The following is an 85,129-nucleotide window of genomic DNA, read 5'->3' on the forward strand; positions in this document are numbered from 1 at the left end:
GCCCGCCGCGGGCGCCGCGTACCCGCCCGCCCCGCCGTACGCGCCGCCCTCCGCGCAGGGACAGCCCGCCTACGGCGAGCAGCAGACCGGCACGCCGCAGCCCTACGCGCAGCCGACCTACGGCCAGCAGCCGTACGCCCAGCCCGCCTACGGGCAGCAGCCCTACGGACAGCCCGCCTACGGCTACGCCCCGCCCCGGCCCAACAACGTCCTCGCGATCATCTCGCTCGTCGCCTCGATCGCCGGAGTGACGTTCATCCCCCTCATCGGTTCGATCGCCGGTGTCATCACGGGCCACATGTCACTCAAGCAGCTCAAGACCTCCGGTGAGAACGGCCGCGGTATGGCCGTCGCCGGCACCATCATCGGCTGGATCGGCACGGGCTTCTGGCTGCTGCTGATCCTCATCTGGGTGATCGCGGCCATCGCGATCGCCGCCTCGATCCCGTCCATGGGCCAGATCTCCTAGGAGCCCTCCCACGTCCCGCCGCACCAAGTACGACTCGACACCGTCCGCGACCTCGCTCGCCACGGCGCCGGAGGTCGACGCACGCTCGCGCACCCGTCGCTACGTCATCATGATGACCGTCCGCGTGGTCTGCTTCATCCTGATGGTCACCGTCACTCCCTACGGCTGGCAGACCTGGATCTTCGCGGCCGGCGCTGCGGTCCTGCCCTACCTCGCCGTGGTCGTGGCCAACGTCGGCAACGGCGACGAGGTCGTCGTGGCCGAACGCCCGTCGCGCGAGATCGACGCGGCACCGACGGCATCCGCTCCCCCGCCGAAACCGGACGAGAACGTGATCAGGATCCAAGAGACCCGGCCCCGGGAGGAGCGATGACCAGCCCGCAGTGCTCGCGCGCGGGATGCCACGCCGACGCGCAGTGGCAGGTCGTGTGGCGGAATCCCCGTATCCACTCGGCCGACCGGCGCAAGGTGTGGACCGCCTGCCCCGACCACGTCGGGTTCCTCCGCGACTACCTCGCGTCGCGGAGCTTCCCCGTCGAGGTCCTCGCGCTCGACACCGCACCCGCCTCGTGAACCGCGACACGGCGCTGCGCTGGAGCGGATACGTCGCCATGGCGATCGTGTTCGCGATCGCCTGCGCGTTCCTGTCCAACTGGCAGTTCTCGCGCAACGCGGAACGGGATGCCGAGCTCGCACTCGTCGCCGACAACTATTCGCGCGAGCCCGTCGCCCTGCGCGACCTCATCCCCGCCGGGCAGGACCTCGTCGCGAGCGACGAGTGGCGTCCCGTCGAGATCCGCGGTGAGTACCTCACGGAGCAGACGCTGCTCGTGCGCAACCGGCCTCACGGCGGCACGAGCGCGTTCGAGGTGCTCGTGCCGTTCCGGACGGACGACGGTCGCGTCGTCGTGATCGATCGGGGCTGGGTCCCGCCCGGCGACGACCAGCCGGAGCCCGACCGCGTCCCCGCGCCGCCGACGGGCGAGGTCACCGTCGTCGGCCGCCTGCAGCCCGGCGAGCCGCCAGTGCGCGAGGGTCGCTCCGCCCCCGAGGGGCAGGTCGCCAGGATCGATCTCACCCTCATCGCGCCGATGACGGGCCAGGCGGGCGACATGATCGACTCCGCCTACGTCCTGATGACCGAGGAGACTCCCGCGCCGGCGGAACGCCCGCAGCAGCTGGAGGATCCGTCGGCCGACCCCGGCCCGTACCTCTCGTACGCGATCCAGTGGATCCTCTTCGCCGTCATGGGCTTCGCCTTCATCTGGTACATGATCCGGACCGAGATCCGACACCGGCGCGAGGACGAGGAGGACGGCGGGCGCACGCGACCTTCCCGGCCGCAGCGACGACGCGACCGCGACATGGAGGCCGAGGACGAGCTCCTCGACGCCCGCTGACCGCCGCCGGCGGGCGTCCGTCAGGCCAGGGTGATGAGGTCGATGTAGTCGCGACCCCAGATGTCCTCGACCCCGTCGGGCAGGATCAGCACACGCTCGGGGTTCAGGGCCTCCACGGCGCCCTCGTCGTGCGAGACGAGCACGACCGCGCCCTCGTAGTGCGCGAGCGCCCCGAGGATCTCCTCACGGGAGGCCGGGTCGAGGTTGTTCGTGGGCTCGTCGAGCAGCAGCATGTTGGCCGACGAGACGACGAGCGTCGCCAGGGACAGTCGCGTCTTCTCGCCGCCGGAGAGCACCCCGGCCGGCTTCAGCACGTCGTCGCCGGTGAACAGGAAGGACCCCAGCACCTTGCGCGCCTCGGTGGCGGTGATGTCCGGCGCGGCCGACATCATGTTGTCGAGGACCGAGCGGCTGACGTCGAGGTTCTCGTGCTCCTGCGCGTAGTACCCGATCTTCAACCCGTGACCGGGCTCGATGATCCCGGTGTCCGCCTTGTCGACGCCCGCGAGGATGCGCAGCAGCGTCGTCTTGCCCGCGCCGTTGAGCCCGAGGACGACGACGCGCGACCCGCGGTCGATGGCGAGGTCGACGCCCGCGAAGATCTCTAGCGAGCCGTAGGACTTCGAGAGGTTCTTCGCCATGAGCGGTGTCTTGCCGCAGGGGGCGGGCTTCGGGAACCGCAGCTTCGCGACCCGGTCGTCCTGACGGACGTCGTCGAGACCGGCGAGCAGCTTCTCGGCGCGGGCCACCATCTGGTGCGCGGCGGCGGCCTTGCTCGCCTTCGCGCCGAAGCGCGCAGCCTGCTGCTGCAGCGCCGTCGCCTTCTTCTCGGCGTTCGCGCGCTCCTTGCGGCGCCGCTCCTCGTCCGCCGCACGCTGACGCAGGTAGTTCTTCCAGTTCATGTTGTAGACGTCGATGACCTGACGCATGGCGTCGAGGTAGAACACCCGGTTGACCGTCTCGCCGACCAGGTCGATGTCGTGGCTGATCACGATCAGCCCGCCCTTGTACCCCTTCAGGAATTCCCGCAGCCACACGACGCTGTCGGCGTCGAGGTGGTTCGTCGGCTCGTCGAGGATCATCGTCTGCGCGTCGGAGAAGAGGATGCGGGCGAGCTCGATGCGTCGCCGCTGTCCACCCGACAGCGTCTTCAACGGCTGATCGAGAATCCGGTCGGGCAGGGAGAGGTTGTGGGCGATCGACGCCGCCTCCGCCTCGGCCGCGTATCCCCCGAGCGCCTCGAAACGCTCCGTGAGCGAGGCGTACTTCCGCATGGCGCGGTCGGCGACGGCGGCATCCGTCGATGCCATCTGGTCGGCCGTCTCGCGCATGCCGACGACGAGCGAGCCGAGTCCCCGGGCGTCGAGGATGCGGGTGCGGGCGAGCATCTCGGGGTCGCCCGACCGCGGGTCCTGCGGCAGGTACCCGAGCTCGCCGCTGCGGTTGACCTTGCCGTCCGCGGGCAGCAGGTCGCCGGCGAGCACCTTGGTCAGGGTCGTCTTGCCGGCGCCGTTGCGCCCGACGAGACCGATCTTGTCGCCCGGCGAGACGCGGAAGGAGACATCGGACATGAGGGTGCGCGCACCGACGCGGATCTCGAGATCGTGCACGGCGAGCACAGCAGACGTCCGTTCTTCCTGGGGAGGCGGCCGAGTGGCCAAACCCCCAGTATACGGCGCGGATCGAGGACGATCAGGCCGGTCCCGGATGGGTTCATCGGTTTCCGCCCGCCCCGGGTTCGTTGTAAGGTTAGGCGACCCTAATCACCTTCCCAGGAGACCTCCGTGCCTCGCATCCGCACTGCGCTCGCCCTCGCCGCAGCATCCGCCCTCCTCCTCACCGGCTGCGCCACCACGGCCGCTGCCCCCGCCGGGACTACGTCTTCGGACGGCGCCACCGCGTCGGGCGACGCGTTCCCCGTCACGATCACGCACGCGTTCGGCACGACGACGATCAAGAGCAAGCCCGAGCGGGTCGCGACGGTGTCCTGGGCCAATCAGGAGGCGGCGCTCGCCCTCGGTGTCGTCCCGGTCGGCATGCCCGCCGTCACCTGGGGCGACGACGACGGCGACGGCATCCTCCCCTGGGTCGAGGACAAGCTCGAGGAGATGGGCGCCGAGACCCCCGTGCTCTTCGACGAGGCGGACGGCTTCGACTACGAGGCGATCGCCGACACGGCGCCCGACGTCATCCTCGCCGCGTACTCCGGCATGACGAAGGAGGAGTACGAGACCCTCAGCAAGATCGCGCCGGTCGTCGCCTACCCCGACGTCGCGTGGGGCACCACCTGGCAGGAGCTCACCGTCATCAACGGCACCGCGCTGGGCCTGAAGGACGAGGCCGAGACCCTCGTCGACGACCTCACCACCCAGCTCGGCGACCTCACCGCGGGACAGCCCGACATCGCGGACAAGACCGTCATGTTCAGCTCGTTCGACGCGACCAACCTCGCCGAGATCGGCTTCTACTCCGAGCAGGACCCGCGCCAGCTGTTCCTGCAGGACCTCGGCATGGAGCCCGCCGCGACGGTCGCCGAGCAGTCGAAGGGCACCGACCAGTTCTGGATCACGAACAGCACGGAGGAGATCGAGCGTTTCAGCGACCTCGACGTCCTCGTGACCTACGGAGACGACACGACGCTGGCGACGATGCAGGCCGACCCGCTGCTGTCGCGGATCCCGGCTGTGGCGGACGGTTCCGTGGTCGTCCTCCCGCTGACAAACGCGCCGCTTTCCGCCGCCGCCAACCCGAGCCCGCTGTCGATCCCGAACTCGCTGACGGCCGACTACGTCGACCTCATCGGCGAAGCGGCCGCCAAGGTCTCCGACTGATCCGGAACGGTTCGCCGCTCTCACGATGACCGCTCTCGCACCCGCGCCCGCCGCCGCCTCGACCGCGTCCCTCCGACGCCGGTCGGGGCGGCGGCGGGTGCTGTGGGTGCTGGTCCTCGCGGTCGCAGTGGCGGTCATCTGCGTGCTCTCGGTCACCTTCGGCAACCGGACGGTCGACGCATCGCAGATCATCGCCGGTCTGACGGGTGATCTGACGACGACGGATGCCGCTGCCGTTGCGCGCCGGGTGCCTCGCACCATCCTCGCCCTCCTGGTCGGAGCCTCCCTCGCGGTAGCCGGTGCCGTCATGCAGGGCGTCACCCGCAATCCCTTGGCCGACCCCCAGATCCTCGGCATCAACGGCGGCGCGTCGCTCGCCGTCGTGACCGGGCTCGCCTTCTTCGGCGTGACGAGCGCCCTGGGCTACATCTGGCTCGCGATGCTGGGCGCCGCGCTCGCGGCACTCTTCGTCTACACCATCGGGTCGCTCGGCCGCGGCGGCGCGAGCCCCCTCAAGCTCGCCCTCGCGGGTGCCGCGACCGCCGTCGCCTTCACCTCGCTCATCAGCGCGATCCTGCTCCCCCGGATCGACGTCATGAGCGTCTTCCGGTTCTGGCAGATCGGCGGCGTGGGCGGCGCAACGACGCAGAACATCCTCCTCATCCTCCCCTTCCTTGCCGTCGGCATGGTCATCTGCGTCGCCTCGGCGGCGGCGTTGAACGCCCTCGCCCTCGGCGACGACCTCGCGACCGGCCTGGGCCAGAAGGTCCGGACGGCGCGACTGCTGTCGGCCCTCGGCGCGGTGATCCTCTGCGGCGCGGCCACCGCGGTCGCCGGACCTATCGGCTTCGTCGGACTCATCGTGCCCCACGTCTGTCGCCTGCTCGTCGGCCCCGACCACCGCTGGCTGCTCCCCGTCGCGGCCCTCGTCGGCGCAGGTCTGCTCACCGTCGCCGACGTCGTCGGACGCGTCATCGCGCGGCCTCAGGAGGTCGAGGTCGGCGTCGTCACCGCCTTGATCGGTGCTCCGTTCTTCATCGCCATCGTCCGCCGACAGAAGATGCGTGCCCTGTGACCGCCCTCGCCCCTGCGCCGACCACCCTGGCCGCCGTCACGTCGGGGCGGGCACGTCGTGCGCGCCGCCGCATCCTCGTCACCGGCGGACTCCTCGTCGCCGTGCTGGCGACGTATCTCGTCTCGCTGATGGTCGGACAGACCTTCTACACGCCCGCCGAGGTGTGGGCGGTGATGACCGGACAGACGGTGCCGGGTGCGTCCTTCACGGTCGGCGAGCTGCGATTGCCGCGATCGACCGTCGCCCTGCTGACGGGACTGTGCTTCGGCATGGGCGGTGCCGTCTTCCAGACGCTGCTGCGCAACCCGCTGGCCAGCCCCGACATCATCGGGATCAACGCGGGCGCGAGCGCGGCGGCCGTCGTGGGCATCGTCTTCCTCTCGCTCTCGGGGACCGCCGTCTCGGTGCTCGCGACCGTCGCCGCGGTGGGCACCGCGCTGACCATCTACCTCCTCGCGTTCAAGGACGGCGGCGCCGGGGCGCGCTTCATCCTCATCGGCATCGGTGTCGCCGCGATCTTCAACAGCGTCGTCGCCTATGTGCTCTCGCGCGCGGCCGAGTGGGATCTGCAGGCCGCGATGCGGTGGATCACCGGCAGCCTCAACAGCGCATCGTGGAACGAGGTCGGCCCGCTGGCAGGGGCGATGGTCGTCGTCGTCCCCGTCCTGCTGTGGCTGACCCGCGACCTGGAGCTCATGCGGCTGGGCGACGAGGCGGCGGCCGCCCTCGGCGTTCCCGTCGAGCGGCGGCGCATCCTTCTCATCGTCGCGGCGGTCGTGCTGCTCGCCTTCGCGACGGCGGCCGTCGGCCCCATCTCCTTCGTCGCCTTCCTGTCGGGCCCCATCGCCGCGCGGATGCTGGGCCCCGTCGGCTCCCCCGTCCTGGTCGCGGGCCTGTTCGGCTCCTTCCTGGTGCTGCTCGCCGACCTCACCGGGCAGTACCTGCTCGGGATGCGTCTGCCCGTGGGCGTCGTGACCGGTGTCCTCGGCGCGCCCTACCTGATCTTCCTTCTCATCCGCAGCAGCCGCTCGGGAGGCTCCCTATGACCGCGGAACGCACCCTCCACGCCTCCGGCCTGAAGCTGGCCTACGGCGACCGCCTCATCGTCGACGACCTCGACCTCGTCGTCCCGCCCGGACGGATCACGGCGATCGTCGGCGCCAACGCGTGCGGCAAGTCGACCCTGCTCAAGTCGATGGCGCGACTGCTGGCCCCCCGCGCGGGGCAGGTGCTGCTGGACGGCAAGGACATCCACAAGCTGCCGACGAAGCAGGTGGCGCGTGAGCTCGGGCTGCTCCCCCAATCCCCCATCGCCCCCGAGGGCATCGCCGTCTCCGACCTCGTCGGTCGCGGACGCACCCCTCACCACGGACCGCTCTCGCGCTGGAGTCGCGCGGATGACGAGGCCGTCGCCGCCGCGCTCGACGCCACCGACACCGCCGCCCTCGCGGATCGCCCCGTCGACGAGCTGTCCGGCGGCCAGCGCCAGCGGGTGTGGATCGCGATGGCCCTCGCGCAGCAGACGGACGTCCTGCTCCTGGACGAGCCGACGACCTTCCTCGACGTCAGCCACCAGGTCGACGTCCTCGACCTCCTCACCGACCTCAACCGCCGTCGGGGGACGACGATCGTCATGGTCCTCCACGACCTGAACCTCGCGGCCCGTTACGCCGACCACCTCGTCGCGATGGCTAGCGGGCGCCTGTACGCCGCCGGAGACCCGGGCGAGATCCTGACGGCCGAGACCGTCAAGGACGTCTTCGGCATGGACAGCCGCGTCATCCCCGATCCGCTCACCGGCCGCCCGATGGTCCTCCCCATCGGCCGCCATCACGTCCCCACCGGCGTCTGACCGCACGAAAGCCGAGACCCCCCCCATGTCCCTGAGCACGATGAACTTCTTCCGCGCCCCCGTCGCGGCGGTCACCGACCTCACGCCCAGCTTCCGGCGCTTCACGTTCCGCGACGAGGCGCTCGGCGCATACGGCGACCCCGGATTCGACCAGCGGGTCAAGATCATGTTCCCGACGCCGACCGCCTCGCTGGCGGCGATGCCGACGGATGCCGACTGGTACGACCGCTGGCGCGCCATGCCCGAGGAGACGCGTCCCGTCATGCGGACCTACACGACGCGTGCGGTGCGGAGCTCCGCCGGCGAGGTCGACATCGACATGGTCGCGCACGACGTGATGGGCCCGGCGTCCGCGTGGATCGCCGACGCCAAGGCGGGCGACGAGGTCCTGATCCTGGCCCCGACCACCGAGCACACCGGCGTCAGCTATGGCATCGACTTCGTGCCGCCGGCCCGGACCGACGCCATGCTGCTCGCCGGCGACGAGACGGCGGCCCCCGCGATCGCGCGGATCCTGGAGCAGCTCCCTGCGGACGCGCGCGGTGTCGTCGTCCTCGAGCTCCCGCACCCGAGCGACGTCGCCTACGTGCCCTCGCACCCGGGCTTCGAGCTGATCATCGAGGCGCGCGGCGGGGAGGACCGTCGCCACGAGCACCTGATCTCCGCAGTGGCCGATGTCGCCGGTCGCCTCGCCCCCGGCGGCATCGGGGCCGAGGTCGAGGAGATCGACGTCGACCACGACATCCTCTGGGAGGTCCCCCGCACGGCGAAGGGCGGCGCCGCGCTGAAGAGCGCCCCCCTCTACGCGTGGCTCGCGGGCGAGGCCTCCGCCATCAAGGCACTCCGTCGTCACCTCGTCAGCGAGGTCGGCGTCGACCGACGCGCGGTCGCCTTCATGGGCTACTGGCGTCTGGGCCGCTCGGAGAACTGACTCCGGCACGGGAAAGGGGCGGTGCGACGTGGTCGCACCGCCCCTCTCGCGGATTCGGTCAGATCGAGAAGCCGAGCGCGCGCATCATGTCGCGGCCGTCATCAGTGATCCGCTCGGGGCCCCACGGCGGCATCCACACCCAGTTGATCCGAAAGCGGTCGACGACGCCGTCCAGCGCCTGTCCGGTCTGCTCCTCGAGCACGTCCGTCAGCGGGCAGCCGGCGGAGGTCAGGGTCATATGGATGACGAGGGCGTCGTTCTCGTCATCCCACCCGAGGTCGTAGATGAGCCCCAGGTCGACGACGTTGACCCCGAGTTCGGGGTCCATGACGTCCTTGAGGGCCTCGGTGACCTCGTCGTACTTCTCGGGTGCGAGCGTCTCGGTCATGCGACGATCCTAGGCCTGCTCGCCCGCGACGGGGGCGAGGAAACGGTCGTACCCCTCTTCCTCGAGGCGCGCGGCGAGCTCGGGGCCGCCCTCTTCCGCCACGCGGCCGTTCACGAGCACGTGGACGAAGTCGGGCTGGATGTAGCGGAGGATGCGGGTGTAGTGCGTGATCAGGAGCACACCCATGTCGGTCTGCTCCTTGGCACGGTTCACACCCTCGGACACGATCTTCAGCGCGTCGACGTCGAGGCCCGAGTCGGTCTCGTCGAGCACGGCGAGCTTCGGCTTGAGGAGCTCGAGCTGGAGGATCTCGTGACGCTTCTTCTCACCGCCGGAGAACCCCTCGTTCACGTTGCGCGCGGCGAACTTCGGATCCATCCGCAGGTTCTGCATCGCCTGCTTGACGTCCTTGGTCCACGAACGGATCGACGGCGCCTCGCCGTCGACGGCCGTCTTCGCGGTGCGCAGGAAGTTGGTCACCGTCACGCCGGGGATCTCGACCGGGTACTGCATCGCGAGGAACAGGCCGGCGCGGGCGCGCTCGTCGACCGACATCGCGAGGACGTCCTCGCCGTCGAGCGTGATCGTGCCGCCGGTGACGGTGTACTTGGGGTGGCCCGCGATCGTGTAGGCGAGGGTCGACTTGCCGGAACCGTTGGGGCCCATGATGGCGTGGGTCTCGCCCGTGCGGACGGTGAGGGTCACGCCGTTCAGGATCGGGGTCTCGCCGGCTTCCGTCTCGACCGTCACGTGGAGGTCGCGGATCTCGAGGACAGACATGTCAGCTTCTTTCTTCAGTTCACGGCTTTGGTCACGGCGGGGTCGATGAGGATGTCGTCCCCGTCGATCGTGACCTCGTAGACGGGCACCGGCTCGTAGGCCGGCAGGTTCAGGGGGCGTCCGGTGCGCAGCGAGAACGCCGACCCGTGCGCCCAGCATTCGAGCGAGTCGCCTTCGACGAAACCGTCGGCCAGGGAGATGTCGCCGTGCGTGCAGGTGTCGCCGATGGCGTGCACCTCGCCCTGACCGTCCAGCACGACAGCGATAGCGACACCGTCGACCTCGACGCGCACGGCCGTGTCCTGCGTCAGGTCGCTCAGCTGCAGCACCTTCTGGGCGGTCATGCGTCGCTCCCGCCGGCCAGCTCCGCCTCGATCGCGGCGATGAACTCGTCCTCGAGCGAGGGGATGCCGATCTTCTGCACGATTTCGGCGAGGAAGCCGAGGACGACCAGGCGTCGGGCCTGCTCCTCGTCGATCCCGCGGGCCTGCAGGTAGAACAGCTGCTCGTCGTCGAAGCGTCCTGTCGCACTGGCGTGCCCGGCGCCGACGATGTCACCCGTTTCGATCTCGAGGTTCGGGATGGAGTCGGCGCGCGCACCGTCGGTGAGGACGAGGTTGCGGTTCGCCTCGTAGGAGTCGGTGCCCACGGCATCCGGTCCGATGAGGACGTCGCCGATCCAGACCGTGCGGGCCGACGCACCCTGCAGCGCACTCTTGTAGAGCACGTCACCGTTCGTGTGGGCGCCCTTGTGGTGCAGGTAGACCTGGCTCTCGAGGTGCTGACCGGCGTCGGCGAAGGACAGCCCGTAGAGGCGTCCCTGCGCGCCGGCACCGGCGAGCTCGACCGACGGGTTGACGCGGACGAGACCGCCGCCGAGGCTCACGACGATGTGCGTCAGCGACGCGTCGCGGTCGACGCGGGCCTGATGCGCCGCGAGGTGCACGGCGTCGTCGTCCCAGCGCTGCACCGAGACGACCGTCAGGGCCGCGCCGTCGCGCACGATGATCTCGACGTTCTGCGCCTGAGCCGCGGATCCCTCGTGCCGGAGCACGACCGTCCCGCGCGAGTTCGGCTGGGCCTCGATGACCACGTGCGCGTGAGCGACGCCGCCGCGGCCGGTGAGGGTCACGACGACGGGCTCGTCGAGCTCGGCGTTCGCAGGGATGCGGATGAGCGGGGCCTCCGGCTCCTGCGACCACGCGATCGCGCTCACCACGTCCTCGGGACGGAAGACCTCGCCGCGGGGCGCCTCGTCCTTCTGCAGACGACGGTGCTCCACCGCATCCGGACCGGACACCTCGACGCCGATCACGTCGTGCGGGGCTTCCTCGTCCGCCAGCAGCGGCGCGACGCGGTCGAGCGGCGTGTGCTTCCAGTTGACCTCGCGGCCGGTGGGCGTACCGAAGTCGGCCGGGTCGAACGACCACGGCCGCTCCGACCGGGTCTGGACGGGGACGGTGGTCTCCGTCAGGGTCGCCGCAGGGTCGATGTGGCCCTTCGCATCGGATGCGGGGGCCTGAGTCGCTGTCGTCATCAGCCGACGGATCCTTCCATGCCCATCTCGATGAGCTTGTTCAGCTCGAGGGCGTACTCCATGGGCAGTTCGCGGGCGATCGGCTCGATGAAGCCGCGCACGATCATCGCCATCGCCTCGTCCTCGGGCATGCCGCGGCTCATGAGGTAGAACAGCTGCTCCTCGCTGACCTTCGAGACGGTCGCCTCGTGGCCGAGCTGGACGTCGTCGACGCGGATGTCGATGGCCGGGTAGGTGTCGGACCGCGAGATCGTGTCGACCAGCAGTGCGTCGCACCGGACGGTGTTGGCGGAGTGGTGCGCGTTCGCGTCCACCCGGACCTCGCCCCGGTAACCGGCACGACCGCCGCCGCGGGCGATCGACTTCGAGACGATCGAGGACTGCGTGTGCGGCGCCATGTGGATCATCTTCGCGCCGGCGTCTTGGTGCTGACCGGGACCGGCGAAGGCGACCGACAGCGTCTCGCCCTTGGCGTGCTCGCCCATCAGGTAGATCGACGGGTACTTCATCGTCACCTTCGAGCCGATGTTGCCGTCGACCCATTCCATGGTCGCGCCCTCATGGGCGACGGCGCGCTTGGTGACGAGGTTGTAGACGTTGTTCGACCAGTTCTGGATCGTCGTGTAGCGCACGCGGGCGTTCTTCTTCACGATGATCTCGACGACAGCCGAGTGCAGCGAGTCGCTCTTGTAGATCGGGGCGGTGCAGCCCTCGATGTAGTGGACGTAGCTGTCCTCATCCGCGATGATCAGCGTCCGCTCGAACTGGCCCATGTTCTCGGTGTTGATCCGGAAGTAGGCCTGCAGCGGGATCTCGACGTGCACGCCCTTCGGGACGTAGACGAACGAGCCACCCGACCAGACGGCCGTGTTCAGCGCGGCGAACTTGTTGTCGCCGGCGGGGATGACGGTGCCGAAGTACTCCTCGAAGAACTCGGGGTGCTCGCGCAGCGCCGTGTCGGTGTCCATGAAGATGACGCCCTGCTGCTCCAGGTCCTCGCGGATCTGGTGGTAGACGACCTCGGACTCGTACTGCGCCGCGACACCGGCGACGAGGCGCTGGCGCTCCGCCTCGGGGATGCCGAGCTTCTCGTACGTGTTGCGGATCTCCTCGGGGAGGTCCTCCCACGTCTGCGCCTGCTTCTCGGTCGAGCGCACGAAGTACTTGATGTTGTCGAAGTCGATGCCGGACAGATCGGCACCCCACGTCGGCATGGGCTTGCGCCCGAACAGCTGATACCCCTTCAGACGGGTCTTCAGCATCCACTCCGGCTCGTTCTTGAGCGAGGAGATCCCGCGGACGACGTCCTCGTTGATGCCGCGCTGGGCGACGGCACCGGCGGCATCGGCGTCGTGCCAGCCGAATTCGTACACCCCCAGCCCTTCGAGCTCGGGACGGTCGATGAGCACATCCGACATGACTTTCCTCCTCACGGGCGGCAACGGTGTCATCCGTTCCGGCATTCCCTCCCCCGAGAGGAGTGCACGAGGGGGATGCCGCTGCTGGCCGCTCTGACGACGCGATACCGCGCCTAGAATCGTTGTGCGGGCTGCGATGGGGATCGCGCTCGCCGACAGCTTCATTCTACAGGCACGGCCATCCCCCGCGGCGTGCCGGCCCTCGCCCGGAGGCGACCCCATGCTGATCACCGCGTCGACACCGACCGCCCCGCCCGCGACCCGGGTCCCGCGCCTGCTGCGCGTGGTCGCGTGGCTGTCGTTCCTCGCCGAGACCCTCATCATCGGGACCGGCGGCGCCGTGCGTCTGACCGGCTCGGGTCTCGGCTGCCCGACCTGGCCGACCTGCACCGCCGACTCCCTCGTCGCGACTCCCGAGATGGGCATCCACGGCGTGATCGAGTTCGGCAACCGCACGTTGACGGGCCTCGTCGGCATCCTCGCCCTCGCCGTCGTCGTCCTCGTGTGGCGGATGCGTCGCACCCGCCGCGATCTCTTCGTCCTGGCGCTCATCGTGCTCGGCGGCGTCGTCGCCCAGGCGATCGTCGGCGGCATCACCGTCCTCACGGGCCTCAACCCGTTCATCGTGGGGTTCCACTACGTCGTGTCGCTCATCCTGGTCTGCGTCTGCGCGGCGTTCCTCGTCCGCCTCGACGAGCCCGGCGGCGCCCGCGTGCGCGTCGTCCCCGCCTGGTACGCGCGGCTGACGCACCTCACCACCGGCGTCCTGGCCCTGACCATCGCATTCGGGGTGCTCACGACCGGAGCGGGTCCCCACTCCGGTGACGCCGCCGCCGGCCGCAACGGATTCAACGCCGAGATCCTCGAGCACGTGCACGCGTGGCCCGGGTACGCGCTGCTCGCGCTCACGGTGACCCTCGCCGTGGTGGCGTGGCGCCGGGGGCTCCCCACTCGGACGTGGGTGGGCGTCCTGCTGGCCGCCGAAACCGTGCAGATCCTCGTCGGCCTCTACCAGGCGCGCAACGGCCTGCCCGAGCTCGCCGTCGGCGTGCACATGGTGCTCGCCGCCCTCACCGCCGCGGCGATGACCGTCGTCGTCCTGCGGCTGAAGACGCCGGCGCACACCGAAACCTCATAGGCGGCGCATCGGTTCCGTCAGGGTGGGCCGGGAACAGTGGCCCGGGTCGCCCGAGAGCGGGCGACCTCGACCCGGAGGAGAATCGATGAACACCCGCCCCCGCCTGACCCGCAGCATCCCGTTCTGGCTGCTCGTGGCCGGCTCGCTCGCATCCGGAGCCGCCGGCGGCGTCGTCCTCATGGACAAGCTCGCGAAGATGGAGACGGCCCTGACCGCCGGCACCGCGACCGGAGTGGACGTCTACGTCGGCCAGATCTGGGCGGTCCTCGGCGCGATCCTCGTGGGCGTCGGCGCCATCGGCCTGCTGCTCGCCTTCACGCTCGGAGCACTCCGCGCCTTCGCCGTCGCCCCGCGCGCACAGCGGGCCGCGGACGACGGGCGCGTCGACGATGAGCCCGCGACGGCGCAGGATGCAGCAGCGACGGAGGACGCTCCGCCGTCCGCAGCAGCCCAGGACGCGTCCGACACGACGCCGCAGCCCGTGCTGGACGGCGCCGGACGCTGATCGCCTCGGTCGGCCCGCTGCGTCAGAAGGGCAGCAGCGGGTCGATCGCGATCGCGACGAACAGCAGGGTGAGGTACGTGATCGACGCGTGGAACACGCGCATCGGACGGACCTTCTCGCCGCGGACGGCGCGCGCGTAGAGCACGTGGGACTCGTAGATGAACCAGCCGCCCAGCACGAGAGCCGACGCGGTGTAGACGAGGCCCATCGGCGCGACGGGGATCAACAGGAGCGAGCTCGCCACCGTCGCCCACGCGTAGAGGATGACCTGGAGTCCCACCTGCGTGCCGTTGCGCGTCGCGCCCAGCATCGGGACGTCCACCTCGGCATAGTCGCCCTTGTACTTCATCGAGAGCGGCCAGTAGTGCGGCGGCGTCCAGAGGAACACCAGGAGGAAGAGGATGAACGGGGTCCACGTGAGCGACTCGGTGACGGCCGACCAGCCGATGATGACCGGGAAGCATCCGGCGATCCCGCCCCACACGATGTTCTGCTCGGTGCGACGCTTGAGCAGGATCGTGTAGATCACGACGTAGAAGAAGATCGCGCCGGCGCTGAGGGCCGCCGCGACCCAGTTCGTGAAGACCCAGAGCCAGACGGTCGAGACGACGGCGAGCGTCCACGAGAAGACGAGCGCACCGCGCGGCGTGACCTCGCCCGTCACGAGCGGACGGTTCTCGGTCCGCTTCATGTGCGCGTCGATGTCGCGGTCCAGATACATGTTGAAGGATGCCGCCGACCCGGCACTCATGGCACCGCCGACGACGGTGGCCAGGATCAGCCAGAGATCGGGCAGTCCGTTCGCCGCGAGGAACATGACCGGGATGGTCGTGACCAGCAGCAGCTCCAGGACACGCGGCTTCGTCAACTGGACGTACGCGCGGACGGTGCGGCCGAACGACTGTCGAGCGGGCGCGGATACGCGCGCGCCGGTGTCCGTGAGTGCCATCGCCCCTGCCGTGTAGATCGTCCGATCGAGTCTACGCCATCCCTCGGACGGGGTCCTTCCGCGCCCGCTTTCGGGCTTCGCTCACAGCGCACGTCACACAGCGTCGACCCGGCCTCGTCGAGGGGCTCGGATGGATATGCTGAAAATCCCGGCGTCAGGCGTCGCTCCTTCTTCCTGAGAAGCGGACGCCGGCGCGGACTCACCGACGAAAGGCTTCCAGGTGTCAGAGCTGGTTTGGGACGAGATCGATCGGCGCGCGGTGGACACCGCGCGCGTGCTGGCGGCGGACGCCGTCGAGAAGGTCGGTAACGGCCACCCCGGAACGGCCATGAGCCTCGCCCCGGCCGCGTACCTGCTGTACCAGCGGGTGCTGCGCCACGACCCGACCGACACCCACTGGCTCGGACGCGACCGCTTCATCCTCTCCGCGGGCCACTCCTCGCTGACGCAGTACGTCCAGCTGTACCTCGGCGGCTTCGGGCTCGAGCTCGACGACCTCAAGGCGCTGCGTACATGGGGCTCGCTGACCCCGGGACACCCCGAGTACGGACACACCAAGGGCGTCGAGATCACGACCGGCCCGCTGGGTCAGGGCCTGGCCTCGGCCGTCGGCTTCGCGTACGCCGCCCGCTACGAGCGCGGACTCTTCGACCCCGAGGCGGAGGCCGGCACGTCGCCCTTCGACCACCACGTGTTCGTCATCGCCGGCGACGGCGACCTGCAGGAGGGTGTGACGGCCGAGGCCGGTTCGCTCGCCGGTCACCAGCAGCTCGGCAACCTCATCGCGATCTACGACTCCAACCAGATCTCGATCGAGGACGACACGAACGTCGCCTTCACCGAAGACGTGCAGAAGCGCTACGAGGCGTACGGCTGGCAGGTCCAGACGGTCGACTGGAAGAAGACGGGTGAGTACGTCGAGGACGTCGCCGCCCTCTACGACGCGATCGAGGCGGCCAAGGCCGAGACGTCGAAGCCCTCGCTCATCATCCTCAAGACGATCATCGGATGGCCCGCCCCGGGCAAGCAGAACACCGGCAAGATCCACGGCTCCGCGCTCGGCGCGGACGAACTCGCCGCGACGAAGAAGGTGCTCGGCTTTGACCCCGAGGAGAGCTTCGCCGTCGCCGACGACGTGATCGCGCACACGCGCGCCCTCGCCGAGCGCGGTGCCGCCGACCGTGCCGCCTGGCAGGAGTCCTTCGACGCCTGGGCCGCCGCGAACCCCGAGCGCAAGGCGCTGCTCGACCGCCTCGAAGCGGCCACGCTGCCCGAGGGCATCGAGGACGCGCTCCCCGTGTTCGAGCCCGGCAAGGACGTCTCCACGCGCGCCGCATCCGGACTCGTCATCAACGCCCTCGCCGCCGAGCTGCCCGAGCTGTGGGGCGGCTCCGCGGACCTCGCGGAGTCCAACCTCACGACGATCAAGGACGCCAAGAGCTTCATCCCGGCCGAGTGGTCGACGCACGAGTGGTCGGGCGACCCGTACGGGCGCGTGCTGCACTTCGGCATCCGCGAGCACGCCATGGGCGCCATCGTCAACGGCATCAAGCTGCACGGTCCGACCCGCCCCTTCGGCGGTACGTTCCTGATCTTCAGCGACTACATGCGTCCCGCCGTGCGCCTCGCCGCCCTCATGGACATCCCCTCGGTGTTCGTCTGGACCCACGACTCGGTCGCCCTCGGTGAGGACGGCCCGACGCACCAGCCGATCGAGCAGCTGGCGACCCTGCGGCTCATCCCGAACTTCACGGTCGTCCGTCCCGCCGACGCCAACGAGACCGCTGCGGCGTGGCTCGAGATCCTGCGCCGCCAGGGCGGTCCGACCGGCATCGCGCTGACGCGTCAGAACATCGCGGTCTTCCCGCGCGGCGAGAACGGTTTCGCCACGACCGAGGGAGTCGCGAAGGGTGCGTACACCCTGCTCGAGGCGCCCGAGGGCGAGCCCGACGTGATCCTCATCGCGACCGGCTCCGAGGTCCAGCTGGCCGTCGCCGCCCGCGAGACGCTCGCCGCCGAAGGGATCGGCGCGCGCGTCGTGTCGGCTCCGAGCCTCGAGTGGTTCGCGGAGCAGGATGCCGCCTACCGCGAGTCCGTGCTCCCGGCATCCGTCACGGCGCGTGTCTCGGTCGAGGCCGGCGCAACCGGCCTGTGGCGCGGCATCGTCGGCGACAGCGGACGCACCGTCGGCATCGACCACTTCGGCGCCTCCGCCGACTACAAGACCCTGTTCGAGAAGTTCGGCGTCACCGCCGATGCGGTCGTCGAAGCGGCCCGCGCAACCGTCAAGGAGAACGCATGAGCACCCCCACCGAGGACCTGTCCGGCGCCGGCGTCAGCATCTGGCTCGACGACCTGTCGCGATCGCGGATCGACACCGGCAACCTGGCGCAGCTGATCGAGACGCGTGACGTCGTCGGCGTCACCACCAACCCGTCGATCTTCCAGGCCGCCATCGGCAACACGGAGGACGACTCGTACGACGCGCCGCTCCAGGCCCTCGCGGCCCAGGGCGCCGACGTCGACACCGCGATCTTCGAGATCACGACCACCGACGTCCGCGACGCGGCCGACATCTTCCGTCCGGTCTTCGACCGCACGAACGGCGTCGACGGCCGGGTCTCGATCGAGGTCTCCCCCGACCTCGCTCACGACACCGACGCGACGGTGGCGCAGGCGAAGGAACTGTGGGCGAAGGTCGACCGGCCGAACACGCTCATCAAGATCCCCGCGACGCTCGCCGGTCTCCCGGCGATCAGCGCCGTCCTGGCAGAGGGCATCTCGGTCAACGTCACTCTGATCTTCAGCCTCGAGCGGTACGCGGCGGTCATCGACGCCTACCTCGAGGGCGTGCGCCGGGCGAAGGAGAACGGGCACGACATCGCGACCATCCACTCCGTGGCGTCGTTCTTCGTCTCGCGCGTGGACACCGAGGTCGACAAGCGTCTCGAGGCCATCGGCACGGACGCGGCGGCATCCCTCAAGGGCAAGGCCGGGATCGCGAACGCCCGACTGGCCTACGAGCTCTTCGAGAAGCGGTTCGCCGAGCCGGCCGCCCTCGAGCTCATCGCGGCGGGCGCGAACGTCCAGCGCCCCCTGTGGGCGTCGACGGGCGTCAAGGATCCGGCGCTCCCCGACACCCTCTACGTCACCGAGCTCGTCGCTCCCGGCACCGTCAACACGATGCCCGAGAAGACGCTCGAGGCGACCTTCGACCACGGGAAGATCACCGGCGACACCGTGACCGGGTCGTACGAGGACGCCCACCGGGTCTTCGATCAGCTCGCCGAGGCGGGCATCGATCTGGTGGACGTCACCCAGGTCCTCGAGGACGAGGGTGTCGAGAAGTTCATCGTCTCGTGGCACGACCTGCAGGGCACGGTGCGCACGGCCCTCGACAGCGCACGCTGACCGATGGCTGCGGAGATCTCGCGGGGGAACAACCCCCTCCGCGATCCGGATGATCGGCGCCTCAACCGCATCGCGGGACCCAGCGCGCTCGTGATCTTCGGCGTGACGGGCGACCTGTCGCGCAAGAAGCTCATGCCCGCGGTGTACGACCTCGCGAACCGGGGCCTGCTTCCCCCGGGGTTCGCGCTGGTCGGTTTCGCCCGACGCGACTGGGAGGACCAGGACTTCGCGAAGGTCGTCTACGACGCGGTGCGGCAGCACGCGCGCACGCCCTTCCGCGAGGAGACGTGGAACCAGCTCCTGCAGGGCATCCGCTTCGTGCAGGGCGAGTTCGACGACGCGGCATCCTTCGCCCGGCTCCGCGAGACGGTGGAGCGTCTCGACGCCGAGCGCGGCACCATGGGAAACCACGCGTACTACCTCTCGATTCCGCCGAAGGACTTCCCGGTCGTCGCGCGACAGCTGCGCGACTCCGGCCTCGTCGACGAGACGGCGGACGGGGACACCTGGCGACGCGTCGTCATCGAGAAGCCGTTCGGCAGCGATCTGCAGACCGCCCGCGAGCTGAACGAAGCCCTCGAGGTCGCCTTCCCGGCCGACGCCATCTTCCGGATCGACCACTATCTCGGCAAGGAGACGGTCCAGAACATCCTGGCGCTGCGCTTCGCGAACGAGCTGTACGAGCCGCTCTGGAACGCGAACTACGTCGACCACGTGCAGATCACGATGGCCGAGGACATCGGCGTCGGCGGTCGCGCGGGGTACTACGACGGCATCGGCGCGGCGCGCGACGTCATCCAGAACCACCTCCTGCAGCTGCTCGCGCTGACCGCGATGGAGGAGCCCATCTCGCTCGACGCGGAGCACCTCCGCGCCGAGAAGGAGAAGGTCCTCGCCGCGGTCAAGCTCCCCGACGACCTGTCCACCGCCACCGCGCGCGGACAGTACGCGGGCGGCTGGCAGGGCGGCGAAGAGGTCACCGGCTTCCTCGACGAGGACGGTATGGACCCGCAGTCCCGGACCGAGACGTACGCCGCCATCAAGCTCGAGATCGCCACCCGACGCTGGAACGGTGTGCCGTTCTACCTGCGCACGGGCAAGCGCCTCGGCCGCCGGGTCACGGAGATCGCCGTGGTCTTCAAGCACACGCCGCCGCTGCTGTTCCTGCGCTCGCAGGCGCTGCAGCTCGGGCAGAACGCCCTCGTCATCCGCATCCAGCCCGACGAGGGCGTGACCCTCCGCTTCGGGTCCAAGGTCCCGGGCGCGGGCAACGAGGTGCGCGACGTCACGATGGACTTCGGCTACGGCCACGCGTTCACCGAGTCGAGCCCCGAGGCCTACGAACGCCTCATCCTCGACGTCCTCCTGGGCGACCCGCCGCTGTTCCCCCGTCACGAGGAGGTCGAGCTGTCCTGGCGCATCCTCGACCCCGTCGAGCAGCACTGGGCGGAGCAGGACGAGCCGCTCGAGCAGTACTCCCCCGGATCCTGGGGTCCCCCGTCCGCCGATGAGCTCCTGGCCCGCGACGGCCGCGTCTGGAGGCGCCCATGATCGTCGACCTGCCCGACACCACGGTGTCCACGATCGCGAAGAAGCTCGTGAGCGTGCGCGAGGAGGGCGGCGCCGTCGCCCTCGGGCGCGTGCTGACCCTCGTCATCGTCTCCACGGGGGGCTTCGACGAGGAGGCCATCGACGCCGCGAACGCCGCCTCGCGCGAGCACCCGATGCGCGTCATCGTCCTGGTCGTCCAACCCGACGCCCCGACCGGGCTCGACGCGCAGATCCGCGTCGGCGGCGACGCCGGTGCCAGCGAGGTGGTCGTCCTCCGCGCCCGGGGTGCGGCGGCCGGCAACCAGGAGAGCCTCGTCAACGGCCTCCTGCTCCCCGACGCTCCCGTCGTCGCCTGGTGGCCCGACGACCCGCCCACCGACCCCGCTCACTCCGCGATCGGTCGCATGGCGCAGCGGCGGATCACGGATGCCTCGACGAAGCCGTTCGCCAAGGACCGGCTCGCGCAGCTCGGCTCCGTCTACGCGCCTGGTGACACGGATCTGGCGTGGACGAGGCTCACCCACTGGCGCGAGCAGCTCGGCGCCGTCCTCGACCAGCCGCCGTACGAGTCCGTCACGGCCGTGACGGTCGTCGGTGCGGGCAGCTCGCCCTCCACCGGGCTGCTGGCCGCGTGGCTGCGGATGAAGCTCGATGTTCCAGTCGAATGGCACTACACGGACGAGCACGAGTGGGCCCACGGCATCCGCTCTGTCACGCTCTCGCGGGACTCCGGTGACATCGTCCTCGAACGCTCGAGCGCCACGGACGCGACCCTCACTCAGCCCGGCCAGCCGACGCACGACATCGTGCTGCCGCGGCGATCCCTGCGCGAGTGCCTCGCGGAGGAACTGCGCCGTCTCGATCCCGACCTCTTGTATGGTCGAGTCATCACCGAAGGGTGGGAGCTCCTCGACCCTCCCACGAGGTAGGAGTCGCATGTCGGAGTTCCGCGCGGAGAAGCGCGTCGTCGTCCGTCCTGACGCGCAGACGTTGGCCCGAGGGGTCGCGAAGCGCTTTTTCCAGCGGGTCTCCGCACGCGCCGCCGAGGGAAAGACGACGCACATCCTGCTGACCGGGGGCACCGCCGGAACGGCCGTGCTGCACGCGGCGGGCGAGAGCGATCGCCGGCGGGAGGTGGACTGGTCGAAGGTCCACTTCTGGTGGGGGGACGAGCGTTTCATCCCGGCGGGCGATCCGGAGCGGAACGAGACGGCGGCACGTGCCGCGTTCCTCGACCACATCGACGTCCCGGCGGCGAACATCCACCCCATCGCCGCCTCCGACGCCGGGCGCAGCCATGACGAAGCGGCCGCCGACTACGTGGCGGAGCTGGCCTCGTTCGCCGCCGAGGACCAGCCCTGGCCACGGTTCACCCTGGCGTTCCTGGGCGTCGGACCCGACGGACACATCGCATCCCTGTTCCCGGATCGCAGCGAGATCTCCGACACCGAGCACGCCGTCCTCCCGGTGCGTCACTCCCCCGTGCCGCCGTCCGAGCGGATCACCCTGACCCGTCCGGTGATCAACTCGTCCCGGCGCGTGTGGTTGGTCCTCCCCGGCACCGACAAAGCGTCTGCGCTGGGCTTGGCGCTCGCCGGCGCGAGCTACCACTCCGTTCCCGCCGCCGGGGCGAAGGGGCGCAAGCAGACGGTGTTCTTCGTCGACGAGGCCGCCGCGCAGGGTGTGCCCGAAGAACTGATCGACCCCGAGTTCTGAGCGAACCCGGGGTCGTATCGGTGTGTAAGGCGGCGATCAGTCCTGACCGCGGCGCTCCCGAAGCTGCTTGAGGGCGTCGTCCAGGATCGACTCCGCCTCCTCGTCCGTGCGACGCTCCTTCACGTAAGCGAGGTGCGTCTTGTAGGGCTCGGTCTTGGCCAGCGCGGGCGGGTTCGCCTTGTCACGACCGGCCGGGAGGCCCGAGTGCGGCGAGTCGATCGTCTCGGGGATCTCCTCCTCCGAGATGCCGGCCGCGAAGTAGCGCACCGTCTCGTTACCGAGTGCGTCCCAGTACGAGACGGCCACACGGTCGGCGTGGTGACCGTGGTCCTGCTCCCCCATCGGTCCGGCACCGACGCGGGTGCCCCGGATCGCGTTGCCCCCGGTCGCCATCAGATGCTCTGGAACTTCGTGATGAGGCCCAGCGCGACGATCGCAACGAACCAGACGAGTGCGAGCACGACCGTGAAGCGGTTGAGGTTGCGCTCGGCGAGGCCCGAGGACCCCATCGCCGAGCTCATGCCGCCGCCGAACATGTCGGAGAGGCCGCCGCCGCGCCCCTTGTGCAGGAGGATCAGGAGAGTGAGCAGGAGGCTGGTGAGTCCCAGCAGCACCTGCAGCACAAGCTGGAGGATGTCCACAGTCGTTGAAAGCCTTTCGGGTCGCCGAGTCGCTCAGCGCTCGCACGAGTATACCGGCTGAGCGGTGCGACGCCGCGAGGCGCCGCACCGCTCAGGATCACACGCCGACGTGCTTCTGGTAGCGGATGATGGCGGCGAACTCGTCGGCGAGGAGGCTCGCTCCTCCGACGAGGGCGCCGTCGACATCGGGTTCGCGCATGAAGCTCGCGATGTTGCCGGACTTCACCGATCCGCCATAGAGGATGCGGGTGCGCTCGGCCGCGGCATCCCCGAGGCTCTCGGAGAGCACCGTACGCAGCGCGGCGCACACTTCCTGCGCCTGCTCGGGCGAGGCGACCTGTCCGGTCCCGATCGCCCAGACCGGCTCGTAGGCGACCACGACGTCCGCGTCCGAGGGCACACCCTCGAGCGCGGCGCGGAGCTGAGCGACCGACACGGCGGTCGGGCCGGACTCCTCGCGCTGCTCGAGCGTCTCGCCCACGCAGATCACCGGCACGAGCCCGTGACGCAGCGCGGCCTGCACCTTCGCGGCGACGACCTCGTCGGTCTCGCCGTGGTACTCGCGTCGCTCGGAGTGACCGATGATCACGTAGTCGACGTCGAGCTTCTTCAGGAACGCTCCGGAGACCTCACCCGTGTAGGCGCCCGAGTCCTTCGTCGACACGTCCTGCGCACCGAGGGCGAAGGGGATCTTGTCGGCGTCGATGAGCGTCTGCACCGTGCGGATGTCGGTGAACGGCGGGAACACCGCGACCTCGACCGAATCGGTCTCGTGCGCGGCATCCTTCAGCGTCCAGTGCAGCTTCTGGACGAACGCGACCGCCTGCAGGTGGTCGAGGTTCATCTTCCAGTTGCCGGCGATGAGGGGCTTGCGGGTCACGCTTCCCATCCGAGGATCTCCAATCCGGGCAGCTTCTTGCCCTCGAGGAATTCGAGGCTGGCGCCACCACCGGTGGAGATGTGGCCGAACTGGTCGTCGTCGAATCCGAGCTGACGGACGGCGGCCGCGGAGTCGCCGCCGCCGACGACCGACAGGCCGTCGACCTCGGTCAGCGCCTGGGCGACCGTCTTGGTCCCTTCGGCGAACGCCGCCATCTCGAACACGCCCATCGGGCCGTTCCAGAACACGGTCTTCGCGCCGCGGATCGCGTCGGCGAACAGCTCCGCCGTCTTCGGTCCGATGTCGAGGCCCATGCCGTCCGCACCGAAGGGGGTGTCCTCCAGGGCGTCGGCGGATGCCACGACGTGATCGGCGTCGGCGGCGAAACCGGCGGCCATCACGGCGTCGACGGGGAGCACGAGCTCCACCCCGCGCTCGCGTGCCGTCTCCATGTATCCGCGGACCGTCTCGAGCTGATCGACCTCGAGGAGACTCTTGCCGACCTTGTGCCCCTGTGCCGCGAGGAAGGTGAACAGCATGCCGCCACCCACGAGGATCTTGTCCACGCGGGGCAGGAGGTGCTCGATCACACCCAGCTTGTCGCTGACCTTCGAGCCGCCCAGGACGACCGCGTACGGACGCTCCGGACGCTCGGTCAGGCGGTCGAGGACGTCGACCTCCTTCTCGATGAGGAGGCCCGCAGCGGAGGGCAGCAGCTCGGCGAGGTCGTAGACCGACGCCTGCTTGCGGTGCACGACACCGAACCCGTCCGAGACGAGGGCGTCGCCGAACGACGCGAGCTGCTCGGCGAACGCGCGACGGGTCGCGTCGTCCTTCGCGGTCTCCCCCGCGTTGAAGCGGAGGTTCTCGAGGACGGCGACCTGCCCGTCCGCGAGGCCCGCCACGGTGTCGCGAGCGGAGTCGCCGACCGTGTCGGTCGCGAAGGCGACGTCCGCGCCGAGGAGCTCCGACAGGCGCGTGGCGACGGGGGCGAGGCTGTACTTCGCGTCCGGGGCGCCGTCGGGCCGGCCGAGGTGGGAGACCGCGATGACGCGAGCTCCCTGCTCGACCAGCGCCGACAGCGTCGGCAGAGCCGCACGCACGCGGCCATCGTCCGTGATGACGCCGTCCTTCAGGGGGACGTTGAAGTCGACACGGACGATGACGCGCTTGCCTGCGAGCGAACCCAGCGAATCGAGGGTGCGCAGAGCCATCGTCAGAGCTTGCTGGCGACGAGCTCGGTGAGGTCGACGAGGCGGTTCGAGTAGCCCCACTCGTTGTCGTACCAGGACGAGATCTTCACGAGGTTGCCCGACACGTTGGTCTGGCCGGCGTCGAAGACCGAGGAGTGCGGGTCGAGCTGGATGTCGCTCGAGACGATCGCGTCGGTGTTGTACTTCAGGTACCCGACGAGCTCGCCCTCGGCAGCGGCCTTCTCGAAGGCGGCGTTGATGACCTCGGCGGTCAGGCCCTCGGTCGGGGTGACGACCGTCAGGTCGACGATCGAGCCGGTGGGGACCGGAACGCGGTACGACGAGCCGCTCAGCTTGCCGTTGAGCTCGGGCAGCACGAGACCGATGGCCTTGGCGGCGCCGGTGGCGGCGGGGACGATGTTGATCGCCGCAGCGCGCGCACGGTGCAGGTCGCCGTGGGGGCCGTCCTGCAGGTTCTGGTCGGCGGTGTAGGCGTGGGCCGTCATCATGAAGCCGCGCTCGATGCCGAAGTTGTCGTTGAAGACCTTGGCGATCGGGGCGAGGCAGTTCGTGGTGCAGGACGCGTTCGAGATGACGTGCATCGTCTCGGAGTCGTAGGTGCCGTCGTTGACACCCATGACGAAGGTGCCGTCGACGTCGGTGCCCGGCGCCGAGATGATGACCTTCTTCGCACCGCCGTCGATGTGCTTCTTGGCGTCCGCAGCCTTGGTGAAGCGGCCGGTCGACTCGATGACGATGTCGACGCCCAGTTCGCCCCAGGGGAGGTTGGCGGGGTCGCGCTCTTCGAAGACCTTGATGGTCTTGCCGTTGACCGTGATGGAGTCCTCGGTGTACGAGACCTCGGCGTCGAGGCGACCGCCGACGGAGTCGTACTTCAGGAGGTGAGCGAGGCTCTTGTTGTCGGTGAGGTCGTTCACCGCCACGATCTCCAGGTCAGCTCCCTGCGCGAGAGCCGCGCGGAGGAAGTTGCGTCCGATTCGGCCGAAGCCGTTGATGCCGATCTTGACAGACACGTTGTCTCCCGTTTTTCGTCGCGTACGCCCCTTGAACGGGGTCGACTCGCGATGTGCTGGAAAAGAGAGAGGATGCCGGGGCTTCGCCCCCGTTACCGGGAGGAGCCCGGCATCCTCACCTGTGAACGACCCTACTACTAGAGCAGGCCCGCCGTCTTGTCACGGGCGGCGTCGAGACGCTGCGCGACGTTCTGCCAGTTGGCGATGTTCCAGGCCGCCTTGACGTAGTCGGCCTTGACGTTGAGGTAGTCGAGGTAGAAGGCGTGCTCCCACATGTCGAGCTGGAAGATCGGGATGGTCCCCTGCGCCGTGTTCGACTGCTGGTCGAACAGCTGCTGGATGATCAGCTGCTGGCCGATCGGGTCCCAGCTGAGGACGGCCCACCCGGAGCCCTGGATGCCGGTGGCAGCGGCCGTGAAGTGCGCCTGGAACTTGTCGAAGCCGCCGAAGAACTCGTCGATCGCCGCGCGCAGCTCGCCCTCGGGCTCGCCGCCGCCGCCCTGCGAGGCGGGGGCCAGGTTGGTCCAGAAGATGGAGTGGTTGACGTGTCCGCCGAGGTTGAACGCGAGGTCCTTCTCGAGCTTGTTGACGTTCGCGAGGTTGCCGGTTTCCCGCGCCTCCGCGAGCTGCTCGAGGGCGGTGTTCGCTCCGGTGACGTACGCCTGGTGGTGCTTCGAGTGGTGAAGCTCCATGATCTTGCCGCTGATGCTCGGCTCGAGCGCGGAGTAGTCGTACGGGAGCTCAGGCAGCGTGTACTTCGCCATGTCCTCTTCCTTCTGTCGGTGCCGCGCGCACGGCGCGGCCGGTCGGATTCATCCTATTGAGGGCCAACCCGCCGGACACCCGGTTGCTTCCCGTGAAGAGGGGATGTATCCCGTCAGTCCTCGAGACCGGCGGGGACGGCGGACTCGGTGTCGGGGATGCCGTCCTGCGCGGCCTTCTTGTCGGCCATCGCCAGGAGACGGCGGATGCGGCCCGCCACGGCATCCTTCGTCAGCGGCGGATCGGCATGGTGGCCGAGCTCGTCGAGGCTCGCGTCGCGGTGCGCGAGGCGGAGGTCGCCGGCCTGCTTCAGGTGCGGCGGGACGGTGTCGCCGAGGATCTCGAGCGCACGCTCGACACGGGCGCAGGCCGCGACCGCCGCCTGCGCGGAACGACGGAGGTTGGCGTCGTCGAAGTTGACCAGGCGGTTCACGCCGGCGCGGACCTCACGGCGCTGCCGCATCTCCTCCCACGCGGCGGCGGTCTTCTGCGCACCCATCATGAGGAGGGTCGCGCGGATCGCCTCGCCGTCGCGGACGACGACGCGCGGCACGCCGCGGACCTCGCGCGCCTTGGCGGCGATCCCGAGACGGTGCGCCGCACCGACAAGCGCCATGGCCGCCTCGCCCGAAGGGCAGGCGACCTCGAGCGCCGCCGAACGGCCCGGATCGGACAGGGTGCCGGCCGCGAGGAAGGCACCGCGCCACACGGCCGCGAGGTCGGGGCGTGCGCCGGTGGTCAGCTTGTTCGGGAGTCCGCGGACCGGTCGCCGACGGTTGTCGAGCAGACCCGTCTGGCGGGCCAGGGTCTCGCCGCCCTCGATGACGCGCACCGCGACGAGGTTCGCCGTCCGTCCGCCGGAGGACTGCACGTGCGCGAGTTCGGGACGGACGCCGTAGATCTCGACGAGGTCGCGGGCCACGCGTCGGGCCAGGATATCGGTCTCGACCTCCGCCTCGACGGCCACCCGGCCGGCGATCGAGTGGAGTCCGCCCGAGAAGCGCAGGATCGTGGTGAGTTCTGCGACGCGGGCCGTCGGCCGCGGATCACGCACCGAGGTGAGTTCCGTCTTCACGTCAGCAGTCAGCGGCACGGCGATCCTTCGGTGGGGGCGAGGGGGACAAAGGATCAGCTTACTCGCGCACCGCTCATTCGCGACCCAGGTCCCGGTGCGTGACCCGCACGGCGACGCCCGGTTCGGCGCCCAGACGCTCCGCGAGCTCGAACGACGTCACGACGGAGCGGTGCTTGCCCCCGGTGCATCCGATCGCGATCACGGAGTGACGTTTGTTCTCGCGCTGATACCCCTGGAGCACGGGGTGGAGGGCCGCCGCATACGCATCGATGAACTCGCGTGCGCCCTCCTGACCGAGCACGAACTCGCGGACCGCCTCGTCCTCCCCCGTGAGGGCGCGCAGCGAGGGCTCCCAGTACGGGTTCGGGAGGAAGCGCATGTCCGCGACGAGGTCGACGTCCGGCGGCAACCCGTACTTGAAGCCGAAGCTCATGACGGTGACGGTGTGCCGCGCGTCGCCGTCCGCGCTGAACAGGTCGACGATGCGGTTCGCCAGCTGATGGATGTTGAGTGCGCTGGTGTCGACGATGACGTCGGCGGCTTCGCGGATGGCGGCGACGCGCTCGCGCTCACGGCGGATGCCGTCGAGGATCGTCCCCTCCCCCTGCAGCGGGTGGGGCCGACGGACGGCTTCGAACCGGCGGACGAGGACCTCGTCGGAGGCGTCGAGGAACAGCACCCGCAACTGGCGGCCGTCGCGGAGCGAATGGGTCACCGAGGGCAGCTCGCCGAAGAGCTGGCGCCCGCGGACGTCGACCACCGCGGCGACACGCGGAAGCGCGTCGGCTGCGAGCGCCGTGAGATCCAGCAGGTGCGACAGCATCTGCGGCGGCAGGTTGTCGACGACGTACCAGTCGAGGTCCTCGAGGGCGTTCGCCGCGGTCGTGCGCCCGGCTCCGGACATGCCCGTGACGATCAGGACCTCGCCCGCCGTCTGGCCGTCCATCCGCACCCCGCCTTCCACGCGTGTCATCCCAGCCTAACCACCCGAGGGCACGGCATCCGACCCCGCGGCCAGGTGCGAGTGGATCGTGGCCGCGAGCCGCGGGCCGATCCCGGGCAGCTCCTGGATCTCCTCGGGTGTCGCTTGCTTCAGGCGGCTCACCGATCCGAAGTGCCGCAGGAGCGCCTTGATCCGCGTCGCGCCGAGACCGGGCACCTCCGCCAGCACCGTCGTGATGTCCCGGCCGCGCTTCTTGCGCTGGTGGGTGATCGCGAAGCGGTGCGCCTCGTCGCGGAGCCGCTGCAGCAGGTAGAGCGCCTCGGAGGAGCGCGGCAGGATCACCGGGAAGTCGTCGTCGGGCAGCCAGACCTCCTCGAGACGCTTCGCGATGCCGCACAGGGCGATCTCCTCGTGGCCGGCGTCGCGCAGGGCACGCGCCGCGGCCTGCACCTGCGGCTGGCCGCCGTCGACGAGGAGCAGCTGAGGCCGGTAGGCGAAGCGCGGGCGCTTGCGCGTGGCATCCACCTCACCGTCCGCCATCGGGTCGATCTTCTCCTGCTCGGCTTCGTCGCGGTCGATGTGCGCGAGCCGTCGCGTGAGTACCTGATACATCGAGTCGGTGTCGTCGGTGGTCTCGGCGACGGAGAACGACCGGTACTGGTCCTTGCGCGGCAGACCGTCCTCGAACACGACCATCGACGCGACGACCCCCGTGCCGCCGAGGTGCGAGATGTCGAAGCACTCGATGCGCAGCGGGGCCTCGGTCATCCCGAGCGCCTCCTGCAGGTCCGTCAGCGCCTTGGTGCGAGCCGTGTAGTCGCTCGTCCGCCGCGTCTTGTGCAGCATGAGCGCCTGCTGGGCGTTGAGCGTCGCCGTCCGCATGAGGTCGGCCTTCTGACCGCGCTGCGCGATCTGCACCGTCACCTTCTTGCCGCGCCGCGACTGCAGCCACTGCTCGAGCTCGGCCGAGTCGTCGGGAAGGCTCGGCACGAGGACCTGGCGCGGGATGTCCTCGGCCGAGGCGGCCCCGTAGGCGCGCTGCAGGATCTGATCCACGAGGTCGGGCCCGGAGATGTCGAGCTCCTTGTCGATCGTCGTCGCGCGGACGCCGCGCACACGTCCGCCGCGGACGACGAAGTGCTGGACGGCCGCGGACAGCTCGTCCTCGGCCACGCCGAACAGGTCGGCGTCGGTGTCCTCGCTCAGCACGAGCGCACTGCGGTTGAGGACGGCGTCGAGGGCCTGCAGCTTGTCGCGGTACGACGCCGCGGCCTCGTAGTCCATCGCGGCCGCCGCTTCGCGCATCCGCGCTTCGAGCCGCTTCGTGAACCGCTTGTCGCTCCCGGACATGAACGAGACGAAGTCGTCGACGATGGCGCGGTGCTCCTCGATCGTGACCTTCATCGAGCAGGGACCGCCGCACCGGCCGATCTGCCCGGGGAAGCACGGCCGCCCCGAGGCCATCGCCTTCTTGTACGACGAGTCGCTGCAGGTGCGGATCGGGAACACCTTGATGAGCTGATCGATCGTGTCGTGGACCGCCCAGACCTTCGGGTACGGGCCGAAGTACTTGGCCCCGCGGATGCGGCGGTTGCGGGTCACGATGACCCGCGGCGCCTCGTCGGCGAGGGTCACCGCCATGTACGGATAGGACTTGTCGTCCTTGTACCGGACGTTGAAGGGCGGCGAGTACTCCTGGATCCAGGTGTACTCGAGCTGGAGCGAGTCGATGTCGGTCTTGACGACGGTCCACTCGACCTTCGCGGCCGTCGTCACCATGCGCCGTGTGCGCTCGTGGAGCGTGTGGAGCGGCGCGAAGTAGTTGGACAATCGGGCGCGGAGGTTCTTGGCCTTGCCGACGTAGAGGATCCGACCGTCGGCATCCAGGAACCGGTAGACGCCGGGGTCGGTGGGGATCTCCCCCGGCTTCGGCTTGTACGGCAGAGCGGAGGCCACGTCAGCCCGCCTTGCGCGCGGGAGCCACTTCCAGGATCTCGGCGAGGAACTGCCCGGTGTGGCTCTCGGGTACGGTCGCGACCTGCTCCGGGGTCCCCGTCGCCACGATCGTGCCGCCGCCCGAGCCCCCCTCGGGGCCGAGGTCGATGACCCAGTCGGCGGACTTGATCACGTCGAGGTTGTGCTCGATGACGAGCACCGAGTTGCCCTTGTCGACGAGGCTGTTCAGGACCTCGAGCAGGCGCTGCACGTCTTCGAAGTGCAGACCCGTCGTCGGCTCGTCGAGCACGTAGATGGTGCGCCCGTTCGAGCGACGCTGGAGCTCGGTGGCGAGCTTCACGCGCTGAGCCTCACCGCCGGAGAGGGTCGTGGCCGACTGCCCCAGCCGGACGTAGCCGAGCCCCACGTCGACGAGGGTCTTCAGATACCGGTGGATCGCCTGAATCGGCTCGAAGAAGTCGGCTGCCTCCGAGATCGGCATGTCGAGGACCTCGGCGATGTTCTTGCCCTTGTAGTGCACCGCGAGGGTGTCGCGATTGTAGCGCTGGCCGTGGCAGACCTCGCAGTCGACGTACACGTCGGGCAGGAAGTTCATCTCGATCTTGATCGTGCCGTCACCCGAGCACGCCTCGCACCGGCCGCCCTTGACGTTGAAGCTGAAACGACCCGGTTGGTAGCCGCGCGCCTTCGCCTCGGTCGTCTCGGCGAACAGCGAGCGGATGCGGTCGAAGACGCCCGTGTAGGTGGCCGGGTTCGACCGGGGCGTGCGACCGATGGGGGCCTGGTCGACGTGGACGACCTTGTCGAGGTGCTCGAGTCCGGTGACCCGGGTGTGCTTGCCTGCGACGCGACGCGCACCGTTGAGCTTGGTCGCGAGGACTTCGTAGAGGATGCCGTTCACGAGCGACGACTTGCCGGAACCGCTCACGCCGGTGACGGCGGTGAGCACGCCGAGAGGGAAGTCGACGGTGACGTTCTGGAGGTTGTTCTCCCGCGCCCCGACGACGCGCAGCTGGCGCCCCTTGTCGATCTTCCGACGCTTCTTCGGCATCCGGATGGCGCGTCGTCCGCTCAGGTAGGCGCCGGTGATGGACTCCTGGTCCGTCAGGAGCTGCTCGACCGGTCCCGAGTGGACGACGTTGCCTCCCTCGACGCCGGCGCGCGGTCCGATGTCGACGATCCAGTCGGCGGCGTGGATGGTCTCCTCGTCGTGCTCGACGACGACCAGCGTGTTGCCGAGGCTCTTCAGACGCACGAGCGTCTCGATGAGTCGGCGGTTGTCGCGCTGGTGGAGTCCGATGGAGGGCTCGTCGAGGACGTACAGCACACCCGTGAGCCCCGAGCCGATCTGCGTCGCGAGACGGATGCGCTGCGCCTCGCCGCCCGAGAGCGAGCCCGCCGCACGGCTGAGACTGAGGTAGTTGAGGCCGACCTGGATGAGGAAGTCGAGGCGGGCCCGGATCTCGCGCAGGACCGCGGCCGCGATGGTCGCCTCGCGGTCGGTCAGCGAGAGCTGCGCGAAGAACTGCTGCGCCTCGCCGAGGCTGAGCCGCGAGGCATCCGCGATCGAGTGCCCGTGGACGAGGACCGACAGCACCTCGGGCTTCAGGCGATCGCCGTTGCAGACCGGGCAGGGCACCTCGCGGAGGAACTCGGCCCAGCGCTGACGCTGCGTGTCGGTCTCGGCCTGCGTGAACTGACGCTCGATGTACGGGATGACGCCCTCGAAGCCCGACGCGTACCGCATCTCGCGGCCGTAGCGGTTCTTCCACTTGACGGTGACCTTGTAGTTCTCGCCGCTCAGCACGGCGTCCTGCACGTCGGCCGGAAGGTCCTTCCAGGGCGTGTCGAGCGAGAACCCGAGGTCGTCCGCGAGTCCCACGAGCAGCCGCTCGTAGTACTGGAACAGTCCCTTGCCCTGCGTCGTCCAGGGGACGATGACACCTTCGGCGATGGAGAGCTCCTCGTCGCCCAGCAGCAGTTCGGTGTCGACCGACATGCGGGTGCCCAGACCCGAGCAGCCCGGGCAGGCGCCGAACGGCGCGTTGAAGGAGAACGTCCGCGGCTCGATCTCGGTCAGGGTCAGCGCGTGCCCATTGGGACAGGCCAGCTTCTCGCTGTAGCTCTGCCAGGCGTCGTCGCCCTCTTCGTCGACGAAGTTGACCTGCAGGATGCCGCCTGCGAGACCCAGGGCCGTCTCGACCGAGTCGGTGACGCGGCTGAGGATGTCGGGGCTCGCCACCAGACGGTCGACGACCACGGCGATGTCGTGCTTGTAGCTCTTCTTGAGCGTCGGCGCCTCGGCGAGCTGCACCGTCTCACCGTCGACGATCGCACGGGCGTAACCCTTCGCCGACAGCTCCTTGAAGAGGTCGACGAACTCGCCCTTCTTCTGCGACACGACGGGGGCGACGATCTGGTACCGCGTGCGCTCGGGGAGCTCCATGAGCTGGTCGGCGATCTGCTGCACCGTCTGCCGCTGGATGCGCTCACCGCACTCGGGGCAGTGCGGGATGCCGACGCGCGCCCACAGCAGACGCATGTAGTCGTTGATCTCGGTGATGGTGCCCACCGTCGAGCGCGGGTTGCGGTTCGTCGACTTCTGATCGATCGACACCGCAGGGCTGAGACCCTCGATGAAGTCGACGTCGGGACGGTCGACCTGTCCGAGGAACTGGCGTGCGTACGAGCTGAGCGACTCGATGTACCGGCGCTGACCCTCGGCGAAGATCGTGTCGAACGCGAGGCTCGACTTCCCCGACCCGGACAGGCCGGTGAACACGACGAGCGAGTCCCGCGGGATCTCGAGGTCGACGTTCTTCAGGTTGTGGACGCGTGCGCCGCGGACACTGAGTTTGGAGGCGTGGGGAACGGGGACGATGGGCACCGGTCAATCCTAGGTTGGGCCACCGACACGGGCTCCGTGCTTCGCTCCCGGCGATCAGTCCTCGGTGGTCGGCCGGCGTCCGGCGAAGGGTTGCAGGCCGTCCCTCAACCGCTCGACGTCGGCGACGCCGAGTCCGACGCGCGCCATGATCTGCCTCGGCACGTCCAGCGCCTGCTCGCGCAGGGCCGCTCCCTCGTCGGTCAACGCGATGTCGAGGACGCGTTCGTCCGCCGCGCGCCGGCGCCGGACGACGCGGCCCTGCGCCTCGAGACGCTTGATGGTCGGCGACAGGCTGGCGGGCTCGACCGCGAGGGCGGTCGCCAGCTCGGAGAGTGACTGCGGCGCACGCTCCCACAGGGCGAGCATCACGAGGTACTGCGGGTGCGTCAGACCGAGGGGCTCGAGGACCGGCCGGTAGATCGAGACGACGTTCCGGGCGGCCGTGACGATGGCGAAGCACAGCTGACTCTCCAGCTTGAGTGCGTCCTCGTCCATTCCGAACCCCTTCCCGCTAATAGTTAGTACACTAATCAATATGGACGACGAACGCGAGCAACGGCCCCCGCTGCGGGAACGGATCCGCGCGGCGGGCGGGTTCTACCGCTGGTGGAACAGCCGCCTCATCCGCTACGCGGGCCCGGCTTCGGTCGGTCCCTACGAGACCGAGCCCGAACCGGTCCGGACCGAACGCGCGTGCCCCCTGTGCGGTCAGCCGATGTCGGCGCACACCTTCGACCGTTCGGGGGAACGCCCCCTCATGCACTGCCCCTGAGCACGCTCAGGCGTGCCCGGCGCGTTCCATCGCGCGCAGCTCCTTCTTCAGGTCCTGCACCTCGTCGCGCAGACGCCCCGCGAGCTCGAACTTGAGCTCGTCGGCCGCCGCCAGCATCTGGCGCGTGAGATCCTCGATCGTCGCCTCGAGCTGGTTCGCACCTTCGGCGGCGATGCCCTCGCGCCGCAGCTGCGGGGTCGGACTCTTGCCCTTGCCGGACTTCGTCTTGCCCTTGCCACGACCGTCCATCATGTCGCGCGTGTCGCTGGCCTCACGGGCGAGCGCATCGGTGATGTCCGCGATCTTCTTGCGCAGCGGCTGCGGATCGATCCCGTTCTCGAGGTTGTACGCGATCTGCTTCTCGCGCCGACGTTCGGTCTCCTCGATGGCCGCCGCCATCGAGTCCGTGATCTTGTCGGCGTACATGTGCACCTGGCCCGACACGTTGCGCGCCGCGCGACCGATTGTCTGGATGAGGGATGTCCCCGACCGCAGGAAGCCCTCTTTGTCGGCATCCAGGATCGCGACGAGCGACACCTCGGGCAGGTCGAGGCCCTCGCGCAGCAGGTTGATGCCCACGAGGACGTCGTACACGCCCTGCCGCAGCTCGGTCAGCAGCTCGACGCGACGCAGCGTGTCGACGTCGGAGTGCAGGTAGCGCACGCGCACGCCGTGCTCACCGAGGAAGTCGGTCAACTCCTCCGCCATCTTCTTGGTCAACGTCGTGACGAGGACGCGCTCGTCACGCTCGACGCGCAGCCGGATCTCCTCCAGCAGATCGTCGATCTGACCCTTCGAGGGCTTCACGATGATCTCCGGGTCGATGAGACCGGTCGGACGGATGATCTGCTCGACGACGCCGTCGGCGATGCCCATCTCGTACCGTCCGGGGGTCGCCGACAGGTACACGGTCTGCCCGATCCGCTGCTTGAACTCGTCGAAGCGCAACGGCCGGTTGTCCATCGCGCTCGGCAGCCGGAACCCGTGGTCGACGAGCGTGCGCTTGCGGGAGGCATCCCCCTCGTACATCGCACCGATCTGCGGGACCGTCACGTGGGACTCGTCGATGACGAGCAGGAAATCGTCGGGGAAGAAGTCGAGCAGGGTGTGCGGCGCTTCACCGGGCATGCGCCCGTCGAGGTGCCGCGAGTAGTTCTCGATGCCGGAGCAGAAGCCGAGCTGCTGCAGCATCTCGAGGTCGAACGTCGTGCGCATGCGTAGACGCTGGGCTTCGAGCAGCTTGCCCTGCGACTCGAACTCCTTGAGCCGCTCCTCGAGCTCGTGCTCGATGGTGCCGATGGCGCGCTGGACCGTCTCGGTGCCCGCGACGTAGTGGGATGCCGGGAAGATCGGCACGCTCTCGAGCCTCTGCACCACATCGCCGGTAAGCGGATGCAGCATGTACAGCGCTTCGATCTCGTCGCCGAAGAGCTCGATCCGCACGGCGTACTCCTCGTACACCGGGATGATCTCGATCGTGTCGCCGCGGACGCGGAAGTTGCCGCGCGAGAAGTCGACGTCGTTGCGGTTGTACTGCATCGCGATGAACTTGCGGATGAGGGCGTCGCGGTCGTACCGCTCCCCCACCTGCAGGGCGACCATCGCGCGCAGGTACTCCTCGGGCGCGCCGAGGCCGTAGATGCACGACACCGTGGACACCACGACGACGTCGCGCCGGCTCAGCAGCGAGTTGGTCGTCGAGTGGCGCAGCCGCTCCACCTCGGCGTTGATCGAGGAGTCCTTCTCGATGAAGGTGTCCGTCTGCGGGACGTACGCCTCGGGCTGGTAGTAGTCGTAATAGCTGACGAAGTACTCGACCGCGTTGTTCGGCATGAGGTCGCGGAACTCGTTGGCGAGCTGCGCCGCGAGCGTCTTGTTGTGCGCGAGCACGAGCGTCGGACGCTGCACCTGCTCGATCAGCCAGGCCGTCGTCGCCGACTTGCCCGTGCCCGTCGCGCCGAGCAGGACGACGTCGGTCTCACCCGCGTTGATGCGGGCGGCGAGGTCGGCGATCGCCTGCGGCTGGTCGCCGCTGGGCTGGTACTCGCTGACGACCTCGAAGGGGCGGACGGAGCGCGTGGTCTGCATGATTCCAGCGTAGGCGCGGCCTCCGACACCGGCTCCGGCGTTCGCCGTCGGCGTGGGTGTCAGCCGGCGAGGCGCTCCCAGAGGGCGTCGACCTGCGACAGCGTCTGCGCCATCGACCCCGACGTGTCGATGACGACGTCGGCGATCGCGAGGCGGCGCTCATCGTCGACCTGCGACGCGATGCGCGCGTCTGCATCGGCGGGGCTCATCCCCCGCAGGGAGACGAGCCGCTCCCGCCGCAGCTCGACGCGCGCGTGGGCCACCACGACGAGCTCCCAGGGGTCCTCCGCGCGCGCCTCGAGCAGCAGGGGGACGTCGTAGACGACGACCGCGCTCGGATCCGCGGCCTGCGCGGCCGCGAAGCGGGCCGCGGATTCGACCCGCACGGCGGGGTGGACGATCGCGTTGAGGCGGCCCACGGCATCCTCGTCACCGAAGACGCGTGAGGCGAGAAGGGGTCGGTCGAGCTCGCCGGTGCCCGTCAGGACGTCGTCGCCGAACGCCGCGGCGATCTCCGCGAGCACCGAGGACCCCGGCTGCTGCACCTCGCGGACGATCGCGTCCGCATCGACGATCACCGCCCCGTGCTCGGCGAGTCGACGCGCGATCGTGGACTTCCCCGACGCGATGCCGCCGGTCAATGCGATGAGTGTCACCCTCCGAGGATGCCACGGCGCCGTCACGCTCGAGGGGCGCCGCCGTCCTCGATCCCGCCGAAGAGAACGGATGCCTCGAGGCTGCGCGACGCGCGCTGCGCCGCGGCACGCGCGGCGTTGAGGAGGACCTCGGGGTCGTATCCGACCGTCTCCGTCAGCGCGACCCCGACGCCGACGATCGGGAGCAGCCCCGTGGGATTGCCGGCGAGGTCGTCGATGCAGCCCCGGTAGATGGCCGCGGCCTGGCGACGCGCCTCGGCGGCCGTCCCGGACACGACGCAGACCGACATCGTCGCGTCGCCGTCCTCCCCCACGAAGGCGGATGCCGGGGCGTGTCGACGCACGGACCGCCGCCATTGGGCCGCGAGCTCGTCCGTGGCATCCGTTCCGAAGGCCGCCGCCATCTCCTCCATCCCGTCGACCCCGACGACGACGACGCTCAGCAGGTCCTGTCGCCAGCTCGCCCGCTCGGCGACGTCACGGAGGGCGTCGCGGTAGGTTCCCGACAGCATCACCCCGTCGGCGGCCACACCGTTCTCGCTCAACCATTCGAAGCGATGCGTCGCGCTCTTGGTCGATCGCAGGATCGACGTCACGACGACGGCGACCATCGTGAGCACGACGGTCGCGATGTTCGCGGACACCGATCCGAACCAGGTCGTGAAGAAGTCGCCCTCGGGTCCGTCCCACACGAAGGCGACGAGGCGTGCAGCGTAGTAGACCGCCGCCGCCAGGAGGACGATGGCGAACAGTCGCGCGTTGCCGACGCGCCCCATGGGCCGTCGCAACGCCTCGATGCCTCCGACCGCGAAGAGGCCGACGATGGTGACCACCATCACCGTCCACCCTCCCCAGCTGCCGTCCACGGGGACCCGCACCACCGTCGCAACGAACGTCGCGACGGTCAGGACCGCCACGATGACGGCGGGCCGCGCGATGGGTCGATCGTTGAAGCGGCGGTTCCCCAGCCAGATGAAGGCCGGCGTGAGCGCGAAGGAGGCGTTGCCGATCGCGATGGCCACGGAGCCGCCGATGCCGGACGCCCACGAGATGTAGGCGAACGTCGTGGCGGTGCCGCAGAGATAACCGACCGCCCAGAGGCGCCCGGCGCCCGTGTCCCGGCGTCGCAGGGTCTCGACGACGAAGATCCCCGCGGCCGTCAGCGCGACGATCGCCGTCATGACGGTCACCGAGAAGAGGTCGAGGGTCATCACTCGCCGTCCCCGGCCGCGGAGCGCAGCGGGCCGTCGCTCGCCGTCTCCGCCGTCGCGGGCAGGCGGACCATGAACGTCGTCCCGAGACCCGGAGTCGACGTCACCGTGATGTCGCCGCCGTGCGCGCGCACGATCTCGCGGCTGATGGCGAGACCGAGCCCGGTTCCCGGCACACCGCTCTCCGCCCGGAAGAACCGCTCGAAGACCCGCTCCTGGTCCTCGGCCGACAGCCCGATCCCGGTGTCGCGCACGAGGAACCAGGAGTGCCGGCCGTCGGTCGAGGAGCCCACCGTGATCGTGCCGCCGTCGCGGTTGAACTTGATCGCGTTGCTGAGCAGGTTGTCGGCGACCTGCCGGATGCGTGCCGCGTCGATGAACGCGGGGGTCGGGAGGAGGTCGCTCGTGTCGATCCGGATCGCCCGGTCGCGCGCCACCGGTCCGAGATCGGATGCCGCTGCCGTCACGACGTCGGCGAGGTCTGTCTCCTGCGGCGAGAGGGTGACCTCGACCGACATCCGCGACGCCGTCGAGGCGGCGAGGATCCCCGACACGATCCCGAGGAGGCGCTCGCTGTTGCGGTAGGCGACATCGACCTGTCGGGCGATCTCCGGAGGCAGGTCCTCGTGGTCGAGGACGAGCTCGAGGTACCCGATGATCGAGGTCAGCGGCGTCCGCAGTTCGTGGGAGACCGACGCGACCAGACTGTCGCGCGCCTTGAGGGCGGTGCGCTCCTCACTCACGTCGCGCGCGACGAGCACGATGCCGGCGGGGCGACCGTCGGCATCCTTCATCCGCCGCGCGGTCAGGCTGATCGCGGCCCGTCGGGACTCGGAGACGGGGTACCAGACCACGAGGTCGCTGAACGTCTCGCCTCGGAGGATGCGGGCGAGCGGCCGCTCGTGCGGTGCGAGCGGGGTCTCGCCGTCCGCGGCGTAGATGGTCTGCGTGGCGTCGATGCGACCGAAACTCGGGATGCGCTGCTGGAACTTGCCGAGAGCGTCGTTGACGAACGTGATCTCGCCGTCGGTACCGATGCGGAGGACGCCGAAGTCGACGGTGTCCAGAACCTCGGTGAGCAGCTGCTCCTGCCTGCTGGCGTGGCGCAGCGCCGCCGCCAGACGGACGTTCTGCTTGTCGAGGAGGGCGCGTTGCGCCTGGAAACGGCGGGTGCCGTTGTAGGTGGAGACACCGATCGCGATGACCACGGCCGGGAGGACGATGATGCCCCAGGTGAACTCGAACGACGGCGCGAGGGCGAGCGCGATCCAGTAGGCGCTGATCGATCCGACGCAGCCCACGATCAGCCAGATCCGCCCGAGGCTCGACAGCCACATCGTGGGGAACGCCCACAGCAGAGCGATCCCCGGGACGTCGGAGGTGCGCATCAGTCCGATCGCGACGATGTCCACCACGGGGACGATCGCGACCCACGACGGGTTTATGCGGGACCACGGCACCGCGAGGCTCGCGAGGGCAGCGACGACGACGAGCACGACGCCGGCCGCGAACGAGGAGGCCTGCGCCAGCCACCCGCCGGGGAAACCCGACAGGAAGATGCCCGCGACGATCGCGGTGAGGAGGATCTGGTTGTTCGCGACGACGCGGTCGCGCAGTTCCGTCAGCGGCACGCGCGGGCGCGACGCCCGGTGGGGGCGTTCGTCCGGGGCGGGCGGAGGCGCGGGCGCACGGTCGGCGGAAGCCGCGTCCTGATCCGCATGTGCCACAGGAGAACGTTACCGGCCCGGATGCCCCGGCGTCAGACGCCCGGAAACGGCCGAGGGGCCGGAGCACAAGGCTCCGACCCCTCGGTCGTGGTGGTGTCGATCAGCGACCGGACAGCTTCTCGCGGAGAGCAGCCAGCGCCTCGTCGTCGGCGAGGGTGCCGGCACCGCTCGAGACCTCGGACGAGAAGGACGACGAACCCGAGTCGGCGGGAGCGGCGGCCTCGGCCTCGAGGGCCTTGGCGACGGCGGCCTTGTGAGCCTCCCAGCGACCCTGAGCAGCGGCGTACTCGGCCTCCCAGGCGAGGCGGGCCTCGTCGAAGCCTTCCTTCCACTGGTTGGTCTCGGGGTCGAAGCCCTCGGGGTACTTGTACTCGCCGTTCTCGTCGTACTCGGTGACCATGCCGTACAGAGCCGGATCGAACTCGGTGCCGTTGGGGTCGACCGACTCGTTGGCCTGCTTCAGCGACAGCGAGATGCGGCGACGCTCGAGGTCGATGTCGATGATCTTGACGAAGACCTCTTCACCGACGGAGACGACCTGCTCGGCGAGCTCGACGTGCTTGCCCGACAGCTCGGAGATGTGCACGAGGCCCTCGATGCCGTCGGCGACGCGGACGAACGCACCGAACGGAACGAGCTTGGTGACCTTGCCCGGCGCGACCTGACCGATCGCGTGGGTGCGGGCGAAGACCTGCCACGGGTCCTCCTGCGTCGCCTTCAGCGACAGGGAGACGCGCTCGCGGTCGAGGTCGACCTCGAGGATCTCGACGGTGACCTCCTGGCCGACCTCGACGACCTCGGATGCGTGCTCGATGTGCTTCCACGAGAGCTCCGAGACGTGGACGAGACCGTCGACGCCACCGAGGTCGACGAACGCACCGAAGTTGACGATCGACGAGACGGTGCCCTTGCGGACCTGGCCCTTGTGGAGGTTGTTGAGGAAGTTCGAACGCGACTCGGACTGCGTCTGCTCGAGCAGGGCGCGGCGCGAGAGGACGACGTTGTTGCGGTTCTTGTCGAGCTCGAGGATCTTGGCCTCGATCTCCTGGCCGAGGTACGGCGTCAGGTCGCGAACGCGACGCAGCTCGATGAGCGACGCCGGGAGGAAGCCGCGGAGGCCGATGTCGACGATGAGACCACCCTTGACGACCTCGATGACGGAGCCGGTGACGACACCGTCGTTCTCCTTGATCTTCTCGACGTCTCCCCAGGCACGCTCGTACTGTGCGCGCTTCTTGGAGAGGATCAGGCGGCCTTCCTTGTCCTCCTTCTGGAGGACGAGGGCCTCGACCTGGTCGCCGACGTTGACGACCTCGTTGGGGTCGACGTCGTGCTTGATCGAGAGCTCACGCGAGGGGATGACGCCCTCGGTCTTGTAGCCGACGTCGAGGAGGACCTCGTCGCGGTCGATCTTCACGACGGTGCCTTCGATCAGGTCTCCGTCGTTGAAGAACTTCAGGGTCTTCTCGACCGCGGCCAGGAAGTCCTCAGCAGATCCGATGTCGTTGATGGCGACCTGCTTGGTGGCCGGGGCGGTCGTTGCGTTAGTCATGTAGGGGGTTGTCCTTGGATGGTGTTGTGTTCGGGCCACGGAGCCAGTCCGCACGAGGACGTGCGGCAGCCGATCGCGGCAGGGTGGTTGGTTCGTGCGATGTCACGCGGGCGCGGCACAAGGGCCACGCGTGTGACACTCCAGGGTATCAGAGAGCGTCCGCGTAGTACCAGCGCCCCGCGCGCCGCACGAACCGGCTGTCCTCCTCGAGGACGCCCTGATCCCCGGTGTCGCCGTCGGACCATCGCGCTCGGAAGCTCACCCGCCCGGATCGGCCGTCGGCGGACGTCTCGGAACGCAGGACCTCCAGCCCGAGCCAGGTGGTCGCGGCATCCACCGACACCTCGTCCGGACGTGTCGCGGGGAACCAGGTGTCGGCCAGATGCCGGGCGTCTCCCACGGCGAACGCCGTGTACCGCGACCGCATGAGGTCCTCGGGCGTCTCGGCGGGAACGCCGGCGAGGACGGGCCCGCAGCACGAGCCGAACGCCCGTCGGCCGCAGGGGCAGAGCGAGTCCGGCGCGGGTCGACGCCCTCGATGAGCGGATGCCGCGGCTCCGAACGACATGTTCCCCTCCCCACCCCGTGGATGACGCCAGCGAGCCTACGCGCTGTGGAGAACCGACCGGGTGAGAGCACACGGTCACTACCGTGGTCGCATGACCGCTCGACGTTCTGCAGCGCTGCTCGCGGCGACCGCGCTCGCCGCCGCTCTCACCGCGTGCGCTCCCACCTCCGCCCCGACGCCCTCCCCCACGCCGACCGGGTTCGCGTCGGAAGAAGAGGCGTTCGCCGCCGCCGAAGCGACCTACCGTGCATACGTCGACGCCCTGAACCAGGTCGACCTCAGCGACCCCGCGACCTTCGAGCCGGTCTTCGCTATAACAACTGGGGAGTTGAACGACATCGACCGGAAGTCCTTCTCCCAGCTTCATGCGGACGGAGCCGTGGTTTCCGGCGCGACCAAGATCGTCAGCATCACCCCGCTCGACCATGAGTCCACTGAGACGCGCTTGGCGATTTGCCTAGATGTGTCGGCGGTTGAACTCAAGGACCCCGACGGCAACAGCCTCGTCCAGGAGGATCGACCAGATCTCCGAGCTGAGACAGCAACCGTCGAGCGGACTCCCGACGGAGAATCCAAGCTGGCGTCGATCGGCGATGGTGTGGACGGCAGTAAATGCGACGAGTAGCAATCTGCCTCATGTTGGTCGTCGCCGCTATCTTCGGCGCGACCTCCCCCGCTTCCGCGGCTGGCGGGTGTGGCAGTTCCGATCGCTGGTCCGGCGGAAGCTGTTCGGCAACCAATCGGGGCTCCTCGGTATCGATCGAAGCCACCCGCACGGAAGCCAACACACCCCGCGCCCCCTCGCGCAACACCAACGACAACGGCGGCGGTGGCAGCGCCCCGATCCTCGCCCCGCCCCCGCCGCGCGACCCGAACGCGTACTACCCCGGCGGCCGCACACGCGACCAGTGGCTGGCGGACTGCGCCTTCGATCTCGCCTGCTCGGCTCCGATCACGGCGCCCGGCAGCGCGCCCCTTCCGGGCGCCGAGCAGGCCGATCAGGAGCCCGCCGAGCCGGCGCCGGCCCCCGCCGCACCCGACCCGACGACCGCCACGATCGACGACGTGGCGCAGTTCGCGCCGGCACCCCCGCGGGTCGTCGGCGAGCCCGACGGGTTCGGCGTCGTCGGTATGCCCACGAACTTCGTCGTCGGCGCCACGGAGCACACCGTCGACGGTGAGATCTTCGACGTCCCCGTGACCGTCCGATTCACACCGGTGTCCTTCCTCTTCGACTACGGCGACGGCGCCACCCGCGAGACGACGACCCCCGGGACGTCCTGGCAGGACCTCGACGTCCCGCAGTTCACCGCCACCGACACGAGCCACAGCTACGCCGAGCCCGGTGAATACGAGGCCCGCGCGACGATCCGCTACGTCGCCGAAGCCGACGCCGGCGGAGGCTGGTTCGCTGTCCCCGGGATCCTCGAGATCGACACCGCCGCGACCGTCATCCGCGTCGTGGACGTCGACACGGCCCTCGTCGAGCAGACCTGCGACGAAGACCCCGGCGGTCCCGGCTGCTGAATGCGAGGATGAGCGCGTGACCGGACGCCTCATGCTGCTCGACTCCGCCAGCCTCTACTTCCGCGCCTTCTACGGCGTGCCCGACACGGTGAAGGCGCCCGATGGACGCCCCGTCAACGCCGCGCGCGGATTCCTCGACATGATCGCCAAGCTCGTCAGCACCTCCGAGCCGACGCACCTCGTCGCCTGCTGGGACGACGACTGGCGTCCGCAGTGGCGCGTCGACCTGATCCCGTCGTACAAGGCCCACCGCGTCGCGCAGGAGGTGGAGTCCGCGCCGGACGTCGAGGAGGTCCCCGATCCCCTCGAGATCCAGGTGCCGGTGATCCGTGAGGCACTCGGCACCCTCGGCATCCCGATCATCGGCGCACCCGACCACGAGGCCGACGACGTCATCGGCACGCTCGCCTCGACCAGTGACATCCCCGTCGACGTCGTCACGGGCGACCGCGACCTCTTCCAACTCGTCGACGACGCCCGCGGCGTCCGCGTCGTCTACACCGGGCGCGGGATGAGCAAGCTCGAAGAACTGACGGATGCCGTCATCGTCAGCAAGTACGGCATCCTTCCGACGCAGTACGCGGACTTCGCCGCGATGCGCGGCGATGCGTCCGACGGCCTCCCCGGGGTCGCGGGTGTCGGCGAGAAGACGGCCGCGACGCTCCTCGCCGCCCACGGCGACCTCGCCGGCATCAGGCGGGCAGCCGAAGCCGGCGAGGGGATGAGCGCCGGCGTGCGGAACAAGATCCTCGCCGCGGCCGACTACCTCGACGTCGCGCCCCGCGTCGTCGAGGTCGTCCGCACCCTCGACCTCCCCGCGGTCGACACCCGCATCACCGCTCCCGACGAGGCGGCCGTCGCACGCCTCGCGGAAGCGTGGTCGCTCGGATCCTCCGCCACGCGCGCCGCGTCGGCGCTGTCCGCGCGGGCCTGACTCAGCGCGACGCCTTCCACTCCCGCAGCCGCGCCAGCGGCCATGTGGTGATGATGCGTTCCGGGGGCACACCCGCGCGTTCCGCACGGACCGCGCCGTGATCGAGCAGCGACAGCTGACCGGGCGCGTGCGCATCCGAGTCGATCGAGAACAGGCATCCCACCTCGATCGCGAGGGCGAGCAGATCGTCCGGCGGGTCCTCGCGCTCGGGCCGGGAATTGATCTCCACGGCGGTGCCGTGCGCGGCGCAGGCCTCGAAGACCGCCCGCGCGTCGAACACGGACGGCGGACGCGTGCCGCGTGATCCCGAGACGAGCCGCCCCGTCACGTGACCCAGCACGTCGACACGCGGATCGGATGCCGCGGCCACCAGCCGCCGCGTCATCGGACCGCGCTCCATCCGTAGCGCCGAATGCGCCGATGCGACGACGATGTCGAGGGATCGGAGCAGCCCGTCCTCCTGGTCGAGCGAGCCGTCGTCGAGGATGTCGACCTCGATGCCGCTGAGGAGAGTGAAATCTGCGTCGCAGAACCCCGGGAGGAGCGCCAGTTGCTCGCGCAGCCGCTCCGCGGACAGGCCCCGCGCGACGCGCAGCCGCGGCGAGTGGTCCGTGAGCGCGAGGTATTCGTGACCGAGCGCCCTGGCCGCCTCCACCATGAGGTCGATGGACGTCAGCCCGTCCGACCATTCGGAGTGCGCATGCAGGTCGCCGCGCAGCTGCGACCGCAGAGCGGATGCCTGTGGCGGCGCCACGCGCTCCCGGAGATCCGCCAGATACGTGGGGACGCGGCCCGAGACCGCCTCGCTGATCACGGCGAAGGTGGAGTCGCCGATGCCCTTCCGAGCACGGATCCCACGGAGGTCGGTCCGCTCGTCCGCGCTCAACTCCGCCAGGGTCTTCGCGGCGGCGCGGAACGCCTTCGACTTGTACCGCGAGGCGCGATCACGCTCCAGGAGCTCCGCGATCTCCGTCAGCGCCTCGACCGGGTCCATGTCGGCCTCAGCGCCCGGATGCCGCGACCCACGCGTCGAGCTTGGCTGCGGCCGCACCCGAGTCGACCGCCGCCGCCGCCTCGGCGTGGGCCTCGGCGAGGCGCTCGACAAAGGGTCGCTGGAGCTCGCCCGCATCCCGGAACAGTCGGTACGAAACGATCCCGGCGGCGGCGTTGAGCAGCACGATGTCGCGCACCGGACCGGACTCGCCCTGCAGCACGCGACGGACCACCTCGGCGTTGTGCGGGGCGTCGCCCCCGAGGAGGTCGGCGATCTCCGCCCGCGGGATCCCGAGATCACGCGGATCGAGGTCATGCTCGCGGACGTCGCCCCGGCTGATCTCCCACACCCGGCTGTGCCCGGTGGTGGTGAGTTCGTCCATGCCGTCGTCGCCGCGGAAGACGAGCGCCGTCGCACCGCGCGTTCGGAAGACCCCGGTGATGAGCGGCACACGGTCCAGGTGCGCAACCCCCACGGCGTTGGCCTCGGCACGCGCCGGATTGCAAAGCGGTCCGAGGAAGTTGAAGACGGTCGGGATGCCGAGCTCGGCGCGCGTGGGACCGGCATGGCGGAACCCGGGGTGGAACGCGGACGCGAACGCGAACGTGATCCCCACCTCGTCGAGCACCGCGGCGACCCGTTCGGGCGGATTCATCAGGTCGACACCGAGGGCCGCCAGCACGTCCGACGATCCCGACTTCGAGCTCGCGGCGCGGTTGCCGTGCTTGACGACGGGGATGCCGGTGGCCGCCACGACCACCGATGCGGTCGTCGAGACGTTCACGGTCCCGTAACGATCGCCGCCGGTGCCGACGATGTCGAGCACCTCGGCCGGCACCGGGAGGGGGACGGCCGCCTCGAGGATGGCGTCGCGGAAGCCGACGACCTCGTCGACGGTCTCACCCTTGGCGCGCAGCGCGACGAGGAACGCCGCGAGCTGCGACGGGGTCGCCGCGCCCTGCATCACCTGGCGCATCGCCCAGGTCGACTCGGACACGCTGAGGTCCTGACCGGAGAGCACCGAGGTGAGGATTTCGGGCCAGGAGTACATGTCCGCCATGCCTCCCGATCCTACTCAGCACTCTGTCAGCCGACTCGCGGCCCGTGCATCACGCGATCCGATGCCGGAGAAAGGGACGAGTACCTTCAGGAATGCGAAACCCTCCCCCAACATCGGCCATAATGGGGAGCGTGACGACCACTCCCGCGAAATACAACCAGGCACTGCGTTCGGTGAAACGACCGGACCCGGTGGCCGTCGGCACGATCGTGTGGCTCGGCAGCGAGGTCATGTTCTTCGCCGGCCTCTTCGCCATCTACTTCACGATCCGCAACACCTCGCCGGAGCTGTGGGCTGCCCGCACCGACCTGCTGAACATCCCGTTCGCCGCGGTGAACACCCTCATCCTGGTGCTGTCGTCGTTCACGGCGCAGGCCGGTGTCTTCGCGGCCGAGCGCTTCCAGCCCTACCGTCGCGGATCCCTCTGGAACTTCCGCCAGTGGGGCATGGTCGAGTGGTTCTACGTGACCTTCATCATGGGTGCGGTCTTCGTCTCGGGTCAGGTGTGGGAGTACGCCACCCTGATCGCCGAGGGCATGCCCATCAGCGCCGACTCCTACGCGTCGGCCTTCTACCTGACGACCGGCTTCCACGCCCTGCACGTGACGGGTGGCCTCATCGCCTTCCTGCTCATCATCGGGCGCGCCTTCGCCGTCAAGAACTTCGGCCGCAAGGAGATGACCTCCGCGATCGTCGTGTCGTACTACTGGCACTTCGTCGACGTCGTGTGGATCATCCTCTTCGCCGTCATCTACTTCATCCGGTAACACAGAGCGGAGCTGAGTTCCTCAATGGCATCCAAGACCCCGCGTCGGCAGACGGGCCGTCGCAGCAAGTGGGCGGCCGCCGCTCTGATCGGCGTCGGCCTGCTGCTCACGGGTGGCATCTACGCCGGTGCGTCCGCCGCCATGGCGTCGACGACGTCGACCGAGACGTCCACGCTCACCGTCGAGGACGGCAAGAAGCTGTTCCAGGCGAACTGCGCGACCTGCCACGGCCTCAACCTCCAAGGCACGCCCGACGGCCCCTCGCTCTACGGCGTCGGGGAGCTGTCCGTCGAGTTCCAGGTCGCGACCGGCCGTATGCCCCTGCAGAACCAGGGTCCGCAGGCACCGAAGAAGTCGCCGCAGTTCACCGAGGACCAGATCAAGGCGATGGCCGCCTGGGTGCAGTCCGTCGCCCCCGGACCCACCTACCCCGACGAGCGCACCCTCGACGGCGAGGGCAACCTGACCCAGGGCGCCGAGCTCTTCCGCATCAACTGCGCGATGTGCCACAACGTCGCCGCCGCCGGTGGTGCTCTGACCGAGGGCAAGTACGCTCCCGCGCTCACCGAGACCAGCCCGCTGCACATCTACGCGGCGATGGTCACGGGCCCGCAGAACATGCCCGTCTTCAACGACATGACCATCACGCCCGACGAGAAGCGCGACATCATCTCGTCCCTGATGTACCTGCAGAAGAGCGAACCCGTCGGTGGGTTCACGCTCGGTTCGCTCGGACCGGTCTCCGAAGGCCTGTTCATCTGGATCTTCGGCATCGGCACGCTGATCGGCATCTCGGTGTGGATCACCGCGAAGTCCAACTGACCCACCACTGACGCACAGAATTTCACGGACGAGGAGCAGAATGTCACACGAGGAAGAGCCGCAGGCGCTCGAGAAGGCTCCTCAGCCTTCGTCGGGTCTCGTCGTCGCGGTCGCCGACCCCGTGCAGAACCCGGGTCTGCCGCCGCACCGCGAGCGGATGACCGATAAGGACCCGGCGGCGATGGCCCGCGCGGTCCGCACCGTCTACACACTGTTCTACATCTCGCTCGCCGCCAGCCTCTGGGCGGTGGCCGCGTACATGCTGTTCCCGATCGAGAGCGGCGCCTTCGGCGACATCCGCGCGAACAACCTGTTCATCGGACTCGGGATCGGGTTCGCCCTCCTCACCATCGGCATCGCTGCGATCCACTGGTCGAAGGCGATCATGCCCGACAAGGAGCACATCGAGCAGCGCCACCCGACCCGCGGCAAAGAGTCCACCCGCGAAGCGGCCGTCGACGTCTTCCGTGAGGCCAACGAGGAATCCGGCTTCGGCCGTCGCACCGCCATCCGCGGTGGTCTCATCGCCGCCCTGGTCGCCTCGATCGTCCCGGGTGTGACGCTGTTCCGCGGCCTCGCTCCCCACGCATCCGAGGAGAACCCGCTCGCCGGTGACCCCGTCGCGCTGCTGAAGCACACGATGTGGAAGGAGGGTGAGCGCCTGGCGCACGACCCGTCCGGCCTCCCCATCCGCGCCGCCGACGTCGCGCTCGGCTCCGCCGTGCACGTCATCCCGGAGTCCCTCAAGGACGTCGACCACCTGGATGGATACCTCGAGGAGAAGGCCAAGGCCATCGTCCTCCTCATGCGGCTGCTCCCCGAGCAGCTGCCCGCCGAGTACAACCGCCTCGACTGGTCCTACGACGGGATCGTGGCGTACTCGAAGGTCTGCACGCACGTCGGATGCCCCGTCGCGCTGTACGAGCAGCAGACCCACCATCTGCTCTGCCCCTGCCACCAGTCGCAGTTCGACGTGTCGCGCGGCGCCGAGGTCATCTTCGGACCCGCCGCCCGCCCGCTCCCCCAGCTGCCCATCACGGTCGACGCAGACGGATATCTCATCGCCAAGAGCGACTTCGAAGAGCCCGTCGGGCCGAGTTTCTGGGAGCGTCGTTGAGCACCGTGACTGAATCCTCGTCTACCACAGCGGTGGCCAAGCCGGCGGAGAAGCCGCTCGGCGGCCGCTTCATCGGCGCCACGGCCAACTACCTCGACGAGCGAACGAGCATCTCCGGTCTCGTCAAGGAGATCGGGCGCAAGATCTTCCCCGACCACTGGTCGTTCATGCTCGGTGAGATCGCCCTCTGGAGCTTCGTCGTCGTCTTCCTGTCGGGCTCGTTCCTGACGTTCTTCTTCGAGGCGTCGATGGCGCCCACGCACTACAACGGCGCATACGTACCGCTGCGTGGCATCGAGATGTCGGCTGCCCTCGAGTCGACGCTGAACATTTCGTTCGACCTCCGTGGCGGTCTCCTCGTGCGGCAGCTTCACCACTGGGCGGCGCTGCTGTTCATCGCCGCGATCGGCGTGCACATGCTGCGCGTGTTCTTCACCGGCGCGTTCCGCAAGCCGCGTGAGCTCAACTGGGTGATCGGGTTCGTCCTGTTCATCCTCGCCATGGCACTCGGCTTCACCGGTTACTCGCTCCCCGACGACCTGCTCTCGGGCAACGGCCTCCGCATCATCGACGGCATGATCAAGGGTCTGCCGCTGATCGGCACCTGGACCTCGTATCTGCTCTTCGGCGGCGAGTTCCCGGGCATGGCGATCGTCGGTCGTCTGTACACGCTGCACATCCTGCTGCTGCCGCTGATCCTCATCGCGCTCATCGCCGCGCACCTCATGCTGATGATCATCAACAAGCACACGCAGTTCGCCGGCCCCGGCCGCACGAACGACAACGTCGTGGGCTACCCGATGGTCCCGATCTACATGTCGAAGATGGGCGGCTTCCTGTTCATCACGTTCGGTGTGCTCGTCCTCATCGCCTCGATGTTCACGATCAACCCGATCTGGAACTACGGCCCGTACGACCCGTCCCCCGTCTCGGCCGGCACCCAGCCCGACTGGTACATCGGCTTCGCGGACGGCGCGCTCCGTCTCGCGCCCTCGAACCTGGACCTCGTCCTGTTCGACCGCACCTTCTCGTTCGGCATCCTGCTGCCGGTCGCGGTGCTGGGCCTGTTCATCGTGCTCGTCGCGGTGTACCCCTTCATCGAGGCGTGGGTCACGGGTGACAAGCGCGAGCACCACATCGCGCAGCGTCCCCGCCACGCGCCGACCCGCACGGCCATCGGCGTCGCCGGCGTCATCTTCTACGCCGTTCTGTGGGCCGCCGCCTCCTCGGACATCATCGCCACGCACTTCTCGCTGACGATGGAGGGGGTCATCCACTCCCTCCAGGCGCTGCTGTTCATCGGCCCGATCGTCGGCTACTTCGTGACGAAGCGGATCGCGATCGCGCTCCAGAAGAAGGACCGCGAGATCGCCCTGCACGGGTACGAGTCGGGTCGCATCGTCCGCCTTCCCGGCGGCGAGTACATCGAGGTCCACCAGCCCGTCGACGCGTACGAGCGCGTGAAGCTGATCGACTTCGAGGTGCACGAGCCCCTGGTCGTCCGTCCGAACGACAACGGCCGGATCCCGTGGCACCAGAACGTCCGCGCCTCGCTGTCGCGCTGGTTCTTCGAGGACCGTCTGTCGCCGGTCACGCAGACCGAGCTGGATGCCGCGATCGCCCACCAGCACCACGCACTCGAGCACATCGAGCACGAGGAGCAGGAGGAGATCCGCGGTGCCCACGAGCGCGCCGGTGTCCCCGACGCGCCGCTGCACCCGATCGACGACGGTCACAACCCGGAGACCGCGAACCGCCCGTCGAACATCATCGTGGTCGACGACGCTCCGCGGAAGAAGGACGACGGCGCGAAGAGCTGATCCTCTCTGGCAGGATTGCGGCGGGGTCTGACCGAAAGGTCAGGCCCCGCCGCTTCTCTGTTCCCGTAGCGTCGAGACATGACCACCTCCCCCGTCGACGCACTCACCTACTTCCGGACGAAGCTCCACCACGAAACGGACCCCAGCGACGTCTACGCGGCGCAGAAGGCCGGCGAGCACTTCGTCCTCGTCGATGTGCGCAACCAGGAGGCCTGGGACCAGGGACACGCACGAGGCGCGCTGCACATGCCCCACCGCGAGATCGCGGCCCGCGCGCCGCAAGAGATTCCCGCGGACACCCCCGTCGTCGTGTACTGCTGGAGTCCCGGCTGCAACGGCGGCGCCCGTGGCGCCGTGGAGTTCGCGCAGCTCGGCTACAGCGTCCGCGAGATGATCGGCGGCTACGAGTACTGGGCACGGGAAGGGATGCCGGTGGACGCCGCATCCGGCTCACTCCCCCGCATCTTCGATCCGCTCGTCATGCCGGTCCGATCCGACTCCTGAGCGCCCCTGTGGGAGCGTTCAGGCGCTCGCCAGACCGGCCTCGATGACCTCGGTCCACCGGGAAGCTGCCGCGCCGGCGATGACGGGGACGGCGGCGATGTCGGGCACGCCGTCGATCACGTCGCACACGACCGCGGTGACGTTGTCGCGTGAGGCCGCCTGCAGCGCGAGCTCGACGATCATCCGCGACGCCGCGACGGGATCGGCGACGCCACCCACGATCTCGGCGAGGGCATCCTCGGGGACGTAGTCGGTGACGCCGTCGCTGCAGAGGAACCAGCGGTCGCCGATGCGCACGTCGCGCGTCTCGACCCGGATCACGTCCTCCTCGTTGCCGCCCAGCGAGGCCGTGATGATGTTGCGGCGCGGATGCGTCCAGGCATCCTCGGGACGGATGAGTCCGCGGTCGACCAACGCCTGCACGAAGGAGTCGTCACGCGTCTGCCGTGCCAGCTCACGGTCCCGCAGGAGATAGGCGCGGGAGTCCCCCGTGTGGGCGACGACGAGTCCGCCGTCCCCCGTGAGCCAGACGCCGGTCAGTGTGCTCGCCATACCCGCGAGGGCGGCGTCGCGGCGGATGTGAGCACCGATGTCCCAGTTGGCGGCCTTGACCCGGCCGATGAGGTCTTCGGCGCTGGGAAGAGCGCCGCGCAGCGTGATCAGCTTGTGGATGATCGCGGCCGACGCGAGATCACCGGAGGGACCACCGCCGACGCCGTCCGCCACAGCTGCGGCGAACGGCGAGGCGAAAGCGGCGTCCTGGTTGACGTCCCGGTAGCCTCCGACGTCGGAGAAGACGCCCGCATGGATGCGCATGGAGACTCAGCGGGCGAAGTAGCCCCGGTAGTACTCGTAGACCCACCCGACGATGGCGACGACGAAGATGGCGAAACCGATCGGGATCATGAACTCACCGACGGCGAGACCGATGAAGGCCACGGCCGCCGAGCCGGCGAGCACGAGCGGCCACCACGACCACGGCGAGAACTCGCCAATCTCGGGGTCGCCGTCGTCGATGTCGGCCGTGAGGGAGTCCTCGGGGAGGACGCCGCCCTGGGCCTTCTCGACGCGGCTCGTGTAGAACGCGATCATCGCAGCCATGGCCATCACGAAGACGAGTGCCACGGACCCGACCCACTCGATCCGGTTGAAGACCGGCAGCTGCGGGTGGGCGATGATGTTCCACACCACGTAGACGACGGCGACGAGGCCGAAGAACGCGGTCAGGATCCACCAGAGGTTGACGTTCGTCTTCACTTACTTGACCTCACCGTTCGTCAGCTCGACCACCGGGGCGTCGGGCGCGTCCTTGGCAGGACCCACACCGACGGGGATGCCGGCTTCGGGGTGGTTCAGGTCGAATGCGGGCCGCTCGCTGCGGATGCGCGGGATCGACGTGAAGTTGTGGCGCGGCGGCGGGCAGCTGGTCGCCCACTCGAGCGAACCGCCGTAGCCCCACGGGTCGTTGACCGTGACGCGCGGCGCGGTGCGTGCCGTGATCCAGACGTTCAGGAGGAACGGCACCATCGAGGCGGCGAGGATCATGGAGCCGATCGTCGACACCTGGTTCTGCCAGGTCCAGCCGTCCTGCATGGCGTAGTCGGCGTAGCGTCGCGGCATGCCGTCCGCGCCCAGCCAGTGCTGGATGAGGAACGTCATGTGGAAGCCGATGAACAGCAGCCAGAAGTGCACGAGACCCAGACGCTCGTTCAGCATCTTGCCCGTCCATTTGGGCCACCAGAAGTAGAAGCCCGCGAACATCGCGAAGACGACGGTTCCGAAGACGACGTAGTGGAAGTGCGCCACGACGAAGTACGAGTCGGAGACGGCGAAGTCCAGCGGCGGCGAGGACAGGATGACGCCGGTCAGACCACCGAAGACGAACGTTACGAGGAAGCCCAGGGCGAACACCATCGGCGTTTCGAAGGTGATGGATCCACGCCACATCGTGCCGATCCAGTTGAAGATCTTCACACCCGTCGGGACCGCGATGAGCATCGTCATGAGCGCGAAGAACGGCAGCAGGACGGCACCCGTGACGTACATGTGGTGAGCCCAGACCGAGACCGACAGCGCGGCGATCGCGATCGTCGCGTAGACGAGCGTCTTGTAGCCGAAGATCGGCTTGCGACTGAAGACCGGGAAGATCTCCGACACGATGCCGAAGAACGGCAGCGCGATGATGTACACCTCGGGGTGCCCGAAGAACCAGAACAGGTGCTGCCAGAGGAGGACGCCACCGTTGGCCGGGTCGTAGATGTGGGCGCCGAGGATGCGGTCGGCCGCCGCAGCGAAGATCGCCGCCGCCAGAACCGGGAAGGCCATCAGGATCAGGATGCTGGTGATCAGCGTGTTCCAGCTGAAGATCGGCATGCGCCACATCGTCATACCGGGCGCACGCATCGTCATGATCGTGGTGATGAAGTTGACACCACCGAGGATCGTGCCGAAACCGCTCATGCCGAGGCCCAGCATCCAGAGGTCACCACCGGCACCCGGGCTGAAGCTCTCGCTCGCCAGCGGCTGGTACGCGAACCACCCGAACGCGGCGGCACCCTGCGGGGTGAGGAAGCCGGCGACGGCGATGGTCGAGCCGAACGTGAAGAGCCAGAAGGCGAAGGCGTTCAGACGCGGGAACGCGACGTCGGGCGCTCCGATCTGCAGCGGCAGCAGCGCGTTGGCGAAACCGGCGAACAGCGGCGTCGCGAACATGAGCAGCATGATGGTGCCGTGCATCGTGAACAGCTGGTTGTACTGCTCCTTCGTCGGCACCACCTGCATGCCCGGCTCGAAGAGCTCGGCGCGGATGATCAGCGCCATCACGCCGCCGAGCATGAAGAACAGGACCGACGCGATCAGGTACATGTACCCGATGGTCTTGTGGTCGGTGGAGGTGATCCACTTCACCACGATGTTGCCCTTGTGCTCGACGCGCGAGCGGCTCAGCAGCGCCGCCTGGCGAGGGGGAAGGGTCTGTGCCGGAGGCGTGATGGTGGCCATCAGTTGTTCTCTCCCTCGGCGGCAGGTGCGCCGGTGCCCGGTGCGTTCTGCTGACGGTCAAGGACGTCATCGATGTCGCCGGTCTGGCCCTTGGCCTCGAGCGACGCGATGTACGACTGGTATTCGGACTCGGAGACGACCTTCACGTTGAAGAGCATCATCGAGTGGTACTGGCCGCAGAGCTCGGCGCACTTGCCGACGTACTCGCCCTCCTTGGTGGGGACGAACGACCAGTAGTTGTCACGGCCCGGGATCATGTCCTTCTTGTAGAGGAAGTCCACGATCCAGAACGAGTGGATGATGTCGCGCGACTCGAGCTGCAGCGTCACCTTCTTGTCGACCGGCAGCACCAGCTCGGGGAGCTCGTTGGTGATGTTGCCCTGGGCGTCGGTCTGCGCCTGGACACCCATGGTCCAGACGGACTCTTCGGTGTCGTTGCAGTCGGAGCCGTTGTACTGGAAGTCCCAGGCCCATTGCTTGCCGATCGCGGTGATGCAGACATCGGGGGTCTCGTGCTGTTTCTCGATGATCGTCTGGTCGCGGGCGGTGAACGCGAAGAAGCCGAGCACCAGGATGACCGGCGCGATCGTGAAGAACATCTCGATCGGCATGTTGTAGCGCAGCTGCACCGGCAGCCCTGACTGGCCCTTGCGGCGCCGGTAGGCGATCGCGGCCCAGCCCATGAGGGCCCAGGTGATGACGCCGACGGCGAGGACGACGATCCACGACGTGGTCCAGAGGCCGGCGATCATCGACGTGCGGTTCGTCGCCTGGCCGCCCTCCTCATCGAAGCCGGGGAGGAAGCCGTTCGCTGTCGTGGGGCTGCAGCCCGCCAGCGCGACCGCGGAGGCGATCGTGAGCGGGAGAGCTACCCAACGGAGTCGGCGGTTGACGCGCACGGTGCACCTTTCGGGGACATGAAGGTCATACTCATGCCAGTCTAGGGCAACCTCTTACGGAGTTCCGGCCATCCGCTCAGGATGCCGGGACCGATGGAGGCGACCCGGGATGGATCAGTGGAAGCTGTCGCCGCAGGCGCAGCTGCCGGCGGCGTTGGGGTTGTCGATCGTGAAGCCCTGCTCTGAGATCGTGTCCTTGAAATCGATCTTCGCGCCGTCGAGGTAGGGCACCGACATGTCGTCGACGATGACCTCGACGCCGTCGAAGTCGACCGTCTTGTCGCCGTCGAGATAGCGCTCGTCGAAGTACAGCTGATAGATCAGACCCGAGCAACCGCCCGGCTGGACGGCGACGCGGAGCCGGAGGTCGTCACGGTTCTCCTGCGACAGCAGGCTCTTCACCTTCTCGGCAGCGGCCTCGGTGAGGGCGACGCCGTGGGCGGGAACGGTCTCGGTGGACTGCGTGGCGATGTCGGTCATGACTCTCCCCATGGTCGGGCCGCCAGTGCTCTTGAGGAACGGGGGCGGCGTGTTCTCTCGATTCTACGTCCCGGTGCGCCTCTCGGCCCGGCGACGCGGGTGATCGTGCCGCCGTTCAGTCGGAGGCGTCGAGCGAGGCGAGCAGCAGCGCCTCGGTCACCAGGGCGTTGCGGAACGTCTCGACGTGCAGCGACTCGTTGGGGCTGTGGGCCCGGGCGTGCGGGTCCTCGACACCGGTCACGAGGATCTCGGCCCCCGGGAACTCCCGCACGAGGTCGGCGATGAAGGGGATCGACCCTCCCACGCCGATGTCGACCGGAGTGCGGCCGTACCCGCTCTCGAGGGCGGCGCGCGCCGCTTCGACGGCGGGGCCGGACGTGTCGACGAGGAACGGGTCGCCGAAATCGACGTCGCGGAAGGTCAGCCGCGCCCCGAACGGCGCATGGCTGCGGAGGTGCGCCTCGATCGCGGCGAACGCGTCGGCGGCGGCCTGCCCCGGGGCGACCCGGGTGCTGATCACGACCGAGACCTTCGGTGTCAGCGTGTTGGACGCGTTCCGGACGCTCGGGGCGTCGATGCCGGTGATCGTGATCGACGGCTTGTTCCAGATGCGGCTGAGGATCTCGTCGCGCCCGATCGGCGACACCCCCTCGGGAAGGCCCGCCTCGCTGCGGAGGGTCTCCTCCGAGTACGGCGGGGTGGCGGCAACCCGGGATTCCAGTCCGGCGACCGCGACGGCACCGTCCTCGTCCCAGAGGGTCGCGAGAAGGGTGACCGCCGCGAGCATCGCGTCAGGCACGGCGCCACCGAACATGCCCGAGTGGGAAGCGTGCTCGAGCGTCTCGATGTCGAGGGTGAAGCGGGCATTGCCGCGCAGCGACACCGTCAGGGCGGGCGTCTCGGAATCCCAGTTGCCGGAATCGGCGACGACGATCACGTCGGCGCGGAGCGCATCCGCGTTGTCGCTGAGGAACTGGGCGAAGGATGCCGACCCCGCCTCCTCCTCCCCCTCGAAGAAGAGGTTGACGCCGAGGTCGAAGTCCGTGCCCACGGCGTCGACGAGCGCGCGCAACGCCCCGATGTGGGCCATGATGCCGGCCTTGTCGTCGGCCGCGCCGCGACCGTAGATCCGGCCGTCGCGCAGGGTCGGCTCGAAGGGCGGCGACTCCCACAGGGACTCGTCCCCGACGGGCTGCACGTCGTGGTGGGCGTAGAGGAGGATCGTCGGGCGACCGTTGCGGGCGGGGCGCGTCGCCAGCACCGCCGGCATCCCCTCCTCCCCCGTCTCGGGGACGACGGCGGTCGCGATCTCGACGCGTTCGAAGATGCCGAGGCCCTCGACGAGCGTCTTCACGGCCTCGGCGCTGCGCTGCACCTCGGCCCGGTCGAACCCGGGGAACGCGATCGAGGGGATGCGGACGAGCGAGCCCAGGTCGGCGAGGGCGGCGGGCACCTGGGTGAGGGCCGCTTCGCGCACCGCAGTGGACCGGGTGGTGTCGGAAGTCATGCGGGTAATCTTATGTCGCACGCCTTTTTCGCCGATTCCGAGGAACCGCCCCGTGGCAAAGACACCGCCCCCCGCCGACACCGCCCCCGACGCCCCCACCGGCGCGGGGAAGAACCGCCCGACGCCCACGCGCGCCGAGCAGGAAGCGGCGCGCAAGCGGCCCCTCGTCGCGAACACGAAGGAGGCGCGCGCCCGCGCCAAGGCCGAGCTCGCCGCCCAGCGCGAAAAGGCCCGGATCGGCATGGCCAACGGCGACGAGCGTCACCTCACGCCCCGCGACCGCGGGCCGCAGCGGCGGTTCGCCCGCGACTACACGGATGCCGGCTGGCACTTCGGCGAGCTCGTCATGCCGCTGCTGGTGATCGTCATCCTCTTCGCCCTGGTCCCGAACACCGCCGTCGTCTTCTACGCCTACATCGGCCTCTGGGCCTACCTCCTCTTCGTCGTCGCCGACATGATCATGCTCTCGCGCAAGGTCAAGAAGCTCGCCGCCGCGAAGTGGGGCGACCGCCGCGAGAAGGGCCTCGGCTGGTACGCGGCGATGCGCTCGGTGCAGATGCGGTTCATGCGTCTGCCCAAGCCCCAGGTCAAGCGCGGCGAGTACCCGAGCTGAGTCCGAGATCCGCAACGGGCCCGCACCGAGAGGTGCGGGCCCGTTCTCGTGCGGGGCGGATGCCGAAGCTCAGCGCACCAGGCCGCGGTTGATCTCGCGCGCCCAGAGGGGGCCGCGGTACACGAACGCGCTGTAGCCCTGCACCAGGTCGGCACCGGCCGCGAGCCGCTCGCGGACGTCGGCCGCGGTCTCCACTCCCCCGGCGGCGATGACGCAGAAGTCGGCGGGGACGGCGGCACGGACCCGGCGGAGCACCTCGAGCGAACGCTCGTGCAACGGCGCGCCGGAGAGCCCGCCGGCGCCCATGGCCTCGACACGTGCGGCATCCGTCGTGAGGCCCGTCCGGGCGATCGTCGTGTTGGTCGCGACGATGCCCGCCAGCCCCGTGTCGACGGCGAGGGCCGAGATGCCGTCGATCTCGTCGTCGGTGAGGTCGGGGGCGATCTTCACGAGGAGCGGGGTGCCGCCGGCGGCATCCTTCACCGCTGACAGCAGCGGACGGAGCGTCTCGACGGCCTGCAGGCCGCGGAGCCCGGGCGTGTTCGGGGACGACACGTTCACGACGAGGTAGTCGGCGACCGGGGCGACGAGGCGCGTGCTGGCGACGTAATCGGCCGTCGCGTCGGCGACGGCCACGACGCGCGACTTGCCGATGTTCGCGCCGAGCACCGGACGCTTCGTGCGACGGCGCATGCGCGCGAGGCGGCCCGCCACGACGGCCGCGCCCTCGTTGTTGAACCCCATACGGTTGATCAGCGCACGATCGGCGGGCAGCCGGAACAGCCGCGGCTTCGGGTTGCCGTCCTGCGGGATCGCGGTGACCGTGCCCACCTCGATGTGGCCGAATCCCAGCGCGTGCAGGCCGAGCGCTCCGATGGCGTTCTTGTCGAAGCCGGCGGCGACGCCGAAGGGCGAGTCGAAGACGAGACCGAGGGCCTCGGTGCGCAGCTGCGGGGCCGGGCGGGTGAGGGCGCGGGCGATCCACGAGAACGGCGGCACCGCGGCGACACGGATGACGACCATCCCGAGGTGGTGGGCCGTCTCGGGGTCCAGGCGGCGGAGGACGAGGTCGAAGAGGAGTCGGTACATCGGCTCCCAGCCTAGGGCGAGGGGCGCACCCCCGTGATCAGACCTCTTCGCGCTGGGCCCGCTGCGCGTGATCCGCCCGCAGCAGCGCGATCGCCTCGTCGAAGTCGTCGAGGGTCTCGAACGCCTGGTAGACGCTCGCGAACCGCAGGTAGGCGATCTCATCGAGCTCGCGCAGGGGCCCGAGGATCGCGAGTCCGATCTCGTTCGTGTCGATCTGCGAGACACCGGTCTGACGGACCGCCTCCTCGACGGCCTGGGCCAGCATCGCGAGATCCGCCTCGGTGACGGGACGGCCCTGACACGCCTTGCGGACGCCCGACATGACCTTCTCGCGACTGAACGACTCGATCACGCCGGACCGCTTGATGACGTTCAGGCTCGCCGTCTCGATCGTCGAGAACCGACCGCCGCACTCGGGGCACTGACGACGGCGACGGATGCTGAGCCCGTCGTCGCTCGTGCGGGAGTCGATGACACGGGAATCGGAGTGACGGCAGAACGGGCAGTGCATGGCGGCATCCAGCCTACGCGTCGAAGCGCGCCGTGACGGCTTCACCGTGCGCGGGCAGGACCTCGGCGTTCGCGAGCGTGACGATGTCGTCGTGGACCGCCTTCAGTGCGTCACGGTCGTACACGATCACCTGCTGCGGACGCAGGAAAGTGGATGCCGACAGTCCCGACGCATAGCGCGCCTGACCTCCCGTGGGCAGCACGTGATTGCTGCCGGCGAGGTAGTCGCCGAGGCTCACCGGGGTCCACGCGCCGACGAACACGGCACCGGCGTTGACGTACTCCTCAGGGCGCGGGTCGCGCAGGTGCAGCTCGAGGTGCTCGGGAGCGTAGGCGTTGCTGAACGCCGTCGCCGTGGCGATGTCGTCGACGAGCACGACGGCGGACTGCGGCCCCGACAACGCTTGCGCGACGCGGGCGGCGTGGTGCGTCGCGGCTGCGCGCTTCTCGACCTGGACCACGACCGCCTCCGAGAGCGCCTGCGAGTCGGTGACGAGGACGGCCGCCGCCTGCTCGTCGTGCTCGGCCTGGCTCACGAGGTCGGCGGCCACCAGCCGGGCATCCGCTGACTCGTCCGCGACGATGAGGATCTCGGTCGCGCCAGCTTCGGAGTCCGTGCCGACCATGCCCGCCACGACGCGCTTCGCCAGCGCGACGAAGTTGTTGCCAGGGCCCGAGATGACGTCGACCGGGTCGAGACCGAGGGCCGGGACACCGTGGGCGTAGGCGCCGATCGCCCCCGCGCCGCCCATCGCGTACACCTCGGTGATGCCAAGCAGACGAGCCGCGGCGAGGATGACGGGGTGCACCCGGCCGCCGTGGTCGCGCTGCGGCGGCGAGGCGAGGGCGACCTGTGCGACGCCGGCCACCTGCGCGGGGACGACGTTCATCACGACGCTCGACGGGTAGACCGCCTTGCCGCCGGGGACGTAGACACCGGCCCGCCGCACGGGTCGCCAGTGCTGCTCGACGCGGGCACCGGGGCCGATGTCCGTCACGACGGGCGCCGGGACCTGCGCGGCCGAGGCGCGCCGGACCCGGTCGATGGCGTTCTCGAGCGCCCGACGGATCGCCGGGTCGAGGGCGTCGAGCGCCTCCTCGAGGTGCGCGGCCGGGACGCGGACGTCGTGACCCTCCACGCCGTCGAAGCGGGCGGCCTGTTCGCGCAGCGACGCCTCCCCCCGCGCCGCGACGTCCGCGACGACGGCGGCCGCCGTCGCCAGCGCCTCGTCGCGGGCAGCGGTGGCCCGGGGGACGGCAGCGAGGAGGTCAGCCGGAGTGACGGCGCGACCCCGGAGGTCGATCGTGCGAAGCATCCCTCCAGGGTACCGGCGCGTCAGCCCCGGGTGACGCCCGAGACGTCGGTGAGGTAGCCGATCCGACCGTCCTCGTGGCGCACGACGAACGAGTCGCCGCGGTCCTCGATGACGAGGGCCCAGGCGGTCGGGCCGATGCGGAACAGGGGCGCGCCGTTCTCGTCGACGACGTCCCGTTCGACGGGTGCGAGCGCCCAGAACGCCTGCTGCGCCGAGGCCGGAGCCGGTGCCGGCTCGTCGTCGTCGATCGGGTCGCCGAGCGGTGCCGGGTCGGGGTCGACCGACGGCGCCGCCATCGTGAAGCGGGCGTCCGAGATCGGACGGGCGACGACCGGGCGGGCACCGCGGGCGACGCGGTGCGAGACCGTCTCGCTGCGGTGCAGGAAGTCCTCGTGGAACGGCGGGATGAAGGGGGCGATGACCGTGAGGGCGACACCCGCCGCCATCAGGATCACCTCGACCCAGACGACCCAGCTGCTCAGCCAGACACCCGTCGCGGCGCCGCGGGCGATGTTGATCCAGAGCCAGCTGAGCCAGAGCACCGCCGAGACCGAGAAGGCGACGGAGGCGAACTGGTCGATACCCAGGGAACCGACCCGGCGGATGCCTGTGGGCGAGAAGCGACGCAGGACGATGAGGAACACCGCGACCGTCGGCACGCCGATGGCGAGGATCCAGTCGATGCCCGAGCCCCAGACGTTCCCGCCGCCGAGGAGCTGCGTGTACGGGCCGTCGCTGTAGAGCGGGAAGAACGAGAAGAGGAAGGCGAGCACCCAGACGCCCAGCAGCGACACCTCGCGCAGCGAGAACGGGCCGATCCCGTACTGCGGCGGAACGTGGCCCGCCTCGGGAGCCTGGTCGACATCGGCGGGGGTGGTGTCGACGTACGGCGCAGGAGCCGCCGCGGCGGCCGGGGCGTCGTCCACGGGGGCGGATGCCTCGGCTGCCGGCGCGTCGGCTGCGGCCGGCGCGGAGGACGCCGCATCCCCCTCGAAGTCGTACGCCTCGGTCTCACTGTCGACGCGGGACGCGTCGTACACCGCGGTCTCGGGCTCCCGGACGACGGTGATGTCGAGGTCCTCGACGGTGCCCCCCGTCTCGTCGGGCGTTTCGGGGGTCGGCTTCTGGTCGGTCACGATGCTCCTTCCGCACAGCGCCGGGGGGCGCCGCCTGCGATCCTACCCCGCGGGCTGTGGGCGACTCAGCCGAGACACTGGGGTCCCAGCAGACCCTTCAACTCGCCGTAGAGGTCGACCGTCACGCCCACCTGCGCGGGCACCTCGAAAACCTTCGCGACGCCGCCGCGGTGGAGCTTCAGGGTCACCTCGGTGCTGCCCGGATGCCGGTCGAGGACGGCGGCGAGCTGACCGATCGTCGTCTCGGTCGCCCGGTGCTCGGGGAGCAGGAGGACGAGCGGGCCGGCGGCATCCACCGATCCGAGGTCGGGGACGAACGCGGACTGCCCGTGGAGGTTGCGCCCGTCGTCGCGCTGCGAGACGCGTCCGCGCACGACGAGGATCGAGTCGGCCTGCAGCATCGACTGGAACTCGGTGTACGTCTTGCCCATGAACATGACGGTCACCTCGCCGTCGAAGTCCTCGACGGTGATCATGCCGTACGGATTGCCGCTCTGCTTCGCGACGCGGTGCTGCACGCTGGTGACCAGGCCCGCGATCGTGACGATGTCGCCGTCGGAGATGTCCTCGGAGACGAGCAGGTCGTGGATCGAGGTCGACGCGTGTTTGGCGAGCGGGATCTCGAGCCCGGCGAGCGGGTGGTCCGACACGTAGAGCCCGAGCATCTCGCGCTCGAAGGCGAGCTTGTCCTTCTTGGTCCACTCGGGACGCTCGGGGACGCGAGCGACCTGCTGCGGCTCGTCGTCGCCCCACAGGCTGTCGAAGTCGAAGCCGACCTCGCCGTTGGCCTCGCGCCGTTTGTCGAGCACGGCCTGCTCGGTGGCGTCCTCGTGGATCTCCATGAGCGCGCGCCGCGTCGACCCGAGCGAGTCGAACGCGCCGGCTTTGATGAGGGACTCCACCGTGCGCTTGTTGGCGACGTGGGCGGGGACCTTCGCCAGGAAGTCGTGGAAGCTCGTGTAGGGGCCGTCGGCCCGCGCCGCGACGATGCCGTCGACGACGTTGCTGCCGACGTTGCGGACGGCGCCCAGACCGAAACGGATGTCCTCACCGACGGCCGCGAAGTAGCGGATGGACTCCCCCACGTCGGGCGGGAGGACGCGGATGCCCATGCGGCGGCACTCGTTGAGGTACACCGCCATCTTGTCCTTCGAGTCGCCGACGCTCGTGAGGAGCGCGGCCATGTACTCGGCGGGATAGTGGGCCTTCAGGTACGCGGTCCAGTAGGAGACGAGGCCGTACGCCGCGGAGTGGGCTTTGTTGAAGGCGTAGTCGGAGAACGGCAGCAGGATGTCCCAGAGGGCCTTGATCGCTGCCTCACCGAAGCCGCGTTCCTTCATGCCGCCCGAGAAGCCCTCGTACTGCTTGTCGAGCTCGGACTTCTTCTTCTTGCCCATCGCGCGGCGCAGGATGTCCGCCTGACCGAGCGAGAAGCCGGCCACCTTCTGCGCGATCGCCATGACCTGCTCCTGATAGATGATCAGGCCGTAGGTCGTGTCGAGGATCTCACGCAGCGGCTCTTCGAGCTCGGGGTGGATGGGTGTGATCGGCTGCACGCCGTTCTTTCGCAGTGCGTAGTTGGTGTGCGAGTTCGCGCCCATCGGACCCGGTCGGTACAGCGCGATGACGGCCGAGATGTCCTCGAAGTTGTCGGGCTTCATGAGGCGCAGGAGCGAGCGCATCGGGCCGCCGTCGAGCTGGAAGACGCCGAGCGTGTCGCCGCGGCTGAGCAGGTCGTACGCGGCGCGGTCGTCGAGCTCGAGGTGCTCGAGGTCGAGTTCCTCGCCGCGGTTGCTGCGGATGTTGTCGAGGGCGTCCGAGATGATCGTGAGGTTGCGGAGCCCCAGGAAGTCCATCTTGATGAGCCCGAGGGTCTCGCACGACGGGTAGTCGAACTGCGTGACGATCTGGCCGTCCTGCTCGCGGCGCATGATCGGGATGATGTCGATCAGCGGTTCGCTCGACATGATGACACCGGCGGCGTGGACACCCCACTGCCGCTTCAGGCCCTCGAGCCCGATCGCGCGGTCGAAGACGGTCTTCGCCTCGGGATCGGTGTCGATGAGCGAGCGGAACTCGCTCGCCTCCTTGTAGCGCGGATGCTTCGGGTCGAACATGCCGCCGAGCTCCATGTCCTTGCCCATGACGGGCGGCGGCATGGCCTTGGTGAGCCGCTCGCCCATGGAGAAGGGGAAGCCGAGGACACGACCGGCATCCTTCAGCGCCTGCTTCGACTTGATCGTGCCGTACGTGACGATCTGCGCGACGCGCTCGGAGCCGTACTTCTCGGTCACGTAGTCGATGACCTCGCCACGGCGACGGTCGTCGAAGTCGACGTCGAAGTCGGGCATCGAGACGCGGTCGGGGTTGAGGAACCGTTCGAAGATCAGACCGTGCTCGAGCGGGTCGAGGTCGGTGATGCGCATGGCGTACGCGACCATCGAACCGGCACCGGAACCGCGGCCGGGACCGACGCGGATGCCGTTGTCCTTGGCCCAGTTGATGAAGTCGGCGACGACGAGGAAGTACCCCGGGAAACCCATCTGGAGGATGATGCCGGTCTCGTACTCCGCCTGCTTGCGCACCCGGTCGGGGATGCCGTCGGGGTACCGGTAGTGGAGGCCGGCCTCGACCTCCTTGATCAGCCAGCTGTCCTCGGTCTCGCCCTCGGGCACCGGGAAGCGCGGCATGTAGTTGGCGGAGGTGTTGAACTCGACCTCGCAGCGCTCGGCGATGAGGAGCGTGTTGTCGCAGGCCTCGGGATGGTCTCGGAAGAGCTGACGCATCTCCTGGGCCGTCTTGATGTAGTACCCGTCGCCGTCGAACTTGAAACGGTTCGGGTCGTCGAGGGTCGAGCCGGACTGCACGCAGAGGAGGGCGGCGTGCGCGTCGGCCTCGTGCTGATGCGTGTAGTGCGAGTCGTTGGTCGCGACGAGCGGGATGCCGAGGTCCTTCGAGAGCCGGATGAGGTCGGTCATGACCCGACGCTCGATCGACAGCCCGTGGTCCATGATCTCGGCGAAGTAGTTCTCCTTGCCGAAGATGTCCTGGAACTCGGCGGCCGCGGCACGGGCCGCCTCGTACTGCCCGAGACGCAGGCGGGTCTGCACCTCGCCGGACGGGCAGCCGGTCGTGGCGATCAGTCCCTTGCCGTAGGTCTGCAGCAGCTCGCGGTCCATGCGCGGCTTGAAGTAGTAGCCCTCGATGCTCGAGAGCGAACTGAGCCGGAAGAGGTTGTGCATCCCCTCCGTGCTCTGGCTCCACATCGTCATGTGGGTGTAGGCACCGGAACCCGAGACGTCGTCGCTCTTCTGGTCGGGCGAGCCCCAGGCGACGCGGGACTTGTCGCTGCGGTGGGTGCCCGGGGTGACGTAGGCCTCGAGACCGATGATCGGTTTGACGCCGGCGGACTGTGCGGCACGGTAGAACTCGAAGGCCGCAAACGTGTTGCCGTGGTCGGTGACGGCGATCGCCGGCATCCCGTACTCGGCTGCCGCCTGCGTCATCGCGCCGATCTTCGCGGCCCCGTCGAGCATCGAGTATTCGCTGTGCACGTGCAGATGGACGAAGGAATCGGATGCCACGGATCGAGTCTACGTTCCGGGTCCGACACGGGACCTAGGCTGGTCGGCATGGCCACTCCCGAGTTCGTCCTCGCGCTCCGCGAGAAGATCGGCACCGCTCCCCTCCCCCTCGTCGGCGTCACCGCGATCGTCTTCCGTGACGAGAAGGTGCTCATCGGACGGCGGGCGGACAACGGCTCGTGGCAGCCTGTCTCGGGCATCGTCGACCCCGGCGAGGAGCCCGCCGACGCGGCCGTCCGGGAGTGTCGCGAGGAGGCGGGGATCGTCGTCCGAGCGACCCGCCTGGCCGCCGTGCAGCAGATCCCCCGCATCGAGTACGCCAACGGCGATCAGGTCGACTACCTCGACCTCGTCTTCCGCTGCGACTGGGTCTCGGGCGAGCCGCATCCCGCCGACGGAGAACTCACCGACGTCGGGTGGTTCGGGCTCGGCGAGCTGGTCGACGTCGATCAGACCCACGTCCGGAAGATCGCGCTCGCGATCGCCGAGGACGACCCCGCGAGCTTCGCCGGCGGCCGCTGACCGTCAGCGCAGATCGAACAGGCTTCGGGTGCCGACGTAGGTCATCGTGAGGTCGACCTGCTCGCCCCTGTTGTCGACGGGGTACCCCTCCGTCGCCGGCGTACCCTGCGACCTCGCGAAGTCCACCGCGCCCGCCAACAGGGCGTGGGAGATGCCCTTCCCGCGATGCCCCGGACGGACGCGGATGCACCACACCGACCACACGTCGAGGTCGTGGACGTCGACGGTCATGACAGCAGGATGCCGCGGGCCGCCGACGTCCGCACCCGTTTCCGCCGAGTCGGTTCACGATTGGTCGCGCAGCATCTCCAGGGCGTGAGCGAGGTCCGCCGGGTACTCCGAGCGGAAGGTCGACCACTCCCCCGTCGCGGGGTGCGCGAACGATAGCTCGCGGGCGTGGAGCCATTGCCGGGTGAGCCCGAGTCGCTCCGCGAGCGTCGGGTCGCCTCCGTAGAGGGGATCGCCGACGCACGGATGCCGGTGGGCGGCCATGTGGACGCGGATCTGGTGCGTGCGTCCGGTCTCGAGGTGCACCTCGAGCAGCGAGGCACGGGGGAACGCCTCGAGCGTCTCGTAGTGCGTCACCGAGTCCTTGCCGTCGGGCGTGACCGCGAACTTCCACGAGTGGCTGGGGTGACGGCCGATGGGCGCGTCGATGGTCCCCACCAGCGGGTCGGGGTGGCCCTGCACGACCGTGTGGTAGATCTTGTCGACCTCGCGTTCCTTGAAGGCCCGCTTCAGCGCGGTGTAGGAGCGCTCGGTCTTCGCGACGACCATCAGGCCGCTCGTGCCCACGTCCAGGCGGTGCACGACGCCCTGACGCTCGGGAGCGCCGGAGGTGGCGATGCGGAACCCTGCGGCGGCGAGGGCGCCGACGACCGTCGGACCCTCCCATCCCAGCGAGGGGTGCGCGGCGACACCGGCGGGCTTGTCGACGACGACGATCTCGTCGTCGTCGTGGACGATGCCGAGGTCGGGTACCGCGATGGGGACGATCTCGGGACCCCGCTTGTCCTCCCAGTCGACCTGCAACCAGCCCCCGGCGACGAGCTTCTCGGACTTGCCGACGGTGCGCCCGTCGAGTTCGACTCCCCCACCCTCGGCGACCTCGGCCGCGAACGTGCGTGAGAAGCCGAGCAGCTTGGCCAGCGCGGCGTCGACCCGGGTGCCGTCGAGGCCGTCCGGGACGGGGAGGCTACGGCTGGGCATGGGGATCGGCGGATGCCGGCTGCGCCTCGTCGTCCGCCGTCGCCGCGGCATCCTTCTCCCGCGACCCGTCGAAACGGACGCCGAGCAGGACCAGGATCGCGACGGCGAGCATCATCGTGACGATGAAAGAGTCGGCGACGTTGTAGATGGCCGACGGGAAGCCCAACCAGAGCCACGGCGTGTGGATGAAGTCGACGACGTGCCCGACGAGGAACCCGGGTGCGCGGAACAGTCGGTCACCCAGGTTGCCGAGGATGCCGCCGAGCAGCAGCCCGAGGACGATGGCCCACGCCCGCGACCGCACGCGGGTCACGGCGAGGACGATGATCGTGACGGCAGCGGCGGCGAGCACGAGGGTGAAGACCCAGGTGACGCCCTCCCCGAGCGAGAACGCCGCGCCGGGGTTGAAGGTCAGATAGAGCTGGAGGAAGTCCCCGAGCACCGGGACGGCCTGCCGCTCGGGCAGGTTCTCGAGAGCGAGGAACTTCGTGAACTGGTCAGCGGCCAGCACCAGCACCGCGAGGATCGCGATGGTGGTGCCGGCCGCTGCGGCGCGCAGTGTCGTCCGCGACGCGGACGTTCGGCTCGACAACGTGCGAGCGGTCAGGACGCGGGGATGGGCGTCGAGCCCGAGGTGCCGGCGACGTCGAGATCGCGCAGCTTCTCCTCGATGAAGCCGCGCAGCTGGACGCGGTAGTCGCGCTCGAACTGACGCAGCTCGCTGATGCGACCCTCGAGGGTGCCGCGCTCGCTCTCGAGGCGGGTGAGCTCGTCCTTGGCCTTGGTGCGGGCCTCGTTGAGGATGGCGTCGGCCTCGGCCTGCGCCTCGGAGATGAGCTTCTCCTTCTGCGCCTTGCCCTCGGCGACGTGCTCGTCGTGCAGGCGCTGCGCCAGCTCGATGATGCCGGCGGACGCGGCCGCAGGAGCGGTCGCTCCGGCTGCGGGGGTCTCGGCGACGGGCTCGGCCGGAGCCGGGGCCGGCTCGACGACCTCTTCCTCGGCGGCGGGGGCGGCGGCCTCCGGAGCGGGGGTCTCGCCGGACTCGTACGCGGCGAGCTTCGCCTTCAGCTCCTCGTTCTCGGCGATCGTCTTGCGCCACTCGACGACGATCTCGTCGAGGAAGTCATCGACCTCGTCCGGGTCGAAACCCTCCTTGAAACGAACATGCTGGAACTGCTTGGTGACGACGTCTTCGGGAGTCAAAGGCATGTGTCTTTCCTCTTTCGGGGCTCAGGAAGCGGGCCGGTCAACGAAGACCCGCGAGGCGCGAGCCGTACCCCGACAGCATAGTCCGCGGCTGTCGTGGGTGCGACGACGACGACCTCACACGCGGCTCAGCACCTGCGTGACGGACAGAAGCACGAAGCAGCACAGCATCGTGATCGGGAAGGCGAGATCGAGCGCGATGGGACCGATGCGCAGCGGCGGGATGAGGCGGCGGAAGAACTTCAGCGGCGGGTCGGTCACGGTGAACACGACCTCGGCGAAGACGAGCCAGCCGCCGCGCGGACGCCACTCCCGGTTGAACATCGGGATGTACTCCAACACCAGACGTGCCAGGAGGAACAGCACGTAGATGAGCAGGAGCGCGTTGAGGATCCCGGCGATGAGGCCGATGACCGTCACGACGTCAGTGCGTGAAGGGAGCGGAGTCGGCGTCGCCCTGGGCGATCGCCCCCTCGCCGGAGACCGCGACGTTCTCGGGCGAGAGCAGGAAGACCTTGCTCGTCACGCGCTCGATACGGCCGTACAGACCCAGCGAGAGTCCGCTCGCGAAGTCGATGAGGCGGCGGGCGTCGGCATCGCTCATCTGCGAGAGATTGATGATGATGGGGATGCCGTCGCGGAAGTTCTCGGCGATCATCTGCGCGTCGCGGTACTGCTTCGGGTGCACCGTGACGATCTCGCTCACGGTGGCCGGAGCGGGCTGACGCACGACGGCCGGACGGTGGATGGGCGTCACCGGGGCGGTCTTGTTCTCGACCTGCTTCTCCCGGCTCTCGCGGCGGGGAGCCGGCTCCTCGTAGACCTCTTCCTCGTCGGCGAGGCCCAGGTACACCATGGTCTTCTTGAGCGGGTTCGACATCGCATCCTCCGTATTGCTCGTCTGTGATGAGGCTAACCGTGCAGGGGCCTCGGGCCTGTGATTGCCGAACCGATGCGCAGGTGTGTCGCACCCGCGGCGATCGCCTCGGCGAAGTCGCCGGTCATTCCGGCGGAGATCCAGTCGGCATCCGGCACCACACGGCGCAGCCGTGCGGCCTGATCCGCGAGCCGGGCGAAGGCCGCGGCGGGGTCCTCGTCGAGCGGGGCGACGGCCATCACGCCCCGCAACCGCAGCGAGGCGCAGGATGCGGCGACGTGCTCGGCGAGCTCCTCGACACCCGACGGCTGGACTCCCCCGCGACCGGGGTCGTCGGTGAGGTTGACCTGGATGAGGACGTCGAGCACGCTCTCGTCGCCTTCGGCGCGGGCGCCGTGGAGCGCGTCGGCGAGCCGCGCGCGGTCGAGGGAGTGCACCGCGTCGGCATCCCGACGCACCGCTTTCGCCTTGTTCGTCTGCGCCTGGCCGATGAAGTGCCAGCGCAGCGCCGGGCCGTCGTAGTCGGCGCGTTTCGCGCTGAGTTCCTGCTGCCGGTTCTCGCCGACGTCGGTGACGCCGAGGGCAGCGAGACCCTGCACGAGCTCGACGGGGTGGAACTTCGTGACGACGATCCGCGTGATCGTCGCGGGATCGCGGCCCGCCGACCGAGCGGCATCCGAGATGCGCGCGTCGATGTCGGCGAGCCGCGAACGAAGATCCACGACGGCGTTACTTCAGGAAGTCGGGGATGTCGAGGTCGTCATCGCCGAAGGCCGAGTCGTAGTCGCTCGACGACGACGCGGGCGCCGACACCGACACCGACTCGCGTCCGCTGTTCTCCGCCGCGGCGAGGTCGCGCGCGACCGTGTCGGCGGGCAGCGGCGGCAGCACGGGGGCGGATGCCGGGCGGCTGGCCGTGATCGGCTCGACCTTCACCTGGGGCTCGCCGCCGTCGAAGCCGGCCGCGATGACCGTGACCCGGACCTCGTCGCCCAGGGTGTCGTCGATGACGGTACCGAAGATGATGTTGGCCTCGGGGTGCGCGGCTTCCTTGACGAGCTGCGCGGCGTCGTTGATCTCGAAGATGCCGAGGTTCGAACCACCCTGGATCGACAGCAGCACGCCGTGCGCGCCCTCGATCGACGCCTCGAGCAGCGGCGACTCGACGGCCAGTTCGGCGGCCTTGATCGCACGGTCGGCGCCGCGGGCCGAGCCGATGCCCATGAGCGCGGAGCCCGCGCCCTGCATGACCGACTTGACGTCGGCGAAGTCGAGGTTGATGAGACCGGGCGTCGTGATGAGGTCGGTGATGCCCTGCACACCGGCGAGCAGCACCTGGTCGGCCGTGGCGAAGGCCTCGATCATGGAGATGCCGCGGTCGCTGATCTCGAGCAGGCGGTCGTTCGGCACCACGATGAGGGTGTCGACCTCTTCCTTGAGCTTCGAGACGCCCGCCTCGGCCTGGGTCTGGCGACGACGACCCTCGAAGGAGAAGGGCTTGGTGACGACACCGATGGTGAGGGCGCCGATCGACTTCGCGATCCGCGCGACGACCGGGGCGCCACCGGTGCCCGTACCGCCGCCCTCGCCGGCCGTGACGAAGACCATGTCGGCGCCCGCGAGGGCCTCCTCGATCTCCTCGGCGTGGTCCTCGGCGGCACGACGGCCGACCTCGGGGTCGGCGCCCGCGCCGAGACCGCGCGTGAGCTCGCGGCCCACGTCGAGCTTGATGTCGGCGTCGCTCATCAGCAGCGCCTGGGCGTCCGTGTTGACGGCGATGAACTCGACGCCGCGAAGGCCGAGCTCGATCATGCGGTTGACGGCGTTGACACCGCCACCACCCACGCCAACGACCTTGATCACAGCAAGGTAGTTCTGGTTCTGGCTCACGCCGGCCTCCGTATCGTCCTGAACCTCGAGTGCAAACCTTCAACCTCAACCAGAGGTTTAAAGAATTGCCGAGTATGCAATTCCCGATTCCGAACGTAGGCGGCGCAGCGCCGCTCAGCCGCAGCGTCGTGGGCGTGTCGCGCGATCTGATTCCGCGTCAGCGGATGACGACCGCGTCCGGCGACGAGATGTCGTACTCGTCGACCTCGGACGGCGGCTTCGCGGTCATCGCGGCCTGCAGGACGCGGGCCTTCTCGACGGGGTCGTCGGAGCTCCCCCACACGACCTCCGCCCCCTCGATCGTGAGGGTGACATCGTCGGGCGTCGTCGCCGCCATCGCCGTCACCTGCGTGCGCAGGTCGGCCGGGAGCGAGCGGTAGACGGCCCCCACGGCGCGGAACGCGCGCGACCCGGCCCCGCCGGTCGCCTCGATCACCGGGTACCCCTCGGGCGCGTTCTCGCTGGTGGAGAGGACGACGCCGGCCGCGTCGACGAGCGAGAATGCGCCGCGCGTCGACACCACCCCCACGGGGGTGCGTTCGATGATCCGCACGACGAGCTCCTGCGGCGGACGCGCTTCGATCGAGTAGCTCTCGACGAGCGGGAACCCGACCAGCGCAGCCTTGACCGCGCTGGAGTCGACGAGCGCGAGCGGGGTGCCCTTCTCCCCCGCGAGCGCCTGCTCGACGGCACCGCGATCGAGCCGATCGGTGCCCAGGACGGTGATCTTCGAGACGGCGAACAACGGGCTGTAGGCGGTCGCCACGGCCCCGAGCCCGACGAGCACGACGGCGGCGAGCGACGCCAGCCACGCGTAGCGACGCCGCCGCTGACGGACGGTGAACCGTCGTACCTCGCGGCGGAGGGCACGCCGGCGGGCGCGGGCCGCCGCCCAGACGTCGCGCAGACCGAGCGGGCGGTCGCCCTCGGCATCCGGAGTCCGTTCGTCGCGCCCGACGTCGTCGACCTCGGCCACCGGCTGAGCGAACGGGACGAGGCGGCCCGGCCGCGAGGGCTCGATGACCTCGGTGACCTGCTCCTCCGCCGGTTCAGGATCGTGCACGGGCTGCTCCGCCCGAGGCTGCGGGACGGGCTCCGACTGCGGAGCCGCCGTCGGGGCGGATCGACGTGCCGGCGGCGTCGTCGGCAGGGGGGACGGCCGCCGCACGGTCAGTCCTGCCCGAGGGCGTCGAGGACCTGCGGGATGATGCGGTACACGTCACCGCAGCCGAGGGTGATGACGTAGTCGCCGGGACGGGCGATGGATGCCGTGTACTCGGCCGCCTGCTGCCAGTCCGCCACGAAGCGCACCCGGTCCTGGTCGGCGAAGGCACCGCTGACGAGGGCGCCGGTCACCCCGGGGACGGGATCCTCGCGGGCGCCGTAGACGTCGAGGACGACCGTGTGGTCGGCGCGGGATTCGAGGACCTCCGCGAACTCGCGGTACATGGCCTGCGTGCGGGAGTAGGTGTGGGGCTGGTGGACAGCGATGATGCGTCCCTCCCCGACGACGGTGCGCGCCGCTGCGAGGGCGGCGTCGACCTCGGTCGGGTGGTGGGCGTAGTCGTCGTAGACCGACACGCCCGCGCGGACGTCGTGCAGCTCGAACCGGCGGATCGTGCCGCCGAACTGCTCGACCGCGCGCAGCGCCGGCTCGAGCTCGAATCCGAGGGTGAGGAGGACGGCGACCGCGCCGGCCGCGTTGACCGCGTTGTGCGCTCCGGGGACGCTCAGGGCGCCCGACGCCGAGCGTCCGTCGTGGTGGAGGGTGAAGGAGACCGGGCCCTCGGTGACGATGTCGCTCACGCGGACGTCCGCCTCGGCGGCCGTGCCGAAGGTGACCACGGTGCGGTGGGACAGCGAGGCGGCGACCTCGCGGGCACCGGGGTCGTCGGAGGAGATGACGACGGCCTGGGATGCGGCATCCGCGAATCGGACGAAACCCTCGTAGAAGGCCTCGCGCGACCCCCAGTGGTCGAGGTGGTCGGGATCGACGTTCGTGATGAGGGCGACCGCGGTGTCGTAGAGGAGGAACGAGCCGTCGGACTCGTCGGCCTCGATGACGAACAGGTCGTCGGACCCGGTGCCGCTCGAGACGCCGAGGGAGGCGATGACGCCGCCGTTGACGAACGTCGGATCGGCGCCGATCGCGCGGAGGCCCGTGACGATCATCCCGGTCGAGGTGGTCTTGCCGTGCGCGCCGGCGACGCTCACCAGTCGACGACCGCCGACCAGCCAGTGCAGCGCCTGCGAGCGGTGCAGCACGGGCACGCCCCGCTCCTGAGCACGCAGGTACTCCGGGTTCTCGGGCCAGATGGCGCCCGTGAACACGACCGCATCCACGTCGTCGGGGAGATTCGCCGCGTCGTGGCCGACGTGGACCTCCGCGCCGCGCGCCGCGAGCGCCTGCATGGCCGCGCTGTCGGAGCGGTCGGAACCCGACACGCGGATGCCGCGATCGAGGAACATGCCGGCGAGCCCCGACATCCCGGAACCGCCGATCCCGATGAAGTGGGCGGCGGTGATGTCCGCGGGGATGGGGAGCGTGAGATCGGGGCGAATCATGGCCCGACAAGTCTAGGTCGGGGTGGGCGGCGGGGACGCCGCGGCGCGCTGTGCCGGGCTGCTCAGCGGGTCAGGGCGCGGTCGATCAGTCCGACGACGTTCTCACTCCCCGAACGGGTGCCGACCTGCGCCGCGGCGGCGCGCATGCGCTCGAGCGACGCCGCATCGGACAGGAGCGGCACGACGGTCGAACGGATGCGGTCCCCGGTCAGCTCGGCATCGGGGATCAGCACCGCCGCCCCCGCCGCGACCGCGGAAGCGGCGTTGAGGGCCTGCTCGCCGTTGCCGACCGCGTAGGGGACGTAGACGGCCGGGACCCCGAGCGCGCTGAGCTCGCTCACGGTCGCCGCCCCCGACCGCGAGACGACGGCGTCGGCGAGGGCGAACGCGAGGTCCATGCGATCGATGTAGGGCACGATCCGGTAGGACGGGTCGTCGGGGTCGGCGATGTCGTTGCGCTCCCCCGCGGCGTGCAGGATCTGCCACCCCGCCGCGACGACGTCCTGCCACGCATCGGCGAAGGCGCGATTCAGCCGCACCGCCCCGAGCGATCCGCCGAAGACGAGGAGGACGGGCCGGTCGGCATCCATCCCGAAGACCGCAGCCGCCTCCTCGCGCAGCGCGGCGCGGTCGAGGTTCACGATCTCGGGGCGCAGCGGCATCCCGACGACCTCGGCACCGCGCAGCGGCGTTCCCTCGAAGGCGACACCGGATGCCGCGGCCCCCCGCGCGCCGAGCACGTTGGCGAGCCCCGGCTTGGCGTTCGCCTCGTGGACGACCACGGGGACGTGGGTGCGGCGGGCGGCGACGTAGGCGGGCGCCGAGGCGTACCCGCCGAAGCCGACGACGACGTCGACGGCGCGATCGCGGATGTGGTGCCGGACCTGGCGCACGGCGCGGGCGAACCGTGCCGGAAAGCGGAGCGCCGCGGCATCCGGTCGACGCGGGAAGGGGACCTTGTCGACGAACAGCAGCTCGTATCCCCGCTGCGGCACCAGTCGGGCTTCGAGGCCCTCACGGGTGCCGAGGACGAGGACGGTCGCGCCCGGGTCACGAGCCATCAGGGTGTCGGCGACGGCGAGCAGCGGATTGACGTGGCCCGCGGTGCCACCGCCGGCCAGGAGGTACGTGGTCACCGGATCGAGCCTACCGGCGGGTCGGAGCGGTGACCGGCGCCGAGGTGGGCAGCGTCCGCGCGAAGGCGAGGAGCACCCCGCACGCCATCAGCACCGAGACGAGCGACGTACCACCCTGCGACATGAACGGCAGCGGCACACCCAGCACCGGGAACACCCGGAGCACGACGCCGATGTTGATGAGCGCCTGCCCGACGATCCAGACGGTGATGCCGCCGGCGGCGATGCGGATGAACGGATCGTGGGTCTTGCGGATGACGTGGAAGGCGCCGACCGCGAACAACGTGAACAGCGCGAGCACGACGATGCACCCGATGAGGCCGAGTTCCTCGCCCACGATCGCGAAGATGTAGTCGTGGGATGCCGCGGGCAGCCACGCGTACTTCTCGCGGGAGTTGCCGAGCCCGAGGCCGAAGACACCGCCGCTCGCCAGACCCCAGATCCCGTGGAGAGGCTGGTAACAGCCGTCGTAGTAGTCGTCGATGCAGTTCGGGTCGAGGAAGCTCGTGATGCGCGCCATGCGGTTCGCACTCGTGAGCGCCAGGACAGCGACGACGACGGCGGCGGCGACGACCGGGATGATGAACACCCGGAGCTTCACTCCGGAGAAGAACAACGCCCCCAGCAGGATCAGCACGAGGATCATCGCCGTACCGAGGTCCTTACCTGCCAGCACTGAGCCGATGACCATGATCGAGACCGGGACGACCGGGATGAAGACGTGACGCCACAGGCCGAGGAGGGTGTGCTTGCGGTAGAGGACGTACCCGAGCCAGAGCGCGAAGGCCAGCTTCAGGAACTCCGACGGCTGCGCCTGGACACCCGCGATCGAGATCCAGTTGCGGTTCCCGTCGAAGTCGTAACCGAGCCCGGTGAACACGAGCAGCTGGAACGCCTGAGCGAGGCCCAGCGCGATCCACGAGATCCGCTTCCAGAACAGCACCGGCAAGCGGCTGAACACGAACATCAGCGGCACGCCGAGGATCGCGAACATGGCCTGCCGCATGACGGTCTGGAAGGGCCCGCCCTCGCCGGACGTGGCCATCGTCGCCGACAGCACCATGACGAGTCCGAAGATCGTGAGGATCAGCGCCGTCGAGGCGATGAGCAGGAACTCGCTCGGGACCGGCGCGAAGACCTTGCCGAGGGCGACGCGCGCCGTGAAGGCGGAGGAGCCGCGGTCAGCCGGATCCGACGGGGCCGGACGGTCGGTCGTGGTCGTCACCGGCGTCCTTTCCCATCCGTGCGTTCACCGCGTCGGCGAAGCGCCGGCCGCGATCCGAGTACGAGGCGAACTGGTCGAACGATGCCGCAGCCGGAGCGAGGAGGACCACGTCTCCGTCCTGCGCGACGTCCGACGCCAACGCGACGACCTCGGTCATGACGTCCTCAGTCTGAGCGTGATCGACCTCGAACAGCGGCACCGCCGGCGCGTGTCGCGCGAATGCCGCGACGATCGTGGACCGTTCGACGCCGATGACGATCGCGGCCTTCACCCCGGGACCGCGCGCGGCGACGAGGTCGTCGATGTCGACGCCCTTCAGCAGCCCGCCGAGGACCCAGACCGCGCCGGGGTACGCCTGGAGGGAGGATGCCGCGGCGTGCGGATTCGTCGCCTTGGAGTCGTCGATCCAGGTGACACCGTCGGCGACGCCCACGACCTCGATCCGGTGCGGGTCGAGGCGGAAGCCGCGGAGAGCGTCGCGGATCGCCGCGGGCGGGACGTCGAGGGACCGGGCGAGCGCGGCGGCAGCGAGGATGTTCGCAACGACGTGCGGAGCGGCGAGCCCGGCGTCGGCGAGCTCCGCCACGGTCGTGAGCTCGAGCGCGTTGGTGCGCCGCTCCTCGAGGAACGCACGGTCGACGAGGATGCCGTCCACGACGCCGAGATCACTCGGCCCCGGGACGCCGAGATCGAAGCCGATGGCGCGGCATCCTTCGATCACCTCCGCGTCCTCGACCATCTCGCGGGTCGCAACGTCGCTCTTGTTGTAAACGCAGGCGACCCGGGTGAGCTCGTAGACGACGGCCTTCGCGTCGCGGTACGCGTCGAAGGACCCGTGCCACTCGAGATGGTCGGCGGCGAGGTTCAGGCAGACGCTGGCGTACGGCGAGACGCGGTCGTCGCCGTCCTGGAGGCCGAGATACCAGAGCTGGTGGCTCGAGACCTCGATGACGAGCACGTCGAACCCGGCCGGGTCGCGCACCGCGTCGAGCACCGGGACGCCGATGTTGCCGCACGGCGCCGCCCGCAGGCCGCCGGCGACGAGCATCGTGGCCGTCAGTTGCGTCGTGGTGGTCTTGCCGTTCGTCCCCGTGATGAGCACCCAGTCCGCGGGCGACCCGTCGGCGCGCAGCACCTTGTCGCGGACGCGCCAGGCGAGCTCGATGTCACCCCAGACAGCGACACCCGCCTCGCGGGCCCACGCGACGACGGGGTGGTGCGGCGGGAATCCCGGCGAGGCCACGACGACGTCGGGACGGTGCGCCGTGAGCTCCTCGGGGACGGTGTCGAGCGGGCCCTGCCACATCCGCGCCCCGATGACGGGGACGAGTCGGGCGTACTCCTCGGCGGCGTCCTCGGTCACGACCAGGACGTCGGCGCCGAGCTCGGCGAGCGTGTCGGCGACGGAGAATCCCGTCATCGACAGCCCGAGGACGACGACCCGGAGCCCCGACCAGTCGGCGTGCCAGCTCGTCAGTCGGCTGAGGTCGGCGGTCATACGGCGGCCAGCCAGCCGACGTAGAAGAGGGCGACGCCGAAGATCGCGAAGATTCCCGCGATGACCCACATCCGGACGACGATCGTGATCTCGGGCCACCCGCGCATCTCGAGATGGTGGTGGAACGGGCTCATGAGGAAGAGGCGTTTGCCACCGGTCGCCTTGAAGTAGTACCGCTGCAGGATGACCGAGGCCGGGGCGATGATGAAGACGCCCGCGAGGATGACGGAGAGGATCTCGGTGCGGCTGAGGACGGCCATCGCGACGATCACACCGCCGATCGCCATCGAGCCCGTGTCGCCCATGAACAGCTTCGCCTTGGGCGCGTTCCACCAGAGGAAGCCGACCAGAGCTCCGACGAAGGATGCCGCGACGATCGTCAGGCCCATCGGGTCGCGCGTGTCGTAGCAGGCGGCGGTGTACTCGGTGGCGAGCGCGGCGGAGTGGCAGCGCTGCTGCAGCTGCCAGAACGTGACGAGGCTGTACGCCGAGACGGTGAAGATCCCCGCACCGGTCGCCAGACCGTCGAGGCCGTCGGTGAGGTTCGACGCGTTGGACCATGCCACCGACATGAACGAGATCCAGAGGAGGTACAGGATCCATCCGGCGACCGCCCCGAGCGCCATGAAGGACAGCGTCGGGATGTCGCGGAAGAAGGAGATGTAGGCGGAGCCCGGGGTCTCGCCGTACTGGTTCGGGAAGTTCAGTGCCATCACGCCGAACGGAACGGCGACGGCCACCTGTCCGACGATCTTGCGCCAGCCCGAGAGCCCGAGGCTGCGCTGCGACCGGACCTTCATGTAGTCGTCGATGAAGCCGATGATGCCGAGACCCACCATCATCCAGAGGACGAGCAGGCCGGACACGGTGGGTTCCGTACCCCCCGTGTAGCTGCCGACGAAGAAGCCGACCATCGTCCCCACGATGAACACGATGCCGCCCATCGTGGGCGTGCCGCGCTTGGTGTGGTGGCTCGGGTTGTTGATGTCCTCCGGCGTGCGGATGACCTGCCCCCACCCGATCTTCCGGAAGACCCGGATGAACAGCGGCGTGAGGAACAGGGTGAATGCCAGCGAGATCGTCGCAGCGGCCAGCAGGGATCTCACGAGAACGATTCTCCCAGACGATCGCCCAGGAACCTGAGCCCCGCCGCGTTCGAGGACTTCACGAGCACGCGGTCGCCGTCGCGGAGCTCGGTCATCAGGTAGTCGTAGGCCTCATCGGCGGTCTCGAAGAACACGGCCTCACCGTCCCAGGAGCCTTCGCTGATGGCGGCGAGGTACAGGCGCCGGGCGGCGGAACCGACCACGACGATCCGCTCGTAGCGGAGGCGGACGGCCTGGAGTCCGATGCGGTCGTGCTCCTCCCCCGCCTGCTCACCGAGTTCGGTCATCGCCCCGAGGACGGCGACCTTGCGCTGCCCGGGCGCGGTGATCTGCGCGACGGTGCGGAGGGCTGCGGCCATGGAGTCCGGGCTGGCGTTGTAGGCGTCGTTGATGACACGCACGCGCTCGCTCCCGAGCGGCTGCATCCGCCAGCGCTCGGCGATCTCGACCGTGCCGATCCGTTCGATGGCATCGGCGGGGTCCACCCCCAGCAGTTGGGCGACGGTGATGGCGGCCAGCGCGTTCATGACGTGGTGCTCACCCAGCACCCGCAGGTGCAGCGGCAGGCGCCGACCGTCGACGAGGATCGTCGCGGTCGTGCCGGATGCCGTGACGTCGACGTCCTCGGCGCGCACGTCGGCCGACGGGCCCCGCCCGAACCAGCGGACGGCGACGGCGCGCTCCTCGGCGACGGCGGCCATCGCCGCGACGCGGGCGTCGTCGGCGTTGAGGACGGCCGTGCCGCCGGGACGGAGCGCCTGGACGAGTTCGGTCTTCGCCTTCTGCGTCGCCTCGACACCGCCGAACCCGCCGGCGTGGGCGAGGCCCACCATCAGGACGGCACCGATGTCGGGCGTGATGAGCCCGGCCAGTTCGGCGATGCGGCCGGGACGGGACGCCCCGAGCTCGCTCACCAGGAAGCGGGTGTCTTCCGTGACGCGCAGCATCGTCACCGGAGCGCCGACCTCGTTGTTGAACGACGCCCGGGGGGCAACGGTGGGGGCTTCGTCCTGCAGGATGCGGGCGAGCAGGTTCTTCGTCGTCGTCTTGCCGTTCGACCCGGTGATCCCCACCACCTGCAGGCCTCCGTGCGCGCGGACGCGGGCGACCACCTCACGGGCGAGGGCGCCGAGGGCGGCGACGGCGTCGGGCACCACGATCTGCGAGACCGGCGCGCCGACGGGGCGCTGCACGATCGCGAGGGACGCCCCCGCCGTGACGGCGGCGTCGACGAACAGGTGGCCGTCGGTCGCGTCGCCGGGCTTGGCGACGAAGACGGAGCCGGGCCCCATCTCGCGGGAATCGGTGTCGACCGTGCCCGAGACGACGGTCTCCGGGGTGTCGGTGCCGTGGAGCTGAAGGGTGCCGCCGACGGCGTGCGTCACCTCGGCGAGCGTCATCCGGATCATGCTGGGGTGTCTCCTCGTGCGCTCGGGTTCAGCCTGTGACGGGCAGGAGGGGGGTCTCCGAGCCCGACGGCATGACGCGGTAGTGCGTGAGCACCTGCGCCATCGCCTTCTTGAACACCGAGCGGTTGGCCGACGACATCCGCTGCTTCTTGGGCTCGTCGAAGACCGTCAGGACAACATACTTCGGATCCTCGGCGGGAGCGAAGCCGACGAGGGACGTGAAGTACAGGTTCGGCTTGTATCCGCCCTTGCCGTCGGAGATCTGCGCCGTGCCGGTCTTGCCGCCCATCCGGTAGCCGGGGAGGGCGATGTCGTCGGCGAGCGTCCCCTGCGCGAAGACGTTCTCGAGCATGAGCGAGACCTCGTCGGCGGTCTCCTTCTTGATGACCTGCTCAGGGGCGGCGAGCTTCGGCTCGACGACGGTGCCGTCGGGCGTCGTGCAGGACTCGACGAGCGATGCCGGCATCCGCAGACCGTGGTTGGCGAACGTCTGGTACGCGCTGGCGACCTGGACGGCGGTGACGGTGAAGGCCTGCCCGAAGGTGGTCGCGTAATTCGTCTGGTTGTCCCACGTGTCCGCGGGGGCGATCGTCGTCTTCGGCTCACCCGACCAGTCCAGACCGGTCGGCTGACCGGCGCCGAACTTGGTCAGGTACTCGTACCGCGTCTGCGGGTCGACCATGCCGCCGAACTGCGACATCGCGACGTTCGACGAGGTGACCAGACCGCCGTTGAGCGTCAGGTTCTCGGTCGCGTGGTTCTCGGAGTCGTTGACGACCGCGCCGTTGTCGAACACCATCCGGTCGGGCACCCTGACCGTCGATTCCGGCGTCACGCCGGCCTGCTCGATCGCCGTCGCCGCAGTGACCGGCTTGAAGGTGGAACCCGGCTCGAAGGAGAACCGGAGCAGCCGCGATCCGCGGTCCTCAGGCTCGCTGGCGCCGGGATCGTTCGGGTCGACCGTGGGGGTCTCCGCGAGCGCGCGGATCTTGCCCGTCGCGACCTCCATCACGATGATCCCGCCCCAGTCCGCCTGGTAGCGCGAGGTCTCCTCGGCGATGAGCTGCTGCATGTACCACTGCAGGTCGGCGTCGATCGTGAGGGCGAGGGTGCCGCCGTTCTTCGCGGGCTGCTCGACCGCCGTTCCGGGGATGACCACCCCGTCGGCGCCCTTCTGATAGCGGATGCTGCCGTCGGTGGGTGCGAGGCAGGAGTTCTGGAGCGACTCGACACCCTCGAGGGGCTTGCCGTCGGAACCGACGAAACCGAGGATGTTGCCCGCGACCGCACCGTTCGGGTACGAACGCGAGGCGATCGGTTCGAACGAGATGAAGGGGATCTGCAGATCGGCGAGCTTGCGGAACTCCGCCGTCGAGACGAACTTCTTCACGTACTCGAACTGGTCGGCCGGGTCCTTCGCGAACGCGTCATCGGCGATCGCCTGGACCTCGGCGGCATCCTGACCCGTCACCTCGGCGATCTGCGCGGCGATCTCGGGCCACGTCACCAGCACCGTCTTGTCGTTCTCGTCCTTGACGAGCGAGCCGTTCTCGTCCCGGAGGGACATCCCCTTCTCGGCGAGCTTCGGGTTCACGACGACGTGATAGCGCAGCAGGCTCGTCGCGAGCGGGGTGCCGTTCGTGTCGACGATCGTTCCCCGCGCACCCTCGAGTTTCGAGGTGACCCGCATCCCCTTGCTGAAGGCGTCGCCGACGTGCTGGCTCGCATTGACGATCTGGATGTCGACCAGGCGGACGACGAAGGAGACCAGGACCACCAGGACGACGGCGAGGGCGACGACGGTGCGACGGCGCGGGCCTCGGGTTGCTCGTGTCGTCATGTTCTCAGTGTGTGCTGGGGGTCGGCAGTCCGTCGGTGATCGAGGGGGGTGTCGGCGTATTGGCCAGCAGGTCCTCGTCGATGGACACACCCGAGTCCAGGCTCGCCTCGGGGTCCGTCACGAGCGGGACACCCGCAACGAGGGCGTTGGAGACCGCCGCCCGCGACAGCGCCTCGATCGAGGAGGCATCCGATGCGCCCTTCTGCGGACCGAGGGTCGCGCCGTCGCTCAGGCGCAGGTAGTTGGGCTCGCCGCCGGCGACGAGGCCGAGGGCAGCGGCGTTGGCGGCGAGGAACTGCGGCGAGCTGAGCCCCGCGATCTCCTCCTCGAGGATCTGCTTCTGGTAGTTCGCGTCCCGCTGCTGCGCCGTGAGGTCCTTGACCTCGTAGGCGCCCTGCGTCGTGACGATCGACAGCCCCATCTGCACACCGGCGATGGCGAGGGCGCCGGCGACCGCGACGAGGCCGAACACGAGCCGCGGACGGCGTCGCGGCTGCGGCGCGATGCCGACGCCGGGGCGACCCAGCGGACGGAGGACCGGTGCCGCCGAACCGAGGACGACCTCATCGCGTGCGCTGTCGATGGCAGTGGTGGCCAGGGCCGGAACGGTCATGACGCCTCCCTCACTCGCTCTGCCGCACGCAGACGCACCGGTGTGGCGCGCGGGTTGCGGGACTTCTCTTCGTCTGATGCCACTTCGGCGCCTTTGGTGAGGAGGCGGAAGCGGGGGGCGTGCTCGGGTGGTTCGATCGGGAGGCCCGCCGGCGCCGTGGACCGCGTCGCCTCGGCGAACACCCGCTTGACGAGGCGGTCCTCGAGGGACTGGTACGACATGACGACGATGCGACCGCCGACGGGCAGGATGCCGAGGGCCTCGGGCAGGGCGCGTTCGAGCACCGCGAGCTCGCCGTTGACCTCGATGCGCAGCGCCTGGAACACACGCTTGGCGGGGTGACCGCTGCGCTCGCGCTGCACGGCCACCGGCGTCGCGGCGATGAGGATCTCGACGAGGCGGGCGGACCGGTCGATGGGCGCCTCCTCGCGCGCGGCGATGATGGCTCGGGCGTACCGGCCGGCGAGCTTCTCCTCGCCGTACCGCTCGAAGATCCGGCGGAGGTCGCCCTCACCGTAGGTGGCGACGATGTCGGCCGCCGTGGTCGCGGCGGTCTGGTCCATCCGCATGTCGAGCGGGGCATCCTTCGCGTAGGCGAACCCGCGGTCCGCCTCGTCGAGCTGGAGGGAGGACACCCCCAGGTCGAACAGGATGCCGTCGACCGACGTCGCTCCGGCGCTGCGCACCGCGTCGGCGATGTCGTCGTACACGGTGTGGACGAGGGTCACGCGGTCCCCGAACCGGGCGAGCCGCTCCCCCGCGATCCGAAGGGCGTCGGTGTCGCGGTCGAGGCCGATCAGCCGCACCTGGGGGAAGCGCTCGAGGAGCGCTTCGGAGTGGCCGCCCATGCCCTCGGTGGCGTCGACGACGACGGCGCCGTCGCGCTGGAGCGCGGGTGCGAGCAGCTCGACGCAGCGGTCGAGGAGGACGGGGGTGTGGATGTCGTCGTAGGCCATGGTGCGTTCGGTTCTGCAGAGGCCCTCGGCCCCGATCCCCATCCGCTCCGACCTGGCGCCGGGGAAGTGCGTCAGGGCGAGCGGCTGGGAGTCGCGGTCGAGGATCAGAAGAGTCCCGGGATCACCTCCTGCTCCATGTCCGAGTACGTGTCTTCGTTGCTGTCCGCGTAGGCGTTCCAGGCATCGGCGTTCCAGATCTCGGCGTGCGCGCCGACACCCGTCACGACCAGTTCGCGCTCCAGAGCCGCGTAGGTCCGAAGGTGCGGCGGGATCGTGATCCGGTTCTGCGAATCGGGCTTCTCCGCACTCGCGCCGGAGAGGAACATGCGCTGGAAGTCGCGCGCCTGCTTGTTGGTCAAGGGGGCTTCGCGGATGCGCTCGTACACCCGCTCGAACTCGGCCGAGCTGAAGACGTAAAGGCAGCGCTCCTGGCCGCGGGTGATCACGACGCCGGGGCCGAGGTCGTCGCGAAACTTCGCCGGCAGGATGACCCGACCTTTGTCGTCCAGCTTCGGGGTGTGGGTGCCCAACAACATCGCTCGGTCACCCCCTTCGTCCGGCCCGCTCCAGGATGACGCCACTTTACTCCACTTTCCTCCACTCCGCGACAGATTCCCGCCCCGATGCGCTCTCGTCTGCGCTCATCGGGGTCGGCCACGCCGGGCGGGCCCCGCCCGCGCTCCCTGCGAGGGCACAAAAAAAGCACCGACCCGGAGGTCGGTGCTTCAGAAGTGGAGGGGTGTGGAGGAACTCAGATCATCGATCGTCGTTGCGTCGATCCCACCGGTCGTTCATGCGGTCCATGAAGGAGGCGGATGCCGGCGCCTTCGCGGTGCGCGGCTTGCGCGACCCCGTCGCGGCCCGGGCGGCAGCGGCACCCTTGGCCGGGGTGAAGGCGAGGACGACACCGCCCACCATCACGACAAAGGCGATGACGCCGATGACGACGAGGGATGTGGCCACGCCGACGACGAGCCCGGCGATGCCGAGGAGGACGATGACGGACCCGTAGACGATGTTGCGATAGCTGAGGGGGGCCGCGCCCCGGTCCGCGCTGACAACATCGGCGTCGTTGCGCATGAGATGGCGTTCCATCTCGTCCAGCAGACGCTGCTCCTGCTCTGACAGTGGCATGCATCCCCCTCGGGTCGGTCCATCAAGTGTACGCGTGCGCGCGATCACTAGGCTAGGCCCGTGTCCTCTTCCCCCGACCCGATCGTGGCCGTTTCCCAGCGAGTCGAGAGGTTCCTGCAGGCGCAGCGCGATGCGGTCGCGGATTTCGGCGAGGAAGCCCGGTCGTTCGTGGATTCCGGCGCCGCCGCCGCCACCGGTGGGAAGGGCTTCCGCGCCCGCTTCTGCCTCGCCGGATGGCGCGCGGTGGCCACGGCCGAGGCGCCCGCGCCCGGCCACGTGCCGGAGGTCGTGACCGCGGCATCCGCGGCACTGGAGGTCTTCCACGCCGCCGCCCTCGTGCACGACGACGTCATCGACCGTTCCGACAC

Annotated in this window: 84 protein-coding genes and 1 pseudogene; 28 read left to right on the plus strand and 57 right to left on the minus strand. The window is 69.4% G+C overall.

Going from position 1 to position 85,129, the window contains the following annotated elements; all coding sequences use genetic code 11:
* The 4 genes from NH287_RS15160 to NH287_RS03310 form a co-directional block, all read left to right on the plus strand.
* Positions 1-469, plus strand: a 469-nt coding sequence (locus tag NH287_RS15160) for a DUF4190 domain-containing protein (protein WP_290440296.1), incomplete at its 5' end; no start/stop codon positions are given.
* Between the two features lie 109 nt (positions 470-578).
* Positions 579-842, plus strand: a complete 264-nt coding sequence (locus NH287_RS03300) for a DUF3099 domain-containing protein (RefSeq protein WP_217531533.1) — start codon at positions 579-581, stop codon at positions 840-842.
* Complete coding sequence (locus tag NH287_RS03305; protein ID WP_217531534.1) at positions 839-1,042, plus strand: hypothetical protein; 204 nt, start codon at positions 839-841, stop codon at positions 1,040-1,042. The genes NH287_RS03300 and NH287_RS03305 overlap by 4 nt, the downstream gene beginning before the upstream one ends.
* A complete protein-coding gene (locus tag NH287_RS03310) occupies positions 1,039-1,869 on the plus strand; it encodes an SURF1 family protein (RefSeq protein WP_253034458.1) in 831 nt (276 codons plus the stop codon). Before NH287_RS03305 ends, NH287_RS03310 begins: the two co-directional genes overlap by 4 nt.
* Before the next feature lie 20 nt (positions 1,870-1,889).
* Here the strand turns inward: NH287_RS03310 and NH287_RS03315 are convergent, their stop codons facing one another.
* On the minus strand, positions 1,890-3,488 hold the full coding sequence (locus tag NH287_RS03315; RefSeq protein WP_253034507.1) for an ABC-F family ATP-binding cassette domain-containing protein: 1,599 nt from the start codon (positions 3,486-3,488) through the stop codon (positions 1,890-1,892).
* A gap of 165 nt (positions 3,489-3,653) precedes the next feature.
* Between NH287_RS03315 and NH287_RS03320 the strand changes: the two genes are divergently transcribed.
* From NH287_RS03320 to NH287_RS03340, 5 genes are read left to right on the plus strand one after another with little or no spacing between them, the layout of a single operon-like run.
* Positions 3,654-4,700, plus strand: coding sequence for an iron-siderophore ABC transporter substrate-binding protein (locus NH287_RS03320; RefSeq protein WP_253034459.1), 1,047 nt, complete (start codon positions 3,654-3,656; stop codon positions 4,698-4,700).
* A 25-nt stretch (positions 4,701-4,725) separates the two neighbouring features.
* Complete coding sequence (locus tag NH287_RS03325; RefSeq protein WP_253034460.1) at positions 4,726-5,775, plus strand: iron ABC transporter permease; 1,050 nt, start codon at positions 4,726-4,728, stop codon at positions 5,773-5,775.
* A complete protein-coding gene (locus tag NH287_RS03330; RefSeq protein ID WP_253034461.1) occupies positions 5,772-6,821 on the plus strand; it encodes an iron chelate uptake ABC transporter family permease subunit in 1,050 nt (349 codons plus the stop codon). The genes NH287_RS03325 and NH287_RS03330 overlap by 4 nt, the downstream gene beginning before the upstream one ends.
* Positions 6,818-7,627: an ABC transporter ATP-binding protein gene (locus NH287_RS03335; RefSeq protein ID WP_253034462.1), complete on the plus strand. Its 810-nt coding sequence runs from the start codon at positions 6,818-6,820 to the stop codon at positions 7,625-7,627. The genes NH287_RS03330 and NH287_RS03335 overlap by 4 nt, the downstream gene beginning before the upstream one ends.
* Positions 7,628-7,652: 25 nt before the next feature.
* Positions 7,653-8,558, plus strand: a complete 906-nt coding sequence (locus NH287_RS03340; protein ID WP_253034463.1) for a siderophore-interacting protein — start codon at positions 7,653-7,655, stop codon at positions 8,556-8,558.
* A 58-nt stretch (positions 8,559-8,616) separates the two neighbouring features.
* Here the strand turns inward: NH287_RS03340 and NH287_RS03345 are convergent, their stop codons facing one another.
* The 5 genes from NH287_RS03345 to sufB are packed head-to-tail and all read right to left on the minus strand — an operon-like array spanning position 8,617 to position 12,681.
* On the minus strand, positions 8,617-8,946 hold the full coding sequence (locus tag NH287_RS03345) for a metal-sulfur cluster assembly factor (RefSeq protein WP_064002279.1): 330 nt from the start codon (positions 8,944-8,946) through the stop codon (positions 8,617-8,619).
* 9 nt (positions 8,947-8,955) lie between these two features.
* A complete protein-coding gene (sufC, locus tag NH287_RS03350) occupies positions 8,956-9,726 on the minus strand; it encodes a Fe-S cluster assembly ATPase SufC (protein WP_253034464.1) in 771 nt (256 codons plus the stop codon).
* Between the two features lie 14 nt (positions 9,727-9,740).
* Positions 9,741-10,070, minus strand: coding sequence for a non-heme iron oxygenase ferredoxin subunit (locus NH287_RS03355; protein ID WP_064002281.1), 330 nt, complete (start codon positions 10,068-10,070; stop codon positions 9,741-9,743).
* Positions 10,067-11,263: a Fe-S cluster assembly protein SufD gene (sufD, locus tag NH287_RS03360; RefSeq protein WP_253034465.1), complete on the minus strand. Its 1,197-nt coding sequence runs from the start codon at positions 11,261-11,263 to the stop codon at positions 10,067-10,069. The genes NH287_RS03355 and sufD overlap by 4 nt, the downstream gene beginning before the upstream one ends.
* Positions 11,263-12,681 (minus strand): Fe-S cluster assembly protein SufB, encoded by a 1,419-nt coding sequence (sufB, locus tag NH287_RS03365; RefSeq protein ID WP_064002283.1) that lies wholly within the window; start codon positions 12,679-12,681, stop codon positions 11,263-11,265. The genes sufD and sufB overlap by 1 nt, the downstream gene beginning before the upstream one ends.
* A 220-nt stretch (positions 12,682-12,901) precedes the next feature.
* On the opposite strand from sufB, the gene NH287_RS03370 reads away from it, so the two are divergent.
* Complete coding sequence (locus NH287_RS03370; protein ID WP_253034466.1) at positions 12,902-13,819, plus strand: heme A synthase; 918 nt, start codon at positions 12,902-12,904, stop codon at positions 13,817-13,819.
* A gap of 85 nt (positions 13,820-13,904) precedes the next feature.
* Entirely contained in the window at positions 13,905-14,324 is a 420-nt protein-coding gene (locus NH287_RS03375; protein WP_253034467.1) for a dinucleotide-utilizing enzyme, read from the plus strand.
* Positions 14,325-14,346: 22 nt separating this feature from the next.
* On the opposite strand, the gene NH287_RS03380 is transcribed toward NH287_RS03375, so the two are convergent.
* On the minus strand, positions 14,347-15,273 hold the full coding sequence (locus NH287_RS03380) for a heme o synthase (RefSeq protein ID WP_253034468.1): 927 nt from the start codon (positions 15,271-15,273) through the stop codon (positions 14,347-14,349).
* Positions 15,274-15,493: 220 nt separating this feature from the next.
* On the opposite strand from NH287_RS03380, the gene tkt reads away from it, so the two are divergent.
* From tkt to pgl, 5 genes are read left to right on the plus strand one after another with little or no spacing between them, the layout of a single operon-like run.
* Entirely contained in the window at positions 15,494-17,575 is a 2,082-nt protein-coding gene (gene tkt, locus NH287_RS03385; RefSeq protein ID WP_253034469.1) for a transketolase, read from the plus strand.
* Positions 17,572-18,684 carry a transaldolase gene (gene tal, locus NH287_RS03390; protein WP_064002288.1) on the plus strand — a complete coding sequence of 371 codons (1,113 nt, stop codon included), beginning with the start codon at positions 17,572-17,574 and terminating at the stop codon, positions 18,682-18,684. The genes tkt and tal overlap by 4 nt, the downstream gene beginning before the upstream one ends.
* A gap of 3 nt (positions 18,685-18,687) precedes the next feature.
* Positions 18,688-20,235, plus strand: a complete 1,548-nt coding sequence (zwf, locus tag NH287_RS03395; protein WP_253034470.1) for a glucose-6-phosphate dehydrogenase — start codon at positions 18,688-18,690, stop codon at positions 20,233-20,235.
* The gene (locus NH287_RS03400) at positions 20,232-21,164 is read left to right on the plus strand and encodes a glucose-6-phosphate dehydrogenase assembly protein OpcA (protein ID WP_253034471.1); all 933 of its coding nucleotides are present in this window, start codon (positions 20,232-20,234) and stop codon (positions 21,162-21,164) included. Before zwf ends, NH287_RS03400 begins: the two co-directional genes overlap by 4 nt.
* 7 nt (positions 21,165-21,171) lie before the next feature.
* On the plus strand, positions 21,172-21,951 hold the full coding sequence (gene pgl / locus NH287_RS03405; protein ID WP_253034472.1) for a 6-phosphogluconolactonase: 780 nt from the start codon (positions 21,172-21,174) through the stop codon (positions 21,949-21,951).
* Between the two features lie 36 nt (positions 21,952-21,987).
* Here pgl and NH287_RS03410 read toward each other — a convergent pair whose 3' ends face one another.
* The 11 genes from NH287_RS03410 to NH287_RS03460 all read right to left on the minus strand — a co-directional run bounded on the left by NH287_RS03410 (position 21,988) and on the right by NH287_RS03460 (position 33,817).
* The gene (locus NH287_RS03410) at positions 21,988-22,344 is read right to left on the minus strand and encodes an RNA polymerase-binding protein RbpA (protein WP_064002292.1); all 357 of its coding nucleotides are present in this window, start codon (positions 22,342-22,344) and stop codon (positions 21,988-21,990) included.
* On the minus strand, positions 22,344-22,592 hold the full coding sequence (gene secG / locus NH287_RS03415) for a preprotein translocase subunit SecG (protein WP_064002293.1): 249 nt from the start codon (positions 22,590-22,592) through the stop codon (positions 22,344-22,346). The genes NH287_RS03410 and secG overlap by 1 nt, the downstream gene beginning before the upstream one ends.
* Before the next feature lie 97 nt (positions 22,593-22,689).
* The gene (gene tpiA, locus NH287_RS03420) at positions 22,690-23,481 is read right to left on the minus strand and encodes a triose-phosphate isomerase (protein ID WP_217531320.1); all 792 of its coding nucleotides are present in this window, start codon (positions 23,479-23,481) and stop codon (positions 22,690-22,692) included.
* The gene (pgk, locus tag NH287_RS03425; protein WP_253034473.1) at positions 23,469-24,686 is read right to left on the minus strand and encodes a phosphoglycerate kinase; all 1,218 of its coding nucleotides are present in this window, start codon (positions 24,684-24,686) and stop codon (positions 23,469-23,471) included. The genes tpiA and pgk overlap by 13 nt, the downstream gene beginning before the upstream one ends.
* Positions 24,687-24,688: 2 nt before the next feature.
* Positions 24,689-25,699 (minus strand): type I glyceraldehyde-3-phosphate dehydrogenase, encoded by a 1,011-nt coding sequence (gene gap / locus NH287_RS03430; RefSeq protein ID WP_064002296.1) that lies wholly within the window; start codon positions 25,697-25,699, stop codon positions 24,689-24,691.
* 137 nt (positions 25,700-25,836) lie between these two features.
* Entirely contained in the window at positions 25,837-26,463 is a 627-nt protein-coding gene (locus NH287_RS03435; protein WP_064002297.1) for a superoxide dismutase, read from the minus strand.
* 113 nt (positions 26,464-26,576) lie between these two features.
* A complete protein-coding gene (whiA, locus tag NH287_RS03440; RefSeq protein WP_064002298.1) occupies positions 26,577-27,554 on the minus strand; it encodes a DNA-binding protein WhiA in 978 nt (325 codons plus the stop codon).
* Positions 27,555-27,609: 55 nt separating this feature from the next.
* On the minus strand, positions 27,610-28,482 hold the full coding sequence (gene rapZ, locus NH287_RS03445) for an RNase adapter RapZ (RefSeq protein WP_217531341.1): 873 nt from the start codon (positions 28,480-28,482) through the stop codon (positions 27,610-27,612).
* Positions 28,483-28,515: 33 nt separating this feature from the next.
* Complete coding sequence (gene uvrC, locus NH287_RS03450; protein WP_253034474.1) at positions 28,516-30,435, minus strand: excinuclease ABC subunit UvrC; 1,920 nt, start codon at positions 30,433-30,435, stop codon at positions 28,516-28,518.
* A gap of 1 nt (position 30,436) precedes the next feature.
* Complete coding sequence (gene uvrA, locus NH287_RS03455; protein ID WP_253034475.1) at positions 30,437-33,322, minus strand: excinuclease ABC subunit UvrA; 2,886 nt, start codon at positions 33,320-33,322, stop codon at positions 30,437-30,439.
* A gap of 54 nt (positions 33,323-33,376) precedes the next feature.
* A complete protein-coding gene (locus NH287_RS03460) occupies positions 33,377-33,817 on the minus strand; it encodes a MarR family winged helix-turn-helix transcriptional regulator (RefSeq protein ID WP_217531315.1) in 441 nt (146 codons plus the stop codon).
* A gap of 40 nt (positions 33,818-33,857) precedes the next feature.
* Here NH287_RS03460 and NH287_RS03465 point away from each other — a divergent pair, with 40 nt between their 5' ends.
* Positions 33,858-34,094, plus strand: coding sequence for a hypothetical protein (locus tag NH287_RS03465; protein ID WP_217531314.1), 237 nt, complete (start codon positions 33,858-33,860; stop codon positions 34,092-34,094).
* A 6-nt stretch (positions 34,095-34,100) separates the two neighbouring features.
* Here NH287_RS03465 and uvrB read toward each other — a convergent pair whose 3' ends face one another.
* From uvrB to NH287_RS03495, 6 genes are all read right to left on the minus strand, one after another.
* On the minus strand, positions 34,101-36,182 hold the full coding sequence (gene uvrB, locus NH287_RS03470; protein WP_253034476.1) for an excinuclease ABC subunit UvrB: 2,082 nt from the start codon (positions 36,180-36,182) through the stop codon (positions 34,101-34,103).
* Between the two features lie 59 nt (positions 36,183-36,241).
* The gene (coaE, locus tag NH287_RS03475) at positions 36,242-36,838 is read right to left on the minus strand and encodes a dephospho-CoA kinase (protein ID WP_253034477.1); all 597 of its coding nucleotides are present in this window, start codon (positions 36,836-36,838) and stop codon (positions 36,242-36,244) included.
* Between the two features lie 23 nt (positions 36,839-36,861).
* On the minus strand, positions 36,862-38,049 hold the full coding sequence (locus NH287_RS03480) for a diguanylate cyclase (protein ID WP_253034478.1): 1,188 nt from the start codon (positions 38,047-38,049) through the stop codon (positions 36,862-36,864).
* Positions 38,049-39,776, minus strand: a complete 1,728-nt coding sequence (locus tag NH287_RS03485; protein ID WP_253034479.1) for a PAS domain-containing sensor histidine kinase — start codon at positions 39,774-39,776, stop codon at positions 38,049-38,051. Before NH287_RS03485 ends, NH287_RS03480 begins: the two co-directional genes overlap by 1 nt.
* A gap of 100 nt (positions 39,777-39,876) precedes the next feature.
* Complete coding sequence (gene rpsA / locus NH287_RS03490; RefSeq protein WP_064002307.1) at positions 39,877-41,328, minus strand: 30S ribosomal protein S1; 1,452 nt, start codon at positions 41,326-41,328, stop codon at positions 39,877-39,879.
* A 148-nt stretch (positions 41,329-41,476) separates the two neighbouring features.
* Positions 41,477-41,896, minus strand: coding sequence for a YchJ family protein (locus NH287_RS03495; protein WP_253034480.1), 420 nt, complete (start codon positions 41,894-41,896; stop codon positions 41,477-41,479).
* A gap of 91 nt (positions 41,897-41,987) precedes the next feature.
* Here NH287_RS03495 and NH287_RS03500 point away from each other — a divergent pair, with 91 nt between their 5' ends.
* The 3 genes from NH287_RS03500 to NH287_RS03510 are packed head-to-tail and all read left to right on the plus strand — an operon-like array spanning position 41,988 to position 44,357.
* Complete coding sequence (locus tag NH287_RS03500; RefSeq protein ID WP_253034481.1) at positions 41,988-42,521, plus strand: hypothetical protein; 534 nt, start codon at positions 41,988-41,990, stop codon at positions 42,519-42,521.
* A gap of 11 nt (positions 42,522-42,532) precedes the next feature.
* The gene (locus NH287_RS03505; RefSeq protein ID WP_253034482.1) at positions 42,533-43,423 is read left to right on the plus strand and encodes a hypothetical protein; all 891 of its coding nucleotides are present in this window, start codon (positions 42,533-42,535) and stop codon (positions 43,421-43,423) included.
* Positions 43,424-43,439: 16 nt separating this feature from the next.
* Positions 43,440-44,357 (plus strand): 5'-3' exonuclease, encoded by a 918-nt coding sequence (locus NH287_RS03510; protein WP_253034483.1) that lies wholly within the window; start codon positions 43,440-43,442, stop codon positions 44,355-44,357.
* Position 44,358: 1 nt separating this feature from the next.
* On the opposite strand, the gene NH287_RS03515 is transcribed toward NH287_RS03510, so the two are convergent.
* Complete coding sequence (locus NH287_RS03515) at positions 44,359-45,351, minus strand: PHP domain-containing protein (protein ID WP_217531306.1); 993 nt, start codon at positions 45,349-45,351, stop codon at positions 44,359-44,361.
* A gap of 7 nt (positions 45,352-45,358) precedes the next feature.
* A complete protein-coding gene (gene trpD, locus NH287_RS03520) occupies positions 45,359-46,411 on the minus strand; it encodes an anthranilate phosphoribosyltransferase (RefSeq protein ID WP_253034484.1) in 1,053 nt (350 codons plus the stop codon).
* A 122-nt stretch (positions 46,412-46,533) separates the two neighbouring features.
* On the opposite strand from trpD, the gene NH287_RS03525 reads away from it, so the two are divergent.
* The 5 genes from NH287_RS03525 to NH287_RS03545 all read left to right on the plus strand — a co-directional run bounded on the left by NH287_RS03525 (position 46,534) and on the right by NH287_RS03545 (position 51,441).
* Positions 46,534-47,178, plus strand: coding sequence for a heme-copper oxidase subunit III (locus tag NH287_RS03525; protein WP_217531304.1), 645 nt, complete (start codon positions 46,534-46,536; stop codon positions 47,176-47,178).
* A gap of 24 nt (positions 47,179-47,202) precedes the next feature.
* Positions 47,203-48,000, plus strand: a complete 798-nt coding sequence (locus NH287_RS03530) for a cytochrome c (protein WP_253034485.1) — start codon at positions 47,203-47,205, stop codon at positions 47,998-48,000.
* Positions 48,001-48,040: 40 nt separating this feature from the next.
* Positions 48,041-49,117 (plus strand): ubiquinol-cytochrome c reductase iron-sulfur subunit, encoded by a 1,077-nt coding sequence (locus NH287_RS03535; protein WP_253034486.1) that lies wholly within the window; start codon positions 48,041-48,043, stop codon positions 49,115-49,117.
* 32 nt (positions 49,118-49,149) lie between these two features.
* Positions 49,150-50,937 (plus strand): cytochrome bc complex cytochrome b subunit, encoded by a 1,788-nt coding sequence (locus tag NH287_RS03540; RefSeq protein WP_217531339.1) that lies wholly within the window; start codon positions 49,150-49,152, stop codon positions 50,935-50,937.
* A 78-nt stretch (positions 50,938-51,015) separates the two neighbouring features.
* A complete protein-coding gene (locus NH287_RS03545) occupies positions 51,016-51,441 on the plus strand; it encodes a rhodanese-like domain-containing protein (RefSeq protein WP_217531301.1) in 426 nt (141 codons plus the stop codon).
* 18 nt (positions 51,442-51,459) lie between these two features.
* On the opposite strand, the gene NH287_RS03550 is transcribed toward NH287_RS03545, so the two are convergent.
* The 6 genes from NH287_RS03550 to NH287_RS03575 form a co-directional block, all read right to left on the minus strand.
* Positions 51,460-52,257, minus strand: coding sequence for a PP2C family serine/threonine-protein phosphatase (locus NH287_RS03550; RefSeq protein WP_217531300.1), 798 nt, complete (start codon positions 52,255-52,257; stop codon positions 51,460-51,462).
* A gap of 6 nt (positions 52,258-52,263) precedes the next feature.
* Entirely contained in the window at positions 52,264-52,698 is a 435-nt protein-coding gene (locus NH287_RS03555) for a cytochrome c oxidase subunit 4 (RefSeq protein WP_253034487.1), read from the minus strand.
* Positions 52,699-54,441, minus strand: coding sequence for a cytochrome c oxidase subunit I (ctaD, locus tag NH287_RS03560; protein WP_217531298.1), 1,743 nt, complete (start codon positions 54,439-54,441; stop codon positions 52,699-52,701).
* On the minus strand, positions 54,441-55,340 hold the full coding sequence (coxB, locus tag NH287_RS03565) for a cytochrome c oxidase subunit II (RefSeq protein WP_253034488.1): 900 nt from the start codon (positions 55,338-55,340) through the stop codon (positions 54,441-54,443). Before coxB ends, ctaD begins: the two co-directional genes overlap by 1 nt.
* A 114-nt stretch (positions 55,341-55,454) precedes the next feature.
* On the minus strand, positions 55,455-55,820 hold the full coding sequence (erpA, locus tag NH287_RS03570) for an iron-sulfur cluster insertion protein ErpA (protein ID WP_064002321.1): 366 nt from the start codon (positions 55,818-55,820) through the stop codon (positions 55,455-55,457).
* A gap of 115 nt (positions 55,821-55,935) precedes the next feature.
* Positions 55,936-57,327: a dipeptidase gene (locus NH287_RS03575; RefSeq protein WP_253034489.1), complete on the minus strand. Its 1,392-nt coding sequence runs from the start codon at positions 57,325-57,327 to the stop codon at positions 55,936-55,938.
* A 52-nt stretch (positions 57,328-57,379) separates the two neighbouring features.
* On the opposite strand from NH287_RS03575, the gene NH287_RS03580 reads away from it, so the two are divergent.
* On the plus strand, positions 57,380-57,940 hold the full coding sequence (locus tag NH287_RS03580) for a DUF3043 domain-containing protein (protein WP_253034490.1): 561 nt from the start codon (positions 57,380-57,382) through the stop codon (positions 57,938-57,940).
* Between the two features lie 69 nt (positions 57,941-58,009).
* On the opposite strand, the gene NH287_RS03585 is transcribed toward NH287_RS03580, so the two are convergent.
* The 5 genes from NH287_RS03585 to dnaE form a co-directional block, all read right to left on the minus strand.
* Positions 58,010-59,029, minus strand: coding sequence for a quinone-dependent dihydroorotate dehydrogenase (locus NH287_RS03585; RefSeq protein ID WP_253034491.1), 1,020 nt, complete (start codon positions 59,027-59,029; stop codon positions 58,010-58,012).
* Between the two features lie 37 nt (positions 59,030-59,066).
* On the minus strand, positions 59,067-59,540 hold the full coding sequence (gene nrdR, locus NH287_RS03590) for a transcriptional regulator NrdR (RefSeq protein WP_064002325.1): 474 nt from the start codon (positions 59,538-59,540) through the stop codon (positions 59,067-59,069).
* Between the two features lie 13 nt (positions 59,541-59,553).
* Complete coding sequence (gene hisD / locus NH287_RS03595; RefSeq protein WP_253034492.1) at positions 59,554-60,855, minus strand: histidinol dehydrogenase; 1,302 nt, start codon at positions 60,853-60,855, stop codon at positions 59,554-59,556.
* 20 nt (positions 60,856-60,875) lie between these two features.
* On the minus strand, positions 60,876-61,991 hold the full coding sequence (locus NH287_RS03600) for a hypothetical protein (protein WP_253034493.1): 1,116 nt from the start codon (positions 61,989-61,991) through the stop codon (positions 60,876-60,878).
* A gap of 65 nt (positions 61,992-62,056) precedes the next feature.
* The gene (gene dnaE / locus NH287_RS03605) at positions 62,057-65,575 is read right to left on the minus strand and encodes a DNA polymerase III subunit alpha (RefSeq protein ID WP_217531291.1); all 3,519 of its coding nucleotides are present in this window, start codon (positions 65,573-65,575) and stop codon (positions 62,057-62,059) included.
* 48 nt (positions 65,576-65,623) lie between these two features.
* Here dnaE and NH287_RS03610 point away from each other — a divergent pair, with 48 nt between their 5' ends.
* Positions 65,624-66,097 (plus strand): NUDIX domain-containing protein, encoded by a 474-nt coding sequence (locus NH287_RS03610; RefSeq protein ID WP_217531290.1) that lies wholly within the window; start codon positions 65,624-65,626, stop codon positions 66,095-66,097.
* Positions 66,098-66,109: 12 nt separating this feature from the next.
* On the opposite strand, the pseudogene NH287_RS03615 reads toward NH287_RS03610, so the two are convergent.
* The 20 genes and pseudogenes from NH287_RS03615 to NH287_RS03710 form a co-directional block, all read right to left on the minus strand.
* Positions 66,110-66,316, minus strand: a pseudogene (locus NH287_RS03615) (GNAT family N-acetyltransferase); the annotation flags it as partial.
* 66 nt (positions 66,317-66,382) lie between these two features.
* Positions 66,383-67,306 (minus strand): RluA family pseudouridine synthase, encoded by a 924-nt coding sequence (locus NH287_RS03620; protein ID WP_253034494.1) that lies wholly within the window; start codon positions 67,304-67,306, stop codon positions 66,383-66,385.
* Positions 67,293-67,898 (minus strand): signal peptidase II, encoded by a 606-nt coding sequence (gene lspA, locus NH287_RS03625; protein ID WP_217531287.1) that lies wholly within the window; start codon positions 67,896-67,898, stop codon positions 67,293-67,295. The genes NH287_RS03620 and lspA overlap by 14 nt, the downstream gene beginning before the upstream one ends.
* A gap of 11 nt (positions 67,899-67,909) precedes the next feature.
* Positions 67,910-68,515: a DivIVA domain-containing protein gene (locus tag NH287_RS03630; RefSeq protein WP_253034495.1), complete on the minus strand. Its 606-nt coding sequence runs from the start codon at positions 68,513-68,515 to the stop codon at positions 67,910-67,912.
* Positions 68,516-68,629: 114 nt separating this feature from the next.
* Positions 68,630-68,932 carry a YggT family protein gene (locus NH287_RS03635; protein ID WP_217531285.1) on the minus strand — a complete coding sequence of 101 codons (303 nt, stop codon included), beginning with the start codon at positions 68,930-68,932 and terminating at the stop codon, positions 68,630-68,632.
* A gap of 4 nt (positions 68,933-68,936) precedes the next feature.
* Positions 68,937-69,392, minus strand: coding sequence for a cell division protein SepF (locus NH287_RS03640; protein WP_064002335.1), 456 nt, complete (start codon positions 69,390-69,392; stop codon positions 68,937-68,939).
* A gap of 32 nt (positions 69,393-69,424) precedes the next feature.
* Positions 69,425-70,111 (minus strand): YggS family pyridoxal phosphate-dependent enzyme, encoded by a 687-nt coding sequence (locus NH287_RS03645; protein WP_253034496.1) that lies wholly within the window; start codon positions 70,109-70,111, stop codon positions 69,425-69,427.
* Between the two features lie 7 nt (positions 70,112-70,118).
* Positions 70,119-71,279 (minus strand): cell division protein FtsZ, encoded by a 1,161-nt coding sequence (gene ftsZ, locus NH287_RS03650; protein ID WP_064002337.1) that lies wholly within the window; start codon positions 71,277-71,279, stop codon positions 70,119-70,121.
* 157 nt (positions 71,280-71,436) lie between these two features.
* The gene (locus NH287_RS03655) at positions 71,437-72,342 is read right to left on the minus strand and encodes a cell division protein FtsQ/DivIB (RefSeq protein WP_308210382.1); all 906 of its coding nucleotides are present in this window, start codon (positions 72,340-72,342) and stop codon (positions 71,437-71,439) included.
* 107 nt (positions 72,343-72,449) lie between these two features.
* Positions 72,450-73,844: a UDP-N-acetylmuramate--L-alanine ligase gene (gene murC, locus NH287_RS03660; protein ID WP_253034498.1), complete on the minus strand. Its 1,395-nt coding sequence runs from the start codon at positions 73,842-73,844 to the stop codon at positions 72,450-72,452.
* A 62-nt stretch (positions 73,845-73,906) separates the two neighbouring features.
* On the minus strand, positions 73,907-74,980 hold the full coding sequence (locus NH287_RS03665) for a UDP-N-acetylglucosamine--N-acetylmuramyl-(pentapeptide) pyrophosphoryl-undecaprenol N-acetylglucosamine transferase (RefSeq protein ID WP_253034499.1): 1,074 nt from the start codon (positions 74,978-74,980) through the stop codon (positions 73,907-73,909).
* 10 nt (positions 74,981-74,990) lie between these two features.
* Entirely contained in the window at positions 74,991-76,205 is a 1,215-nt protein-coding gene (gene ftsW / locus NH287_RS03670; protein ID WP_217531280.1) for a putative lipid II flippase FtsW, read from the minus strand.
* Positions 76,162-77,703, minus strand: a complete 1,542-nt coding sequence (murD, locus tag NH287_RS03675; RefSeq protein WP_253034500.1) for a UDP-N-acetylmuramoyl-L-alanine--D-glutamate ligase — start codon at positions 77,701-77,703, stop codon at positions 76,162-76,164. The genes ftsW and murD overlap by 44 nt, the downstream gene beginning before the upstream one ends.
* Positions 77,700-78,809, minus strand: coding sequence for a phospho-N-acetylmuramoyl-pentapeptide-transferase (gene mraY / locus NH287_RS03680; protein ID WP_064002343.1), 1,110 nt, complete (start codon positions 78,807-78,809; stop codon positions 77,700-77,702). The genes murD and mraY overlap by 4 nt, the downstream gene beginning before the upstream one ends.
* The gene (gene murF / locus NH287_RS03685; protein ID WP_253034501.1) at positions 78,806-80,218 is read right to left on the minus strand and encodes a UDP-N-acetylmuramoyl-tripeptide--D-alanyl-D-alanine ligase; all 1,413 of its coding nucleotides are present in this window, start codon (positions 80,216-80,218) and stop codon (positions 78,806-78,808) included. Before murF ends, mraY begins: the two co-directional genes overlap by 4 nt.
* Positions 80,219-80,246: 28 nt before the next feature.
* On the minus strand, positions 80,247-82,058 hold the full coding sequence (locus NH287_RS03690) for a penicillin-binding protein 2 (RefSeq protein WP_253034502.1): 1,812 nt from the start codon (positions 82,056-82,058) through the stop codon (positions 80,247-80,249).
* A 4-nt stretch (positions 82,059-82,062) separates the two neighbouring features.
* Positions 82,063-82,671 (minus strand): hypothetical protein, encoded by a 609-nt coding sequence (locus NH287_RS03695; RefSeq protein ID WP_253034503.1) that lies wholly within the window; start codon positions 82,669-82,671, stop codon positions 82,063-82,065.
* Positions 82,668-83,669 (minus strand): 16S rRNA (cytosine(1402)-N(4))-methyltransferase RsmH, encoded by a 1,002-nt coding sequence (gene rsmH / locus NH287_RS03700; RefSeq protein WP_374209358.1) that lies wholly within the window; start codon positions 83,667-83,669, stop codon positions 82,668-82,670. The genes NH287_RS03695 and rsmH overlap by 4 nt, the downstream gene beginning before the upstream one ends.
* A gap of 62 nt (positions 83,670-83,731) precedes the next feature.
* Positions 83,732-84,163, minus strand: coding sequence for a division/cell wall cluster transcriptional repressor MraZ (gene mraZ / locus NH287_RS03705; RefSeq protein WP_064002348.1), 432 nt, complete (start codon positions 84,161-84,163; stop codon positions 83,732-83,734).
* Between the two features lie 220 nt (positions 84,164-84,383).
* Positions 84,384-84,761 carry a DUF3040 domain-containing protein gene (locus NH287_RS03710; protein ID WP_253034505.1) on the minus strand — a complete coding sequence of 126 codons (378 nt, stop codon included), beginning with the start codon at positions 84,759-84,761 and terminating at the stop codon, positions 84,384-84,386.
* Between the two features lie 60 nt (positions 84,762-84,821).
* Here NH287_RS03710 and NH287_RS03715 point away from each other — a divergent pair.
* A partial coding sequence (locus tag NH287_RS03715; protein WP_253034506.1) for a polyprenyl synthetase family protein occupies positions 84,822-85,129 on the plus strand: 308 nt, incomplete at its 3' end.

The organism is Microbacterium sp. CnD16-F (assembly GCF_024124465.1).
Taxonomy (GTDB): Bacteria; Actinomycetota; Actinomycetes; order Actinomycetales; family Microbacteriaceae; genus Microbacterium; species Microbacterium gawkjiense.

Coding starts and splice junctions, on each gene's coding strand:
- NH287_RS03300 (WP_217531533.1), top strand. CDS start 579: ATGATGACCGTCCGCGTGGTCTGCTTCATCCTGATGGTCACCGTCACT.
- NH287_RS03305 (WP_217531534.1), top strand. CDS start 839: ATGACCAGCCCGCAGTGCTCGCGCGCGGGATGCCACGCCGACGCGCAG.
- NH287_RS03325 (WP_253034460.1), top strand. CDS start 4,726: ATGACCGCTCTCGCACCCGCGCCCGCCGCCGCCTCGACCGCGTCCCTC.
- NH287_RS03335 (WP_253034462.1), top strand. CDS start 6,818: ATGACCGCGGAACGCACCCTCCACGCCTCCGGCCTGAAGCTGGCCTAC.
- NH287_RS03340 (WP_253034463.1), top strand. CDS start 7,653: ATGTCCCTGAGCACGATGAACTTCTTCCGCGCCCCCGTCGCGGCGGTC.
- NH287_RS03345 (WP_064002279.1), bottom strand. CDS start 8,946: ATGACCGAGACGCTCGCACCCGAGAAGTACGACGAGGTCACCGAGGCC.
- sufC (WP_253034464.1), bottom strand. CDS start 9,726: ATGTCTGTCCTCGAGATCCGCGACCTCCACGTGACGGTCGAGACGGAA.
- NH287_RS03355 (WP_064002281.1), bottom strand. CDS start 10,070: ATGACCGCCCAGAAGGTGCTGCAGCTGAGCGACCTGACGCAGGACACG.
- sufD (WP_253034465.1), bottom strand. CDS start 11,263: ATGACGACAGCGACTCAGGCCCCCGCATCCGATGCGAAGGGCCACATC.
- sufB (WP_064002283.1), bottom strand. CDS start 12,681: ATGTCGGATGTGCTCATCGACCGTCCCGAGCTCGAAGGGCTGGGGGTG.
- NH287_RS03370 (WP_253034466.1), top strand. CDS start 12,902: ATGCTGATCACCGCGTCGACACCGACCGCCCCGCCCGCGACCCGGGTC.
- NH287_RS03375 (WP_253034467.1), top strand. CDS start 13,905: ATGAACACCCGCCCCCGCCTGACCCGCAGCATCCCGTTCTGGCTGCTC.
- NH287_RS03380 (WP_253034468.1), bottom strand. CDS start 15,273: ATGGCACTCACGGACACCGGCGCGCGCGTATCCGCGCCCGCTCGACAG.
- tal (WP_064002288.1), top strand. CDS start 17,572: ATGAGCACCCCCACCGAGGACCTGTCCGGCGCCGGCGTCAGCATCTGG.
- zwf (WP_253034470.1), top strand. CDS start 18,688: ATGGCTGCGGAGATCTCGCGGGGGAACAACCCCCTCCGCGATCCGGAT.
- NH287_RS03400 (WP_253034471.1), top strand. CDS start 20,232: ATGATCGTCGACCTGCCCGACACCACGGTGTCCACGATCGCGAAGAAG.
- pgl (WP_253034472.1), top strand. CDS start 21,172: ATGTCGGAGTTCCGCGCGGAGAAGCGCGTCGTCGTCCGTCCTGACGCG.
- NH287_RS03410 (WP_064002292.1), bottom strand. CDS start 22,344: ATGGCGACCGGGGGCAACGCGATCCGGGGCACCCGCGTCGGTGCCGGA.
- tpiA (WP_217531320.1), bottom strand. CDS start 23,481: ATGGGAAGCGTGACCCGCAAGCCCCTCATCGCCGGCAACTGGAAGATG.
- pgk (WP_253034473.1), bottom strand. CDS start 24,686: ATGGCTCTGCGCACCCTCGATTCGCTGGGTTCGCTCGCAGGCAAGCGC.
- NH287_RS03435 (WP_064002297.1), bottom strand. CDS start 26,463: ATGGCGAAGTACACGCTGCCTGAGCTCCCGTACGACTACTCCGCGCTC.
- rapZ (WP_217531341.1), bottom strand. CDS start 28,482: ATGGACGGCCAGACGGCGGGCGAGGTCCTGATCGTCACGGGCATGTCC.
- NH287_RS03460 (WP_217531315.1), bottom strand. CDS start 33,817: ATGGACGAGGACGCACTCAAGCTGGAGAGTCAGCTGTGCTTCGCCATC.
- NH287_RS03465 (WP_217531314.1), top strand. CDS start 33,858: ATGGACGACGAACGCGAGCAACGGCCCCCGCTGCGGGAACGGATCCGC.
- uvrB (WP_253034476.1), bottom strand. CDS start 36,182: ATGCAGACCACGCGCTCCGTCCGCCCCTTCGAGGTCGTCAGCGAGTAC.
- NH287_RS03480 (WP_253034478.1), bottom strand. CDS start 38,049: ATGACCCTCGACCTCTTCTCGGTGACCGTCATGACGGCGATCGTCGCG.
- rpsA (WP_064002307.1), bottom strand. CDS start 41,328: ATGACTAACGCAACGACCGCCCCGGCCACCAAGCAGGTCGCCATCAAC.
- NH287_RS03495 (WP_253034480.1), bottom strand. CDS start 41,896: ATGTCGTTCGGAGCCGCGGCATCCGCTCATCGAGGGCGTCGACCCGCG.
- NH287_RS03500 (WP_253034481.1), top strand. CDS start 41,988: ATGACCGCTCGACGTTCTGCAGCGCTGCTCGCGGCGACCGCGCTCGCC.
- NH287_RS03505 (WP_253034482.1), top strand. CDS start 42,533: ATGTTGGTCGTCGCCGCTATCTTCGGCGCGACCTCCCCCGCTTCCGCG.
- NH287_RS03515 (WP_217531306.1), bottom strand. CDS start 45,351: ATGGACCCGGTCGAGGCGCTGACGGAGATCGCGGAGCTCCTGGAGCGT.
- trpD (WP_253034484.1), bottom strand. CDS start 46,411: ATGGCGGACATGTACTCCTGGCCCGAAATCCTCACCTCGGTGCTCTCC.
- NH287_RS03525 (WP_217531304.1), top strand. CDS start 46,534: ATGGGGAGCGTGACGACCACTCCCGCGAAATACAACCAGGCACTGCGT.
- NH287_RS03530 (WP_253034485.1), top strand. CDS start 47,203: ATGGCATCCAAGACCCCGCGTCGGCAGACGGGCCGTCGCAGCAAGTGG.
- NH287_RS03535 (WP_253034486.1), top strand. CDS start 48,041: ATGTCACACGAGGAAGAGCCGCAGGCGCTCGAGAAGGCTCCTCAGCCT.
- NH287_RS03545 (WP_217531301.1), top strand. CDS start 51,016: ATGACCACCTCCCCCGTCGACGCACTCACCTACTTCCGGACGAAGCTC.
- NH287_RS03550 (WP_217531300.1), bottom strand. CDS start 52,257: ATGCGCATCCATGCGGGCGTCTTCTCCGACGTCGGAGGCTACCGGGAC.
- ctaD (WP_217531298.1), bottom strand. CDS start 54,441: ATGGCCACCATCACGCCTCCGGCACAGACCCTTCCCCCTCGCCAGGCG.
- erpA (WP_064002321.1), bottom strand. CDS start 55,820: ATGACCGACATCGCCACGCAGTCCACCGAGACCGTTCCCGCCCACGGC.
- NH287_RS03575 (WP_253034489.1), bottom strand. CDS start 57,327: ATGACTTCCGACACCACCCGGTCCACTGCGGTGCGCGAAGCGGCCCTC.
- NH287_RS03585 (WP_253034491.1), bottom strand. CDS start 59,029: ATGTACCGACTCCTCTTCGACCTCGTCCTCCGCCGCCTGGACCCCGAG.
- nrdR (WP_064002325.1), bottom strand. CDS start 59,540: ATGCACTGCCCGTTCTGCCGTCACTCCGATTCCCGTGTCATCGACTCC.
- hisD (WP_253034492.1), bottom strand. CDS start 60,855: ATGCTTCGCACGATCGACCTCCGGGGTCGCGCCGTCACTCCGGCTGAC.
- NH287_RS03610 (WP_217531290.1), top strand. CDS start 65,624: ATGGCCACTCCCGAGTTCGTCCTCGCGCTCCGCGAGAAGATCGGCACC.
- NH287_RS03620 (WP_253034494.1), bottom strand. CDS start 67,306: ATGCCCAGCCGTAGCCTCCCCGTCCCGGACGGCCTCGACGGCACCCGG.
- NH287_RS03630 (WP_253034495.1), bottom strand. CDS start 68,515: ATGCCTTTGACTCCCGAAGACGTCGTCACCAAGCAGTTCCAGCATGTT.
- NH287_RS03640 (WP_064002335.1), bottom strand. CDS start 69,392: ATGTCGAACCCGCTCAAGAAGACCATGGTGTACCTGGGCCTCGCCGAC.
- murC (WP_253034498.1), bottom strand. CDS start 73,844: ATGATTCGCCCCGATCTCACGCTCCCCATCCCCGCGGACATCACCGCC.
- murD (WP_253034500.1), bottom strand. CDS start 77,703: ATGACCGCCGACCTCAGCCGACTGACGAGCTGGCACGCCGACTGGTCG.
- murF (WP_253034501.1), bottom strand. CDS start 80,218: ATGATCCGGATGACGCTCGCCGAGGTGACGCACGCCGTCGGCGGCACC.
- NH287_RS03690 (WP_253034502.1), bottom strand. CDS start 82,058: ATGACGACACGAGCAACCCGAGGCCCGCGCCGTCGCACCGTCGTCGCC.
- NH287_RS03695 (WP_253034503.1), bottom strand. CDS start 82,671: ATGACCGTTCCGGCCCTGGCCACCACTGCCATCGACAGCGCACGCGAT.
- rsmH (WP_374209358.1), bottom strand. CDS start 83,669: ATGGGGATCGGGGCCGAGGGCCTCTGCAGAACCGAACGCACCATGGCC.
- mraZ (WP_064002348.1), bottom strand. CDS start 84,163: ATGTTGTTGGGCACCCACACCCCGAAGCTGGACGACAAAGGTCGGGTC.
- NH287_RS03710 (WP_253034505.1), bottom strand. CDS start 84,761: ATGCCACTGTCAGAGCAGGAGCAGCGTCTGCTGGACGAGATGGAACGC.